Origin of the sequence: Pseudomonas sp. MIL9 (genome assembly GCF_016887925.1) — a bacterium.
GTDB classification, from domain to species: domain Bacteria; phylum Pseudomonadota; class Gammaproteobacteria; order Pseudomonadales; family Pseudomonadaceae; genus Aquipseudomonas; species Aquipseudomonas mohnii.
In genome coordinates, this window is the sequence record NZ_JAFEHE010000002.1 from 57,672 (window position 1) to 173,014 (window position 115,343).

The 115,343-nt window shown below is 61.8% G+C and carries 92 protein-coding genes and 2 pseudogenes (2 of these 94 cut by a window edge); 62 read left to right on the forward strand and 32 right to left on the reverse strand.

The genetic code is table 11. The features are described 5' to 3' along the window. The 3 genes in view from JQF37_RS02330 to JQF37_RS02340 are tightly spaced (each overlapping or abutting the next) and all read left to right on the forward strand, a layout consistent with a single transcriptional unit that may run on beyond the window. Window positions 1-465, forward strand: partial view of a DsbA family oxidoreductase gene (locus JQF37_RS02330; RefSeq protein ID WP_130204258.1) — the 3' portion only. The gene continues 198 nt to the left of window position 1, outside the view; the window shows 465 of its 663 coding nt (coding positions 199-663); its start codon lies off the left edge, out of view; it ends in the stop codon at window positions 463-465. Beyond that, a complete protein-coding gene (locus tag JQF37_RS02335; RefSeq protein ID WP_130204259.1) occupies window positions 462-785 on the forward strand; it encodes a Rieske 2Fe-2S domain-containing protein in 324 nt (107 codons plus the stop codon). Before JQF37_RS02330 ends, JQF37_RS02335 begins: the two co-directional genes overlap by 4 nt. After that, window positions 782-1,792 carry a putative sulfate exporter family transporter gene (locus JQF37_RS02340; RefSeq protein ID WP_130204260.1) on the forward strand — a complete coding sequence of 337 codons (1,011 nt, stop codon included), beginning with the start codon at window positions 782-784 and terminating at the stop codon, window positions 1,790-1,792. The genes JQF37_RS02335 and JQF37_RS02340 overlap by 4 nt, the downstream gene beginning before the upstream one ends. A gap of 165 nt (window positions 1,793-1,957) precedes the next feature. On the opposite strand, the gene JQF37_RS02345 is transcribed toward JQF37_RS02340, so the two are convergent. Next, window positions 1,958-3,013, reverse strand: a complete 1,056-nt coding sequence (locus JQF37_RS02345) for an AraC family transcriptional regulator (RefSeq protein ID WP_130204261.1) — start codon at window positions 3,011-3,013, stop codon at window positions 1,958-1,960. 257 nt (window positions 3,014-3,270) lie between these two features. Between JQF37_RS02345 and JQF37_RS02350 the strand changes: the two genes are divergently transcribed. From JQF37_RS02350 to JQF37_RS02380, 7 genes are all read left to right on the forward strand, one after another. Further along, window positions 3,271-3,837, forward strand: coding sequence for an alpha/beta hydrolase (locus tag JQF37_RS02350; RefSeq protein WP_047528898.1), 567 nt, complete (start codon window positions 3,271-3,273; stop codon window positions 3,835-3,837). Window positions 3,838-3,968: 131 nt separating this feature from the next. Further along, window positions 3,969-5,984, forward strand: a complete 2,016-nt coding sequence (locus JQF37_RS02355; protein ID WP_130204262.1) for a DUF1302 domain-containing protein — start codon at window positions 3,969-3,971, stop codon at window positions 5,982-5,984. A gap of 39 nt (window positions 5,985-6,023) precedes the next feature. Continuing rightward, complete coding sequence (locus tag JQF37_RS02360) at window positions 6,024-7,382, forward strand: DUF1329 domain-containing protein (protein ID WP_130204263.1); 1,359 nt, start codon at window positions 6,024-6,026, stop codon at window positions 7,380-7,382. Window positions 7,383-7,447: 65 nt separating this feature from the next. Next, the gene (locus tag JQF37_RS02365; RefSeq protein ID WP_130204264.1) at window positions 7,448-8,521 is read left to right on the forward strand and encodes a YCF48-related protein; all 1,074 of its coding nucleotides are present in this window, start codon (window positions 7,448-7,450) and stop codon (window positions 8,519-8,521) included. 31 nt (window positions 8,522-8,552) lie between these two features. Continuing rightward, on the forward strand, window positions 8,553-11,042 hold the full coding sequence (locus tag JQF37_RS02370) for an MMPL family transporter (protein WP_130204265.1): 2,490 nt from the start codon (window positions 8,553-8,555) through the stop codon (window positions 11,040-11,042). Window positions 11,043-11,105: 63 nt separating this feature from the next. After that, complete coding sequence (locus JQF37_RS02375; RefSeq protein ID WP_130204266.1) at window positions 11,106-12,884, forward strand: acyl-CoA dehydrogenase C-terminal domain-containing protein; 1,779 nt, start codon at window positions 11,106-11,108, stop codon at window positions 12,882-12,884. A gap of 51 nt (window positions 12,885-12,935) precedes the next feature. Further along, the gene (locus JQF37_RS02380; RefSeq protein ID WP_130204406.1) at window positions 12,936-14,573 is read left to right on the forward strand and encodes a fatty acid--CoA ligase; all 1,638 of its coding nucleotides are present in this window, start codon (window positions 12,936-12,938) and stop codon (window positions 14,571-14,573) included. Window positions 14,574-14,714: 141 nt separating this feature from the next. On the opposite strand, the gene JQF37_RS02385 is transcribed toward JQF37_RS02380, so the two are convergent. The 5 genes from JQF37_RS02385 to arcD (JQF37_RS02405) form a co-directional block, all read right to left on the reverse strand. Continuing rightward, window positions 14,715-15,077, reverse strand: a complete 363-nt coding sequence (locus tag JQF37_RS02385) for a DUF5064 family protein (RefSeq protein WP_130204268.1) — start codon at window positions 15,075-15,077, stop codon at window positions 14,715-14,717. Window positions 15,078-15,139: 62 nt separating this feature from the next. Then, the gene (gene arcC, locus JQF37_RS02390) at window positions 15,140-16,069 is read right to left on the reverse strand and encodes a carbamate kinase (protein ID WP_130204269.1); all 930 of its coding nucleotides are present in this window, start codon (window positions 16,067-16,069) and stop codon (window positions 15,140-15,142) included. A gap of 154 nt (window positions 16,070-16,223) precedes the next feature. Next, window positions 16,224-17,234: an ornithine carbamoyltransferase gene (locus JQF37_RS02395; protein WP_090461679.1), complete on the reverse strand. Its 1,011-nt coding sequence runs from the start codon at window positions 17,232-17,234 to the stop codon at window positions 16,224-16,226. 68 nt (window positions 17,235-17,302) lie between these two features. Further along, entirely contained in the window at window positions 17,303-18,559 is a 1,257-nt protein-coding gene (gene arcA, locus JQF37_RS02400; protein WP_130204270.1) for an arginine deiminase, read from the reverse strand. 34 nt (window positions 18,560-18,593) lie between these two features. Continuing rightward, window positions 18,594-20,021 carry an arginine-ornithine antiporter gene (gene arcD, locus JQF37_RS02405; protein WP_130204271.1) on the reverse strand — a complete coding sequence of 476 codons (1,428 nt, stop codon included), beginning with the start codon at window positions 20,019-20,021 and terminating at the stop codon, window positions 18,594-18,596. Window positions 20,022-20,485: 464 nt separating this feature from the next. Between arcD (JQF37_RS02405) and arcD (JQF37_RS02410) the strand changes: the two genes are divergently transcribed. Next, complete coding sequence (gene arcD / locus JQF37_RS02410; RefSeq protein WP_130204272.1) at window positions 20,486-21,913, forward strand: arginine-ornithine antiporter; 1,428 nt, start codon at window positions 20,486-20,488, stop codon at window positions 21,911-21,913. A gap of 7 nt (window positions 21,914-21,920) precedes the next feature. On the opposite strand, the gene JQF37_RS02415 is transcribed toward arcD (JQF37_RS02410), so the two are convergent. Further along, on the reverse strand, window positions 21,921-23,633 hold the full coding sequence (locus tag JQF37_RS02415) for a monovalent cation:proton antiporter-2 (CPA2) family protein (RefSeq protein WP_130204273.1): 1,713 nt from the start codon (window positions 23,631-23,633) through the stop codon (window positions 21,921-21,923). 319 nt (window positions 23,634-23,952) lie between these two features. Here JQF37_RS02415 and JQF37_RS02420 point away from each other — a divergent pair, with 319 nt between their 5' ends. The 3 genes from JQF37_RS02420 (at window position 23,953) to sulP (ending at window position 27,358) form a co-directional block, all read left to right on the forward strand. Continuing rightward, on the forward strand, window positions 23,953-24,615 hold the full coding sequence (locus tag JQF37_RS02420) for a hypothetical protein (RefSeq protein WP_130204274.1): 663 nt from the start codon (window positions 23,953-23,955) through the stop codon (window positions 24,613-24,615). 88 nt (window positions 24,616-24,703) lie between these two features. Further along, window positions 24,704-25,525, forward strand: a complete 822-nt coding sequence (gene ppk2, locus JQF37_RS02425; RefSeq protein ID WP_130204275.1) for a polyphosphate kinase 2 — start codon at window positions 24,704-24,706, stop codon at window positions 25,523-25,525. 48 nt (window positions 25,526-25,573) lie between these two features. Beyond that, on the forward strand, window positions 25,574-27,358 hold the full coding sequence (sulP, locus tag JQF37_RS02430) for a sulfate permease (protein WP_130204276.1): 1,785 nt from the start codon (window positions 25,574-25,576) through the stop codon (window positions 27,356-27,358). A gap of 39 nt (window positions 27,359-27,397) precedes the next feature. On the opposite strand, the gene JQF37_RS02435 is transcribed toward sulP, so the two are convergent. From JQF37_RS02435 to JQF37_RS02455, 5 genes are all read right to left on the reverse strand, one after another. After that, on the reverse strand, window positions 27,398-28,834 hold the full coding sequence (locus JQF37_RS02435; RefSeq protein WP_130204277.1) for an efflux transporter outer membrane subunit: 1,437 nt from the start codon (window positions 28,832-28,834) through the stop codon (window positions 27,398-27,400). A 1-nt stretch (window position 28,835) separates the two neighbouring features. Next, a complete protein-coding gene (locus JQF37_RS02440) occupies window positions 28,836-32,045 on the reverse strand; it encodes a multidrug efflux RND transporter permease subunit (RefSeq protein ID WP_130204278.1) in 3,210 nt (1,069 codons plus the stop codon). After that, window positions 32,042-33,118 carry an efflux RND transporter periplasmic adaptor subunit gene (locus JQF37_RS02445; RefSeq protein ID WP_130204407.1) on the reverse strand — a complete coding sequence of 359 codons (1,077 nt, stop codon included), beginning with the start codon at window positions 33,116-33,118 and terminating at the stop codon, window positions 32,042-32,044. The genes JQF37_RS02440 and JQF37_RS02445 overlap by 4 nt, the downstream gene beginning before the upstream one ends. Before the next feature lie 335 nt (window positions 33,119-33,453). Beyond that, on the reverse strand, window positions 33,454-33,894 hold the full coding sequence (locus JQF37_RS02450; RefSeq protein ID WP_130204279.1) for a TspO/MBR family protein: 441 nt from the start codon (window positions 33,892-33,894) through the stop codon (window positions 33,454-33,456). Between the two features lie 150 nt (window positions 33,895-34,044). Further along, a complete protein-coding gene (locus JQF37_RS02455) occupies window positions 34,045-34,956 on the reverse strand; it encodes a LysR family transcriptional regulator (RefSeq protein WP_130204280.1) in 912 nt (303 codons plus the stop codon). Between the two features lie 111 nt (window positions 34,957-35,067). Between JQF37_RS02455 and JQF37_RS02460 the strand changes: the two genes are divergently transcribed. From JQF37_RS02460 to JQF37_RS02480, 5 genes and pseudogenes are all read left to right on the forward strand, one after another. Further along, window positions 35,068-35,907, forward strand: a complete 840-nt coding sequence (locus JQF37_RS02460; protein WP_130204281.1) for a hypothetical protein — start codon at window positions 35,068-35,070, stop codon at window positions 35,905-35,907. A 153-nt stretch (window positions 35,908-36,060) separates the two neighbouring features. Further along, window positions 36,061-37,029, forward strand: a complete 969-nt coding sequence (locus JQF37_RS02465; RefSeq protein WP_130204282.1) for a glycine betaine ABC transporter substrate-binding protein — start codon at window positions 36,061-36,063, stop codon at window positions 37,027-37,029. 112 nt (window positions 37,030-37,141) lie between these two features. Then, the gene (locus JQF37_RS02470) at window positions 37,142-38,266 is read left to right on the forward strand and encodes an S-(hydroxymethyl)glutathione dehydrogenase/class III alcohol dehydrogenase (protein WP_130204283.1); all 1,125 of its coding nucleotides are present in this window, start codon (window positions 37,142-37,144) and stop codon (window positions 38,264-38,266) included. A 46-nt stretch (window positions 38,267-38,312) separates the two neighbouring features. After that, window positions 38,313-38,699: a VOC family protein gene (locus tag JQF37_RS02475; protein WP_130204284.1), complete on the forward strand. Its 387-nt coding sequence runs from the start codon at window positions 38,313-38,315 to the stop codon at window positions 38,697-38,699. A gap of 136 nt (window positions 38,700-38,835) precedes the next feature. Next, window positions 38,836-39,179 (forward strand): annotated as a pseudogene (locus JQF37_RS02480) (cupin domain-containing protein). A 55-nt stretch (window positions 39,180-39,234) separates the two neighbouring features. Here the strand turns inward: JQF37_RS02480 and JQF37_RS02485 are convergent. The 4 genes from JQF37_RS02485 to JQF37_RS02500 form a co-directional block, all read right to left on the reverse strand. Then, the gene (locus JQF37_RS02485) at window positions 39,235-40,407 is read right to left on the reverse strand and encodes a DUF2252 domain-containing protein (protein ID WP_321197466.1); all 1,173 of its coding nucleotides are present in this window, start codon (window positions 40,405-40,407) and stop codon (window positions 39,235-39,237) included. Between the two features lie 461 nt (window positions 40,408-40,868). After that, on the reverse strand, window positions 40,869-41,774 hold the full coding sequence (locus JQF37_RS02490; RefSeq protein WP_130204287.1) for an amino acid ABC transporter substrate-binding protein: 906 nt from the start codon (window positions 41,772-41,774) through the stop codon (window positions 40,869-40,871). Window positions 41,775-41,815: 41 nt separating this feature from the next. Continuing rightward, window positions 41,816-43,162 (reverse strand): putrescine-ornithine antiporter, encoded by a 1,347-nt coding sequence (gene potE, locus JQF37_RS02495; protein ID WP_130204288.1) that lies wholly within the window; start codon window positions 43,160-43,162, stop codon window positions 41,816-41,818. Between the two features lie 362 nt (window positions 43,163-43,524). After that, complete coding sequence (locus JQF37_RS02500; protein WP_130204289.1) at window positions 43,525-44,454, reverse strand: universal stress protein; 930 nt, start codon at window positions 44,452-44,454, stop codon at window positions 43,525-43,527. A 440-nt stretch (window positions 44,455-44,894) separates the two neighbouring features. Between JQF37_RS02500 and JQF37_RS02505 the strand changes: the two genes are divergently transcribed. Further along, complete coding sequence (locus tag JQF37_RS02505; RefSeq protein ID WP_130204290.1) at window positions 44,895-45,137, forward strand: hypothetical protein; 243 nt, start codon at window positions 44,895-44,897, stop codon at window positions 45,135-45,137. A gap of 109 nt (window positions 45,138-45,246) precedes the next feature. Here JQF37_RS02505 and JQF37_RS02510 read toward each other — a convergent pair whose 3' ends face one another. Beyond that, the gene (locus tag JQF37_RS02510; protein WP_130204291.1) at window positions 45,247-45,810 is read right to left on the reverse strand and encodes a GNAT family N-acetyltransferase; all 564 of its coding nucleotides are present in this window, start codon (window positions 45,808-45,810) and stop codon (window positions 45,247-45,249) included. 224 nt (window positions 45,811-46,034) lie between these two features. Here JQF37_RS02510 and JQF37_RS02515 point away from each other — a divergent pair, with 224 nt between their 5' ends. After that, window positions 46,035-46,946 (forward strand): universal stress protein, encoded by a 912-nt coding sequence (locus JQF37_RS02515; protein ID WP_130204292.1) that lies wholly within the window; start codon window positions 46,035-46,037, stop codon window positions 46,944-46,946. Here JQF37_RS02515 and JQF37_RS02520 read toward each other — a convergent pair. Both JQF37_RS02520 and fnr read right to left on the reverse strand, forming a co-directional pair. After that, entirely contained in the window at window positions 46,936-47,919 is a 984-nt protein-coding gene (locus tag JQF37_RS02520) for a zinc-dependent alcohol dehydrogenase family protein (RefSeq protein ID WP_130204293.1), read from the reverse strand. The two genes, JQF37_RS02515 and JQF37_RS02520, sit on opposite strands and share 11 nt — an antisense overlap. Before the next feature lie 24 nt (window positions 47,920-47,943). Continuing rightward, window positions 47,944-48,687, reverse strand: a complete 744-nt coding sequence (fnr, locus tag JQF37_RS02525) for a fumarate/nitrate reduction transcriptional regulator Fnr (protein ID WP_130204294.1) — start codon at window positions 48,685-48,687, stop codon at window positions 47,944-47,946. Window positions 48,688-49,110: 423 nt separating this feature from the next. Between fnr and JQF37_RS02530 the strand changes: the two genes are divergently transcribed. Then, on the forward strand, window positions 49,111-51,486 hold the full coding sequence (locus JQF37_RS02530) for a phosphoketolase family protein (protein ID WP_130204295.1): 2,376 nt from the start codon (window positions 49,111-49,113) through the stop codon (window positions 51,484-51,486). Window positions 51,487-51,538: 52 nt separating this feature from the next. Here JQF37_RS02530 and JQF37_RS02535 read toward each other — a convergent pair whose 3' ends face one another. Continuing rightward, window positions 51,539-51,964: a potassium channel family protein gene (locus JQF37_RS02535; protein WP_130204296.1), complete on the reverse strand. Its 426-nt coding sequence runs from the start codon at window positions 51,962-51,964 to the stop codon at window positions 51,539-51,541. Between the two features lie 479 nt (window positions 51,965-52,443). Between JQF37_RS02535 and JQF37_RS02540 the strand changes: the two genes are divergently transcribed. Genes JQF37_RS02540 through JQF37_RS02555 form a run of 4 tightly spaced genes read left to right on the forward strand, consistent with a single transcriptional unit; the run spans window position 52,444 to window position 57,221 of the window. Continuing rightward, on the forward strand, window positions 52,444-53,787 hold the full coding sequence (locus JQF37_RS02540) for an aromatic acid/H+ symport family MFS transporter (RefSeq protein ID WP_047528959.1): 1,344 nt from the start codon (window positions 52,444-52,446) through the stop codon (window positions 53,785-53,787). A gap of 19 nt (window positions 53,788-53,806) precedes the next feature. Continuing rightward, window positions 53,807-55,015 (forward strand): benzoate/H(+) symporter BenE family transporter, encoded by a 1,209-nt coding sequence (locus JQF37_RS02545; protein ID WP_130204297.1) that lies wholly within the window; start codon window positions 53,807-53,809, stop codon window positions 55,013-55,015. Window positions 55,016-55,065: 50 nt separating this feature from the next. Continuing rightward, a complete protein-coding gene (locus tag JQF37_RS02550; RefSeq protein ID WP_130204298.1) occupies window positions 55,066-56,334 on the forward strand; it encodes an OprD family porin in 1,269 nt (422 codons plus the stop codon). Between the two features lie 17 nt (window positions 56,335-56,351). Further along, the gene (locus JQF37_RS02555) at window positions 56,352-57,221 is read left to right on the forward strand and encodes a methyl-accepting chemotaxis protein (protein ID WP_189340245.1); all 870 of its coding nucleotides are present in this window, start codon (window positions 56,352-56,354) and stop codon (window positions 57,219-57,221) included. Window positions 57,222-57,242: 21 nt separating this feature from the next. Here the strand turns inward: JQF37_RS02555 and JQF37_RS02560 are convergent, their stop codons facing one another. After that, on the reverse strand, window positions 57,243-57,470 hold the full coding sequence (locus tag JQF37_RS02560; RefSeq protein WP_130204299.1) for a DUF2790 domain-containing protein: 228 nt from the start codon (window positions 57,468-57,470) through the stop codon (window positions 57,243-57,245). Between the two features lie 119 nt (window positions 57,471-57,589). On the opposite strand from JQF37_RS02560, the gene JQF37_RS02565 reads away from it, so the two are divergent. After that, on the forward strand, window positions 57,590-58,528 hold the full coding sequence (locus JQF37_RS02565; RefSeq protein ID WP_130204300.1) for a LysR family transcriptional regulator: 939 nt from the start codon (window positions 57,590-57,592) through the stop codon (window positions 58,526-58,528). A gap of 134 nt (window positions 58,529-58,662) precedes the next feature. Here the strand turns inward: JQF37_RS02565 and JQF37_RS02570 are convergent, their stop codons facing one another. Then, window positions 58,663-60,543, reverse strand: coding sequence for a sigma-54-dependent Fis family transcriptional regulator (locus JQF37_RS02570; RefSeq protein WP_130204301.1), 1,881 nt, complete (start codon window positions 60,541-60,543; stop codon window positions 58,663-58,665). A gap of 343 nt (window positions 60,544-60,886) precedes the next feature. Here JQF37_RS02570 and JQF37_RS02575 point away from each other — a divergent pair, with 343 nt between their 5' ends. The 6 genes from JQF37_RS02575 to JQF37_RS02600 all read left to right on the forward strand — a co-directional run bounded on the left by JQF37_RS02575 (window position 60,887) and on the right by JQF37_RS02600 (window position 67,188). Next, a complete protein-coding gene (locus JQF37_RS02575) occupies window positions 60,887-61,987 on the forward strand; it encodes an NAD(+)/NADH kinase (RefSeq protein WP_130204302.1) in 1,101 nt (366 codons plus the stop codon). Further along, on the forward strand, window positions 61,965-62,942 hold the full coding sequence (locus JQF37_RS02580; RefSeq protein ID WP_130204303.1) for a thiamine pyrophosphate-dependent dehydrogenase E1 component subunit alpha: 978 nt from the start codon (window positions 61,965-61,967) through the stop codon (window positions 62,940-62,942). The genes JQF37_RS02575 and JQF37_RS02580 overlap by 23 nt, the downstream gene beginning before the upstream one ends. A 33-nt stretch (window positions 62,943-62,975) precedes the next feature. Continuing rightward, window positions 62,976-63,995: an alpha-ketoacid dehydrogenase subunit beta gene (locus tag JQF37_RS02585; RefSeq protein ID WP_047529010.1), complete on the forward strand. Its 1,020-nt coding sequence runs from the start codon at window positions 62,976-62,978 to the stop codon at window positions 63,993-63,995. Further along, complete coding sequence (locus JQF37_RS02590; RefSeq protein WP_130204304.1) at window positions 63,992-65,104, forward strand: acetoin dehydrogenase dihydrolipoyllysine-residue acetyltransferase subunit; 1,113 nt, start codon at window positions 63,992-63,994, stop codon at window positions 65,102-65,104. Before JQF37_RS02585 ends, JQF37_RS02590 begins: the two co-directional genes overlap by 4 nt. Window positions 65,105-65,194: 90 nt before the next feature. Then, window positions 65,195-66,259, forward strand: coding sequence for a 2,3-butanediol dehydrogenase (locus tag JQF37_RS02595; protein WP_223272636.1), 1,065 nt, complete (start codon window positions 65,195-65,197; stop codon window positions 66,257-66,259). A 284-nt stretch (window positions 66,260-66,543) separates the two neighbouring features. Further along, complete coding sequence (locus JQF37_RS02600) at window positions 66,544-67,188, forward strand: dTMP kinase (protein ID WP_130204306.1); 645 nt, start codon at window positions 66,544-66,546, stop codon at window positions 67,186-67,188. Window positions 67,189-67,247: 59 nt separating this feature from the next. Here the strand turns inward: JQF37_RS02600 and JQF37_RS02605 are convergent, their stop codons facing one another. From JQF37_RS02605 to JQF37_RS02615, 3 genes are read right to left on the reverse strand one after another with little or no spacing between them, the layout of a single operon-like run. Next, window positions 67,248-68,795 carry an efflux transporter outer membrane subunit gene (locus JQF37_RS02605; RefSeq protein ID WP_130204307.1) on the reverse strand — a complete coding sequence of 516 codons (1,548 nt, stop codon included), beginning with the start codon at window positions 68,793-68,795 and terminating at the stop codon, window positions 67,248-67,250. A 4-nt stretch (window positions 68,796-68,799) separates the two neighbouring features. Next, on the reverse strand, window positions 68,800-70,368 hold the full coding sequence (locus tag JQF37_RS02610) for an MDR family MFS transporter (protein ID WP_130204308.1): 1,569 nt from the start codon (window positions 70,366-70,368) through the stop codon (window positions 68,800-68,802). Then, window positions 70,361-71,440 carry an HlyD family secretion protein gene (locus JQF37_RS02615; protein ID WP_130204309.1) on the reverse strand — a complete coding sequence of 360 codons (1,080 nt, stop codon included), beginning with the start codon at window positions 71,438-71,440 and terminating at the stop codon, window positions 70,361-70,363. Before JQF37_RS02615 ends, JQF37_RS02610 begins: the two co-directional genes overlap by 8 nt. A gap of 107 nt (window positions 71,441-71,547) precedes the next feature. Between JQF37_RS02615 and JQF37_RS02620 the strand changes: the two genes are divergently transcribed. Continuing rightward, window positions 71,548-72,246 (forward strand): CerR family C-terminal domain-containing protein, encoded by a 699-nt coding sequence (locus tag JQF37_RS02620; protein WP_130204310.1) that lies wholly within the window; start codon window positions 71,548-71,550, stop codon window positions 72,244-72,246. Window positions 72,247-72,253: 7 nt separating this feature from the next. On the opposite strand, the gene JQF37_RS02625 is transcribed toward JQF37_RS02620, so the two are convergent. After that, the gene (locus JQF37_RS02625; RefSeq protein ID WP_239142500.1) at window positions 72,254-72,577 is read right to left on the reverse strand and encodes an ABC transporter permease subunit; all 324 of its coding nucleotides are present in this window, start codon (window positions 72,575-72,577) and stop codon (window positions 72,254-72,256) included. Window positions 72,578-72,611: 34 nt separating this feature from the next. On the opposite strand from JQF37_RS02625, the pseudogene JQF37_RS02630 reads away from it, so the two are divergent. Next, window positions 72,612-72,932, forward strand: a pseudogene (locus tag JQF37_RS02630) (NAD(P)-dependent oxidoreductase); the annotation flags it as partial. 148 nt (window positions 72,933-73,080) lie between these two features. Here the strand turns inward: JQF37_RS02630 and JQF37_RS02635 are convergent. Next, on the reverse strand, window positions 73,081-74,421 hold the full coding sequence (locus JQF37_RS02635; protein WP_130204311.1) for an MFS transporter: 1,341 nt from the start codon (window positions 74,419-74,421) through the stop codon (window positions 73,081-73,083). Then, window positions 74,418-75,401, reverse strand: a complete 984-nt coding sequence (locus JQF37_RS02640) for a flavin reductase family protein (RefSeq protein ID WP_130204312.1) — start codon at window positions 75,399-75,401, stop codon at window positions 74,418-74,420. The genes JQF37_RS02635 and JQF37_RS02640 overlap by 4 nt, the downstream gene beginning before the upstream one ends. Window positions 75,402-75,600: 199 nt before the next feature. Here JQF37_RS02640 and JQF37_RS02645 point away from each other — a divergent pair, with 199 nt between their 5' ends. From JQF37_RS02645 to JQF37_RS02670, 6 genes are all read left to right on the forward strand, one after another. Next, window positions 75,601-77,037, forward strand: coding sequence for a coniferyl aldehyde dehydrogenase (locus JQF37_RS02645; protein WP_130204313.1), 1,437 nt, complete (start codon window positions 75,601-75,603; stop codon window positions 77,035-77,037). Between the two features lie 55 nt (window positions 77,038-77,092). Then, complete coding sequence (locus tag JQF37_RS02650; RefSeq protein WP_130204314.1) at window positions 77,093-78,745, forward strand: methyl-accepting chemotaxis protein; 1,653 nt, start codon at window positions 77,093-77,095, stop codon at window positions 78,743-78,745. A 110-nt stretch (window positions 78,746-78,855) separates the two neighbouring features. Continuing rightward, window positions 78,856-80,427 carry an amidase family protein gene (locus JQF37_RS02655; protein WP_130204315.1) on the forward strand — a complete coding sequence of 524 codons (1,572 nt, stop codon included), beginning with the start codon at window positions 78,856-78,858 and terminating at the stop codon, window positions 80,425-80,427. 294 nt (window positions 80,428-80,721) lie between these two features. Further along, window positions 80,722-82,431, forward strand: coding sequence for an FAD-binding protein (locus tag JQF37_RS02660; protein ID WP_130204316.1), 1,710 nt, complete (start codon window positions 80,722-80,724; stop codon window positions 82,429-82,431). A gap of 8 nt (window positions 82,432-82,439) precedes the next feature. Then, window positions 82,440-84,134 carry an FAD-binding protein gene (locus tag JQF37_RS02665; protein WP_130204317.1) on the forward strand — a complete coding sequence of 565 codons (1,695 nt, stop codon included), beginning with the start codon at window positions 82,440-82,442 and terminating at the stop codon, window positions 84,132-84,134. Continuing rightward, window positions 84,131-84,913 (forward strand): SDR family oxidoreductase, encoded by a 783-nt coding sequence (locus JQF37_RS02670; protein WP_130204318.1) that lies wholly within the window; start codon window positions 84,131-84,133, stop codon window positions 84,911-84,913. Before JQF37_RS02665 ends, JQF37_RS02670 begins: the two co-directional genes overlap by 4 nt. Before the next feature lie 139 nt (window positions 84,914-85,052). Here JQF37_RS02670 and JQF37_RS02675 read toward each other — a convergent pair whose 3' ends face one another. Continuing rightward, a complete protein-coding gene (locus JQF37_RS02675) occupies window positions 85,053-85,838 on the reverse strand; it encodes an enoyl-CoA hydratase (RefSeq protein WP_130204319.1) in 786 nt (261 codons plus the stop codon). Window positions 85,839-85,979: 141 nt separating this feature from the next. Between JQF37_RS02675 and JQF37_RS02680 the strand changes: the two genes are divergently transcribed. The 10 genes from JQF37_RS02680 to JQF37_RS02725 all read left to right on the forward strand — a co-directional run bounded on the left by JQF37_RS02680 (window position 85,980) and on the right by JQF37_RS02725 (window position 97,428). Continuing rightward, window positions 85,980-86,768: an SDR family oxidoreductase gene (locus tag JQF37_RS02680; RefSeq protein WP_130204320.1), complete on the forward strand. Its 789-nt coding sequence runs from the start codon at window positions 85,980-85,982 to the stop codon at window positions 86,766-86,768. A gap of 56 nt (window positions 86,769-86,824) precedes the next feature. Further along, complete coding sequence (locus tag JQF37_RS02685; RefSeq protein WP_130204321.1) at window positions 86,825-87,793, forward strand: OB-fold domain-containing protein; 969 nt, start codon at window positions 86,825-86,827, stop codon at window positions 87,791-87,793. 12 nt (window positions 87,794-87,805) lie between these two features. After that, window positions 87,806-88,939, forward strand: a complete 1,134-nt coding sequence (locus tag JQF37_RS02690) for an acyl-CoA dehydrogenase family protein (RefSeq protein WP_130204322.1) — start codon at window positions 87,806-87,808, stop codon at window positions 88,937-88,939. Then, window positions 88,911-89,330: a MaoC family dehydratase gene (locus tag JQF37_RS02695; RefSeq protein WP_047529032.1), complete on the forward strand. Its 420-nt coding sequence runs from the start codon at window positions 88,911-88,913 to the stop codon at window positions 89,328-89,330. Before JQF37_RS02690 ends, JQF37_RS02695 begins: the two co-directional genes overlap by 29 nt. A 17-nt stretch (window positions 89,331-89,347) precedes the next feature. Further along, complete coding sequence (locus JQF37_RS02700; RefSeq protein WP_130204323.1) at window positions 89,348-90,526, forward strand: lipid-transfer protein; 1,179 nt, start codon at window positions 89,348-89,350, stop codon at window positions 90,524-90,526. A 9-nt stretch (window positions 90,527-90,535) separates the two neighbouring features. Continuing rightward, on the forward strand, window positions 90,536-91,705 hold the full coding sequence (locus JQF37_RS02705) for an acyl-CoA dehydrogenase family protein (protein WP_130204324.1): 1,170 nt from the start codon (window positions 90,536-90,538) through the stop codon (window positions 91,703-91,705). A gap of 66 nt (window positions 91,706-91,771) precedes the next feature. After that, the gene (locus JQF37_RS02710; RefSeq protein WP_130204325.1) at window positions 91,772-92,989 is read left to right on the forward strand and encodes an acyl-CoA dehydrogenase family protein; all 1,218 of its coding nucleotides are present in this window, start codon (window positions 91,772-91,774) and stop codon (window positions 92,987-92,989) included. Further along, window positions 92,986-94,128, forward strand: a complete 1,143-nt coding sequence (locus tag JQF37_RS02715; protein WP_130204326.1) for an acyl-CoA dehydrogenase — start codon at window positions 92,986-92,988, stop codon at window positions 94,126-94,128. The genes JQF37_RS02710 and JQF37_RS02715 overlap by 4 nt, the downstream gene beginning before the upstream one ends. A 147-nt stretch (window positions 94,129-94,275) precedes the next feature. After that, window positions 94,276-95,955, forward strand: coding sequence for a class I adenylate-forming enzyme family protein (locus JQF37_RS02720; RefSeq protein ID WP_204149526.1), 1,680 nt, complete (start codon window positions 94,276-94,278; stop codon window positions 95,953-95,955). 114 nt (window positions 95,956-96,069) lie between these two features. Further along, window positions 96,070-97,428: a DUF1329 domain-containing protein gene (locus JQF37_RS02725; protein ID WP_239142501.1), complete on the forward strand. Its 1,359-nt coding sequence runs from the start codon at window positions 96,070-96,072 to the stop codon at window positions 97,426-97,428. A 161-nt stretch (window positions 97,429-97,589) separates the two neighbouring features. Here the strand turns inward: JQF37_RS02725 and JQF37_RS02730 are convergent, their stop codons facing one another. Together JQF37_RS02730 and JQF37_RS02735 are read right to left on the reverse strand one after the other, a co-directional pair. Next, complete coding sequence (locus tag JQF37_RS02730; RefSeq protein WP_130204329.1) at window positions 97,590-98,021, reverse strand: nuclear transport factor 2 family protein; 432 nt, start codon at window positions 98,019-98,021, stop codon at window positions 97,590-97,592. A gap of 76 nt (window positions 98,022-98,097) precedes the next feature. Then, window positions 98,098-99,426: an MFS transporter gene (locus JQF37_RS02735; RefSeq protein WP_130204330.1), complete on the reverse strand. Its 1,329-nt coding sequence runs from the start codon at window positions 99,424-99,426 to the stop codon at window positions 98,098-98,100. A gap of 301 nt (window positions 99,427-99,727) precedes the next feature. Here JQF37_RS02735 and JQF37_RS02740 point away from each other — a divergent pair, with 301 nt between their 5' ends. From JQF37_RS02740 to JQF37_RS02790, 11 genes are all read left to right on the forward strand, one after another. Then, window positions 99,728-100,813, forward strand: a complete 1,086-nt coding sequence (locus tag JQF37_RS02740) for an alkene reductase (RefSeq protein WP_130204331.1) — start codon at window positions 99,728-99,730, stop codon at window positions 100,811-100,813. After that, complete coding sequence (locus JQF37_RS02745; protein WP_130204332.1) at window positions 100,810-102,663, forward strand: long-chain-acyl-CoA synthetase; 1,854 nt, start codon at window positions 100,810-100,812, stop codon at window positions 102,661-102,663. The genes JQF37_RS02740 and JQF37_RS02745 overlap by 4 nt, the downstream gene beginning before the upstream one ends. Continuing rightward, complete coding sequence (locus JQF37_RS02750) at window positions 102,656-103,741, forward strand: MBL fold metallo-hydrolase (RefSeq protein ID WP_130204333.1); 1,086 nt, start codon at window positions 102,656-102,658, stop codon at window positions 103,739-103,741. Before JQF37_RS02745 ends, JQF37_RS02750 begins: the two co-directional genes overlap by 8 nt. 66 nt (window positions 103,742-103,807) lie before the next feature. Continuing rightward, window positions 103,808-105,478, forward strand: a complete 1,671-nt coding sequence (locus tag JQF37_RS02755) for a DUF1302 family protein (protein WP_130204334.1) — start codon at window positions 103,808-103,810, stop codon at window positions 105,476-105,478. 94 nt (window positions 105,479-105,572) lie between these two features. Beyond that, window positions 105,573-106,784 carry a thiolase family protein gene (locus tag JQF37_RS02760; protein ID WP_130204335.1) on the forward strand — a complete coding sequence of 404 codons (1,212 nt, stop codon included), beginning with the start codon at window positions 105,573-105,575 and terminating at the stop codon, window positions 106,782-106,784. A 4-nt stretch (window positions 106,785-106,788) separates the two neighbouring features. Further along, a complete protein-coding gene (locus JQF37_RS02765; protein ID WP_130204336.1) occupies window positions 106,789-107,739 on the forward strand; it encodes an OB-fold domain-containing protein in 951 nt (316 codons plus the stop codon). 384 nt (window positions 107,740-108,123) lie between these two features. Beyond that, window positions 108,124-109,110, forward strand: coding sequence for a YCF48-related protein (locus JQF37_RS02770; RefSeq protein ID WP_130204338.1), 987 nt, complete (start codon window positions 108,124-108,126; stop codon window positions 109,108-109,110). Window positions 109,111-109,124: 14 nt separating this feature from the next. Further along, on the forward strand, window positions 109,125-111,548 hold the full coding sequence (locus JQF37_RS02775) for an efflux RND transporter permease subunit (RefSeq protein ID WP_130204339.1): 2,424 nt from the start codon (window positions 109,125-109,127) through the stop codon (window positions 111,546-111,548). A gap of 183 nt (window positions 111,549-111,731) precedes the next feature. Continuing rightward, window positions 111,732-112,967 (forward strand): helix-turn-helix transcriptional regulator, encoded by a 1,236-nt coding sequence (locus JQF37_RS02780; RefSeq protein WP_130204340.1) that lies wholly within the window; start codon window positions 111,732-111,734, stop codon window positions 112,965-112,967. 225 nt (window positions 112,968-113,192) lie between these two features. After that, a complete protein-coding gene (locus JQF37_RS02785; protein WP_130204341.1) occupies window positions 113,193-113,960 on the forward strand; it encodes an SDR family oxidoreductase in 768 nt (255 codons plus the stop codon). 11 nt (window positions 113,961-113,971) lie between these two features. Then, a complete protein-coding gene (locus JQF37_RS02790; protein ID WP_130204342.1) occupies window positions 113,972-114,805 on the forward strand; it encodes an SDR family NAD(P)-dependent oxidoreductase in 834 nt (277 codons plus the stop codon). Between the two features lie 85 nt (window positions 114,806-114,890). On the opposite strand, the gene dmpG is transcribed toward JQF37_RS02790, so the two are convergent. Then, window positions 114,891-115,343 carry the final stretch of a 4-hydroxy-2-oxovalerate aldolase gene (dmpG, locus tag JQF37_RS02795; RefSeq protein WP_130204343.1) on the reverse strand. It continues 576 nt past the right edge of the window, so only the last 453 of its 1,029 coding nucleotides appear in the window; its start codon lies beyond the right edge, outside the window; it ends in the stop codon at window positions 114,891-114,893.

Here is a 115,343-nt window from a genome sequence, read left to right on the forward strand (position 1 = left end):
AAGCGTCTGGGCAATGCCGAGGCCATGACCCTGCGTCAGGCCCAGGTACAGCAGGCTGCCTCGGCGGTTGGGCTGGCCATCGACCTCAGCCGCATTGCGACGATGCCCAACACCGCTGATGCCCATCGCTTGTTCGAGCGTGCGAGCGTGCTGGGCAATGCCACCCAGCGTGAAATGTTGCTCGAACGAATGTTCGCCGCTTATTTCCGCAAAGGCGAAAACCTGGGTTGCCGAGAGACCTTGCTCGCCATAGCCCGCTCTTGCGGCGTCGATGCGGACAGTGTGCTCGATTGCCTGAAGGGCGATGCCACACCCTTTGCCGGATCCCCCGGTGCGACCAGTGGCGTGCCGAGCTTTCAGTTTGACCGCCGCATGACCGTGATCGGGGCGCAACCCGCGCAGGCGCTGCTCGGGGCCATGAGCGAAGCGCTCAAGGACAGTGAGCGCGAGCGGCAACCGGCATGACCAGGCGCATCCCCGTACCTGCCGGCAAACACCCGCAGGCCGGTGGTCGCGCGCTGTTCGAGTTCGAGGACAAAAGCCTGGCGCTGTTCAACGTCGACGGGCAGTTGTTCGCCATCGACGACAGCTGCCCGCACCAGGGCGCGTCGCTCTGTGGCGGGCGCCTGGAGGGCCGGGTGATCCAGTGCCTCGCCCACGGCCTGCGCTTCGACCTGCTCAGCGGCTACCTGCTCAATTCCACCCAGGTCAAGGTCACCCACTACCCGGTCGAGATCATCGACGACCAGGCGTTCATCATCATTTCCGAGGAGTCCGCGCCATGAGCGCCATTGCTCTTACCCGTATCCATAGCCGCACCCGCGAATTGGCACCGGGGTTCATTGTCAGTCTGATCGTGGCCGCCGCCGCGTCGTTTTTGTCCGAGCATTACGGTGCCCCGGTGATGCTGTTCGCGTTGCTGCTGGGCATGGCGCTCAACTTTCTGGCGGGTGACGGCGCCTGTAAGGCTGGCATCGAGTTCACCGCTCGCAGCGTGTTGCGCATTGGCGTCGCGCTGTTGGGCATGCGCATCACCCTGGAACAGATGGCCGCGCTGGGCTGGAAACCGGTGGCCCTGGTGGTGATTCTGGTGGTCGTGACCATTGGCGTCTCGGTGATCGCGGCCAAGGCGCTGGGTTTTCAGCGGCTGTTCGGCATGCTCACCGGCGGGGCTACCGCGATTTGCGGGGCATCGGCGGCATTGGCACTGGCAGCGGGATTGCCCAACCATCCGCAGAAAGAGCGGGCTACCTTGTTCACGGTCATCGGGGTTTCGGCGCTGTCGACCCTGGCGATGATCGTCTATCCGATGATCGCCAATTGGCTGGCCTTGTCGCCGCAAGTGGCCGGTGTGTTTCTCGGTGCCACCATCCATGACGTCGCCCAGGTCGTCGGGGCCGGTTACAGCATGTCGACCGAGACCGGCGACACCGCCACCGTGGTCAAGCTGATGCGCGTCGCCATGCTGCTGCCGGTGATCGTCAGCGCCGCGATGATTACCCGCATGCAAGGCGCCGATCCCACCGGCAAACGGCCGCCGCTACTGCCGTGGTTCGCGGTCGGTTTTCTGATACTGGCCTGCATCAACAGCACCGGCTGGGTGGTCCCGGCGGTGCAGGGCGCGGTCAATGAACTGTCGCGCTGGTGCCTGGTGGTGTCCATCAGCGCCCTGGGCATGAAAACCCAGCTCAAGGAACTGGCGGCCGTCGGTATCAAGCCGATCCTGCTGATGGTGGGGGAGACCGTGTTCCTGGTGGTTCTTGTGCTGCTGTTGCTGCACTGGGGGATGTAAACCCGGCTGCTCGCGAGCGCATTCAACAAGCGGCGCCACATTGTGTTCACTCCGACGCAGTGCGGCACTCGACCGGCGTCATAAGCGCCGGTTCCTTTACGGCGACTGTACCAGCAGTCGTCGTTTTTTTATTTGGAGGCTGCCTACAGGCAGATTGGCGCGTGTTCAGGGTTTCTCTGGATCGGAAAGGACGCTGCTGTCTGCCGGCGCCTTGGCACTGCCAGGCTTATGAGTGGTGCGCCAAACGGCTGGCGGCATGTCGAACTGGCTGATGAACCAGCGCGTGAACGAGCTCGCCATGGAGTAGCCGAGCATGTCGGCGATTCGGCTCAGCGAGTAATTGGGGTTGTCCAGATAGCGCAGCACCAGGTCGCGACGCACATCGTTGATCAGGTCGTTGAACGCGCAGCCATCATCTTTGAGGCGACGTTGCAGGGTCCGTACGTTCATGCCCTGGGTCTGGGCAATCTGCTCGATCGTGGCGCGCCCCATCGGCAGCAGCAGGTAAATGGCCTTGCGCACCTCAAACAGCATCGACGGCCCTTCGTGGCTCTGTAGCGAATCCAGGTAGCTTTGGGCGTAACGGGCCATGGCCGGGTCGGCATGGGGATTGGTCATGTCGAGGCTGGCGTCTGGGCAGACAATGCCATTGAACTCACTGCCGAACTCCAGGTTGCAACCAAACAGGCGGCGATGCAGGTGCAGGTTTTCCGGGGCCTGGTGGGTGAAGTTGACGCTGTACGGATGCCAATGCGTTCCCAGCAGGGCCGCGCACAGACGGAACATCACGCCGATGGCCAGTTCATTGGCTTGCCGGCAGGACATCGGTGACTCGGTGACCACCTCTTCACGGATGATCACCATCTTGCCCGCTTCCTCGACGAAGATCGCCAGCGAGTCGTTCATGAGATGGCGGTAATGCACCAGCACCTGCAACGCATCACGCAGCGTCCGCTGATGCGTGAGCAGCAGGCTGACCACGCCAAAGTCCGAGAGTTGACGCGACTCGGCCATGCTCAGGCCGAAGGTCTGACAACCGCTGGCGGCCGCCGAAAGCTCCAGCAGACGCACTGCGGAATCGATCGGAATGCGTTGTTCGGGGGCCAGCAGGCGGGCCTTGCTCAGGCCGACCTGCGCCAGCACATCATGCGGATTGAACCCCAGGTAATGGGCTACATCCAGGTAGTTGGTCAAGACAGCGGCGCGAACGAGCTTGGTCATGAAGAGGTCATCCCTGGAGCGTCTCGATGGAGTTGAGCGGGGCGGACTATATCCAGCACATCATGAAATGAAAAGTTTTTGAAGCCCTGTTTTGCGCCTCCACGCGACCACCAATCAGGCGCTCTTGTCCTGTCATCAAAAGAAAAGTCGGTGTCGTCAAATGAAAAGCGTAGCGGGTGGGCGCTCTTTAATGTCGGTACTACAAAAAGATTCTGGCGAAACAGCCAGGCGAGCTACCGAGAAGGTGAGGTGTTCAAGTGAACAAACTGCAAACCGCCGCTACCGTTCTGATTGTACCGGGTCTGCGCGACCACGTTGCCGAGCATTGGCAAACGCTGCTTGAGGCCCGGTTGAACAACGTACGCAGCGTCCCGCCGCTTGAAACCGACAAGCTCGACTGCGCTGCCCGGGTCCGGGCGATCCAGCATGAACTGGAACAAATCGACGGCCCGGTGATTCTCGTCGCCCATAGCGCCGGCGTGCTGATGGTCGCCCACTGGGCCGCCCGCCACAGCGGCTCGATCAAGGGCGCTCTGCTGGCCGCGCCGCCGGACCTCAATGCCACCTGGCCGGCAAACTACCCGTCCCCTGAAACCCTCAAAGCCAACGGCTGGGCCCCTCTGCCTGCCGGTGCGCTGCCGTTTCGCAGCCTTGTTGCGGGCAGCACCAACGATCACCTGGCCAGTCTCGAGGCCGTCACCCGCATGGCCCGCGACTGGGGCAGCGAACTGGTCAACCTCGGCGAGGTCGGCCATCTCAATCCTGCTTCGGGCTTCGGCCACTGGCCGCAAGCCGAAGCCCTGATTCTGGAACTGGATCGCTAGTCAGGCACCTGGCCGGACGCGATCCGTCCGGCAATTGCTCTAACGCGTGAAAAAAACGCAGGCCTCTCAGCAGGGCCTGTGCAAGGAAAGCTGCGCTTAAAAAACAAGTACAACATGGCGGAGACAACGTAATGCATAACAATAAGAGTCACAGCCACACACTTCCTTCGCGACACAGTCTGTTGGCCCTGGCCATTCTGGCGGCGTCCATGCCGGTCGCTCACGCCGTCGAAGTGGATACCGGCAACCCTGACTGGTCGGTACGTTTCGATAACACCGTGAAGTACAACTACGGCGTGCGCACCGAAGGCGCCGACAAGCGCATGTTGGCGACCCCCAACAATAACGACGGTGATTACAACTTTCGCAAGGCCGGGACCAACATCACCAACCGCGTCGATCTGTTGACCGAAATGGATGTGGTCTACCAGCAAAGCATGGGCTTTCGGGTCAGTGCCGCGAGCTGGTACGACAAGGCGTATGAAAACACCGGTTCCAATTCCAACCCGTTCGTCAACGGCAATGGCGGCACTTCCGGCCTGGTCGCCAATGACCCGCGCCTGGCGGCGGTTACCAACGACAACGTCGGCTTCGGCAGCCCGCACCTGAGCAACTATGCCCAGCGTTATTACAACGGACCTTCCGGGGAAATCCTCGATGCCTTCGTGTTCTACAGCACCGAGGTGGGCGATGAGTCGATGTTCAGCGTCAAGGCCGGGCAACACAACGTGTTCTGGGGTGAAACCATCCTCAACCCGGTGCATTCGATCAGCTACGGCCAGTCCGGCCTGGACCTGGCCAAGCTGGCCGCGTCGCCTGGGACCGAAGCCAAGGAACTGTTCGTTCCGCGCAATCAGCTCTCGATGACCTTCACCCTTAATCCCGAATTGACGGTGGGCGCCCAGTATTTCCTCGATTGGGATGCGGCGCGCCTGCCCGAGGCCGGGACCTACTATGGCGGTTCCGACCTGGTGGGCTTCGGCGCGCAGTCGTTCCTGCTGGGCAATACCAACTCCGTGACGCCGGGCAGCCCGCTCGGTTGTGGCATCGCGCCCTGCAACGGCCTGACCAACGTGCGCCGCGGCGATGACCTGACACCGCGCAATTCAGGCGATTGGGGCGTCATGGCCAAATGGTCGCCCGCCTGGCTGGACGGTACGCTGGGCTTCTACTACCGCCAGACGTCGGACATCTTGCCGCAAGCCTGGCTCGACGCCCGAGGCGTGAGCTCGGTCAACCCGAACGGTACGCGGCCAGCGGGCCAGGTGCCGGCGGTGGTCAATACCCTGAACTCCCTGAGCACCGCCACCTATCAACTGGCCTATTCCGACAAGATCGACATCTTCGGCTTGAGCCTGTCCAAGGACATCGGCGGCATCAGCGTCGGCAGTGACCTGAACATCCGGCACAACATGCCCCTGGCCAGTATTCCGGCGATCGTCAGCACCAGCAGCCCGCTCGGACTGGGTCAGGGTCTTGGCCTGTTGCCGGCGCGTTCGGCGGCCAGCGGCGTGATCTATGACACCCCGCACGATGGCGACAGCATGAGCGCCACCGGTGACACGCTGCACTGGACACTCAACGGTCTGATGAGCCTGCCGAAAACGCCGGTATACGATTCGGCGACCCTGCTCGCCGAGCTGTATTACAGCAACCTGCTCAAGCTCGATAGCAAGAACGAGGTGCTCTACAAAGGCAAGAGCACCTATCGCGGTATCGATGCGCCGACCCGCGACAACTGGGGCATTGCCGTCAACTTCACCCCGACCTGGTATCAGGTGTTTCCGGGCGTCGACATGACTCTGCCGATGTCGGTCAACGTCGGCCTCGCTGGCGTGTCTCCGGTCTCCGGCGGCGGCGCCAAGGACACCGGCAACTACGCGTTCGGCGTCGGTGCCGCGGTTTACAACAAGTACTTCGTCGACCTCAAGTACGTGGACTCCTTCGGCAAGACCGACAAGTGCAATGTCAGCGGCAACAGCACCGGTGCTGCCAATGCCGGAAGCGGCGACGGCTCCACGCCGAACGCCTTCAGCGGTAACGAAAACTATGCGTGCTACGCCGGTGGCTATTCAGCCTTCTCGGGTGGCGGTGCGACCACCGAAGACCGTGGCGCCCTGTACCTGACGCTGAAAACCACCTTTTGATTCACCCAATGCTTAGTCACTAAGCAGGAGTATGACCCCATGAAATTCGTGCAAACCTTGCTGGCCGCTTCCCTGGTCATGGCCATTGGCGCCCAGGCGCAGGCCGCCGTTTCGACGCAGGAGGCTGCCAAACTGGGCAGCAGCCTGACCCTGGTGGGGGCCGAAAAGGCCGCCAGCGCCGATGGTGCCATTCCCGCCTATGCCGGCGGGCTGACCACGGCCCCGGCCAGCTTCAAGGCAGGCGACAGCATGCGCCCGGACCCCTTCGCCAGTGAAAAGCCGGTACTGGTCATCGACGGTAAAAACGTTGATCAGTACAAAGGCATGCTCACTGCCACCACCGTGGAGCTGGCCAAGCGCTTCCCGACCTTCCGTGTCGATGTCTACCCGACCCACCGCACCGTTGCATTGCCCCAGGCGGTGCTGGACAACAGCGTGAAGAACGCCAGCGGCGCCAAGTCCCTTGAAGGCGGCCTGGCCATCGACAACGTCTTGCCGGGCGTGCCGTTCCCGATCCCGCAATCGGGCAGCGAGGCGATGTGGAACTTCCTGCTGCGTTATCAGGGCGTCAACATCAACTCCAAGTACGACTCCTGGAACGTCGACTCGGCCGGTGTACCGAGCCTGGCGACCACCGGGCAGGCGTTCATCACGTACCCGATCTACGAAAACCTGGCGCAGACCATCAGCAGTGCCGACGTGTACTACCAGATGAAGCTGTATTACACCGGACCGGCACGCCGCGCCGGTGAGTCGATCATGCTCAAGGACGCCGCCAACCCGCTGCAGCAGCCGCGCCGCGCATGGCAGTACCTGCCGGGTCAGCGCCGCGTCAAGCTGGCACCGAACCTGGCCTACGACACGCCGAACCCGGGTACCGCCGGTGCCGGTACTTACGACGACGTGTTCGTGTTCAACGGTGCGCTGGATCGCTACGACTGGAAGCTGGTCGGCAAGCAGGAAATGATCGTGCCGTACAACACCTACAAGCTGACCTACGCCCAGGACCCGAAAAGCCTGACCATGCCGAATCACCTTGCCCCCGATTTCGTGCGCTGGGAAAAACACCGCGTGTGGGTGGTCGAGGGCAACCTCAAGGCCGGCGCACGCCATGTCTACCAGAAGCGTCGCTTCTACCTGGATGAAGACAGCTGGGCCGCTCTGGCCTCCGACCAGTACGACGCACGTGGTCAGCTCTACCGTGGCTCCTTTGCCTTCCTCAGCCAGAGCTATGACAAGCAGGTGCCGGACTCCACGCCCTTCATGATCTACGACCTGGTCGGTGGTTCCTACAACATCAACGGTGTGGTCGGGCCTTACGGCGGTATCCGCTACATCGACTCGCTGTCCAAGGCGCAGTGGTCGCCGGAGTCCCTGGCAGGCGCCGGCATTCGCTAAGCGCCGTGTTCGACGCCGGGTGCACATGAGGTGTGCCCGGCGCGGTCTTTCCAAGAGGACGCAGTATGTGTTCGTACAAGAAGTACCTGCAGTTGGCGCTGGGCGCCACACTGGCTGTGCTCCAGGGCTTCACCCAGGCGGCCGGTTACGTCGACGTGCTGGACCTGCCAGCCAGGCCCAGCGCCCTGGCCGCGCACAGCCCGTTGCTCGGCGCGGCCCGTGCGGGTGAACGACTGGTCGCGGTCGGGCAGCGAGGCCACATTCTCTACTCCGATGACAACGGCAACGCCTGGCAGCAGGCCACCGTGCCGGTCAGTGCCGACCTCAACGCCGTGAACTTCCCTTCGCCCACCCAGGGCTGGGCGGTCGGTAACGACGGCGTGATCCTGCACAGCAGCGATGCCGGCGCGACCTGGAGCAAGCAACTGGACGGGCGCCAGATCGGTGCCTTGCTGGTCACGCATTACGGTGCGCTCGCCAGTGCCGAACCGGCCAACGAACAATGGGCGCAGCTGGCCGCGGATGGTCAGCGGCTGGTCGAGGAGGGCGCCGACAAGCCGCTGCTCGACGTCTGGTTCGCCAATGAAAAAGTCGGCTATGTGGTCGGCGTGTTCAACCTGATTTTGCGTACCGAAGATGGCGGCCGGCACTGGACGCCGTTTCAGGACCGCACCGATAACCCGCAGAGTCTGCATCTCAACGCCATCGCCTCCACGGGGGATGGGCTGTTCATCGTTGGCGAACAGGGGCTGCTGCTCAAATGGGATGAACCCAAGCAGCGTTTCGTGGCGCTGGATTCGCCCTACCAGGGCAGCTTTTTCGGTGTGATCGGCAAGCCCGGCGAAGTGCTGGTGTATGGCCTGCGCGGGCACGTGTTCCGCAGCGTCGACGGTGGCGCCAGCTGGACGGCGCTCAGTACCGGCCTGCAAGTCAGCCTCACGGCGGCCACTCTGGATGCCGAAGGGCACTACCGACTGTTAAGCCAGGCAGGACAGCTATTGGTTAGCACCGACGATGGCGCGCACCTCCAGCCGCAGCCCCGAAAAGACATCTCGCCGGCCGCCGGCGCGATCACAGCGCCCAACGGCGGGCTCGTATTGGTCGGCAGCCGTGGCGTGCGCGCACTCGACGTCAAATAAGAACTGGATTCACTAGAGCGAGAACCCTGACATGGGCAACCTCAAGCAAGACACCATGCCGGTGATCCGCCACATGCGTGACTTCGATCGGAACTCCGGCAACCGCCTGGAGCGCTGGGTCTTCAACTACCGTCCGCTGTTCATGCTGGTCATGGCCTTGATCACCCTGGTGCTGGGCTACATGGCGGCCACTCGCCTGGAGCTGCGCCCCAGCTTCGAAAAAATGATTCCGCAGAGCCAGCCCTACATTCAGAACTTCCTCGAGAACCGCAAATCGTTGCGCGGCCTGGGCAGCTCGGTGCGGGTGGTGGTGGAAAACACCCAGGGCGATATCTTCGACCCCGACTATCTGGCCGTGCTCAAGCAGGTCAATGACGATCTGTTCCTCACCGAAGGTGTCGACCGCGCCTGGATGAAGTCCTTGTGGAGCCCGGCGGTACGCTGGAATGAAGTCACCGAGGAAGGCTTCCAGGGCGGCCCGGTGATGCCCGATGCGTACCAGGGTTCGCCCGCAGACATCGAACAGCTGCGCCAGAACATCAACCGCGCCGGCATCGTCGGCAGCCTGGTGGCCAGCGATTTCAAATCGACCATGTTGATCGTGCCGCTGCTGGACAAAGCCTCGGCGACCGGTCACGGCATCAATTACTACCCGTTTGCGCAGCTCCTCGAACAACAGCTGCGTGACAAGATCGAGTTTGCCGGCGACAGCAAGGCACGCAAGGCCGGGGAGGAGGGCAAGGGCAAGTACAAGGTGCGGGTGATCGGTTTTGCCAAGTTGATCGGCGACCTGATCGACGGCCTGATCCAGGTGATGATGTTCTTCGGCCTGGCCGTGGTCACCTCGTTCATCATCATTTACCTCTACACCCGCTGCCTGCGCAGCACGCTGCTGGTGATCTTCTGTTCGCTGACGGCGGTGGTCTGGCAATTGGGCATTGTCGCCTGGCTGGGCTATGCCATCGATCCGTACTCGGTGCTGGTGCCGTTCCTGATCTTCGCCATCGGTGTGTCCCACGCGGCGCAGAAGATGAACGGCATCATGCAGGACATCGCCCGTGGCACCCATAAACTGATCGCGGCGCGCTACACCTTCCGCCGCTTGTTCATTGCCGGGGTCACCGCGTTGCTGGCCGACGCGGTGGGTTTCGCGGTGCTGATGCTGATCGACATTCCGGTGATCCAGGACCTGGCCATCACCGCCAGTATCGGCGTGGCCGTGTTGATCTTCACCTCGCTGCTACTGATGCCGGTGGCGCTGTCCTACATCGGTGTCGGGCGCAAGGCCGCCGAGCGTGCGCTGAAGATTGACACCCGCGCCGATGAGAGCCGCGGCTTCGGCAAGCTGTGGGATTTTCTCGATCGCTTCACCACGCGCAAGTGGGCCACGGGCATCGTGCTCGGCGCCGTGGCGCTGGGCATCGCGGGCTTCATGGTCAGCCAGCACCTGCAGATCGGCGACCTCGACAGCGGCGCCCCGGAGCTGCGCGCCGACTCGCGCTATAACCGCGATAACGCCTACATCACCAGCCACTATGCGCTGTCCAGTGATCTGTTCGCGGTGATGATCAAGACCGCACCCGAAGGTTGCCTGAATTATCAGACGCTGGTTCTGGCCGACCGCCTGGCCTGGGAGCTGCAGCAATACCCGGGCGTGCAGGCGACCTCTTCGCTGGTCAACGCAGTGCGGCAGATCACCGCCGGTTCGTTCGAGGGCAATCCCAAACTCAACAGCATCCAGCGCAACCAGAACGTGCTGAACTACGCGGCGCAGCAGGCCTCGGTCAATGCCCCGGAACTGTTCAACACCGACTGTTCGGTGATGCCGGTGATCGCTTTCCTCAAGGACCACAAGGCCGAGACGCTGGACGCGGTGGTCGCCATCGCCGACAAGTTCGCCCGGGAAAACAGCACGCCGGACCGCCAGTTCCTGCTGGCCGCCGGCACCGCCGGTATCGAAGCGGCGACCAATATCGTCGTGCGCGAGGCCAACCACACGATGCTGCTGTACGTCTATGCAGCGGTGACGCTGTTCTGCCTGATCACCTTCCGCAGCTGGCGTGCCACGCTGGTGGCGCTGCTGCCGCTGGTGCTGACGTCGATCCTCTGCGAGGCGCTGATGGTGATCATGGGGATCGGTGTCAAGGTCGCGACGCTGCCGGTGATCGCGCTGGGTGTGGGGATCGGTGTCGACTACGCGCTGTATTTGCTCAGCGTGCAGTTGCACTACCAGCGCCAGGGCATGCCGTTGGCACAGGCCTACCGTAATGCCGTGTCCTTCACTGGCCGGGTGGTGGGGCTGGTCGGCATCACCCTGGCGGCGGGTGTGGTGTGCTGGGCCTGGTCGCCGATCAAGTTCCAGGCCGACATGGGCATCCTGCTGACCTTCATGTTCATCTGGAACATGCTCGGCGCATTGATCCTGATCCCGGCGCTGTCCTGTTTCCTGCTGCGCAACATCACCCCCGTACCCGCAAGCACCACCGAACGCACTGCGGAGCTTGTGGGCGCAAACCATTAACCCTTCGCACTTCCATTGACCAGGGCATGTTGAATGCCCTGACATTGCCTGAGTATTTCAAATATGGCTGACTACAAAGCGCCCCTGCGCGATATCCGTTTCGTACTCAACGAAGTTTTCAAAGTCTCCCGCCTGTGGGCGGCGATGCCGGCCCTGGCCGAGGTGGTGGACGAAGAAACCGCCAATGCGATCCTTGAAGAAGCCGGCAAGATCAGTGCAGAACTGATCGCACCGCTCAGTCGCAGTGGCGACGAGCAGGGTTGCGCCTGGAACAACGGCGAAGTGTCCACCCCTGACGGTTTTGCGCAAGCCTATCGCGCCTTTGCCGAAGGCGGCTGGGGCGGTGTCGGTGGTGACCCGGCCTACGGCGGCATGGGCATGCCCAAGGTGATCGGTGCGCAGGTCGAGGAAATGGTCAACGGCGCCAATCTGTCTTTCGGCCTGTATCCGATGCTCACCGCTGGCGCCTGTCTGGCGATCAAGGCCCATGCCAGCGAAGAACTGAAGTCCGCCTTCCTGCCGAACATGTACGCCGGCATCTGGGCCGGTTCCATGTGCCTGACCGAACCGCACGCGGGTACCGACCTGGGCATCATCCGCACCAAGGCTGAACCTCAGGCCGACGGCTCCTACAAGGTCAGCGGCACCAAGATCTTCATCACCGGCGGCGAGCAGGACCTGACCGAAAACATCATTCACCTGGTGCTGGCCAAACTGCCGGATGCACCGGCCGGGCCGAAGGGCATTTCGCTGTTCCTGGTGCCGAAGTTCATGGTCAATGCCGATGGCAGCCTGGGGCCGCGAAACGCGCTGTCCTGTGGTTCGATCGAACACAAGATGGGGATCAAGGCGTCCGCCACCTGCGTGATGAATTTTGACGGCGCCACCGGCTGGATCGTCGATGCGCCGAACAGGGGCCTGGCGGCGATGTTCACCATGATGAACTACGAGCGTCTGGGCGTTGGCATTCAAGGCCTGGCCACGGGTGAGCGCTCGTATCAGAACGCCGTTGAATACGCCCGCGACCGTCTGCAAAGCCGTTCGCCGAGCGGCGCGCAGAGCAAGGACACAGTGGCCGACCCGATCATCGTCCACCCGGACGTGCGGCGCATGCTGCTGACCATGAAAGCTGCAAACGAAGGCGGGCGCGCCTTCTCGACGTACGTGGCCATGCAACTGGACACCGCCAGGTTCAGCGAAGACACCGCAACCCGCCAGCGCGCGGAAGGCCTGGTGGCGTTGCTGACCCCGGTGGCCAAGGCGTTCCTCACCGATATGGGGCTGGAGACCACGATTCATGGCCAGCAGATCTTCGGCGGCCACGGTTACATCCGCGAATGGGGCCAGGAGCAACTGGTGCGCGACGTGCGCATCACCCAGATCTACGAAGGCACCAACGGCATTCAGGCGCTGGACCTGGTTGGACGCAAAGTGGTGGGCACCGGCGGTGAGCTGTACAAACTGTTCGCTGACGAGATTCGCCATTTCACCGCCACCGCTTGCGCCGACCTCGCGGAGTTCACCAGACCGTTGAACAGCGCCCTGGACAACCTCGACGAACTCACTGCATGGCTGCTCGACCGTTCGAAAAACAACCCCAACGAAATCGGCGCGGCGTCGGTCGAGTACCTGCACGCCTTCGGCTACACCGCCTACGCCTACATGTGGGCGCTGATGGCCAAGGCTTCGGTGAGCAGGGAAGCGCAGGACGACTTCTACGCCAGCAAACTGGGCACGGCGCGGTTCTACTTCGCCCGCCTGCTGCCGCGCGTGCAGTCGCTGGCTGCGTCGGTCAAGGCCGGTAGCGATTCACTGTACTTGCTCGACGCCGATCAGTTCTGACCCCGTGAACCGGAGATGATCTCCAATCAACCGCATCAGGAAGACTTCACCGTGGTGAAAACAAAAATACTCGCCCCCGCGCCAGGCGCTTATAGCTACCCCTTGTTGATCAAGAGCCTGTTGCTCTCGGGCGCTCGCTATGCGCCCGATCAGGAAATCGTCTACGCGGACAAGTTGCGCTACAGCTACCGGACACTGAATGAGCGCATCCAGCGATTGGCCAGCGCGCTCACGCAAGCGGGCGTCAAGGCCGGTGATACCGTGGCCCTGCTGGATTGGGACAGCCATCGGTATCTGGAGTGTTTTTTCGCCGTGCCGATGCTTGGCGCGGTGCTGCACACGGTGAATATCCGCCTGTCTGCGGAGCAGGTTCTCTACACCATGAACCACGCCGAAGATGATCTGGTGCTGGTGCATGACGATTTTCTGCCACTGATGGAGCAGGTCCACGATCAGCTGACAACCGTCAAAGGCTACATTCAGCTCACCGATCAGGACGCGCCGTCGACTGGGTTACCGGTGCTGGGGGAATACGAAAGTCTGTTGGCGCAGGCTGAACCGCGCTTCGATTTCCCCGATTTCGATGAGCATTCGGTCGCCACGCTGTTCTACACCACCGGCACGACGGGCGACCCCAAGGGCGTTTATTTTTCCCATCGCCAGTTGGTCTTGCACACGCTCAATGCCGTCGGCACCCTCGGCGTGTATCAGGGTTTGCCATTGTTGCGCTCCGACGATGTCTACATGCCGATCACGCCGATGTTTCATGTGCATGCCTGGGGCGTGCCCTATGTCGCGACATTGATGGGGATCAAGCAGGTTTACCCGGGGCGCTATGAACCCAACAGCCTGGTCAGGTTGTACCGCGAGGAGCAGGTCAGCTTTTCCCATTGCGTGCCGACGATCCTGCAAATGATCCTGGCTTGCGACGAAGCCGCCGCGACTGACTTCAGCGGCTGGAAAATGCTCCTGGGCGGCAGCGCGTTGACCCATGGGCTTGCCGCCCAGGCGACCGCACGGGGCATGCGTGTGCATAGCGGCTACGGCATGTCCGAGACCTGTCCGTTGCTGTGCCTGACGCACCTGAGTGAGGCCGAGCTGGAACAACCGGCGGCGGATCAGGTGGCCGCGCGGATCAAGACCGGGGTGGCGGTGCCGATGGTCGACTTGCGCATCATCGATGCCAGCGGCAACGAGGTGGTGCAGGATGGCGAGGCGCTCGGCGAGATCGTGGTGCGTGCACCCTGGTTGACCCAGGGCTACCTGAACGCACCCGAGCAAGGCGCGCAACTGTGGGAAAACGGCTGGATGCATACCGGTGACATCGGCTCCATCGACCCCATGGGCGTCGTGGAGATCAAGGACCGGATCAAAGACGTGATCAAGACGGGCGGGGAGTGGATCAGCTCGCTGGAACTGGAGAGCCTGATCAGCGAGCATCCGGCCGTCAGCTCGGTCGCGGTCGTGGGCGTTCCGGACCCGCAGTGGGGTGAGCGACCGGTGGCCCTGGTGGTGTCAGAAGGCATCACGGCTGAAATGCTGGTGGCTCATCTGCATCAGTATGTCGAGAGTGGCCGCATCAACAAATGGGCGATTCCCCGGCAGATCAGGCTGGTGGCCGACATACCCAAGACCAGTGTCGGGAAGATCAACAAGCGGTTGATCCGTGAACAGGAATTAAGCCAATAGGCGACGATGCGCCCTTGTAGGAGCGAGCCTGCTCCGGGCGGCGTTCCGACGATGAACTCAAAGGACCGTTGGGTATCAGGTTCCCCGCGTTATCGTTGACCACCATCGCGAGCAGGCTCGCTCCTACAGGGGGGCGGTGGGTCATCCCAGGTGTTCGGGGTTGACCGGGTCGCCCGACTGCATGTTCAGTTTCACCCGCACATCCTCGAACATGAGGTCGTAAAACTTGTGTTGCGAGCCGATCTGGCTGTAGATCTTTGGAATACCGTATTTCTCTACAATTTTCGTGAAGTTGCTGGCGAAATTGTAAGCCTGGTCCTTGGGTAGATAGAAAGTCTCTTCGAATTCCTTGTCGAAAATGGTGCCGTGCACCTTGAACTGCATCCCTTTACCGTCCTTGGGGTCCTGAGTGACTTCGTAGTCGATGTAAATGTTGTAGCTGACGTCATCCGTGGTCAGCGCATGACGCTCGATGTGCAAGTGACCGGGCTCGAACGTAGCCATTGTTATCTCTCCTTCCAACAAGCCTTAAATGCGGGCAGGTCAGCAGTCTGCCCGCTTCATGTTTATCGATAGCTGATACCGGGTGTCGCCGTACTGACGCGAGTGCCGGCCTTGCCCTGGACGATCGCTTCGATGTCCGAGAGCGAGCCAATCACCGCGACCTTTCCAGTATGACGGGCAAATTCGCAGGCTGCCTGCACCTTTGGCCCCATTGACCCGGCGGCAAAACCCTGACGTTCCAGTTCATCCGGGTGAGCCTGGGCGATGGCTTTCTGGCCAGGCTTGCCGAAGTCGATGTACGCCGCATTGACGTCGGTGGCGATCACCAGCAGATCGCTTTCGAGCTGTTCGGCCAGCAGCGCCGAGCACAGGTCTTTGTCGATCACCGCTTCGACGCCTTCGAGTTTTCCGGACGCCGTGTACAGGGTCGGAATACCGCCACCGCCGGCACAGATCACGATGCTGCCTTTCTCCAGCAGCCACTTGATCGGGCGGATTTCGAAGATGCGCTTCGGTCTGGGGCTGGCGACCACGCGGCGGAATTTGTCGCCGTCCGGAGCGATGGCCCAGCCTTTTTCGGCGGCGAGTTTTTCCGCCTCGGCCTTGGTGTACACCGGTCCGATGGGTTTGCTGGGCTTCTGGAACGCCGGGTCATTGGCGTCCACTTCGACCTGGGTCAACAGCGTGGCGAAGGGCACTTCGAAGTCCAGCAGGTTACCCAGCTCCTGTTCGATGATGTAGCCGATCATGCCTTCGGTTTCGGCACCCAGCACGTCCAGCGGGTAAGGCGACACCGAGGTGTAGGCCGCCGCTTGCAGCGACAGCAGGCCGACTTGAGGGCCATTGCCGTGGGCGATGACCAGTTCGTTGCCGGGATGGATCTTGGCGATCTGTTCGGTGGCGACCCGGATGTTGGCGCGCTGGTTGTCAGCGGTCATCGGTTCACCCCGGCGAAGCAGGGCGTTACCGCCCAGAGCAACGACGATTCGCATGGTGCATGTCCTTCTAAACAGAGAAGTCACAAACAACCCGAACCCTTGTGGGAGCGAGCCTGCTCGCGAAGAGGGCGTGTCAGTCGACATCTAAATCGCCTGTTGCACCGCATTCGCGAGCAGGCTCGCTCCCACATTGACCGGGCTCCGTTCTTTAGAGGTCCGCCAGAGTCGACACCAGAATCGCCTTGATCGTGTGCATGCGGTTTTCCGCTTGCTCGAAGGCGATGCAGGCCGGTGACTCAAACACGTCGTCCGTCACTTCGATGCCGTTGGCCAGGTGCGGATACTGTTCGGCAATCTGCTTGCCGACCTTGGTATCGCTGTTGTGGAACGCGGGCAGGCAATGCATGAACTTGGTGCGCGGGTTGCCGGTGGCTTTCATCAGTTCGGCGTTAACCTGATACGGCAGCAGTTGCTTGATGCGTTCGGCCCAGGCCTCGACCGGTTCGCCCATGGATACCCAAACGTCGGTGTGGATGAAGTCCACGCCTTTGACCGCAGCTTTCGGGTCCTCGGTCAGGGTGATGCGGGCACCGCTTTCTTCCGCGTATTTTTTGCAGCGACCCACCAGGTCGTCCGCCGGCCACAGGGCTTTGGGCGCGCAAATGCGCACGTCCATACCGAGCTTGGCGCCCACCAGCAACAGCGAGTTGCCCATGTTGTTACGCGCATCGCCGAGGTAGGCGTAGCTGATTTCATGGATCGGCTTGTCGGCGTGTTCACGCATGGTCAGCACGTCGGCGATCATTTGCGTCGGGTGATATTCATCGGTCAGGCCGTTGAACACCGGGACGCCGGCAAACTTGGCCAGCTCTTCGACGATTTCCTGTTTGAAGCCACGGTATTCGATGGCGTCGTACATGCGCCCGAGCACCCGGGCGGTGTCCTTCATGCTTTCCTTGTGGCCGATCTGCGAAGAGTTGGGGTCGATGTAGGTGACATTGGCGCCCTGATCATAGGCAGCGACTTCGAAGGCGCAGCGGGTGCGGGTCGAGGTCTTTTCGAAGATCAGCGCAATGTTGTTGCCCTTGAGGTGTTGCTGTTCCGTGCCGGTGTATTTGGCCCGCTTGAGGTCGCGAGACAGGTCGAGCAGATAACGCAATTCGCGAGGGGTGTGGTGTTCCAGGCTCAGCAGATTGCGGTTATGGATGTTGAACGCCATTTTGGATCTCCAGGGTGTCGGTTATCCCCTGGGTCCGCACTCGGTAAGTACGGACCGAGGTTTATAGGTTAGTAATCGATCGGGTCGCGAATGATCGGGCAGGTCATGCAGTGGCCACCGCCACGGCCGCGGCCGAGTTCGCCGGCGCTGATGGTGATGACCTCGACCCCGGCCTTGCGCAGCAGGGTGTTGGTGTAGGTGTTGCGGTCATAGCCGACGACCACGCCAGGTTCCATGGCGACCACGTTGTTACCGTCGTCCCACTGTTCACGTTCGGCGGCGAAGCTGTTGCCGCCGGTTTCCACGACGCGCAGTGTTTTCAGATTGAGGGCCTTGGCCACGGTGTCGAGGAAGTTGGTTTTTTCGCGACGAATGTCGATGCCGCCTTGCTTGCTTTCGTCCGGGCGCAGGGTGAAGGCAACGATCTGGTTCACCACTTCCGGGAAAATTGTCACCAGGTCGCGGTCGCAGAAGCTGAACACCGTGTCCAGGTGCATCGCTGCGCGGGATTTTGGCAGGCCGGCGACGATCACTTTCTCGACGGCTTTGTTCTTGAACAGGTTGACCGCCAGTTGGCCGATAGCCTGACGGGATGAGCGTTCACCCATGCCGATCAAGACCACGCCGTTGCCGATAGGCATGACGTCGCCGCCTTCAAGGGTGGAGCTGCCGTGTTCCTGGTCAGGGTCGCCGTACCAGATCTGGAAGTCGGCGTTGGTGAACTCGGGGTGGAATTTGTAGATGGCGGTCGTCAACAGTGTTTCCTGACGGCGCGCCGGCCAGTACATCGGGTTGAGCGTCACGCCACCGTAGATCCAGCAGGTAGTGTCACGGGTGAATTGGGTGTTGGGCAGTGGCGGCAGAATGAAGCTGGAATGGCCGAGGAAATCGCGGAACATCTTGATGGTCTCGCCACCGAAGCTGTCCGGCAGGTCATCGGCTGACACACCACCGATCAGGAACTCGGCGATCTTGCGCGGTTCCAGACTGCGCAGCCATGAACCCGTTTCATTGACCAGGCCCAGGCCGACCGAATTGCCGGTGATCTTGCGCTCCAGAATCCAGTCCAGGGCTTCGGGAATGGCAACGATGTCGGTCAACAGGTTGTGCATTTCCAGCACATCAACGCCGCGCTCACGCATTTTGGTGACGAAATCGAAATGGTCGCGCTTGGCTTGAGCCACCCACAACACGTCGTCGAAAAGCAGTTCGTCACAGTTGTTCGGGGTCAGCCGCTGATGGGCCAGGCCGGGGGAGCAAACCATGACTTTGCGCAGCTTGCCGGCTTCGGAATGGACGCCGTACTTAACTTTTTCCGTGGTCATTACCGTGATCCTCCAGATGACAATTATTCAGCTGTTACATGGTCAGGAAGCCGTCATACAGCCCATAGGCCGCCACCAGGGCGCCCACGACGACGGCTGCGAAAATCAGCTTCTCGACGTTGGTGAAAACCGGTTTGTTGATTTCCATCTTGGCCTTGGCGAACAGAATCACGCCGGGCGCATAGAGCAGGGCGGACAGCAGCAGGTATTTGACGCCGCCGGCGTAGATCAGCCAGATCGCGTAAATCAGGGCGACAGCGCCGATAAGCAGGTCTTTGCGGCGCTCGGCCGCCGCGTTTTCATAAGTCTCACCGCGTACCGCCAACAGCAACGCATAGGCCGCCGACCACAGGTACGGCACCAGAATCATCGAGGTCGCCAGGTAGATCAGTGACAGGTAAGTACTGGCCGAGAACAGGGTGATGATCAGGAACAGTTGCACCATGGCGTTGGTCAGCCACAGGGCGTTGACCGGCACATTCTTGCTGTTTTCCTTGCGCAGGAACGCCGGCATGGTGTGGTCCTTGGCCGCGGCAAACATGATCTCCGCGCACAGCAGCACCCATGACAGCAATGCACCGAGCAGCGAAATGACCAGACCGACACTGATCAGCACCGCGCCCCAATGGCCCACCACGTGTTCCAGCACGGCGGCCATCGACGGGTTCTGCAGCTTGGCCAGTTCCGGTTGGGTCATGACGCCCAGCGACAGTACGTTCACCAGCACCAGGAACAGCAGCACGGTGATGAAACCGATCACGGTGGCTTTACCCACATCGGTGCGTTTTTCCGCCCGCGCCGAGAAAATGCTCGCACCTTCGATGCCGATGAACACCCACACGGTGACCAGCATCATGTTGCGCACCTGGTTCATCACACTGCCCAGGTCGGGGTTTTTCAGGCCCCAGATGTCAGCGGTAAAGATGTCCAGTTTGAAGGCGAACAAGGTAATCAACATGAACAGCATCAGCGGCACGACCTTGGCGACAGTGGTCACCAGGTTGATGAACGCCGCTTCCTTGATCCCCTGCAACACGAGGAAATGCACGGCCCACAGCAGCACTGACGCGCCGATGACGGCGGCCACGGTATTACCTTCACCGAAGATCGGGAAGAAATACCCCAGCGTGCTGAACAACAGAACGAAGTAACCGACGTTGCCCAGCCAGGCACTGATCCAGTATCCCCAAGCGGACGAGAAACCCATGTAGTCGCCAAAACCGGCCTTGGCATAAGCGTAAACCCCGGCGTCCAGATCAGGCTTTCGGTTGGCCAGGGTCTGGAACACGAAGGCCAGCGTCAACATGCCTACGGCGGTAATTGCCCAACCAATCAGAATGGCGCCGACGTCAGCACTGACGGCCATATTTTGTGGCAAAGAGAAAATGCCGCCACCAATCATCGAGCCGACGACCAGGGCAACCAGTGCACCAAGTTTCAGTTTTCCGGGGGATTCAGACATTGCATGACTCCAATGCAGGAGAAGAGAGACAACAGATTAGTTCTGTTAGCAATTCAATCATCTGACTTAGATCAGTACATGGGTACATTCCATTGTAATTTGAAGGACTTATGCTCATTTCATTGGCATAGTGATTTCTCCGGAAAAGCCTTATCCAGAGGGCTTGGACAGAACAAACGGCAATACCCGGTATTGCTTTGAGTTTTTACGCTAGTTCGTTTTTGGGTTTCCGCAAATTTTCGACGCCCGATTGCAGTAGCGCTTGTGGATTAACGGTTTCATTCAACCCAAGTGTTCTTAGCAAGGCGCCTATATTCTGATCGGCTATAAATAAACGGGTCCCCGATTTGGCGTTATTTAATAAACGTAATTACGCTCTAGCCATTTAGTTAATGCCAACCAAGTGACGGTTTGATGGCTGTGCCAGAGCCCCGCCGCATCGGGAAATACATGGAGACCCAGGAATGTCGCAACCGACGCAAAAGCTTCGACTGAGTGCATTGATCGCCCTGGTGGTGGGCTCGATGATTGGTGGCGGCATTTTCTCTCTGCCTCAGAACATGGCAGAACGCGCCCATGCCGGTGCGGTGTTGATTGGCTGGGCAATTACCGCCGTGGGCATGTTGACCCTGGCCTTCGTGTTCCAGACCCTGGCCAATCGCAAGCCGGAGCTGAATTCCGGGGTGTATGCCTACGCCAAGGCCGGGTTCGGCGACTACATGGGGTTTTCCTCGGCCTGGGGATACTGGATCAGTGCCTGGCTGGGCAACGTCGGCTATTTCGTGTTGCTGTTCAGCACCCTCGGTTATTTTTTTCCGGTATTTGGCCAGGGCAATACACCGATCGCGATCGGCTGCGCCTCGGTGCTGCTGTGGGCGGTGCACTTTCTGGTGATGCGCGGGATCAAGGAAGCGGCGTTCATCAACCAGTTGACCACCGTGGCCAAGATCGTGCCGCTGATCATGTTCATTGTGATTGCCGCCGTGGCGTTCAAGGCCGAAGTCTTTACTCGCGACATTTGGGGCAAGAGCAATCCGGACTTCGGCGGGGTGATGGAGCAGGTGCGCAACATGATGCTGGTGACGGTGTTCGTGTTCATCGGCATTGAAGGCGCCAGCATCTATTCGGCCAGGGCAGAGAAACGTGCGGATGTCGGGCGGGCGACGGTGATCGGCTTCCTCGGTGTCCTGGCGCTGCTGGTATTGGTGAACGTGTTGTCGCTCGGGATCATGAGCCAACCTGAACTGGCGACGTTGCAGAACCCGTCGCTGGCCGCTGTTCTGGAGCACGTGGTGGGGCATTGGGGGGCGGTACTGATCAGCGTCGGCCTGGCGATCTCATTGCTTGGGGCCTTGTTGTCCTGGGCATTGCTGTGCGCGGAAATCCTCTTTGCCACCGCCAAAGACAAGACCATGCCGGCGTTCCTGACCCGGGAGAACGCCAACCATGTACCGGTCAACGCTTTGTGGCTGACCAATTCGATGATCCAGATTTTCTTGCTGATCACGCTGTTTTCCGCAGGGACCTACACCAGCCTGATCTACCTCGCGTCTTCGATGATTCTGGTGCCTTACCTGTGGTCGGCGGCCTATGCGGTGCTGTTGAGCGGGCGCGGGGAAACCTATGAACATGCCTCGGCGGAGCGGACCAAGGATCTGTTGATCGGCGGCATCGCGTTGAGTTATGCGGTGTGGCTGCTGTATGCCGGGGGCGTGAAATACCTGCTGCTCTCGGCGTTGCTGTATGCACCGGGGGTGATCTTGTTCGCCAAGGCCAAGCACGAGCAGGGTGAACCTTTGTTCACCCATTTCGAGAAGGGCATTTTTACCTGTGTCATCTCCGGCGCCGGCCTGGCGGGATATGGGTTGTACAGCGGTTTTCTGTCGTTATGAGGCGTGTTCAAAGCTCCTCGTCTTCGGCACCGGGATAGAACCCATGCAGCAGGCGATAGCGGTCATGTCGTACCTGAGCGATACGGTCGAGGACCTGGCGCTCAGGGAAGCCCAGCATGATCAGGGCATGGGAGGCGAGCATCAGGCTGGACTCGAGTAACTCGGGCACCACTTCGCTGGCACCGGCCGCTTTCAACTCGGGACTCTGGCTGTCGTCCCGCGTACGCACCAGGATCGGCACGTCCGGATTGATGCGGCGCGCCTCCTTCACCACCTGCAGGGCAACCTCGGCTTTGTCGACGGCTATGACCACCAGGCTGGCACGCTCCAGGCCCACGGCGACGAGTAGCTCGCCACGATGAGAGTCGCCGTAATGCACAGCGCTTTCGGCCACGGCGGCTTCCCGCACCCGGACCGGGTCATTATCGAGGGCGATGTAGGGCTGCCGGGCCTTGTGCAGGATGCGCCCGATGGATTGCCCCACGCGACCGTAACCACAAATCACCACATGGCCCTGCACCTCGGCGTTGAGCGCACTGATTTCCTCCAGCTTCACTTCTTCATTGGGTTTGCGGTGCAGATGTGCGGCAATCCAGGGTGCGGCGCGCAGCAAAGACGGGGTGACCACCATCGAGCAGAAGGTCGCCGCCAGCAGCAAGCTGCCGAGCCCGGCGGGCATCAGGTCGTTTTGCTGCATCTGCGCCATCAATGCAAAGCAGAATTCGCCGCCCTGGGCCAGGGCCAGGCCGCTACGCCACGCGGTCTCCCGGTCGCTGCCCCGGAATTTGACCAACAGCGCGACCACGCTGCCCTTGATCAACAACAACGCCAGGGTCAGCCCGAGGATCACCAGGCCGTGACTGGCGAACAGGCGCAAGTCGATCAGCATGCCGATGCTGATGAAAAACACGCCGAGCAGTATGTCGCGAAACGGCCGCAGATCGGCCTCGATCTGGTGCCGGTAGTGGCTTTCCCCCAGCAACATGCCGGCGAGAAATGCGCCCAGGGCAGGGGAGAGACCGATCAGGTGCGTCAGCCCGGCGGTCAGCAGGACGATCACCAGGGCCAGCAAGACGAACAGTTCCGCCGAGCGTGCCGCCGCGACTTCATGGAACAGGCGCGGCAATACCCAGCGACTGAGCAGGGACAGCCCGACGAACAACACCACGGTTTTTCCCAGGGTCAGGGGCAGCGCCCAGTACCAGGCTTGATCGCTGTTGCCGGCGAACACCGGCACCAGGGTCAGCAACAACACCGCGACCACGTCCTGGAACAGCAAAACGCCGATGGCGTTCTGGCCGTGGCTGCTGAAGATTTCGCCGAGGCTGGTCAGCTCCTTGCTGACAATGGCCGTGGAAGACAGCGCCAGGCCGCCACCGAGTAACAGTGCAGGCGTGGTCGGCACGCCGGCGAGCATCAGCAATGCGCCCAGCACCGCCCCGGACACCAGCACTTGAAGGCTGCCCAGGCCAAAGACAACCTGGCGCAGCGCGATCATTTTCGACAGGGAAAACTCCAGCCCGAGCGAGAACAGCAAAAACACCACGCCCAGTTCGGCGAGCAGCGGCAGCGCTTCACTGTCATCCACCCAGCCGAATGCCTTGGGGCCGACGATCAGGCCCACAAAGAGATAACCCAGCACCGGTGGCAATCGCAGGCGATAGAACAGGGAAATGACGACCAGCGAGGAGGTGAGGATGATGATCAGACTGACGAACATAGAGACTCCGTGATGGTGCAAGGTGCGGCCACGAATGCCGCGCCAGTGAGGCTCAAGGCGAATGGTCGATGTCAGGTTCGGTCCTGATTCTTTGAATCGGCCATGGCGGATAACGCCTGGCCAGCGTGTCTTTACGCAGGGAGTGTAGTCCGCGCAAAAAAGCCGACGGGGTTTGCTCGCACCAGTGCGGCAGCCATATCGATTCAAACTACACTCACAGGGGGCTGGAAACGGACTGTTACAAGGCCGGCGCCCGCACAGGCCCGCGAACCTGAATCGCAGGGCATCCACAGGCGAGAAATCTGCCAAGGCTGGAAGCATGCAAAGCGCCGCAGAACATAAGTCCTCACGTGTGCTCGATCCTGTCGAGCGAGTTACGGAAGTGATCTTCGGTCTGCTCATGGCCATGACCTTCACGGGAACGATCAGCGTGGTCGCGGCAGACCAGGAGGCGGAACGCGTGATGATGATTGCCGCGCTCGGTTGCAACCTCGCCTGGGGACTCGCGGATGCTGTGATGTATCTGCTGCGAACGCTGATTGAACATACCCGCAGTCGCACGCTATTGAAAAAGCTGTGCAGCGACGCGGATGCGGCCACCGGGCAGGCGCTCATTGCCGACGCACTACCGCCACGCCTGGCGACAGCGGCCGGTGCCGACGGCCTGGAATTGTTGCGCCGACGCCTGGCCGAGACTCCCGCCATGCCTGCACCGCCGCGACTTGGCCTGAATGACTTCAAGGGCGCTCTCGGTGTGTTCCTGCTGGTGGTGCTCTCGACGTTTCCACTGGTGATCCCGTTTCTGTTGCTCGAACAGACGAGGCTGGCGGTGCGGGTGTCCAACCTGGTCGGACTGGTGGTGCTCTTTGCGGCGGGCTGGGTTCTGGCGCGTTACGCAGGCGCCAGGCCATGGCAAGGCGCGACTGCACTGACAATCACCGGTGCCTTGCTGATCTGCGCAATCATTGCGCTCGGCGGGTAAGCGGCCAGGCATTTTTCAGGTCCCGGCAGGCGCTCCTGTCGGGGTGAACTTTTGTAAGTCAGTGACTCTTCTTCGTGAGGTCTTGAACATGGCAAAGGATAAAAAAGGCAGCTCCAAGGGCACTTCCGCTGAAAGCCCGAAACTGACAAACAAAGCGTATCTGGCGCAATTGCGCCTGTTGCATATCGAACTGGTCAAGCTTCAGGAGTGGGTCCTGGCAAAGGGCATCAAGGTCTGTATCGTCTTCGAGGGGCGCGACGGGGCCGGCAAGGGCGGAACGATCAAGGCGCTGACCGAGCGCGTCAGCCCCAGGGTCTTTCGGGTGGTGGCCTTGCCGGCACCGACCGACCGTGAAAAAAGCCAGATGTATGTGCAGCGCTACCTGCCGCACCTGCCCGCGGCCGGTGAAGTGGTGATCTTCGATCGCAGTTGGTACAACCGTGCGGGCGTCGAGCGGGTAATGGGATTCTGCAGCGAAGAGCAGGTGAAAAATTTCCTGAAATCGCTGCCCTTGGTGGAGCATGCGATCGTCAACTCGGGTGTCATCCTGCTCAAGTATTGGCTGGAGGTCAGTGAGCAAGAGCAGACCCGTCGGCTCGAGGCGCGTATCCAGGACGGACGCAAAATCTGGAAGCTTTCCCCCATGGATCTCAAGTCCTACAGTCGCTGGTACGACTACTCGCGCGCCCGTGATGAGATGTTCAAGGCAACCGATACCGAATTTGCACCTTGGCTGGTTGCGAATTCGAACGACAAGCGCCGGGCGCGCCTCAACATCATCACCGACCTGCTCAGCCGCATACCCTACAAGAGTGTCCCGCGCGAGAAGGTGAAGTTGCCCAAGCGGCAGAAGCCTGATGGCTATCGCGAACCGGATTATCCCTACAGGAAAATCCCGCAAAAATTCTGACCGGTACGTCCGCGCGAACCTGCGCCATCGCCAGAGGGCTGAAGTCCCATGAATCAATCGGATACGACGCCACCCGAGCCGGGGCGGATTGCGCGCAAGGAAACAGGCGCGGACCAACCTGGCTGGAGCCGCTGGTTGCCGGGCCTGCGAGTGCTGCGCAGCTACAAGGCTGCCTGGCTGCAGCACGATATCGTCGCCGGCCTGGTGCTCACGACCATGCTGGTGCCGGTCGGTATCGCTTATGCGGTGGCATCGGGGGTCCCCGGTATCTATGGTCTCTACGCGACCATCGTGCCGCTACTCGCCTATGCGCTGTTCGGGCCCAGCCGGATTCTGGTACTGGGGCCCGATTCCTCGCTGGCGGCGGTGATCCTCGCCGTGGTCCTGCCATTGTCAGGCGGCGACCCGCAGCGCGCGATCGCCCTGGCGGGCATGATGGCGATCGTCTCGGGGACGGTATGCATCCTGGCCGGTGTGGCGCGGCTGGGTTTCGTCACGGAGCTGTTGTCCAAACCCATTCGCTATGGGTACATGAACGGGATCGCGTTGACGGTATTGATCAGTCAGCTACCGAAGTTTTTCGGTTTTTCGATCGAGTCGGACGGCCCTCTGCGAAACCTCTGGGCCATCGCAACCGCCGTGATGAATGGAAAGACCAACTGGGTCACGTTTGCGATTGGCGCCGCCACCCTGGCGGTGATCCTGCTGCTCAAAGACAAAAAGCGTGTGCCGGGCATCCTGATTGCGGTGGCGGGCGCCACCGTTGCCGTTGGTTTGCTGGACCTGGCGACGCACAACGTCGCGATCCTCGGCTCACTGCCGCAAGGCTTGCCGGCATTCGCCATTCCGTGGATCACCACTGACGATATCGTCCCGGTGATCATCGGCGGTTGCGCCGTCGCCCTCGTGTCGTTCGCCGACACCAGTGTGCTTTCCCGCGTGTATGCGGCGCGCACCCGTTCCTATGTCGACCCGAACCAGGAAATGGTGGGGCTCGGCGTCGCCAATCTGGCGGGTGGGTTGTTTCAAGGCTTCCCGATCAGCAGCAGTTCATCGCGCACCCCCGTGGCCGAAGCGGCGGGGGCCAGAACCCAGCTGGCCGGCGTCGTCGGCGCGCTGGCGGTCGCCGTGTTGCTGATGGTGGCGCCGGACCTGCTGCACAACCTGCCGACCAGTGCGCTGGCGGCGGTGGTGATTGCCTCGGCGATTGGCCTGATCGAGGTCACCGACCTGCGACGAATTTATCGCATTCAGCAATGGGAATTCTGGCTCTCGATAGTCTGTACGGTCGGGGTGGCCGTGTTTGGCGCGATCGAGGGCATCGGCCTGGCGATCGTCATTGCGGTCATCGAGTTCCTGTGGGACGCCTGGCGCCCGTACTCTGCCATTCTGGGACGCGCCGAAGGCGTGCAAGGCTTTCACGACATCAAGCGTTATCCCGGCGCGCGTATGCTGTCCGGGCTGGTGTTGTTTCGCTGGGACGCACCGTTGTTTTTCGCCAATGCCGAGCTGTTCAGTGACCGCGTGCTGGACGCCGTGGCCGCATCCCCGACGCCCGTGCGTTGGCTGGTCGTGGCGGCAGAGCCGGTGACCAGTGTCGATGTGACCTCCGCCGACATGCTCGCCGAGCTGCACCAGACCTTGCACGAAGCCGGCATCGAATTGTGCGTGGCGGAAATGAAGGACCCGGTCAAGGACAAGCTGAAGCGATTCGGACTTCTCGCGAAGTTTGGCGAGGCGGCGTTCTTCCCGACGGTGGGCTCGGCCGTCAGCAACTACCTCCAACGCTATCCCGTAGAGCATCGGGAGGGAAATGACCTGGATCTCGAGTAAGCCATCACGATGGCGATAGGGCGGGCCCTGGCGGTTTAATCATGGTTGCGTTTTCGGCACATCGGTAACGGTCAGTTTGTCTGCCTGATTCACCCAGCCGCCGCCGGTTGCCTTGTACAGATCAATCATGCTGGTGAACACCGAGCCACGGGTGCGGGTGTAGTTCAATTCGGCGTCAAACAGGCTGCGCTCGGCGTCCAGCACTTCGATGTAGCTGGTGTAGCCGTTGTCGTAGCGCAACCGTGCGTAGTGGGCATAGGTGCTCAGTGCCTCGACCTGCCTGGCCTGGTAGGCCATCTGTTCTCTGGACTTGCTCGACGCGACCAAGGCATTTTCCACGTCCCTGAACGCCGATTGAATCGACTGTTGGTAGATCAGCAGCGCTTGTTGTTGGAAGGCTTCGGCTTGTTGCACCTGCCCGGCGATACCGCCGGCGGTGAAGATCGGCATGCTCGCCGCAACACCATAGGACCAGGTGGAAGCGGGCCCGGTGAACAGGTTTGACAGCTGGCTGCTGGCAGAGCCCAACAGCCCGGTCAGGGAAATGGTCGGGAAGTACTGGGCCTTGGCAGCGCCGATCTGGGCATTGGCCGAGATTAGGTTCAGCTCGGCCTGACGCAAATCAGGTCGCCGCTCGAGCAAATCCGACGGTAAGCCGGCCGGCACCGTTGGCAGATTCAGTTGGGCCAGGTCACGCCCGCGGATGATCGGCCCCGGGTTGCGTCCGAGCAGCACGGCCAGGGCGTTTTCCTGTTGTGCGACCAGGGGTTCGAATTGCGCAACCGACGCCTGGGTGCGCTCGTATTCGGACTGGTTCTGCGCCAATTCCATTTCGGAAATGGTGCCGGCACCGTAGCGCAGCTTGAATATTTCGTAGGATTCACCGCGCGCCTTGGCGGTCGTGCGGGCGATTTCCAGCTCGCGGTCGAGATCGCGCAGGGTCACGTAACTCGACGCTACCGAGGCCACCAGGCTCAATATGACGCTTCGACGGCCTTCTTCCGACGCCAGCAGATCGGCACGGGCGGATTCGTCGAGGCGGCGCAAACGGCCCCAGATATCCAGTTCCCAGTTCACGCTGAGAATCGCCTGGTAGTTGTTGAACACCGGATCCACCGACGGATCGAGCGGCACCGGCCCATTGTCTCGCTGTGAGCGGGACCGCTGACCCTGGGCGCCCAGCCCGACTTGTGGAAACAGCAGTGAGCGGGTCTGGCCGTAACGACCCTGGAATTCCTCGACTCGCGCAGCGGCAATCTTGATGTCCTTGTTTTCGAGCAGCGCGGTGCGGATCAGATCATTCAGGACCGGGTCCTGGAACTGCTCCCACCACAGCGTGTTCGATAGATTCTTCGCTTCCTTGTCCGCGTAACGGTAGGCCGCGGGGGTATCGATATTCGGGTGCTGGTAGTCAGGTCCCACCATGCAACCCGCCAGGCCCAGGCACAACAACAGTGGGAAAGGGGGCTTACGCATTTCAATCCCCCTCATGTCTGTTTTGTGCCGCGCCGTCGGGAAGCTGCGGAGCCTGTGTCAGTGCAGCCGGTTTGGCAGGTTTTTGCACGGCGTCCTTCTCCCCGAACATTCGTTCCACCAGGTAATAGAAGAGGGGGATGAAGAAGATCGCGATCACCGTCGCCGCCAGCATGCCGCCGATCACCCCGGTGCCGATGGAGTGGCGACTGTTTTCGGAGGCGCCGACGGCAATGGCCAGCGGAACGCAGCCGAGGATGAACGCCAGGGACGTCATCACGATAGGGCGCAGACGTTCTTTAGCGGCAGTCATGGCGGCGTCGTAGGCCGACATGCCGTTTTCCCGGTTCAGCACCGCAAACTCGAAAATCAGGATGGCGTTCTTGGCGGCCAGCGCCACCAGCATGGTCAGTCCGATCTGGAAGTACACGTCGTTGCTCAAGCCCCGAAGGAGGACGGCGAGCAGAGCACCGAACAAGGCAAAAGGCACCGCCAGCAGTACACCGACAGGCAGCGACCATTTTTCGTACTGCGCGGCGAGGATCAGGAACACCATCACCAGGCCGAAGATGAACACCTGGGAAGAGGCACCGCCGCTCTTTTTCTCCTCGAACGCCTCGCCGCTCAAGGCCAGCGAGTAGTCGTTGGTCATGATTTCGGCGCTGATCTCTTCCAGGGCCTTGAGCGCCTGGCCGGAGCTATAACCGGGTGCGGGGTTCGCCGTGAGTTTGACCGCCGGGAAGTTGTTGAAACGGGTCAGCAGGTCGGGGCCGGTGACGTAGCGGGTGGTCAGCACGGCCTTGAGCGGCACCATGTCCAGGTTCTTGCTGCGCACGAAGATCTCCTGCAGGTCCTCGGCTTTCAAGCGATAGGCCGGTTCGGCCTGCAAAATCACCTGCCACAGGCGACTGAACTTGTTGAACTGGGACACGTACAGCGAGCCGAACATGGTCTGCATGGCGCTGTAGACATCCTCCACCGGCACCCCGAGGGATTCCGCTTTTTCCCGGTCGACATCGACCATCAACTGGCGGGAAAACACGTTGAAGGTGGAGGTGATGGCGCCGAGTTCCGGACGTTCCTTGGCCTTCGCCAGCAGACTGCCCACCATTTCCGCCAGTTGATCGACGTTACCGTCGCCCTTGCTTTGAACCCAGACCTCCATGCCGCCGGTGGTGCCCAGCCCGGGAATGGACGGTGGGTTGACCGGCAGGATGATCCCGCCCTGAACCGTGGAAAACGCCCGCGCGGCCTTCTGGATCACCGCCGGGGCGCTTTGTGCCTTGATGGTTTCGGAGTCCTTGTAACGCTCCTCGAAATCCTTGAAACCGACGAAAAACGCACCCGCGTTATTCTTGTTCTGGCCATCCAGCAGGCTGTAGCCGTTCACAATGGCAACGCCTTCGACCGCCTCGTCGTTCATGAAGAAGTCACTGGCCACTTTGCCCACTTCACCGGTGCGATCCAGGCTGGCGGCGTCGGGCATGATCACCGCGCCAAGCAAGTAGCCCTGGTCCTCCGGTGGCAGGAACGCACTGGGGATGCGCTCTGCCATCAACAGGATCAGCACGATCATCCCGGCAAAGAGCAGCAACGCCAGGACGAAGCGCTTGATCATGAAGGCCACCGAGCGTGAATAGCCCTCGGTCATGCGCTCGAAGTTGCGTTCGAACCAGCGGAAAAAGGCGTTCTTGTCGCCGTGCTGCGGTTTGAGCAAAAGGGAGGCCAGGGCGGGGGACAGGGTCAGGGCGACCAGGCCGGAAATCACCACGGAAATGGCGATGGTGATCGCGAACTGTTTGTAGAGCTGACCGGTGATACCGCCCATGAAGGCCACCGGAATAAACACCGCGCACAGCACCAGCACGATGGCCACCACCGGGCCTGCCACTTCATCCATCGCCCGTTTGGCTGCGTCCTTGGGCGTCATCTTGTGAACATGCATGTTGCGCTCGACGTTTTCGATCACCACGATCGCGTCGTCGACCACGATACCGATGGCCAGCACCATGCCGAACAGCGTCAGCATGTTCACCGAAAACCCGAGGGCGGACATGCCGATGAACGTGCCGACGATCGACACCGGCACCGCCAGCACCGGAATCAGCGTGGCTCGCAGGCTCTGCAGGAAGATGTAGACCACGATGACCACCAGCACCAGGGCTTCGAAGAAGGTGTGGATCACCTCGGAAATCGAAGCACGGGTAAAGGCCGTGGTGTCCATCACGATCTTGTACTCGATGCCCTCGGGAAACGTGGCCTTCATGTCCGACAGGGTCTTGGTCACCGCCGCGGAAACGTCGAGGGCGTTGGCGCCGGGTTGCTGATACACGGCAATCAGCGTCGCCGGCCGACCCTGATAGGTGCTGCGCAGGGAATAGTCTTTTTGCCCGAGCTCGGCGCGGCCGACGTCCTTGAGTCGAACGATGGCTGCGCCGTTATTGCTGGCGCGCAAGATAATGTTTTCGAACTCCGAAGGTTCGGTCAGGCGTCCCTTGGTGGTGACGGCAAACGACTGCTCGACGGCTTGCCCCGTTGGCGACTGGCCAACCCGGCCCACGGCGAACTGCTGGTTCTGATTGGCGACGGCTTTCTGCACATCGGCAGCGGTGATGCCCAGCTGGGCCATGCGGTCAGGCTTGAGCCAGATCCGCATGGCGTAGTCCGGCGTGCCGAAGATGCTGGCCTGGTTCGCCCCCGGAATCCGCTTGATCGCATCGAGGATATAGAGGTTGGCGTAGTTGGCGACGTAGGTGCTGTCATAGCGGTCGCCGGCGGAATACACGGCAAGCACCATCATGAACGCCGAGGATTTTTTCTGTACCTGGATGCCCTGGCTCTGCACGGCAGAGGGCAGTTGCGGCAAGGCCAGGTTGACCCGGTTCTGCACGTCGACCTGGGCCAGGGACGGATCGGTGCCGATTTCGAAGAAAACGTTGAGGGTCATGTTGCCCGTCGCGGAGCTCGACGAGTTCATGTAGATCATGTTGTCGGCGCCGTTGACCTGCTGCTCGATGGGCGCGGCCACGTTATTGGCCACGACCTGTGCATCGGCCCCGGGGTATGTCGCGGCCACCGTAATCTGTGGCGGCGTGATGTCCGGGTACTGCGCGATGGGCAGCTTGAGCATGGCCACTGCACCGGCCAGGGTGATGATGATGGAAATCACCGAGGCGAAGATGGGCCGATCGATGCAATAGTGAGAAATGCTCATTGGCTTTTCCCGCCATTGGCTTTTGCCGGTTGCCCGTCGGCGGCGCCTGTGGAAGCGGCGCCAGGCGCATCGACAATATTCAATGGCCCGCCTGGCGTGACCCTGATCGCGCCATCGACCACGATGCGCTCGCCGGCCCGCAGGCCCTTGTTGATGAACCAGTTGTCACCCTGCCAGTCACCCACTTCAACCACCCGTTGCTCGGGTTTGCCTTCGGCATTGAGGACCCATACGAAGTGACTTCTGGCACCTTCGAGCACGGCCTTTTGCGGTACAAGAATGGCATTGGGCCGGGACGCGCCTTTGGCCAGGGCCCGCACAAACTGACCGGGGCGGAGCAGGCCATCAGGGTTGGCGAGCACTGCGCGAACCAGGAAGGTGCCGGTGCCCTGGCTATAGGAAGGCGCCAGAAAATTCAACTTGCCCTTGTTGGGGAACACGGTGCCGTCCGCCAGGACTACCTCAACGATAAATTCACTGCGCGGCGGGAAAATGAGATGGCCGGCGGCGATTTCGTCGCGGTACTTCAGTGTTTCGTTTTCCGAGAGGCTGAAATTGACGTACATCGGGTCCATCTGTGACACCGACGTCAGCAACCCCGACTCGCCTGGCGTCACATAGCTGCCTTCCTGCTTCTTGGCATAGCTGGAAAGCCCGTTGAGGGGCGAGGCGATGGTGGTGTAACTGAGGTTCAACTGTTCGGTACGCACAGTACCCTCTGCGGCCAGCACGGCAGCACGGGTTTCACGCTCGTTGCCCACGGCATTGTCCAGGTCCATCTTGCTGACTGCATTCTGCGCCGCCAGTGGCTTGACCCGGGCCAGCGTAGCCTTGGCCACCTCCCAGCGGGCCTGTTGCTGGGCCAGTTGACCCTGGGCCGACACCAGCGCGGCCTCAAAGGGTTTACGGTCCATCTGGAACAGTGTCTGCCCGGCTTTCACCAGATCGCCTTCGGTGTACAGCCGCTTATCCAGGAATCCGGCGACGCGAGCACGGATTTCCACCTCTCGGGAACTCTGGGTCTGGGCGACGAATTCGAAGGTCACTGGCGTGTCGCGGGCGGTGACCGTCATGACCGTTACTTCAGGCGGCTTGCGCGCCGGGGAAACCGGTTCCTTTCCGCAGCCGGCAAACAGGACGCAAATCCCCAGCAGACTGGCAACTGGCAGGCCGAAAACGCTGGAAAATTTCACGCCACCCATACCAATGCTCCCTCAGGTCGATGAAGCAAGCGTAGCTAGCATTGCTTTGGATACCAGTGGCGAGGGGCGTTTTTGATTCAAAAAAAAACGGTGATTGTGATGTTCTACTGAGGAGCGCTTTTTGACGAGCCGGTAAGCATGACACCACCGGCTTTACGCGTACTTGAACGAGAGGATCGGGTCATCCGGACGTTCGCAATTCACCGTCAGCGGTTATTGCGCCAGATGGAAAAATTCAACGCAGCCGCTACACACAGCCAGGCAAGGTAAGGAAAGAGGATCAGGCCAGTGATGACGTCAAGCCGCAATGCCATCAACACCATTGCCGCGACGACCAGCCAGAGCAGTGCCAGGATCAGCATGGCGGCGAAGAGGCGATGAGCGCCGAAGAACACCGGTGTCCAGAGTGTATTAAGTGCGATCTGCGCCGCCCATAAAGCCAGCACCGCCTGACTTCCGGGTATCAGGGTCAACCGGTATCCGGCCCAGGCGAGGAGCAGATAGATCGACGACCAGGCGACGGGAAACACCCAATTGGGCGGTGTGAAGCCGGGTTTGACGAGAGACTCGTACCACGGACCCGGTTTGAACAGCAGGCCGGTGGTGGCGGCAGCAGCGCAGGCGAGAAGAAAAATGAAAAAGGTCATCACCAGTCCTTGATTGAGGTCAGTTGTCCGGGGTTACAAAGCCAGGTCGGCGTTCTTAAAGAAAAGACGCTCGGCGAAGCGAAAAGTTTGGGTCGAGGGATGACATTTCCCGGATCGCTGCTTTTCCCGGTGTATGCGCCCTGGCCGGGATTAGCGTAGTTCAGGATTTCCAGCATCTTTAATCCAGGTGCTCAGTTCCGTAACCATTTTGTTGACCTCACTGTCTTCCCGCTCGGAGGGGCGAACGATGGCGTTCCAGGCGATGTCGAGGCCGTCATTCAGGGCCGCCCATGCCAGCTCCCCGCGCTCCAGGCTGGGGGTCACCAAATCCCGTTGCAGTATGCTGATTCCGTACCCTGAACGAACCAGTTCGACGATGGCTTCGATCAACTCCACGGTGATCATGCGCCGCGGCAAGATGCTGGCGGGGGCGAAGAACCGATCATATTCCCAGCCACTGGCGCGATCGGTTGAGTAGGTGACCAGGTTGTAGGTCTTGAAGTCTTCGGCGTAGATATTTTTCCTTCCCGCAAGGGGATGGTCGGTGGCCATGATCGCAATCAAATCGTCGCGGAACAGCGGCAACTTTGCGACGCCGCTGGGCACCATGCCGTCATCGATGATGGACACATCAAGCCGACCTTGCATCAAGCTCGCATAAACGTCGTTGCGCGGCACCGTCACCAGTGTGATTTCGATGTCCGGCCGCAGGTTTGAATAATGCTTGATGAATTTGGGTATCCAGCGAAACGGTCCGTAGGAGGTGACCCCCATACGAACAAAAGCTGTAACGCCTCCAGCCATGGACCGGGCCTCGGACTCGGCTTCGTTCAGGATCGCGATGATGTCCTTGGCGGCCCGTTCCAGGCGCACGCCGGCAGGGCTGAGTCTTAGTTTTCCTCCGGATCGTTCTGTCAGGCTCACACCCAGTCGCCGTTCCGCCTCGCGTATGCGGTGACTGACGGCGGAGGGCGTCAGCCATAGGCGCTCGGCAACGGCCGTCACTGAATCGACTTCCGACAGGGTTTGCAGCATTACGAGGTGATCCAGAGTGAGTCTCATAGGGGAGGCGACCTGAAAATAATTCACAAATTTACGTAAAATAATGAGCGTGACTTGTTTTTTGCTCCGGTGCAATCTGGTTTCAGCAACAGCCCATCGGAGAACAACAACATGACAAAGCTTGCCTTAACCCCTGCAGCCACTCTGGGCGATATCGTCGACCTCGAGCGTTATCCCATTACCGATCGAACCAACCCGGCGTATCAGGCGCTGGTGACCCGAAGCCAATCCCTGCTCGGCGAAGAAGGCGTTGCGATCTTTCCGGGGTTCGTCCGCGATGAAGTGGTCGCCACGATGGCGGATCAAACCCTTGCGCTGCACCCGCGCATGTTCCCTTTCCGGGAAAGCCACACGGTGTATTTCAAGCCTCAGGACGACAGCGTTGAACCGACGCACCCGCTGCGACGATTGATGAGCACCGAGAAAGATACGGTCGCCTACGCCGATATCCCGACAGACCATCTGATCCGGCAGATTTACCAGTCGGACGAATTGCTTTCGTTCATTCGCGATGTACTGAATCTGGACGTGCTCTATCGCCATGCAGATCCATTGGCGGCGCTTAATCTGCAAGGTTTCTCGGCGGGGCAACAGTTGGGTTGGCACTTTGATCGTTCAGACTTCAGCGTGACGCTGTCGCTTCAGGCGGCGACTGCCGGTGGCGATTTTGAGTATGTGCGCATGCTGCGTAACGAGAACGACGATTGCTATGACGCGGTCGGGCAATTCCTCGACAACCCCGCGACCCAGAAGATAGAAGTTCTGCCGCAGGTGCCCGGAACGCTGACGTTGTTCCGTGGCCGTTATTCACTGCACCGTGTGACGCCGGTGGTGGGGGACAGGCTCAGGCTCAACGCGGTATTTGCCTACGTGGATCAGCCCAATGTCGAGTTCAGCGACTATGCGCGTAAATTGTTCTACGGACGCACGTCGGTAGAACCGCTGGTTTAAGTTCAGCAGCACTCACAATAAAAACAGTCGATTCACTTCTTCGCTTCACGTGTATGCACAGGCACTTGTCCACCTTCGAACAGTGGGTCTCGTTTTGCAGGTGCAGCACGCAACAGCTCGCTGCCCCCAATAATAATTTCGGAGCGTCTGATCATGAAATACAGGAAGAACTTGCTGGCCTCGTTACTGACCCTTGGCGTACTGGTTGCCAGTGCTTCAAGCCCGGCATCAGGGTGGTGCGACTCGGGCAAGTCGGTGAAGTTTGCCGGTCTGAACTGGGAGAGCGGGATGCTGCTCACCGACATCATGAAGATTGTGCTCAAGGAAGGGTACGGCTGTGCAACCGACGAGTTGGTCGGCAATACCATCATTCTCGAGACCGCTCTGGCCAGCAACGACATCCAGGTATTCGGCGAAGAGTGGATGGAGCGTAGTGAAGTCTGGAAAAAGGCGGCGGCTGCCGGCAAGGTCGTGGCGATCGGCTCGCCGATCATCGGCGCCGTTCAGGGCTGGTACGTGCCGCGTTATGTGGTCGAAGGGGACGCAAAGCGCAATATGCCGGCACGGGCGCCAGACCTGAAGACGGTCGCTGACCTGAGCAAATACCCCGAGGTTTTTCGCGACGCGGAAGAACCATCCAAAGGCCGCTTCTACAACTGTCCGGCAGGTTGGATCTGCGAACAGGAAAACACGGAGATGTTGAAGGAATACGGTCTTGAAAACACCTTCGTCAACTTCCGTCCGGGAACCGGTGCTGCCCTGGATGCCGCAGTACTGTCCAGCTATAAGCGCGGGGAACCGGTGCTGTTCTACTACTGGTCGCCGACGCCGCTGATGGGACAGATCGATGCAATACGGCTGGAAGAGAAGCCGGGTGTCGACAAAAACGTGGTGACCAAAGTCGGCATCTCCAAAGCCTTCCATGAGCAGGCACCCGAGCTGGTGGCGGTGCTGGAGAAGGTCAATATCCCCATCGAACTGTTGAATCAGAACCTGGCGAGGATGACCAGGGAACGCATCGAGTCACCCAAACTGGCCCGAATCTTCCTCAAGGAACACCCCGAAGTGTGGCATGCCTGGGTGGATGACGCGGTCGCCAGCAAAATCCAGGCGGCGCTTTAATCGGTAATGAGGGCAAGGACGCCCGCCAGCCATAACGCCTTTCGCAACACCGAATTCACGACTGACTTTCTTGCTTCTATCCAGAGGCAGCCTTTTTTGCGTGCGGAATTTTATGAACAAGATCAAATCACGAGCGGCTGTGGCGTTCGCGGCCAACCAGCCCCTGCAAATTGTCGAAGTCGACGTGGCACCCCCGCAAGCCGGGGAAGTACGGGTCCGGATCGTGGCAAGCGGTGTCTGCCATACCGATGCCTTCACCCTGTCCGGTGCCGATCCGGAAGGTATCTTTCCGGTGATTCTCGGCCACGAAGGCGGCGGTATCGTCGAAGCCGTGGGTGAGGGGGTGACCTCCCTGGCGGTGGGCGATCATGTGATCCCGCTGTACACCCCGGAATGCGGCGAGTGCAAATTCTGCCGGTCCGGCAAGACCAACCTCTGCCAGAAGATCCGTGCCACCCAAGGCCAGGGCCTGATGCCGGATGGCACCAGTCGTTTTTCCTGCCAGGGCCAACCCATCTTCCATTACATGGGCACCTCGACCTTTTCCGAATACACCGTGCTGCCGGAAATCTCCCTGGCCAAGATCCCCAAGGATGCACCGCTGGACAAGGTCTGCCTGCTCGGTTGCGGCGTGACCACCGGCATCGGTGCGGTGCTCAACACCGCCAAGGTGGAAGAGGGCGCCAGCGTGGCCATCTTCGGCCTGGGTGGCATCGGCCTGGCGGCTATCATCGGCGCCACCATGGCCAAGGCCGGCCGCATCATCGCCATCGATATCAACCCGGCCAAATTCGAGATCGCCAGGCAACTGGGCGCCACCGACTTCATCAACCCCAGGGAATACGCCAGGCCGATCCAGGAAGTGATCGTCGAAATGACCGAGGGCGGTGTCGATTACTCCTTCGAGTGCATCGGCAACGTCCAGCTGATGCGTGCGGCGCTTGAGTGCTGCCACAAGGGCTGGGGCGAGTCGGTGATTATCGGCGTCGCCGGTGCCGGACAGGAAATCAGTACCCGTCCGTTCCAGTTGGTGACTGGTCGCGTCTGGCGCGGTTCGGCTTTTGGCGGCGTGAAAGGGCGCAGCGAACTGCCCAGCTATGTCGAGAAGTCCCGCACGGGCGAAATCCCGCTGGAGACCTTCATCACCCACACCATGGGCCTGGAAGATATCAACCGGGCCTTCGACCTGATGCATGAAGGCCGCAGCATCCGCACCGTCATTCATTTCGATCGCTGATTCAACCACTACCACCCACCGTGTCTTTACCAGAGAGAACATCACAATGAGCATCTTTACCCATGTCACCGTCGGCACCAACGATCTGCAAAAAGCCCGCGACTTTTACGACAAAGTCCTCGGCGCGCTGGGCCAGAAGCGCCTCGCCGACCTCGATGACAATGGCTCGATCTGGGGACAGGACGCCCCGTCCTTCTTCGTGCTGAAACCGGCCAACGGCGCCCCGGCGAGCGTGGGCAACGGTGTCACGGTCAGCTTTGAAGCACCTGATCGCGCCGCGATCGATGCCTTCCACGCCGCCGCGCTGGCCTATGGCGGCACCGATGAAGGCGCACCGGGCCCTCGTGGCTGGGCGCCTAATGCCTATGCGGCTTATGCCCGCGACCTCGACGGTAACAAGCTGGCGGCGTACTGCTTCAAGCCTGCCTGGTAAGCGTCAGGGCGAGGCTTGATTCAAGCCTCGCCTTTCACGACGCCACGAAATCGACCCTTGGTCGCCTCTCGACTGCTCAGGCCTTTTAAGGTGTCTACTGCTCATTAGGGCCTGCAGATACAGAGAGGAGTGCATGATGAGCAACGAACAAATGGCACCCGAAACGAAAGGTGTCGCGGTGCAGTTACTCGCAACGATCGACCTGGGTCCCGAGATCGAGGGCATGGCCGGGCGCCAACTCAGGATGCGTTTGGTGACATCGAGCCTGGAGGCGTGTTCGGGCCGGTGCACAACCATGTCGACAGGCCGGGCATCGTCTACATATTGCAAGGAACGATCACCGATCACCGAAATGGAACGGCCACCGACTACGGGCCGGGAGTGGGCTGGCCTGAAGACCGGAACACCACCCACTGGCTTGAAAACAGGGGAACGGTCGCGACGTGTGAGATCTCGGTCGACATCGTCAGGCAAGCGTAAGCTCAGCGGGACATCCGCATTGCCAGCGGACCGGCTAGAGTCCGCTGCGCGCTCATTACTCTTCTTCTCTCAACACATTGATCCGTCCCGATTTTTCTGCGGCCAGCAGCATGGCATGGTCTTTTGCATTCTGATCGGCATAGGCGATGGCAAATTTGCCGATGGCCTGGTCGAAGGAATCCGTCTTGCCCAGGTAGCCACTGATGAGTGCAGCATCCCCGGATTTGGCGTGGGCACGGGCCAGGGTCAGGCCGCAGCACTCGGCGTACAGCTTCATTCGCGTGGCGGATATACCCTCGATGGGCGCTGACATCTTCATGTCGCGCAGCTGACGTACAAAAAAGTAGCGACCGTTCTGACTGCGTGTCCAGCCCAGGAAGATATCGCTGGACGACTGCATCAGGCGTTGCCCCGTGACGACACGTTGGCCCTGGTTCTCGTATTCGCTCTTGCCCGCATAGGGCGCCAGCACCGAGGGACAGGCTTCCTTGAATTGCAGCAGCAGCGGGTGATTTTCTGCGGAAAAGAACAGGCCGACGAAACAATAGGTTCCGACGCTACCGATCCCGACGGCCTTGACCGCAATGTCTTCGAGGCGATAGCGATCGAAGAGCACCCGCCGTTCATGGGGCAGCGACAATCGATAGTCTTGCAGCGTCAGGCGCACGTTTTTCATGAAGCCTTTTTCATACACATGAAACAGTATCGGGGGTTGATCGATCAGGCGCCGCCGTCCGCCGACTTCACTGCTGATCTTGGGATAGAGGTAATCGCCGACGCGCACCCTGGCCTTTGCGATCACTTGCTCGCGAAACTTCTTGATCTCTGAATTGGGCGCCATGTCGATGATCGATTGGGCATCCAGTCGGTCATACCAGACATCCAGTGGGCTCATCTTCGAATGCTGGCGCAGGCTTTCGCGGTAGGCTCGAACGCTTTCGACGGCGATGGCCCGTGCGTCTTTATCGCTGAGGCGGTTATCCCGCGCGGCCACGGCAAAACTGATCGCCAGGCGTTTGACATCCCACTCCCAGGGGGCTGGAAGCGTTTCGTCGAAATCGTTGATGTCGAATATCAGGTTGCGCTCAGGTGTGGCGAATAACCCGAAGTTCATCAGGTGACAATCGCCGCAGGCCTGCACCTGAATGCCGGTGGTCGGCGTCTTGGCCAGGTCATGCGCCATCAAGCCCGCAGAGCCACGCAGAAAAGTGAAAGGACTGCGCAGCATGCGGCCGTAGCGCACCGGCACCAGATTGGGCAATCGATAGCGGTTGGAGACTTCGAGGAGTTCGATGGGGTCACGGTGTTTGCGCGGGGGTTTCCATACGGCGTGATCCGCATGGGGCACGCGCTCGCGTACTTGTTCACCTTCGTACAGACGCTCCTTGCGCGAGTGAAAGACCAACTCGTCCCCGTGGTCTTCCGATTGCGCTGTCTTGCTATGGGCGGGGCTATTTTTGCGGGGAGGCATGTCCACTCCTTTGCTCAACGAAGTCAGACTCGCTTGGGCACGGGATCCGGGAATGCGACTGCTCCATCAGCCCACAGAAAGTGCGTGTGCCGGTTTCCTGAAAGCGGCGAAGTACATTGTTTCAAGCGTAGCAGCTCCCGCGACGGATCATGGCGCACCGGTAGAGGTAGAGGTTTTTTTCTTCCTCGACCGATGGCCCCGATCGTTGCGGCTCTCTGCTAGGGAAGCGCGTAGACCTTGAACAGTTTTTTCGCCATGTCGCTGATGCCTCCCAGGTAGGTATTGCAGGCCTGTTCGATTTCGCCCGACCTGTACATTTCGCTGAGAGCGGTATCCACCAGCAAGCGGAAATTTTCGTCGTCTCGATCAAGGGCCATCGCGATCGGTGAATACTCGAACACCCGATCCAGCAGGACCAGTTTTGCTGCGGAGGGGTGCGTGGCGAGGAGATTGCTCAGTATGACGCGTTCGGCAAAAAAGGCATCGGCCTTGCCTTCGGCGACCAGGTTGACACCCGCTTCAGTGTTCTTGACCGTGACCAGGGTGGCCACCACGCCGAGCAAATGCATTTGCTGGCGGATCCATGTCTCGGTGATCCCGCCAGCGGTGGTGACATAGGTTTGATCGGACAGCCCATGATTGACCGTCGCCCGCCAGGTCGGCCCGGTACGGGCGACTTTGCCGTTGAGGACATTGAGCAGCGCCTCGGGGGCTTTCTGGCGCACCACCACCGAAAGGCCGGCGGTGTAGATCGGTACCGAGTAGCTCACCTGCTTGCGACGCGCCAGGGTAGGTGGGCTGGGCGTACAGAGGATGTCGATCTTGCCCGTGCTGATGGCCGTTATCGCGTCGTCGACGGAGACCGGTTGGTAACGTACCTGCAAGTCGGGCAAGCCCAGCTCGACTTTGACGTTGTCAGCGATTTTCTGGCAAAGCTCGATCGCATAACCGCTGGCCTTGTCGCCTGCCTGGACACTGAACGGGGCCAGGTCCGGCAGGTAGCCGAGCGTGAAGGTGTGACTCGCCCGGATGCGTTCAAGGGTATTGGCATCGGCCAGTGCCGGCACCATGGCGAGCAGGCTGACCAGCAGCAAGTGAGTGGCTTTGATCCGTTGTACGTTCATATCCTGGCGCCCCGCATTCGAATGTCTGTGTTGCCTGAAAATTACAGCTGAGGATTGCCGGCACTGGTCTGGGCGGCGGGAGGCGGTTCGACAAAACGTTTGGAGAGGAAGCCATAGAGCAGGTAGCCAAATGCAAGGACGATGAGGCCACCGAATACGGCATCCTTGCCACAGGCATACAGGGCGTACAGCGAGTAGGCCACGGCGATCAGTAATAGCGAGGTGTTGCGGGTGTAGATCCCTTTACTGACCCTGGCTTTGTACATCATGACCAGCAGGCCCGTGGCGGCTGTCACGTAGGGGATCAGATTGGTCACTGCCGCCAGACTGACGAGTTTGCCGAACTGCTCGCTGGCATTGGGTGAAATGGTCGACAGCGCCATCAAGGTCTGCAGCACGCCGCAGGCAAGCATGCCGATAATCGGGGCATCCCGCGTACTGACCTTGCTGAAAAATTTCGGGAACATGCCCTGGTCAGCGGTCATCTTGGCGGTTTGCGCCAGGGTGAATTGCCAGCCCAGCAACGACCCGACACAGGCCATCACGGCCAGCGCCATGACGATGTTGCCGACCGTGGGATTGAACATGTGGGCATAGACGAGGGCGAAGGGTGCGGACGAGTTGGCCAGTTCGGCGTTGGGAATCATCCCCTGGATCACCGTCGTCGACAGTATGTAGACCACCGCCGCGCCCAGCGTGCCGAAGAGGCAGGCCAGCGGCACGTTGCGCTTGGGATCTTCCACCGCATCGGAAGCCTGCGCCGCCGACTCCATGCCCAGAAAAGCCCACAGGGTCAGGGGAATCGCCTTGCTGATGGCTTCGGAGATCGGCAGGTCGTTGGGGTTCCAGGCGGCAATCAGCACATCGGTCTTGAACCAGTACCAACCGATGATGCTCAAGCCGGCCACCGGGATGATGACACCCCACACGGTAATCGTACCGATCTTGCCCGTGATGCTCGGGCCGCCGAAGTTGGCCACGGTGGTGAGCCAGAGCAGGCCGACCGTACCGATGAACAGGGGAATGGCGCCACTGCCGAGCCAGGGCACGAACGCCGTCATGTAACCCACCGCAGAAATGGCGACGGCCACGTTGGCGATGCCCAGGGAGAGAAAATACAGATACGAGCAGAGGAAGAAGCCCGATTTGGCATGAGCCTCTTCGGTGTAGGCGGACAGCCCACCCGAGCGCAGACAGTAGATGCCGCACTGGGAAAAGCAATAGGCGATGGCCATGGAGCCGACGGCGGTGACGAGCCATGAGAGCAATGAAACGGCACCGAGTTGCGCCATGCTCGTCGGCAGCAGGATGATGCCCGAGCCCATCATGTTCACGGTCACCAGCGTGGTAAGCCCCATGAGGCTCATCTTCTTGCTTGAGTCGGCCATCGGGAACTCCTTGATATGCGCAACGCCTTGGCCCGAGCACTGAGGCCTTCGTTAACCAACCACCTTTTGTCTTTGCCGCTAACCACGTCAATCGCTTTTACGCAGGGCCAGTTATCGCAACATCATGTTCTTCGTTTGCGAGGGGTCGCCTGCGGATAACCTTAGAACATGGATTCACGCACGCCAGTGTTGCACCGCAAAATGGGCAGGATTGGCGAGACCCGCGAGTAGAGGCTGGCCAGGCTTCTCTACGTGCGGTCGCGTAAAATCATCCTGTCCATTGCCGGCGACACGGTTCGACCGACAAAGGACGGCGCCCACGTTGCAATGCCCCTCAAAAGGAAGAAGGTCCGGTACTTCCTTTATTCCTCATTCAATTCCTGTGGCGAAACCACCCAGACGCTGCACGGCATCTTGTACAGCAGATGTTCCACCGTGCTGCCGACCAACCGGTCCATGACACGATGCCCGGCCCGGCCCATCACGATCATGTCGATGTCATAGGCGGTTGCGTAGCTGGCAAGCACCTTCGCCGGATTGCCCATGATCATGCGCTGGCGCTCCGGCGGGATGCCGTTGCGCTCCGACAGTTCGCGGAAGGCATCAGCCTGTGCATCGAACAGGGTCTTGGCTTTGCTGGAAGAGAAAAACGTCGAGGCATTCTCGAAGCCGAATTCGTCTGCGCTGATGGAAGAGAGGTCATGGGCATAGACAACGTCCAGTTCGGCATGACAGGTAATCGCCAGTTTTGAAGCCTCTTGCAGAATCCGGTCATTGAAGCCCTGGTATTGCCCCTCACGATGGAAGGGGTCGATGGCGGCGACTATCTTGCGCGGCAAGGCGTGGTGCATGTGGCTGACGAAATGCAAGGGCACCGGGCATTCGCGCAGCAGATGAATGTCCAGCGGCGTAAACAACAGGCGCGACAGACGCGATTCGTGTGCCAAGGCCTTGATCAGTACAGCCATGGGCTGCTCTTTGAGATGGATCAGGATTTCCTGCAAGGGTTTTTCCACCCAGACCACTTCCGTGGTCACGTGCACCCCGATTTTGCGCAACGGCCGAGCCCGATCCTCCAGCCATTGGCGATGGCGTTCCACGTACCCGAGCCGCATCTGTTCCAGCGCTTGCTCGTTGACCATGCCGGCGGTCGCCAGCCCTTCGAGATAGTCGAACGCCACGATGTGCAATGCCGCGTTCGATGCGTGGGCCAGTGCGGCAGCCCGATCGAAGGCAGGGCTGTTTTCCATCAAGGGCGAGACGACCAACATGAAACGTGATTGATCCGACATGACCTGTCTCCTCTAGTCATTTTGCAAGTGTTGGGTCCAATGGCTGCGCTGCCATCGGGACGTGAAACCTTGCATTCATCCTGCGTCTATCCGGGGACGCGGGCTTGATCTTTGTCAAACCCGGGGAGTTACGACGATGCCGCCCGACGTCCGGTCATGCGTGGCGCGTTCAGTCATTGAAATTGTTGACCGTGATCAACTTTTGCTCAGTCACCCTGGCGCAATCTGGAGTTCGTGCTTATCGCTTGCGCACCTGGAACGAAAGCGTCCGGCCGTTGGGTGCGATCCACGCTGTCAATTTCAAGCACGGCAACGTCGCCGAGCCAGTCATGGCCCTGACCGAGGGACCGTGGGGTTGTCCCGCCTTGGCGCCCATTCAAGTGATTGCGTATTGCACCGTTGGGTGCGGGGGCATTTTCGAGGTTTTCGGGAGGTTTTCGATGATTATTGAGATCACGCAGAAGCAGGCAACCGGTGGCTGGATTGTGTACATGGACGACCTGGCGGTGGACTTCAACAGCCTGGAAGGCGCTCAGGCGTTTGTCGACCAGCTCAAGGCGCGAATCGATGCGCCGCATGTCTGGCCTGTCAGCACCGGCCGGACCTCTTTCACACGTCCATTCCCCGGGGGGCGATCTGCTTATACCCGGGACGCCAAGATCAGCGCCGACCTTGTGGAGTGACAGGAATCACGCTGCTACCGAGACAGGCGATTGAACGGGGGGGCTTGCAATCTTGCGTACTCAATCGCCCCGCGATGAACCGTTGGCCGGTACATCGCGAGGCGATGTATTACAGGTGCAGACGATGAATGACCTGGCGGGTGTCATCGGGATCATTGCGTGTCTCGAACCCCAGGGATTTGGCCAGGTCCCGCATCGGTGCATTGCTTGAGGCGTCCACCGAATACATCTGGTGAAAATTGTTTTTGCGTGCGGTCTTGATCAAGTGTTCCATCAGTAATGTGCCCAGGCCCAGATGTGTCCATTCATCGGCGACGGTCACGGCGCATTCACATTCATGCTCGGACGTAGCGGCATAGCGGGCGACGCCAATCTCAATCAGTTGGCCGTTTTCGTGGACCAGCGCGACGTAGGCGGTGCGCTGCTTATTGTCGGTATCCATCAGCTGGTCGAGCATCTCGGTGCCGGGCTCACTGATCTGCGAGAGAAAGCGCATGTGCCGGGACTCGGGCGACAGCCGCTTGATAAAGGCGTATTCCCGCTCGCGGTCTTTCTCCGTCAGCGGCCGGATCAAGACATGGCGGCCATCCTTGAGCGCTTCGATCCAGTGTTGTCCGGTAACTGCGGAGTAGGCCGCTGCGGCCCGATCGTTGTGGTCTTTGACGGTGAGCATGGGGTGATCCTCCATCCGATTTGAAAGGCAGGCGCACGGTGACGAACCGTACGGTTCATTCCTTTCTACGCCGTCGGCGGCGCTTGAATCTGATCTGGATCATAGACTCTTGCCGACGACGCAGATTTGCACGTGTTTGATGTAAATCAACGTGGGGCAGGGGGTAACGAGCGCAGTCTGGAACCTGACGGCGCTGAAGGGCCGGAACAGAGCGGAGGTGTGTGATGGGTCAATATCAACGTTTATTGCTGATTGCCGACCAAACCCTGCAACAATCTCCCGCCCTGCTGCGAGCCGTTGCGCTGGCCAAGGTGAGTGGGGCGGTGCTGGATATAAGAGCCTTTGTCGAACCGGTGCCGGTCGTGCATTTGTGGGAAGAGAAAACGGACGACGCCGGATATCAGCGTTACATGCGCCGCTATCGTCGCTGGGTTTCAGACGAGGTCGAACTGCTCGGCGGACAAGGGCTGGATGTCTCGGTGGAAGTGGTCTTCACGACCCATCCACTGCTGGACATCCTGAAAACGGTCGAAGAACTCAAACCCGACCTGTTGATCAAGGATGTCACCCTGGAGCCTGTACTCAAGCGAGTGTTCATCACGCCGCTCGATTGCCACCTGCTGCGCGATTGCCCGGTTCCCGTGCATCTGGTCAACCAGGCCCGTTACAGCTTGCCGCACCGGGTCGTGGCTGCCGTCGACCCGTTCGATCCTTCCACGCAAATCAGTGGCCTGAACGACACCATCATCCAAACCGCCAATGCCCTGGCCTTGCAATGCGATGCGCCGTTGCACTTGCTGTATGCCTACGATTTGTCGCCGGCCTTCAATGCCGATTCGCCGCTGGTGGGGGGTGGTTGGGGTGTGGACTTCATCGAAGAACTGCGTCAGTCCCTGCACCAGGCTTTTGTGGCCCTCGCGGATCGTCATGGGGTGCCGCCCGAGCGGCGGCATTTCGTCATGGGTTTGCCCGTGCCGGTGATCAGTGAGTTTGTCGAACAATACCTGGCGGATGTGGTGGTGATGGGGACCGTGCACCGAGTGGGAATCGATCGCTTGATCGGCAGTAACACTGAACGTGCGCTGTACTCGGTGCCGGGCAGCATTCTGGCGGTCAGGACGAGCGTCACGGGGTGAGCACGATGGCGCCATTGAACTGCCCCGCCCTCAAGCAGGCGAGTGCCTGATTGGCGTCGTCCAGGGCAAAAAGAGTGACGTCGCAATGCACGGGCGTGTGTTTGAGCTCTTGAAAAAATGCGCTGCCATCTTCGCGGGTCAGGTTTGCCACTGAACGAACGCTGCGTTCGCCCCATAGCAGCCGATAAGGAAACGCGGGAATGTCGCTCATGTGAATGCCGGCGCAGATCACACAGCCGCCCTTGACCGTCGCCGTCAGTGCCAGCGGCACCAAGGCACCGACGGGCGCGAAAATCAGGCTGGCGTCGAGCAAGTGCGGTGGCGGTTGATCCGAAGCCCCCGCCCATTCGGCCCCCAGGGATCGGGCATAGGCCTGACCGTCATGGTCATCCGGTCGGGTAAAGGCGTACACCTTTTGTCCACGGCCCCGCGCCACCTGAATCGCCAGATGCGCCGCCGCGCCGAACCCGTAGAGGCCCAGGTGGCGCGCGCCCCTGGCCATCTGCAACGCGCGAAAGCCGATCAGCCCGGCACACAGCAGCGGAGCTGCTTGAATGTCCGAGAGCACCTGGGGGATCGGGAAGCAGAAGCGCTCGTCGGCAACGGTGTATTCGGCGTAACCGCCGTCCAGATGACAACCGGTGAACTGCGCCTTGTCGCAAAGATTCTCCCGGCCCGACAGACAGAATTCGCACTGACCGCAGGTCCAACCCAGCCACGGAACCCCGACCCGCTGGCCGATCCAGTCCGCTGCGACGTCGGCGCCCACCGCCGTGACCTCACCGACGATCTCGTGGCCTGGCACCCGTGGCAGTTGCGCTTGCGCCAATTCGCCGTCCACCAGGTGCAGGTCGGTGCGACAGACGCCGCAAGCCAGGACCTTGATTAACACTTGGTGTTGGCCGGGTGTGGGGATGGGGCGTTCTTCCAGTTGCAGCGGTTCGCCGTAAGTACGTAGCACCATGGCGCGCATGACGATTCTCCAGAGGTGCAAGGGTTAGCGCACAGAACGATTACATCCGGCGACCAGTTGCTTGAGCCCTTCCATGTTCTGGATTTTGACGTCTCGGCCTGCGACCTCCACCAATCCTTGATCCCGCAGGTGCGCGATCCCCCGGCAGATGGTTTCCAGCCGCAGCCCCAGGTAGGAGCCGATTTCTTCGCGACGCATTTTCAGCACGAAGTCCTTGGCGGAATAGCCACGGATGCTGAAACGTTGCGACAGGTTCAGCAGAAAAGCGGCCAGCCGCTCATCGGAGTTCATGTTGCCCATCAGCATCAGCATGCTGTGATCACGCACGATTTCACGGCTCAGGAGCCTGTTGAGGTTGTGTTGCAGCGATGGCAGGTTTTGCGCGAGTTTCTCCAGTTGCGCAAAAGGGATGGGGCAGACTTCGCTGTCTTCCAGGGCAAACGCATTGCAGGCGTGCTGATCGGCGCTGATGGCGTCCAGGCCGAGCATCTCGCCGGGTATGTGAAAGCCTGTGACCTGTTCACGCCCATCGACTGACAGCACGCTGGTCTTGAAGGAGCCGATACGGACCGCGTAAAGCGAACGCAGGGGATCTCCGGTACGGTACAACGCAACGCCCTTTTTGACCTTGAAGCGTTGCACGATCAGCGTATCCAGCCGCTCGACCTCCAGGCTGCTCATGCCGATCGGCAGGCACAACTCCAGCACGCTGCAGTTGGAACAGGCAGCCTTCATATAATGAACGTGAAGTGGGTGGATTTCAGGCATGGGTCATGGCGCCTTGTTGGGTAACGTCAATCAGTCAAGCGTGACCCTCAACCTGTTGCAGGGAGTTTGTCGGAATGCCGAACCGTCCCGTGTTTCCGGGCTGCTTCGCTGCCCGGCAGCAGCAAACGCCCTTGCCACACGTGACTCTTCGCTCGTTCAATCACTTCACTGATCGGCATTAGCTTTATTGGGGGTGTACTAAGCATAGGTGCTGGTCATTGGGATGCCTCACTCATTCGTGCATTTTGCGGGATAAGTGACGAACGGGGAAAACGGGCGTACCGCTGGGTCGATATCGATGGATTCCAACGGCATTGAGCTTGAACATCGGCTTTGACATTTGATGTAAATCAAGTCTTGAACGTTTCAGGCTCCCAGAATCGACCAACAACTTCAGCAGGTCGGACGCTGGCGGAGAACTTCATGAGCGATTTTCTGAGTGACGAGCAACTGGAAGGGCTGGATGCCTATTGGCGGGCCTCCAATTATCTGGCGGTGGGGCAGATCTACCTCAAGGACAATCCTTTGCTGAACGTGCCCCTGACACAGGCACACATCAAACCGCGTTTGCTGGGCCACTGGGGTACGACGCCGGGACTCAACCTGATCTACACGCACTTCAACCGGCTGATCAATCAGTATGACCTCACGGTGCTCTTCGTCGCCGGCCCCGGCCATGGCGGGCCAGCGGTTGTGGCACAGACCTACCTCGAAGGCACCTACACCGAGCTTTATCCCTCGGTGGAACGCAATGCCAACGGCCTGCTGCGCCTTTTCCGACAGTTTTCCTGGCCATACGGGATCTCCAGCCATGTGTCGGCGCAGATTCCGGGCTCGATCCATGAAGGCGGCGAGCTCGGCTATAGCCTGGCGCATGCCTATGGTGCCGCGTTTGATAACCCTGACCTGATCGTCGCCTGCGTGATCGGTGACGGCGAGGCTGAAACGGGTACGCTGGCGGCCAGCTGGCATTCCAACAAGTTCCTCAACCCGAGGCGTGACGGCGCGGTGTTGCCCATCCTGCACCTCAATGGCTACAAGATCGCCAACCCGACGGTGCTCTCCAGAATCAGTGAGGATGAGTTGTCGGCCCTGATGTATGGCTATGGCTACGATCCCTATTTCGTTGAAGGCGATGATCCGGCGCAGGTGCATCAGGCCCTGGCCCGGACGCTGGATACGATGGTGCTGAAAATCCGCGAGATTCAGTGCGACGCGCGCCAGTCCCGACAGTCCGGCGCGTTGGAGCGGCCGCTTTGGCCCATGTTGGTGTTGCGCACCCCTAAAGGCTGGACCGGCCCGAAATTCGTCGATGGCCATCGTGTCGAAGGGACCTGGCGCGCCCATCAGGTGCCCCTGGCCGATTTTCAGCAGCCCGTTCATCTGCAGCAGCTGGAGGAGTGGCTCAACAGCTACCGTCCCGGCGAGCTGTTTGATGCCAATGGCGCCTTGCTGCCCGAAATCGCCGCGCTGGCACCGACCGGGCATCGGCGCATGAGTGCCAATCCCCACGCCAACGGTGGCGGGTTGTTGCGCGCCCTGGACCTGCCGTCGTTCAGCGACTATGCGGTGAAGCTCGAGGCTCCCGGCAGCCTGCGCGCCGAGGCCACGCGGGTACTGGGTACGTTTTTGCGCGACGTGATGAAAAACAATCTGGCCTCGAACAACTTCCGTCTGTTCGGTCCGGACGAAACGGCGTCGAACCGGTTGGATGCGGTCTACGAGGTCAGCGCCAAGGCATGGATGGAGCCGCTGGAGCCCGACGATGTGAACCTGTCAGTCGATGGCCGGGTGATGGAGATCCTCAGCGAGCAGGTGTGCGAGGGTTGGCTCGAAGGCTATTTGCTGACGGGGCGCCATGGCCTGCTGTCCTGTTACGAGGCGTTCATCCATATCGTCGATTCGATGGTCAATCAGCACGCCAAATGGCTGAAAACCGCCGCCGAGGTGCCGTGGCGCAAGCCGGTTGCTTCGCTCAATTTTTTGCTGACGTCCCATGTCTGGCGTCAGGACCATAATGGCTTCTCCCATCAGGATCCGGGGTTCATCGATCTGGTGGCGAATAAAAAGTCAGACGTGGTGCGGATCTACCTGCCGCCCGATGCCAATTGCCTGTTGTCGGTGACGGACCACTGCCTGAAAAGTCGCAACTACATCAACGTCATCGTCGCCGGCAAGCAACCGGAGTGGCAATGGCTGGATATTGATGCAGCCATCCGACATTGCCAGACGGGCATCGGCCGTTGGGACTGGGCATGCCGGGATGATCAGGACCCGGACGTGGTGATGGCCTGCGCCGGTGATGTGCCGACCCTGGAAACCCTGGCGGCGGTCACCTTGTTGCGCGAGTACGTGCCTGATTTGCGCGTCAGGCTCATCAATGTGGTCGACTTGATGGTGCTGCAGCCGTCCTTCCAGCACCCCCACGGTTTGCCTGACACGGCGTTCGATGAGCTGTTCACTGTCGATAAGCCGGTGATTTTCGCCTTCCACGGCTATCCCGCGCTGATCCACCGCCTGCTGTACAAACGCACCAATCATGACAATTTTCACGTCCGCGGCTTCAAGGAGGAGGGCGCGACCACGACGCCGTTCGACATGGCCGTGATCAATAACCTGGATCGTTATCAACTGGCACTGGACGTCATCGAGCGAGTCCCCCGCTTGCATGATCAACTGCAAAACGCGCGGTCGCGGTACTGGTCGACGATGGAAAAACACAAGCTCTACCTGATCGAACACGGGCAAGACATGCCCGAGGTGCTGAACTGGCAGTGGACGCCCGTGGCCGTTGGCTGAGGTCCAGAGGGGGGCAGGGCTGTGATAGCGAGGGGCAACGTCCGGCCCTTCGCTATTTGCTCTTCCAGTACTTCTGCATTTCGAGAAAGAGAAACGAGGCCGTCCAGGTGATGAGCACCAGGCCGGTCAACGCTTGCAGCCCGGTCAGGTACTTGAGATTGCCCACGGGTGAAATATCGCCGAAACCGATCGTCGTGTAGGTCGTGAAAGAAAAGTAGACGCAGTCCATCAGCGAACCATCGAAATTGCCCGTCAGGCCGCCCCATTCGCCGGAGCGCACCATCAGGTAATAGACCAGTGCAAAGCACCAGACTTCCATCGCGTGAGCCACCAGTGCGCCGAACACCCCGACGACAATCCTGAAACGGCTCCAAAGCTTGAGCCGTGGAAGCCAGTCATTCAGGCGTAACAGGCATTCGTAGTGGATCAACACGACGAGGATGACCACCAGCGTGTTGATCAAGGTGACTGCCAGCATGGAGGTTCTCCGGCGGTGACGGCTGCGTGGAGGTCAGCGCCAAGGGGGTCAACAAGACGGCTTGCTCAGGGCGATGTCGTCCACTGAGCCGGTGCCTTTATCCTTCTGGACCCGGACTGTTTCGGCACTTCTCGCACCCCCTTGACAGGTCGCCAGAACCCGGTTCTTTTTTACACCTGGGCAGGGTGAAGACATTGAGCTAAATCAACGAGGCTCGAGTGAGCCCCTGACTCATCGCCCGCGTGCCATGGCAACACGCCGATATCCCCCCCCTCTGCATAAAACGGATAGCGATATGCGCAAAGCGGATATTGCCACGCTGCCGGTCTCAATACCCTTCATTTGCATCCCGCGTAACAGTGCTGTGCATGGCGCGTAACAATGCGGCCGCCATCGGCGGACCCTTGCCTGCACCGCTCATGGCAGCACCCTGAAACGCCCAAACGAACAATAAAAAATAACAACAAGAGACCCATGCCATGCGAAAAATCGATGTACACGAGGTGATCGACAACGCACGTTTCAACCGCTTTCACTGGATGGTGTTGTTCTGGTGCGCCCTGATCATCATCTTCGACGGCTACGACCTGGTGATCTACGGGGTGGTCTTGCCGACGCTGATGAAAGAGTGGGGACTGAGCCCGTTGGAGGCCGGGGCGCTGGGCAGTTATGCGCTGTTTGGCATGATGTTCGGTGCGCTGTTTTTCGGCCCGCTGTCCGACAAGATCGGGCGCAAGAAAACCATCACCCTTTGCGTGATGCTCTTCAGCGGCTTCACCGTGCTCAATGGCTTTGCCACGAGTCCCACGACCTTTGGCATCTGCCGGTTCATTGCCGGCCTTGGCATCGGCGGCGTCATGCCCAACGTGGTGGCGCTGATGAACGAGTACGCGCCGAAGAAAATTCGCAGCACCCTGGTTGCCATCATGTTCAGCGGTTATTCGGTGGGCGGTATGCTCTCGGCGGGCCTGGGGATCGTGCTTATTCCAAGCTTCGGTTGGCAGGCGGTGTTCTATGTCGCGGGGCTGCCTTTGCTGCTGTTGCCGCTGATCATGTACTTCCTGCCTGAGTCGGTGGGTTTCATGCTGCGCCAAGGCCGCAACGAGCAAGCGCGCGCTGTCTTGCAACGCGTTGACCCGGCCTATGTCGCCCAGGCCAGCGACACCCTGCACATGGCGGAAGTGAAGGGCACCGGCACGCCGGTACTGCAGCTGTTCCGCGAAGGCCGCGCCATGCGCACGCTGATGCTCTGGCTGGCGTTTTTCTGCTGCCTGTTGATGGTCTACGCCCTGAGTTCCTGGCTGCCGAAACTCATGGCCAACGCCGGTTATAGCCTGGGCTCAAGCTTATCCTTCCTGCTGGTGTTGAACTTCGGCGCGATTTTCGGTGCGGTGGGCGGGGGCGTATTGGGCGACAAGCTCAACCTGCCAAGGGTACTGGCGGTGTTCTTCGCCATTGCCGCGGTGTCGATCACCTTGCTCGGATTCAAAAGCCCGACCCCTGTGTTGTACCTGCTGATCGCTATCGCCGGCGCCACCACCATCGGTTCGCAAATCCTGCTGTATGCCTGTGCCGCGCAGTTCTATTCCATGGCCATTCGTTCCACGGGGCTTGGCTGGGCGTCGGGGATCGGCCGTAACGGTGCCATTGTCGGCCCATTGTTAGGCGGTGCGTTGCTGGGAATCAGTTTGCCGCTGCAACTCAACTTCATGGCGTTCGCCCTGCCGGGTGCGGTGGCCGCCCTCGCCATGACCCTGTACGCCATCAGCAGCGAGCGAAACGCCTCCAGGGTTACCGCGCCACTGTCCACGGCCAAGGCCTGAGTCCGCAAGGAGCTGTTTGATGAAAGGCTTGATGCGTGACTTTTCGCTGTCCGCTGCGGTGGCGGGTTTTATTGCCACGGTGATCTCGTATGCGGGCCCACTGGTGATCATTTTCCAGGCGGCGGACGCCGCGCACCTGTCTCGCGAGCTGTTGTCGTCCTGGGTCTGGGCGATCTCCATTGGCAGTGCGCTGCTGGGCATCGGCCTGAGCCTGCGCTACCGCGTGCCGATCATCATTGCCTGGTCGGCTCCCGGCTCGGCCCTGCTGGTGGCGTTGCTGCCGGGCATCTCGATGAACGAGGCCGTCGGTGCCTATCTGCTGAGCAGTCTGATTATCTTTCTGGTCGGCATCTCGGGCGCCTTCGACCGCGTTATCAGCAAGCTGCCCGGCGCCATCGCAGCGGCCATGCTGGCGGGGATTCTGTTGCGTTTCGGCACGGGCCTGTTCGTGTCATTGCAAGGTCAGCCCGGGTTGGTGCTGGCAATGTTCGTCACCTACCTGGTGTGCAAACGGCTGCTGCCGCGTTACGCGGTGATGGCGGTACTGGTGGTGGGCTGTGTCATCGCCATGCTCACCGGCCAATTGCACCGCGAAGCCCTGGTGATCGGCCTGGCGACGCCGGTTTGGGTCACCCCGCAGTTCAGCCTGAGTGCAACCTTGAACGTCGCCTTGCCACTGGTGATGGTGGCGCTGACCGGGCAGTTCGTGCCGGGCATGGCAGTGTTGCGCGCCTCGGGTTACGCCACGCCGGCCAGCCCGATCATCGCCTGCAGCGCGCTGGGCACGGCGCTATTGGCGCCGTTTGGTTGCCATGGCCTCAACCTGGCGGCGATCACTGCCGCCATCTGCACTGGCCGCGAGGCCCACGAAGACCCGGGCAAACGCTATGTCGCCGGTGTGGTCGGCGGTCTCTGCTACCTGGTACTGGGCATCTTTGGGGCGACCCTGGTGTCGTTGTTTGCCGCCTTCCCCAAAGAACTGATCGCCGCCCTGGCGGGCCTGGCCCTGTTCGCTGCCATTGCCGGCGCCCTGGCCAATGCCATGGCCGTACCCCATGACCGCGAAGCGGCGCTGGTGACGTTCCTGACCACCGCCTCGGGCATGTCGCTGTTCGGCTTGTCCGCCGCGTTCTGGGGGCTGATTTTCGGCATGACCGCGCACCTGCTGTCGGGTGCGCGGCGGCCGCCCCTTACAAACTCCAGCAGCGCCCGGGAGGTGGCGCGCTGACCTGTATCCGCCACGCCTCACCTTTTCATAACAACAATAAGAGCACACCGATGAAGTCAACCATTCATGCGACTCCTACCCTATTGTCCACGGCTGTTGCCTTGGGATGTTCCAGCCAGTTGATGGCCGCCGAGGGCGGTTTTATCGAGGATGCCAGCGCCACCTTGCAGGCACGCAATTACTACTTCAGCCGGGACTACTCGGACATTGTCGGCGCTAACCGGCAGTCGAAGGCCGAGGAGTGGGCCCAGGGCTTTATCCTCAACGCCAAGTCCGGTTACACCCAAGGGACGATCGGCGTTGGCGTCGATGTCATCGGCCTGCTCGGGCTCAAGCTCGACAGCAGCCCGGACCGGGTCAACACCGGCCTGTTACCGGTGCAGAGCGATGGTCGCGCGGCCGATGAATACAGCCGCGTGGAAGGCACGCTGAAACTGCGTTACTCGAAAACCGAACTGCGCGTTGGCGAGTTGCAACCGAACTTGCCGGTCCTGGTTTTCAGTGACATCCGCCTGCTGCCGCCGAGCTACCAGGGGGCGAGCATCACGTCCGGCGAGATCAATGGCCTGACGTTGCAAGGCGGTCATCTGACTTCCACTCATCTGCGCAACGAGGCTGGCGACGAGAAGATGCAGGCGATGCTCAGCTACGTGCCTCAGCGCCAGGCCAGCAGTGATGCGTTCAACTACGGTGGCGGCGATTACGCCTTCAACGACAAACACACCAGCGTCAGTGCCTGGTACGGGCAACTGGAAGACATCTACCAGCAAGGCTTCCTGGGCCTGAAACACAGCCAGCCCCTGGGCAGTTGGACCCTGGGCGCCAACCTCGGCTATTTCGATGCCAGGGAGGATGGCAAGAAGCTGTTGGGCAATATCGACAACCAGGCATTTTTCTCCCTGCTGTCGGCCAGGTACGGCGGCCATACCTTCTACGTCGGCTACCAGGGCATGTACGGTGAAAGCGCGTTCCCTCGGGTATTTGCCAACATCTCGCCGCTGGGCAACGAAGTGCCAACCTATGAGTTCGCCTCCACCGACGAGCGCTCCTGGCAGGCGCGCTACGACTACGACTTCGCCGCCCTCGGCGTGCCGGGCCTGACCAGCACCGTGCGCTACATCACCGGCAACAACGTCGAGACCGGCAAGGGCTTTGAAGGCAAGGACCGCGAACGCGACCTGGACCTCGGTTACGTCGTACAGAGCGGCACCTTCGCGGGGCTTGGGATCCGGGTGCGCAATGCCATGGCGCGCTCCAATTACCGCACCGATATCGACGAGAACCGACTGATCCTGAGCTACACCTGGACGTTGCTGTGAGCCAACTGGGGGCGAGTATGAGCAATAAAGCCTGGGCACGACTGGCCCTGATTACAGCCGGCGGCGCAGTGGTGCTGCTGGCTGCCGGCAACGGCATGCACCTGATGTATGCCGGCATCATCGACCTGTTGCTGCTGGCGGCGGCGGTGCTTTATCACCGTCAGCCAATACGCGTGGTCGAGGTGCTCGTGCAGCGGGAGCCGGATCCCGTGGTGTCCAGTGCACCGGTCCCGCTACCGTCGTTGCCGGTGGTCGAGCCCGCCTGGCCGGGCGCCGAGGTAAAGGTGGCACTCGAACACTTGACTCGAGTCGTGCAGCAGACTGAAGAAGACATGCGCTTTGCCAACCAGCTGGCGCGTGGCGCGGGCGAGCGGGTACAGGCAAGCGCCGTGAGCATGCAGTCTTCGGCTGCCGTGCTGGGGGATCTTGATCAGTACCTGCAGCGCCTGGATCAGGTGTTCGATGAGCTGGGCAGCCAGTCGGTACGCATCGGTGCGATTGTCGGCAGCATCCAGGACATCGCCCGGCAGACCAACCTGCTGGCGCTCAACGCCGCGATCGAAGCCGCGCGGGCCGGTGATCATGGTCGGGGCTTTGCCGTGGTGGCGGACGAGGTGCGCAATCTGTCGCGCCAGGCCGCGGACTCCAGTGCGCAGATCCGGCAGATCGCCACAGGCCTGGAAAAGTCGGCACAGGATGCCCGTCAGGGCCTTGAACAGCTTAGCGATTCGACGCGTCTGGGCCTGGACAAGGCCGAGGTCGCGTTGCAGTCGATGGGGGAGTTACGCAGTGGTGCGGTTGCCCGGCTGGAAGTGGTCGAGCGCGTCATGCAGCGGTTGGCCGGTTTGCACGAGTTGGCCCTGCAGGCCAGCCGGATAGCGGCGTGAACGAGGTGCCTTTGCGGCGTCTCAAACGCCCGAGCAACTGCCCATCACCCGGTAGGTCATCGTGTGGGTTTCACCCTGATGGTCGATGTAGACCATGGTCGCCGGTACAACGTCGCAGGCAGTCGAGGTATCGGTGACCGAGATGACCTTTGCGATATCCAGGGATGGAGGTGTTGCGCTCGGGTTGCTTTCGGCGGCCATGACGGCGGTTGTGGTCAGGGCCAACAGGACGCTTAACAAGGTCTTCATGGTTTTCTCTGCGTGGTGTTTCGATGAGCCAATTCTATTCTTCTGCTGATAGGGATAAAGAGGGCCGTACTTGATGCAGCGTTACATCAGATGCAACAGTCGTTGTCGCCGGAGGATTCATGGACTTGCTTAACAGCCTGCGGGTATTTGTGCGTGTAGCCGATGCAGGCAGCTTTACCACCGCCGCACAGGCGCTGGACTTTTCCACGGCGCAAGTGTCTCGGCTGGTGGCTGATCTTGAGCAGCACGTGCAGGCTCGCCTGTTGCAGCGCACCACCCGCCGTTTGAGCCTGACCGAAGCCGGCGAACGCTTCCTGTTGCGGGCGCGGCAAATACTGGACGACATGGCCGAGGCCACCGCAGAAGCGCGTGGCGCTCACCTGGAGCCCAATGGCCGGTTGCGTCTGCACTGTTTGACCGGGCTGGGTGTGCTGATGACGCCGCTGATTGCCCGCTACTGCGAGCTCTACCCGGACGTGGTGGTCGAGATGACCTTGTCGCAACGCAACCCCGACCCCCTTGAAGACGGGCACGACGTGGTCATCTCCATTGCCCAGGACCTGGCGGATTCACAATTCGTTGCCCAAACGGTAGGGCGCATCTTCAGCATGCCTTGCGCATCGCCCGCGTACATCGCGCGTCGGGGCCTGCCGACCCGCCCCGAACACTTGAATGAACATTGCTGCCTGCGCATGATCGACCCGTTGCACGGCGATGAGTGGGTCTTCCGTGACGAGCAGGCTGAGCATTGCGTGGTGCCCGGCAAGACCTTCCAGAGCAACGTTCCCGAGGCGATGGTCAATGCCTCGGAGGCCGGGATGGGCATCAGCCTGTTGCCGTTCTACACCGCAACCCGGTCGCTGCGCGAGGGCACGTTGGTGCGCGTGCTGGGGGACCACCGGCTCAGGGAGCGCAACGTCTATGCACTCTATCCTTCCAAGCGTTTTCTGGATGCCAAGGTGAGGACCTGGGTGGACTTTCTCAAGGCCGAGTTGCCCGGGCTTTTTTCCGGACATGAGGTCATCGCGAATGATGTTCGGCACTGGGGAGTGGGCTAGCGCCGGTTTTTCCAGGAAGCCGCTTTAACATCAGCACCTGCTCTGCGCGGCGACGTGACTGCAAGACCAATGAGCCAAAAAGCCTGGAGACGTTACGAGCGCCCGCAATAGCGGTTTGCCTGGGCAGCCAGGCTTTACACCTGGCTTCTGCCAGGCATGTCGATGCCGTGCTGATGCACCCGCCGATACAGGGTTGCCCGGGAAATGCCCAACGCCTTGGCAGCGGCGGTGGGTTTCCAGCGGTGGCGGATCAGGGCGTCAAGCAGCGCCTGGCGTTCCGGGCTCGCGCAGCAGTCAATGGTTGGGCCATCAAGTCTGTGATCCCGCAGCTGCTCGGGCAGATGGCTGACCTGGATCAGGTTTGAATCGCACACTGCACAGGCATAACGCAGCACGTGCCGTAACTGGCGAACGTTACCTGGCCAGCGGTAGCCAAGCAGGCATTCCAGAGCCGCACCTGCCAGTTGTATCGGTTCCGCGCAAAGCGTCGATTCCTCAGCGAGAATCCGGTTGATCAGCGCCAGCCGGTCACTGCGCTCGCGCAAAGGCGGTAGCTGGAAGCGTGCACCGTTCAAACGAAAGTAGAGGTCTTCGCGAAACTCGCCCGCGGCGACCAGTCCCTCCAGATCGCGGTGGCTCGCGCAGACGACCTGAAGGTCGATCGCTTTGCTCCGTGAAGCTCCCAGAGGCGCCACTTCACCCTCCGCCAGCACCCGCAGCAGCCGGGTTTGCAAGGGCAGGGGCATGTCGCCGATTTCATCGAGGAACAGAGTACCGCCATCGGCTTGTTCCAGCAGGCCTTGCATGCCCTTGCTCAAGGCACCCGTGAAGGCGCCGGCGACATAGCCAAATAATTCGCTTTCGATCAGGTTCTCGGGGATCGCCGCGCAGTTCACCGCAACGAACGGCCGCTCGCGGCGCTGACTGGCCTGGTGCAGCTGACGGGCGAAGACTTCCTTGCCGGAGCCGGTCTCGCCCTGGATCAGCACCGGCAGGTTGCGGTCTTTGACCCGCACGGCAAGGCGCAGGCTTTCTTCCAGTCGCGGGTCGAGTTCGGCGGGTGTCAGTGCCAGTCGCGGAGCGTTGCGCTTCACCCGCCGTGGCATGTTGAGGCGACCGTGCAATTGCATGTGGCCAGCCTGGCTGTGCAACAGGCACAGCGATTCGTCACTGATCCGATGCAGCATCTGCTGATCGAACACCTGGCCAATGTGTTCCGGCAGTTGACCAAAACTGTGCAACAGCCATTGCCGCGCAGCGGGGTTCAATGCCTGCAAGCAGCCGTCGTCGTCCCAGGCGAGCAAATAATCGGGCTGGCTGTCGACGTAGCCGGGGCTACCGTGGGCCCGCAGCACCCAGTAACCCTGGGCGCTGCTCATGAAAAATGCCTGTTCGATTTCACGCGCGCTCTGCACCACCATCTGCCGGATCAGGTGTTGGGAGCGACGGTCGTCGGGTGAGCGCACCGCCGACACATCGAGCACCCCGAGCAGTTCGCCCTTGGGGTCGAAGACCGGCGCGGCAGAGCAGGTGAGTCCGATAAACGCGGCGCGAAAATGATCGCGTTTGTGAACAGTGACCGGCGTTCGCGCAGTCAGTACCGCCGCCACGCCACACGTGCCTTCCTCACCCTCCGACCAGCAGGTGCCGAGGTAAAGACCGGCCTTGCGGCAGTCATTGCGGATGGAGGTTTCGACGCGGTAGTCGATGGTCTGGCCCTGAGCGTCTGTGAGCAGGACGCAGTAGTCGGCATCGCGGACCCGACCGTGGAGGCGGGCGACTTCTTCACTGGCGATGCGCGAGAACAACTCCGAGCGCTCGCGGCATTCCTGCAACACGTTCTGCGAGAGGATCCGTGGTCCTTGTAGCGAGCCGGGATCCAGGTGGTGTTGCTCCATGGAACGGCGCCAGGAGTCAAGAATCAGGTCCGATACGGGCAGTTGCGGCAGGTGCCCGGCATTCTTCAAAACACGGCTGACGCAATCCACATGCGCCTTTGAGTGTGCGGAAAGCATTAAGGCCTCCGGTTCCATCTTCTTTTAGTTGTGCGGCTATTAAGCGCCGTTCATTGGCCACAGACAAGTGTCGGGTCAACCGGGGCCGGCGGTGAGACGCGACGTCTCACGGTCTCGCCGCCACCTCGTGCAGCCTGACATGACGCGTCTCATTCGGGATCGATTCCGGTCACCCATGGGTGGCCGCCGGAACGCTCTACGGCGGGCTTATGCCGGCGTTTTTGCAGACCTGGCACCGGCCTTGCTCTAGCTCTGGCAACCAGCCCGACTGGCCACCCAATAATAAAAAGAGGTGCCCGATGTCTTGCCGAAAGCCTTTCCCTGTTCTGCCGTTGGTGGCGTCATGAGTCGTGCGCCGCTGACCGTAGGCATCATTGCCAACCCGGCCTCCGGCCGCGACGTGCGGCGACTGACCGCCAACGCCGGGATGTTTTCCAGTACCGACAAGGTCTCGGTGATCCAGCGCTTGCTGGCGGCCTTCGGCGCCACGGGTGTCGACCGGGTGCTGATGCCCACGGACATGACGGGCATTGCCGCCGCCGTGCTGAAAAACAGCCACGGTCGCCAGGCGCGCAGCAGTCACTGGCCGGCCCTGGAGTTCCTCGACCTGACCCTGCGCCAAAGCGTCGAGGACACCCGCCTCGCGGCACGCTGGATGGCCGAACGCGGCGTTGCGCTGATTGCGGTGCTGGGCGGTGACGGCACTCACAAGGCGGTGGCCGCTGAAGTGGGCGACATTCCGCTGCTGACGCTGTCCACCGGCACCAATAACGCCTTTCCGGAATTACGTGAAGCCACCAGCGCCGGGTTGGCCGGCGGGCTGTTTGTCAGTGGGCGGATCCCGCTCGGGATCGCCTTGCGCCGCAACAAACGTTTGCTGGTGCGTGAGCCGAGTCGTGGCCTGTGCGAGATGGCCCTGGTGGACGTGGCGGTGTCCTCGCTGCCCTTTGTCGGCGCGCGGGCCATCAGTCGTGGGGCCGATCTGGCCGAGGTGTTCGTGACCTTCGCCGAACCTCAGTCCATTGGCATCTCGGCCCTTTGCGGCCTGTGGTTTCCCGTGTCACGTCAGGCACCTGGCGGGGCCTGGATGCGACTCGATGCGCGATCGCCCGAAGCGCTGCTGGTGCCTCTGGCGCCGGGCCTGCTGCAAGGCTGCGGTGTGCTCGCGGCCGGAAGCCTTGAACCCGGGGTCGCCCATCGTCTGTGCCTGGCCAGCGGAACCCTCGCCCTCGATGGCGAACGCGAGATCGAATTCAACGCCCATGACCGGCCCACGGTCACGCTCGATGCCGGCGGTCCGCTGAGCATCGATGTCAATGCGACCCTGGCCCATGCCGCGCAACAGCGACTACTGGCCATCGGCCGCGAGCACCCGCAACACCCTCTGAACCTTGAACCACAAGACACCCTGGAGAATAAAAATGTCGACACAGCTGACCGCTGATCAATTGCTGCATGCCTATCAGGTGATGCGCACCATCCGCGTCTTTGAAGAACGCCTGCACGTGGAATTTGCCACCGGTGAGATTCCCGGTTTTGTCCATCTGTATGCCGGCGAAGAGGCCTCGGCCGCCGGGGTCATGGCCCACTTGGGTGATGACGATTTCATTGCCTCCAACCACCGTGGTCACGGCCACTGCATCGCCAAAGGCGTCGATGTGTACGGAATGATGGCCGAGATCTACGGCAAGAAAACCGGGGTCTGCCAAGGCAAGGGCGGCTCCATGCACATCGCCGATTTCGAGAAAGGCATGCTCGGTGCCAACGGCATTGTCGGGGCCGGTGCGCCGCTGGTCGTGGGCGCGGCCCTGGCCGCCAAACTCAAGGGCACTGACAGTGTTGCAGTGGTGTTCTTTGGTGACGGTGGTTCCAACGAAGGGGCGGTGTTCGAAGCGATGAACATGGCCTCGGTGTGGAATCTGCCGTGCCTGTTCATTGCCGAGAACAACGGTTACGCCGAAGCCACGGCCTCCAACTGGTCGGTGGCCTGCGATCACATCGCCGACCGCGCAGCCGGCTTCGGCATGCCCGGCGTCACCGTGGACGGCTTCGACTTCTTCGCCGTTCACGAAGCTGCCGGTGCCGCCGTGGAGCGGGCCAGGGCCGGGGAGGGGCCGTCGCTGATCGAGGTCAAGCTGACGCGCTATTACGGTCACTTTGAGGGCGACGCCCAGACTTATCGGGCGCCGGACGAGGTCAAGCATTTCCGCGAGCACAACGACTGTTTGATGCAGTTCCGCGACCGCGTCACCCGCGCCGGGCGGGTGCAGGCCAGCCAGTTGGACCAGATCGACAGCGAGGTGGACCTGCTGATCGAGAACGCCGTGCGCAAGGCCAAGTCCGACCCCAAGCCGAGCGCGGCCGATCTGCTATCCGACGTCTACGTTTCCTATCCCTGAACGCCCCCTATAACAAGAATCGAGACTTTCATCATGGCGAGAAAAATCAGTTATCAGCAGGCAATCAACGAAGCGCTGGCCCAGGAAATGCGCCGCGATCCCAGCGTGTTCATCATGGGGGAGGACGTCGCCGGCGGTGCCGGTGCCCCCGGTGAAAACGATGCCTGGGGCGGGGTGCTGGGCGTGACCAAGGGCCTCTATCACCAGTTCCCCGGGCGTGTGCTGGACACGCCATTGTCGGAGTTGGGCTATGTCGGTGCTGCCGTGGGCGCCGCGACCTGTGGCGTGCGCCCGGTGTGTGAGTTGATGTTCGTCGACTTCGCCGGTTGCTGCCTGGACCAGATCCTCAATCAGGCGGCCAAGTTTCGCTACATGTTCGGGGGCAAGGCGGCCACGCCACTGGTGATCCGCACGATGGTCGGTGCCGGGTTGCGGGCCGCCGCCCAGCACTCGCAAATGCTGACCTCGTTGTGGACCCACATTCCGGGGCTGAAAGTGGTCTGCCCGTCGTCTCCTTATGACGCCAAGGGTTTGCTTATCCAGGCGATCCGCGACAACGACCCGGTGATCTTCTGTGAGCACAAAATGCTCTACAGCATGCAGGGTGAAGTACCGGAAGAGCTCTATACCATCCCCTTCGGCGAAGCCAACTTCCTGCGTGACGGCAAGGATGTGACGCTGGTCTCCTATGGCCGTACGGTCAATACCGCAATGGACGCCGCCCGCAATCTGGCCGCGCGCGGCATCGACTGCGAGGTGATCGACCTGCGCACCACCAGCCCGCTGGACGAAGACAGTATTTTGGAAAGCGTGGAGAAGACCGGACGCCTGGTGGTCATCGACGAAGCCAACCCGCGTTGCTCCATGGCGACTGATATTTCGGCTTTGGTGGCGCAAAAAGCATTCGCGTCGCTCAAGGCACCGATCGAGATGGTGACTGCACCGCATACGCCGGTTCCGTTCTCCGACGCTCTGGAAGACCTCTACATTCCCGACGCGGCGAAGATCGAGAACGCCGTGCTCAAACTGATCGAGTGGAGCAAGCGTTCATGAGCCAGATCCATACGTTGACCATGCCCAAATGGGGCCTGTCCATGACTGAGGGCCGGGTCGATGTCTGGCTCAAGGAGGAAGGCCAGGCCATCGCCAAGGGCGACGAAGTGCTGGACGTCGAAACCGACAAAATCTCCAGCAGTGTCGAAGCGCCTTTTTCCGGGGTGCTTCGTCGGCAGATCGCCCGCCAGGATGAAACCCTCGCGGTGGGGGCGTTGCTCGGCATCGTGGTCGATGGCGAGGCCAGCGAGGTCGAGATCGATGCAGTTATCGAGCAGTTTCAGGCCACGTTCGTGCCCGGGGGCAGTGCCGAGGAAGACCAGGGGCCTAAGCCGCAAAAGGTCGAGCTGGACGGGCGGTTGATCCGTTACTTCGAGCGCGGCGAAGGCGGGGTGCCGTTGGTACTGGTGCACGGCTTTGGCGGTGACCTGAACAACTGGATGTTCAATCACGAAGCATTGGCCGCCGGGCGTCGGGTGATTGCTCTGGACCTGCCGGGCCATGGCGAGTCGACCAAACAGCTGGAGCGCGGAGACCTGGATGAGCTGAGCAGCGCAGTGCTGGCACTGCTTGATCACCTGGACATTCCCGCCGCGCATCTGGTGGGTCACTCCATGGGCGGAGCGGTGTCGCTGAACGTGGCGCGTCTGGCACCGCAACGGGTACGGACCTTGACCTTGATCGGCAGCGCGGGTCTGGGAGAGGGCATCAACGGTGATTACCTGGAAGGTTTTGTCGAGGCGGCCAACCGCAATGCCCTCAAGCCACAGTTGGTGAAACTGTTCTCCAATCCCGATCTGGTCAACCGGCAGATGCTCGAAGACATGCTCAAGTACAAGCGCCTGGAAGGCGTGGGTGCGGCCCTGCGCCTGCTGGTATCAGGCTTGTTCAAAGATGGATGGCAACAGCACGATCTGCGGGGCGTGGTACAGGACGGCCAACAGCCCGTGTTGTTGATCTGGGGCAGTGACGACGCGATTATTCCGGCGAACCATAGCGCCGGGCTGAAGGCCCAGGTCGAGGTCCTGCCTGGTCAGGCACACATGGTGCAGATGGAAGCGGCCGAGCAAGTGAACCCATTGATTCTGAAGTTTGTGCAACAGCACTGACGCCCCTCCTGGCGGCCTCTCGCGGACTGTCAGGAGCAACTATTTCAAGGAGATGTCGCTATGAGCCTTCCAATCAATCCTCAACGCAGTATGCGTGCCGCTGTCTGGCACGGCCGTCACGATATCCGTGTCGAAGACGTTCCGCTGCCAATGGCGCCACCGGCCGGCTGGGTGCAGATCCGTGTGCAATGGTGCGGAATTTGTGGCTCCGATCTGCATGAGTACGTGGCCGGGCCGGTGTTCATACCGGTTGACGCACCGCATCCACTGACCGGGATCAAGGGCCAGTGCATTCTCGGTCACGAGTTTTGTGGCGAAATCGTCGAACTCGGTGCCGGGGTCCAGGGTTTCAGCGTCGGCGAACCGGTGGCGGCCGATGCCTGCCAACATTGCGGTACTTGCTACTACTGCACCCACGGCCTGTACAACATCTGCGAGAACCTGGCCTTCACCGGACTGATGAACAATGGTGCCTTCGCCGAACTGGTCAACGTGCCGGCGAATCTGTTGTACAAGTTGCCGGCGAACTTTCCAGCAGAAGCCGGGGCACTGATCGAGCCTCTGGCGGTGGGCATGCACGCAGTGAAAAAAGCCGGGAGCCTGCTCGGTCAGAACGTTGTCGTCGTGGGGGCGGGCACCATTGGCTTGTGCACCATCATGTGCGCCAAGGCTGCCGGTGCGGCTCAGGTGATCGCTCTGGAAATGTCTGGCGCGCGCAAGGCCAAGGCCCTGGAAGTGGGGGCGACCCATGTGCTCGATCCCAAGGAATGCGATGCCCTGGCTGAAGTGCGGCGCCTGACGGGTGGGCTCGGGGCGGATGTCAGCTTCGAATGCATCGGCAACAAACACACGGCCAAGCTCGCGATCGACCTGATCCGCAAGGCCGGCAAGTGCGTACTGGTGGGGATCTTCGAGGAGCCCAGCGAGTTCAACTTTTTCGAGTTGGTGGCTACCGAAAAACAGGTGCTGGGTGCGCTGGCCTACAACGGTGAATTCGCGGATGTGATCGCCTTTATCGCTGACGGTCGGCTGGATATCACGCCGCTGGTGACTGGGCGCATTCAGTTGGAGCAGATCGTCGGGCAAGGCTTCGAGGAGCTGGTCAACAACAAGGAGCACAACGTCAAAATCATCGTGTCGCCCGCTCGAGTCTGAAGCGGCTGAATCGCACGATGGACCAGGCTGGTCGCAAGCGCACAAGGGCTACGGCGTTGAGTACCTGCGGCGCTATTGCGACCAGCGCAACATCATCGAACGCAGGTTTGGCTGGTTGAAAGAGAACCGGACCCTGGATTTGAGACCCGTCAGCCGGAAACCGGGTTAGAGTGTTCATCAAATGTCTGTTCATAAGGTCCCTCCACTCGATTCGCATCGTCGCGCCACGCGTTTCCAGCGAACGAACCGGGCAAAAAAACCGTATATCAATCGTTACTTGAAGAATGAATCGTCCGCTGTTTGTTTCACTCGATGGGCCCAAGGGAACCGGCAAAACCACGCTGTTGGAGGCCGTTACGAAAGTACTGAGGGCCGACAACAAAATGGTGATCCGGCTTTGTGAGAAAAAAAGCGATCCCTACAGGGGTGAAACAATGGCCCTCGTCAACCAGCTCGTCAGAAATCCCGGCCGGGATTTGGAGTGGGGGGTTTGTGAGCGCTTTGCCGATAGCCGTGCCTGGATTTCCCGCCATGTGCTGGTTAAACAGCCACCGGGCAGCATCATCTTGATTGATCGCTGGTACCCGTCTGAGGCGGCGTTTCGCCGGATAATCCCGTTTGCAGAAATTCTACAGTTAAACATCGAGCGAAACGTGCGAGTGCCAGACCTGCATGTCGGGGTTGTCACCGCCCCTGAAATTTCATGGGCCAGGGCAGCGGCACGACAGCGCGGGCTGAGCAGTACGGTCATCCATAAGCTGGAAGAACAGGTCGCTTGTACCCACGCGTTCGAACGAGCGATTGCGGATCACGGCTGGGTGCTATGCCGTAATGAAGGAACGATCGAGGACGCCACGATGCAGGTTGTTTCTGAGATCTATAGAGTCCTTGGAAGTCCGGTAGATGCGGTTGAGATAGCTGAGGTTTAGATCATTGTGCACTGCCGGCATCCTCACCTTCCAGCCACCAGCGGTCGACGGCCTTGAGCTCATTGGCCTGGCGTGTGCACTGGCGCCATTGCGACAACGGAAACTGGCGGGGTTCGAACTGGCCATGGACGAAGGGGTAGCGCACCCGCCGCCACACGTTCGGGCGGTCGGCCCAGGGCACCACGTTGAATCGGGCTTTCAGGCGGAGGGGATGCCTGCCACCCTAACCCAAGACTCTTGTGCAACGCTACGTAGTCCTTGAGCCATTGCGCCTGGCGCTCGATCAGATCTTGCTGGGCGCTGTAGTGGGTGCGTTCGGCGTCCAGCCAGCCGAGTGCGGTGCTGGTACCGGCGCGGTAGCGTTGTCGGGTCAGGGTCGCAGCGCGGCTGGCAGACGCTTCGACCTGAGCCTGGGCCACGACATTCTGCCGATCGGTGCCAAACCGCGAGAGGGCCACATTGGCGTCGCGCAGGGCGGCCAGCACTATGGCGGCGTAATGGGCCTGCGCTTCGTCTCGGCGCGCCTCGGCCTGATCGACGCGTGCCTCGTTGCGGCCGAAGTCAAGCACGTCCCATTGCAGATAGGGCACGCCCAGCCAGGCGAGATTGTCCTTGTGCAGCAGCGAGCCGCTGTCGGTGGCAACCATGCTCAGGCTGCCGAACAGACTGACCTTGGGAAATGCCCCCGCTCGCTGCTGGCCGATGTTGGCCGTGTAGCCCGCCAATTCACGTTCGGCGGCGCGAATGTCGGGGCGCTGACGCAGCAGCTGCGCCGGGTCACCGATGGCCAGGTTTGCCGGCATCTCAGGCAAGGGTTGCGGTGTGCTCAGCCGGGAGTCCAGGGTCGCCGGTGCCAGGCCGCACAGCAGCGCCAGTTGATCGAGGGATTCGAGCACCGCGCCATCCAGCGCGATGATCGCCGAGCGAGTGGTCTGCACCTGGGTCCGGACACGCTCCAGATCCAGTTGCGAGGCCGTGCCGCCGGCAAGCCGCTGCTCGGTCAGTACCAGGGTCTGTTCTTCCAGCGCCTGGGACTGGCGGGCGAGGGCGGCGCGCTGTTGCTGTTCGCGTAAGCCAAGGTAGTCATGCGCGACTTCGGCGCTTAGTTGTACCTGGGCATCGGCCAGGTCGTGCTGCGCCGCTTGTGCCTGGGCTTGCGCGGATTCGACGGCGCGGCGGTTGGCACCGAACAGGTCGAACTCCCAACTGGCATCGAAGGCACCCAGGGTGAGGTGGGTGTCGGCACCGTTTCCGGCGGAACCTGCCTGCAGGTACGCAGCGCTCGCGCCCGCCTTGGGCAGGCTCTGGCCTCGTTGCAGAGCGGCACCGGCACGGGCCTGGCGAAGCCTGGCGCGGGTGACCTGCAAGGTCGGACTGTCGTGCAGTGCCATGTCGACCAGTGCATCGAGCTGCGCATCGTTCAAGGTTCGCCACCAGGCGTTGGCCTGAGGCTTGAGGTTCGACAGATCGGCAGGGGCGCGGGCGAAGCCTTTTTCGAGCGCCTTCGGGGCGACGCTGTCGGGGCCATGATAATCGGGGCCAAGGGTGCAGCCTGCCACGAGCAGGCATCCAAGGGTGAGACAGGTGGCGGCGTTGATGGATTTCATGATGTCAGTGCCCTGCCGTCGGGGTGCCCGTGGTCGGCATTTTCAGTAGGAGCGCCAAGGGAATGCACAGCAACAGCAACACACTGAGCACATGGAAGGTTTCCGAGTAGGTCATCACCAGCGACTGCCGGGCGATCTGGTTGGTCAATTGCGCCAGGGCCTGCAGACCGGCGTGGGCTGCGTCGCCGTGCTGGGCGAAAAAGCCCTGGGCAGTATCGGCAACCCAGGACTGGCCCAGTTCGGAGTTGGCCGTTACCGCTTCGCGCAGGCGTTCATCGTGCAAGGCGTTGCGCTGCTCGATGAAGGTTCCCATCAAGGCGAGGCCCACCGAGCCGCCGAGGTTGCGAGCCATGTTGTACAGGCCCGCGGCATCGGCCACCAGTACGCGCTCAACCGAGCCCATGGAGGCCCGGTTGAGCGGCATCATCGCCATGATCTGGCCAAGGCCCAGCAGCAATTGCGAGCGGGTGAAGTCATGGCCGACGCTGGCGGCCGTCAGGCTGCTGGCGAATACGCAACTGATCGCCAGGCAGCCCAGGCCAGTGACCACCAGCAAGCGCGCATCGACCCGGCCCACCAGACGCGGCAGGATGGGGATCATCAGAAACGCCGGCAAACCGGACATCAGCATCACTGCTCCGGATTGCTGGGCGTTGTAGCCGGGCACCTGGGCCAGGAACTGCGGCAACAGATAAGCCACGCCGTACAGTCCGCCGCCGATGACAAAAACGATCACGATCACACTGGCAAAGGCCGGATTGAGCATCAGGCGCAGGCAAACAATCGGTTGTTTGGCCAATCGCTGTCCGATCAATAGCATGATCACGCCCACCACGGTCAACAGGCTCAATTCGATGATCAGCACCGACTCGAACCAGCGCTCGCGGTGACCTTCTTCCAGCACCACAGTCAGTGCACTGAGACTCAGGGTCAGACCGACGATGCCCAGCCAGTCAGCCTTGAGAAATGCCGGCCAATGCACGCGGGCCTTGGGCAAGCCAAGGTTGAGCAGCATCAGCAACACCGCGCACGGTCCCAGGTTGACGAAAAAGCACCAGCGCCAGTCCAGGTTTTCGGTCAGCCAGCCCCCCAGCACCGGGCCCAGCAACGGGCCGATCAGCACGATCAGGCCGAACAGCGTCATGCCGACAGGCATTTGTCGGGGCGGCAGACGCGTGGCCACCAGCACTTGCGCTGTGGGGATCATCGCCCCGCCCGTGAACCCTTGGCCCAAACGGCCGATGATCATCTGCGGCTGGCTTTGCGAAAGCCCGCACATAACCGAGAACAGGGTGAACAGCACGGCATTGCCGAGCAAAAAGTTGCGCAGCCCGAACACCCGGGTCAACCAGGCGGCGAGGGGGATCATGACGATCTCGGACATCAGGTAGGCCGTCGAAATCCAGGTGCCCTCGGTGCCTGTGGCGCCGATCTGTCCCTGGATCTGCGGCAACGCTGCGTTGGTAATGGAAATGTCCAGCGTCGCCATCAGGGCGCCGAGGGCACCGGCACCCACGGCAATCCAGTCACCGCTGCTGGCTTTGGCGGCGGGCGCCGCCGATGCGTCAGCCACGAGTATCGACTTCGACAGTCACCGACAACCCCGGCAGCAGCATGTCGCGCCACTGCGGGTCGGCTTGCAACTGGATGCGCACCGGTACGCGCTGGACGATTTTGGTGAAGTTGCCGGTGGCGTTCTGCGCTGGCAACAGGGCGAATTGCGAGCCCGTGCCCGGCGCCAGGCTGTCGACGTTGCCATGCAGTACCACGCCGGGCAGAGCGTCGATCTTCACCGACACTGGCTGCCCCGGGTGCATGGCGCCGATCTGGGTTTCCTTGAAGTTGGCGGTGATGTACAGCTGGTCAAGCGGCACCACGGTCATCAACCGCGTACCGGGTTGTACGTACTGACCCACGCGCACACTGCGGTCGGCGACACGCCCGGCCAGGCTGCTGCGCACGATGGTGTCTTGCAGGTCTAGCCGGGACTGGCGCTGTTTGGCATCGGCACCTTCGAACTGCGCGCGGGCCTGCGTGATTGCCGCTTGCAGCGTCGCCAGGCGCCGCTCGGCGACTTGAACCTGCGCGGCGCGGGCATTGCGGCTGCTCGTCGCCTGCTGCCAGGCATTGCGCAACTGTTCCATGCGCTCCTCGGTCTCGGCACCGGTGCGGGCCAGCGGTTCATAGCGTTTGATTTGCGCGGCGGCATAGGCCTGGTTGGCAATTTCGCCCTGCAATTGCGCCTGGGCTTGAACGATGTCGGCACGCTGCTGCGCCAGTTCGGCTTCGCCACGGGCAATGTCTGCCTTGCGCGCGGCCAAGCTGGCAGCGGACTGATCCTGGGCGGCCTGGAAAGTGCGGCTGTCGAGGCGTACCAGCGGCTGGCCGACGCTGACAGTCTGGTTGTCGGTGACGTAGACCTCTGCGACCGAACCGCCCACTCGCGGTACCGCGGTCATGCTGTCGGCTTGCAGGTAGGCGTCATTGGTGCTCTCGATGAAGCGTCCGGTGGTCCACCAGTACGCGCCCCACAGCACCAGGCCGAGCCCCCCGGCGATAGCGGCGAGCCATACCCACTGGCGTTTGCGGGTGCGCTGGGGCTGGGTGGCCAGCGCTGTTTCGTCAACGGCCAGTATCGCGGTCATGTGAGTCTCAATTTTTATCAGTTGTTAGAATTATTACGATCGGTAAAAATATGTCAACTGATATATTTTCGGGTACGCTGCCGTTCTGTCTTGCCCAGGAGTTGTCCATGTCCACCCCCCCCCGGCGCCGCCCCACCAGTGAAGGTGGTTATTCGTGTGGCGATGAAACCAGCGCCCGAATCATCGAGGCCGCCCTGAGACTGTTTGGTGAAAAGGGTTTCGAAGGCGCGTCAACACGCGACATCGCCGAGCGCGCGGGGGTTAACGCTCCGGCGCTCAATTACTATTTCAAGAACAAGGAAGGGGTGTACCTGGCGTGCACCGAGCACATGGTGGCCTGCATCTGGGCCCACCTGGGCGAAACGCTGGAGGATGCCCAGGCGGTGCTCGATGGCGAGCCTGATGCGCCAGCGTTGATGGAGGCGTTCTGGTCGATCCAGCTGCGCGCTGCCGAGTACATGCTGATGTCCACAGAGGCCCACCCGTGGCGCCTGCTGTATGCCCGCGAGCAGGCGGGGCTGGGACCGACTTCCGGAATGGAGCAGGTCAACGAGCGCATCGGCAAGCCGATCATGGCGGTCAATAGCGCGATCATCGCCCGACTGCTGGGGCGCGCGGTCGTCGACGACGAATGTGCGATCCGCGCCATCACCCTGCATGGTCAGGTGCTGCCGTTCCATCAAACCCGCAGCAGTACGATGGACGCGCTGGGCTGGAAAACCCTCGACCGCGAACGCTTTGACCGGCTGATGAAGATCGTTCGCGAGCAGACCTTCCATCAGCTCGAAGCGTTGCGCCGGGTCTGATCGCGTTTCAGGCCTTGCCTTTCCACGGCACCAGGCGTCGCTCCAGCCAACGCATGCCCAGGTCGAACAGCAGGGCCATGGTGCCGATTACCAGGATGCCCATGATCACAACGTCGGTGGCCATGAATTTGCAAGCGGTCAGCACCATGAAGCCCAGGCCCGCGGTCGCCGCGACCATCTCGGCGGCCACCAGGGTGGTCCAGCCGAAGCCGATGGCGATACGCATGCCGGTCAGTACCTCTGGCAGCGCCGCCGGCATGATCACGTGACGCAGCACCTGACCGCGACTGGCGCCCATGGAGTAGGCGGCGTGAATCTGCTCGATGGCCACCGACTTGACTCCGGCACGGGTGCTCAGGGCTAGCGGGGCGAACATCGCCACCAAGGCCTTCGTACGCCAGTTTTCGTTGAACCTGCGTTGTGACTTGCAAGGCACCGGGGTGCGGGTCACTAACCTGGAACCGGGCTTGTGCGAACGCGAATTTTCGCTGGTGCGGTTTGCCGGCGACACCCGGAAATACGAAGCGGTCTACGCCAACGCCCAGCCGCTTCAACCTTCAGATATCGCCGAGACGATCTTCTGGCTGATGAACCAGCCGGCGCATATCAACATCAACAGCCTGGAGGTGATGCCGGTGACCCAGGCCTGGAATAACTGTGCGATTGAGCGGGGTGGGGTGGCCTGAGTTTCGACACGGTTGCTTGCTCCGACGGGCATCCGCGATCACCGTAGGGGCGAGGTTTTCCCGCGATGGTCGCGAACGAAAACGCGGGCTGCCTGAATGCCCGTGGTGACCGGCCGTTCTTCGCCAGCACTCCAAACACCACTGGCGATTACGAAACAGTCAGCGCATGGCGGTACTCAGTCCTGGCCGCATGGCTTGCCGTGCGTACCAGCAACAGCACCGAGCCCAGCACCGGCAGGCTCACCAGCATCAGCGCGTAACGCAGTGACTCCTGGCCATAGGCCGGCAGCAGCAGGTCGCTGAACAGGCCGACGAGCAGTGGACCGACACCGACCCCGAGCAGGGTACTGATGATGGTTTGCAGGGCCATGGCGCTCCCGCGCCGACCCGGGGGCACGAGTTGGGTCACCAGGTTGTACGACGGCGCGACCCACCACACGGCAAAGAACGCATACAGGGCGCACCAGAGCATTGCCGTGGGGATGGGCACATCGCCGATGCGGATCAGCACCGAGTCGGACCAGAGCAGATAGGGTATCAGCGCACCGAGCGCCGTCAGGTGGCCCAACACCGGAATGGACAACTGCCAGTGCGGGTGACGGCGGCTCAGGCGATCACTCAGCCAACCGCTGAAGAGCCCACCGATCCCGGCTGAGATACCGCAAATGACCCCGGCCAGTAGCCCGGCGTGTTGCAGCGACAAACCGTGGGAGCGCACCAGGAAACTGGTATTCCACATGCCGACGGCGTAGGAGCTGAGTGTGGTCAGGCCGCCGGCGAGGATCAGGCAGCGATAAGCCGGAAAAGCCCAGAGCTCACGAGCTTCGGCCCTCATGCCCAGCAACGGGGAGGGCGCTTGCGCGTGGGGCGTGAGGTCCCAGCGGCCTCGTTGTGGATCGCGGACGACAAAGGCGAGCAGGGCGCTGAACAGCAAGGCGGGCGCGCCAAGGGCAATGAACCCGGTGCGCCAGCCGTAGTGCTCCACCACCCAGGCGCCGATGCTCAAGCCGATGATCGAAGAAAAGGTGGGGGCGCTGGTGAAGCAACTGATCGCCAGGGAGCGCCGTTGCGGGGGATACAAATCGGCGATCACCGACAGCGAGGCCGAGGTGGTCGGCGATTCGCTGACGGCCACCAGCATGCGCGCAATGGCCAGCGCCAGGAAACTCCCCGCCAACCCACAGGCCATGGTTGCCCCTGCCCAGAGCAGGCAGGCCATGGCCAGCAGGCGGGTGCGTGGCATCCGATCGACCAGCCGTCCCGCGGGCAATCCCATGAGGGCATACACCGCCGCGAACGCCAGGCCGGAAATCAGTCCCATGGCCGTATCGCCGACGCCGAATTCCGATTTGATCGGTTCGATCATCACCGCGAGTATCTGTCGCCCGACGAAGTTGTCGGCGAACACCACGGCCAGCAGCAACAGCAAACCGTGGCTGCGCCAACCGGCCCTGGCCGGCGGCAGCGTGCTCCTCGGGTTCGCGCTCATCGCGGTGCCCAAAGATCCGGCAAGCCAGGGTCGCTCACCACAATCAGGCGCTTGAGCAAGACCTTCAAGGCTTGTGCATCGGCGGCGCCGAGCTTGGCCGCAAGGTCTTCCTCGACAGCCTTGGCCAGTGCCAGTTGATGCAGCGAAACTTCCCGGCCCTGCGCGGTCAGGACAAAACGCAAGGCATCGGCTGTCCCCTCGATCGCCACCAGGCGCTGGTGTTCGAGGAAGCGCATGCTGGCCAGGCTGACTTCGCGGCCGGTGTACGTCACGAAGGTATTGATTTCTTCGAGGGACAGGTTGTCGCGGATGCACAGAATGGACAGGATGAAAAAGGCCATTTCGTCCAGCTGCTGATGACTCAGCATCTGCCGCAGGGCATTGAGCACCTGATAATGGCCGCGTCCCAACAGATAGCCGAGCAAGTCCTCGGTGTAGCTGCATTCCGGAGGCGGCGGCGTGGTGGCCAGACGCAGCTCACTGCGGGGCTTGCGGGTCGCCAGGGCATATTGGCCGCTCTGGAACGCCAGTGGCGCGCGGTCGCTGTGATCGAACGCAAGCACTTCGCCGACAAAAATCACATGGTCGCCGCCTTCGTACTGGAACGCGGTACGGCACTGGAAACGCGCCGTGCAGTCCTGCAGCAACGGCGCCTCGCTGACGCCATTGTCCAGCTGGATTTCCGAGAACTTGTCTTCGCCTTGGGTGGCGAAGCGTCCCGACAGGGTTTCCTGTTCAGTGGACAGTACGTGGACGTTCCAGTGCTTGCCGCTGGTGAACACCGGCAGGCTGCGGGCCTGCTTGGACAGGCTCCAGAGCACAAGCGGCGGGTTGAGCGAAACCGAATTGAAGCTGTTGGCCGTGATCCCCACGGGGGAGCCGTCTTCGGACTGGGTAGTGATGATCGTGACCCCGGTGGTAAAGGTGCCGAGTGCGGCACGAAAAGCCTGGGGATCGAAACTGACGTTTGGCGTTGCCATGACTGGCCTCATGGAGTGGGATTTTCGTAGGGCCAGTATTGGTTCCGACACGCTATTAAACATCGTCTCAACGGACTAACAGATTCAGGCGTTCCTCGTCCGATCGGACGAGGCGGCGCGGGGGCAGGCGGGGCTAGGGTGGTGGCAAGCGCATCGGGCGCTTCCCGGCCATGGGGCCAGTACCTGCAAGGGGGCACGAATGAGTTCCGTCACATCATCCGTCGAGGGGCTTGCCAGCCTGTTATCCCGTCAAAAAAACGCATTCGCCGGCGCCGGTGCTGTGAGCGCTGATACCCGCCGCCGCCGACTTCAGCAAGTAATCGACCTGCTGGTGCGCCACCATGGGGCCCTGACCGAGGCGATCGACCTGGATTTCGGCGGCCGGCCTGCCGGTTTCACGCTGATGAATGATGTGGTGGGTGCCCTGGCTTCGCTCAAATATGCGCGGGACCATCTGCAAGACTGGATGCAGGATGAACCGCGTGCGCCGTTCGCGCCTTACGATCAGCTCGGCGCCAAGGCCTGGGTGATGCATCAACCCAAGGGCACGGTCGGCATTCTCGGGACCTGGAATGCGCCGTTGTATACCTTGTTCAGTCCCCTGGCCTCGGTCCTGGCGGCGGGCAACCGGGCCATCCTCAGGCCGTCGGACGTGGTACCGCGCACCGCCGAGCTCGTGGCGCAGCTGTTCGCCGAACACATCGACCCGCTGGAGATCGCTGTGGTCACCGGTGACGTCGAACTGGCCGAAGCCTTCAGCGCCCAGCCGTTCGATCACCTGGTGTACACCGGCAGTACCGCGACCGGGCGGCTGGTCATGCGCAACGCTGCGCTGAACCTGGTGCCGGTGACGCTGGAGCTGGGCGGCAAGTCGCCGGTCATCGTGACCGCCAGCGCCGACCTGAAAAAAGCCGCTTTCAGCATCGCCGTGGGCAAGGCCTGCAATGGCGGGCAGATCTGTGTCAATCCGGATCTGGTGTATGTACCCAGGGCGCAGCTCGAATCGTTCCTCGACGCACTGCGCGCCACCTATCGCGAACTCAACCCTTCGGTGGCCGGCAACCCGGATGTGGTGGCGGTGGTCAACCAGCGGCATCTGGATCGGGTCGAAGGCTATGTGCTGGATGCCCAGGCCCGGGGCGCCCGCATCGAGAGCGTGCCTGAACCCGTGGCGGCGAACGCCGATGATCGGCGCCGTCCGTTGCGCGTGGTGGTCGACCCGGCGCCGGACAGCGTGATCATGCACGAAGAAATTTTCGGCCCGGCCATGGTGGTACTCACCTATGACAAGCTTGACTGCGTCCTCGACGACATTAATGCGCGTCCGCGTCCGCTGGCCCTGTATTACTTCGGCGAAGACCCGAAAGAGCAGCAATACGTACTGGATCGCACCGTGTCCGGCGGGGTCACCGTCAACGACGTGATGATGCATGCGGCGATGCACGACGCGCCGTTCGGCGGCGTCGGCGCTTCGGGCTTGGGCCATTACCATGGCCACGAAGGATTCCTCGAATTCAGCCACCAGCGCACCGTGTTCAAGGCGCCGGCCCATGACCCGCGTCGCGAATGGGGACTCTTGCCGCCGTACAGCGAGCACTTCCTGACGGCCATGCTGGCCAGCGTCACTGCCGACTGACCCCGTGCGGGGCGCTACCGGCGCCCCGCACGCTGCACGAGACAAGCCATTGTTCATGTTCAAGACAATCACTATCGCTCAGCGTCTGTGGCTTTGGGCGTTGTTGGCCACATTGTTGTTCGTGCTGGCGGTCGGTTTCGGCGCCCACGGCCTGCAACAGGCGCGCGACAGCCTGCGAGCGATCAACGAAGACAACCTGGCGACGCTGCTGATGTTTGGCGAGGTCCGGCAGCGCCTCGATGAAAGCCGGCGCCAGGTCCTGCTCGCCATCCAGCAAGACCCCGAGGGCCCGTTGGTGGCGGCGTTCGATCGTCCCGTCGAAGCCACCTTGAGTGCAATCGAGACCAGCAACCGGGCGCTTGATCTACGCTGGGCGCAGTACCGCCAACGCACGCTGAGCAGTGAGGAACAACAGGCGGCCGACGCCTTTGCCGCGCACTACCAGGCCTGGAAGGACGAGTTGCAAATCCTTCTGGAAACGTTTCGAGCCGGCGACTTCCGATTGCCGGGCATTCTTTCATTCCTGCGCATGGCCGAGCCTGAGGGCGATGCCGCCGTGCTTGAGCTGGGCAAGTTGCAAGCGATCCAGCAGGCTGCGGCCGAGCACGCGTATGAAGCGGCGCAGCAACGCTATCGCTCGACCTTGTTGGCGTATCTGGCATTGGCCCTGTTCGGCGTGTTCGCGGGCAGCCTGACCGCGTTTTCCACCCTGACCCGGCTCAAGCGTGCCTTTGCCCAGGCGGGCGCCAGTGTCCGCGCCATTGCCGCTGGCGACTTGTCCCGGACCATCGAGGTCAAGGGGCATGACGAGTTTTCGCGGATGCTGGGTGACATTGCGGCGATGCGTGACAACCTGCACAGGCTGATCTCGCAAATGCGCGTGCTGGTCAAACGTGTCAGTTCTGAAGCCAGGCACATGGCCGAGTCCGCGGAACTGGCCTCGTTGGCCACCCGGCAGCAGGCTGATGCGGTGCGCGGCATCTCCAGCGCGGTCGAACATCTGTCGGGGTCGATCGGTGAAGTGGAGAATCATGTGGGCATGTCGCGCAGCATCACCCAGCACTCGGCGGCGCGTTCGGGCAAAAGCGAAGATTTTATCCGCGACATGGCCCGGGAGATGAACCGTATCAGCGATGTGATCAGCGATACCGCAGTGCATATTCGTGAACTGGAAGGCTATTCCGGTGAAATCAGCCATGTGCTCAATGTGATTCGCAGCATTGCCGAACAAACCAATCTGCTGGCCCTGAACGCCGCTATCGAAGCGGCGCGGGCGGGCGAGCAGGGGCGTGGGTTTGCCGTGGTCGCCGACGAAGTCAGGATGTTGGCGCAGCGTACCGCCCGCTCGATTGGCGAAATCGATCTGACGGTGCAACGCATCCAGGAAGGTACGCTGGCGGTGGTCGACGGTATGGGCCGGGTGGTGGACCGGGTGAATGACGGGGTCAGCCTGGCGCATCAGGCCGGCGACTCGGTGGCGCAGATTCGCAGTGGCACCGATGACGTGATCCGCAGTGTCGACACCATTGCCACGGTGATCACTGAACAGGTGCGGGTGACCCGGGAAATGGTCGCGCGGGTCGACAGTGTCTCGGCAGGCACCGGCGCGCTGTCGGCCGGCGCCGGGCGAAGTGCGATTGCCGCGTCGGACCTGGAACAATTGGCGCAAGAGCTGGATCAGCTGTCGTCACGCTTCAATGTGGCTTGAATGCCTGGCGGGACAGGGTTGTTCGCCGAAAGAAAAAAGCCGTTTAATCACCCTTAAAACAATAATTGACAGGGCGCGAGACCATTATGCAGAACGACGAGTACCGATTCATGACTGCCGAGCCATCCACTGCTTCCGACGCTGCGCAGAGCGGCTGGCCCCGTCGCAGCGTGCTCAAGGCCGGCGCACTGGCCGTGGGTGTCGGCCTCCTCGGGCGATTCGCCGATGCCCGTTCCGAGGGACTGTCCAACAGTGACTACCAGGGGCTGGACGCCTGGGCGATGGGCCAGGCGATCCGTAGCGGCGAACTGCAACCGGCGGACTTGCTGGCGGCCGCGCTGGCGCGCTGCCAGGCGGTCAATGGCCGGGTCAAGGCGGTGAACATGCTGCACGAGGACTACGCCAGGGCGTTGTTGGCCCAGCGTCGCGCCGCCGGTACTGAAAAACAGGGCGCGCTGGCCGGTGTTCCGGTACTGATCAAAGACCTCAATACCTATCTGCAAGGCACCTCGACCAGCAACGGTTGCCGTTTGTTCAAGGACGCGCCGCCCGCTCCCCGGACCAGTACCCTGATCACCCGCTACGAACAGGCCGGTGCCGTGCCCTTCGGCAAGACGACTTGTCCCGAGTTCGGCCTGACCACCACCACCGAATCCAAGCTGTGGGGGCAGACGTGCAACCCATGGAACCTGGCCATGAGCGCCGGCGGATCTTCCGGTGGCGCAGCGGCCGCAGTGGCGGCCGGCATCGTGCCTGTCGCCCATGCCACCGACGGCGGCGGCTCGATCCGCATTCCGGCGTCTTATTGCGGTCTGGTGGGACTCAAGCCCAGCCGCTATCGCACCCCCAGCGGTCCGGGGCATTTCGAAGGCTGGTTCGGTGCCAGTGTCGCCAACGTCGTCTCGCGCTCGGTGCGTGACACCGCGCTGTTTCTCGACGCGGGCCAGGGCCATGAGCCCGGTAGCGCCTATTGGAACCCACCGCTGTTGCGGCCTTATGTCGAAGAATTGCAGCGCGAACCGGGCAAGTTGCGGGTCGCCGTGGTTCGCCAGTCGCTGACCGGTGCAGCCCTGGAACCGGCGATTGCGACCACGCTGGAGCAGACCATCAAGCAGTTGCTGGGGCTGGGGCATGAAGTCGAGGAACTGACGCTGAACATCGACCCTGGCCAGTTGTTCGGCGCTCATGGCGCGGTGATCGGCACAGCCTTGCGTACGGCCATTCACGACCGTGAACTGGTGCTGGGGCGGGCTGCCACCGAGCAGGACCTGGAGCAAATCACCCAGATCAACCTTGGACGAGCCAAGATGACCACCGGCGAAGCCCTGTATCGCGCCCGGCAGTCCTTCGAAAGCATCGGCGCGACCATGGAGCAACCCTTCGAGCGCTTCGATGTGATCCTCTCACCGGTGACCGCCAACCTGACCCCGCAACTGGGCCTGTTGACGCTGGATCAGCCCTGGGACAGCTATGCCCATCACGCCATGGGTAGCGCCGGTTTCACCGTGTTGGCCAACGTCAGTGGACAACCGGCCATTTCCCTGCCCCTGGGACAGAGCGACAGCGGCATGCCCGTGGGCATGATGTTCACCGCCCGCCTGGGGGGTGAAGATGGACTGTTGCGTCTGGCCCACCAGTTGGAACAAGACCGCCCCTGGGCGGCAAGGCGCGCAGTCCTCTGAGACACCGCACACCCATTGTGGCGAGGGAGCTTGCTCCCGTTTGAGTGCGTAGCGCTCTCAAAAAAGGGGCCGCTGCGCAGCCCGACGGGAGCAAGCTCCCTCGCCACAACAAAGCGCTGTACCCCCAGGCAATCCCTATCAGCACCCGCAAGCGTCCTCTCCACACTGACATCTTCCTAGTCCGCTTTGACGATGAGCACGGCCCGTGCAGCCCCGATCATGGGTTGCACTCCGCCCGCGTTCGCGCAGCGTCGACGGCGGTTATTTCTGACCTCAGCTAATGGCACAACAATAATGACGGCTCAAGTTCAGTCTCAGACCCACTACGACGTGATTGTCGTTGGTTCGGGAGCAGGTGCAATGACGTCGGCGGTGTTCCTCGCCGACCAGGGTTTCAGCGTGCTGATCGTGGAGAAAAGCGATAAGTACGGTGGCACCTCGGCGATTTCCGGCGGCGGCATCTGGATCCCCAACAACCACTATTTTGCACGCCTGAACGGCAACGACGATTACGACACGGCGTTGCGCTATCTGAAGGCCGCGGCGGGCGATCAGGTTGAGGAAATCCGCCTGCGCACTTATCTGGACAACGCACCGAAGATGATCGAAGCGCTGGCCCGTACCAGCCGGGTGCGCTACGCGGTGGCCTCCAAGTACCCCGATTATTACCCGCACCTGCCGGGCGCCTTGCCGGGCGGCAGGACTCTGGATCCGGAATTCTTCGATACCAGCCTGTTGGGTGACGAACTGGCCAACCTGCGCAAACCATCGCCCTCGACGTTGCTCATGGGGTGCATCGCCTGGACCGCCCGCGATGCACACAAGGTCATGGCGCGCAGCTTTGGCTGGCGCCTGCTCATCATGGGCCTGATGCTGCGATACAAACTGGACTTCAAATGGCGTCGTAAAAGCAAGATTGATCGCCGTGCCTCGCTGGGCAGTTCGCTGGTGGCGTCGCTGCGACGCTCGCTGATGGACCGCAATGTGCCGCTGTGGCTCAACACCGATTTTTCCGGGTTGCTCACCGAAGGCGGGCGGGTCAACGGCGTCACCGTACGGCGTAACGGGGCCGAGATGCAATTGCACGCGCGCCATGGCGTGATTCTGGCGTCCGGTGGTTTTGAACAGAACCAGGCACTGCGTGAAAAATACCTGCCGCAACCGACCCGCATGGCCTGGAGTGCAACCCCTCCGGGGAATAACACCGGCGCGGCACTGGAGGCCGGGCTGGCGCAGGGTGCGGCCACTGCCTTGATGGATTGGGCCTGGTGGGCCCCGACCATCGCCGTACCGGGCGAGGAAAAACCCCGGGGGATCTTTGCCGAGCGCGCGTTTCCTGGCGCCATCGTGGTCAACAGCCTGGGGCAGCGCTTCGTCAACGAGGCCGCTCCCTACCTCGAATTCGTCGATGCCATGTACCGCGACAACGGACTCACCGCTGGCAAGTCGGTGCCGGCCTGGGTGATTTTCGACGGGCATTTCCGTTTCAACTATGCGATGGGACCGTTGATGCCGGCGCAGATCATGCCCGACAGCCGCTTGCGCAAGGAATGGCTGAACACCCTGTACTGGAAGGACGAGTCCCTCGCCGGGCTGGCCAGGCAGATCGGTGTCGATACCGTCGGTCTCGAAACCACCGTGGTCAAGGTCAACGAGTACGCTCGCACGGGCAAGGACTCTGACTTCGGGCGCGGCGACAATGTCTTCGACCGTTACTATGGCGACAGCACCATCAAGCCTAATCCGTGCCTGGCACCGTTGCGCAAGGGACCGTACTACGCCATGCGCCTGGATGCGGGAGACATCGGCACCAAGGGTGGTTTGCTGACCAACGAACACGCACAGGTGGTCCGCGAGGACGGTGCGCCTATCGACGGTCTGTACGCGATCGGCAACTGTTCGGCATCGGTGATGGGGACCAGCTACCCGGGCGCCGGCGGAACCCTGGGACCGGCGATGACCTTCGCTTATGTGGCCGCCAACCACTTGGCCAGCCGGCGATAGGAGGGGGTATGGCGACGTTCGATGACAGCTTTTGCACCCCCATCCAGACACCCCTGCAAGTCGCCGACAGCGGTGCATTGGTGTGGGACGACCATTGTGATGTGTTGATTGTTGGCTGGGGCGCAGCCGGGGCCTGCGCGGCGCTCGAGGCACGTGCCCAGGGCGCGGATGTGTTGATTGCCGACCGCTTTACCGGTGGCGGTGCCAGCGCCAAGAGCGGCGGGGTAGTCTACGCCGGTGGCGGCACTCGGCATCAGCAGGCCGCGGGCTATAACGACACCCCCGAAGCGATGTTTGATTACCTCAAGCATGAAACCCGGAATGTGGTCAGCGACGACACCCTGCGGCGCTTCTGTGCCGACAGCGTCAGCAACCTCCAATGGCTGGAAAGTCACGGAGCGCCTTATGGTCACCGGATGCCCCCGGGTGGCAAGACCTCATACCCGCCGGATGGTTATTTTCTCTACTACTCCGGCAACGAGCTGGTCCCGCAACACGGCGGGCCATTGCCGCCGGCACCCCGGGGACATCGTACCGTCGGCAAGGGGCAGTGCGGAGCCGTGCTGTATGGCCACCTCAAGGCCGCGTGTTTGCGTGCTGGCGCCCGGCCGCTGCTGCAAGCGGCGGCGAAACGCCTGGTGGTCGATGCTCAAGGATGCGTGCTCGGTGCCGAACTCTGGTGCATGCCGCCCGACAGTGCGCAAGCGCAGTTGCATGCGCGCCTTGCCGCTCGTGCCGAGCGCTTGCAGAATTTCGCCCCGGGTTACTGCAGGAAACTGCGGGAGCGGATCGGCCAGCTCGAACGGAATTTCGCCCGGCCAAGGCTGGTCCGCGCCAGGAGCGGCGTCATCCTCAGTACCGGCGGGTTCATTTTCAATCGCGAGCTGATCAAGCGCCATGCGCCGAAATTCCAGCGAAATTTCAAAGTGGGTGCCACAGGTTGCGATGGCAGCGGCCTGCGGCTGGGGACCAGCGTCGGCGGTCAGGGCTCGGGGCTGGAGCGGGTCTCGGCCTGGCGGTTCATCAACCCGCCGTACAGTTGGCACAAAGGCCTGGTGGTCAATCGCGAAGGCCGGCGTTTCTGCAACGAAGAAGTCTACGGTGCGACCCTGGGCCAACCCTTGATGGAAGAGCAGGGCGGCAAGGCGTGGTTGGTGCTGGATGCGCCCTTGCGCAAGAAGGCCATCCGTGAGGCCTTGTTTGGAGGCTATTGGTGGTTTCAAAGCTTTCCGGCCCTGGCCCTGATGCTGTTCAAGGTACGCAAGGGCAAGCACCTGAGCGAGTTGGCCGCCATTACCGGCATGAACGCGACGGTGCTGCGCGAATCGGTGCTGGCCGCCAACGCTGCAGCCCGTGGCGAGGCGCCCGATCCGTTCGGCAAGTCGCCGGGTGGGCGTCAGGTGCTCAATCATGGGCCGTTTTATGCCGTCGACATCTCCGTGACTAACCCGGTCTTTCCATTGGGTGCTCTCACGCTCGGCGGGTTGCGGGTGGACGAGGACAACGGCGCGGTACTCGACGGCAACGGGCTGGCGATACCGGGTCTGTACGCCGCCGGGCGCACCGCGCTGGGCATTCCTTCGCACCTCTATATCAGCGGTTTATCCCTGGCTGACTGCGTGTTTTCCGGACGCCGTGCCGGAGCGGCCGCCGCCCGGTTCGTGGACCAACAGCAGCAGGCCTTTGCACGAGAGACGACATGATGACGAACAACCACAACAACACGAATGGCCGTGTACACGGCAAGGTTGCACTGGTCACCGGAGGTGCAAAGGGCATCGGGCGGGCCAGCGCTCGCCTGTTGGCGGCGCAAGGTGCCCACGTGCTGATCAGCGACCTGGATGTCGCGGCGGGTGAGGCCTTGGCCGCCGAGATCGGTCTGGCGGCGACCTTTATCCGGCATGACGCCAGCAGTGAGAGCGATTGGCGCGACGTCATGGCTCATCTGCGCGAGCGACATGGCCGGCTGGATATTCTGCTGAACAACGCCGGCATCCTCCTGCACGCCAATATCGAGGACGCGACGCTGCAGGACTGGCACAAGGTCATGCGGGTGAACGCCGACAGCGTATTCATCGGGTGTCGCGAAGGGATCGCGCTGATGAAGCAAACCGGCGGTTCGATCATCAACCTGTCATCGGTCGCGGCCCTTGCCGGGCGCGACGATTACGTAGCGTACAGCGCCTCCAAGGGGGCGGTGGCGGCGTTGTCGCGTTCGGTGGCGGCGTTCTGCCGGCGCCGAAAATACCGGATTCGCTGCAATACGTTACACCCGGACGGCGTCCTCACCGACATGACCCGTGGCAGCTTCCCCCAAGGCCTCGATCCGACGCGCATGACCATCGACAGCGACCCTATGAACCGCATGTGCCTGCCCGAGGACGTGGCCGCCAGCGTGCTGTTCCTCGCTAGCGACGAATCGCGGGCGATCAATGGCGTCGAGCTGCGCATCGACAGCGGGCAGATGATCATGAGTATCTAGCCACCCGTCACGCGGTTTGTCTGCAGGCATGCAGACAGCCCGCGTGACCCTTGACGAGCATCGGGAGCAGGCTCGCGCCTACAGGTGGATGCGCTGGTTTTGGTGCCTGTACCTGCGCTCTGTGGGAGCGAGAAAGGATTCAATCCCCCGTGAATCGGGCCGGGCGTTTTTCGATGAAGGCTTGCATGCCTTCTTTCTGATCGAGCGAGGCGAACAACAATGCATTGGCCTTGCGTTCCAGCGCCAGGCCCGCTTCCAGCGGCGCGTCCATGCCCGCCAGAATCACCTCCTTGATCTGTTCGGCCGCCAGGGCCGGCATTGCTGCGATGACCCGCGCCAGTTCCAGGGCGTGGCTTTGCACCTGGTCATCGTCGACCAGATCGCTGACCAGTCCCGCAACCCAGGCCTCATCGGCGCTGATCGGCTGGCCGGTGAGCGCCATGCGCATCGCCTTGACCTTGCCCACCGCGCGCACCAGCCGCTGGGTGCCACCAATGCCGGGCATGATGCCAATGCGTATCTCCGGTTGGCAGAAGCGCGCGCTGCGTCCGGCAACAATCAGGTCAGCGTGCATCGCCAGTTCGCACCCCCCGCCATAGGCATAACCGCAAACCGCGGCGATCACCGGCTTCGGACAGTGCTGGATGGGGCCCCAGACCCGCTCGGTGTGACGCTTGTAGATATCGATGGCACCGACCCCGGCCATGCTGTTGATGTCTCCTCCTGCGGCGAACACCTTGTCACCGCCCGTCAGTACAATGCATCGCACCTGGGGATCGACCGCCAGTTCACTGAAATAACGCGACAGCAGTGCCTGCAATTCCAGGCTCAAGGCGTTTGTCGCTTGCGGCCGGTTGAGCCGCAACAGTGCCACGCCCGGCAGAGGGCGTTCGAGCAGAACCGGTGCAACGGATGAATCGGACATGGGCATCCTCAAGGACCAGGCAACGTATGAATGACCGCCAGTGTCCTGTTCGCACGGTTAAATTTTCATCGTCCGTTCAGACGTAGTTCGGCCCCGGATTCGTCCCTAGAGTGACCCTTGTCAGTAAACAAGGAGCACATGATGGAGCTGCATTCGAGTCTTGATTACAGCGGCAAGGTGGTGCTGGTCACCGGTGGCACCAAAGGCATCGGCGCCGGTATCGCGCTGGGGTTTCTGGCGGCGAACGCACGGGTGATCGTCTGTGCTCGACGCGAGCCGGAACAGCTGCCGACGCTGGGCGGCAAGAGCGCAACCTTCATTGCCGCCGATGTGCGCGACCATGATTCCCTGCAACGGCTGTTTGCCACCGTCGAGCGTGATTTCGGACGCCTCGATGTGGTGATCAACAACGCCGGCGGCAGCCCTGCAGCCGACGCGGCCACGGCCTCGCCCAGGTTTCATGAAAGCATCATCGGGCTGAATCTGATCGCCCCACTGAACGTCGCCCAGCACGCCAACCGGCTGATGCAGGCGCAAGTCCAGGGCGGTTGCATCGTCTTTATCGGCAGCATCAGTGCCTTGCGCCCCTCGCCAGGCACTGCGGCCTATGGCGCGGCCAAGGCCGGGGTCCTGGCACTGGTGAATTCCCTGGCGGTGGAGTGGGGGCCCAAAGTGCGGGTGGTCACGGTCAGCCCGGGTCTGGTGCTGACTGAACAGGCGCATCTGCACTATGGCTCCGAGGCCGGTATCGCTGCTGTTGCAGCCGGTATACCGGCGGCGCGCATGGCGGTTGCCGAAGACATTGCCAACGCCTGCCTGTACATCGCATCACCCCTGGCCAGTTACGCCAGTGGTTGCAATCTGTTGCTGCATGGCGGAGGTGAACGCCCCGCCTTTCTCGGGGCCGCCGCGCAGGTTCTGCCCACCTGATCGACCCGTGGCGGCGGCCGGGTCCGGCTGCCGCCTTCAATTTGAAGGAGACGACTTTGGCTGATCCACAATTGCTATCCGATGCGCGCGCCCTGGTGGGGCGCCAATACGGCCGCGTGTATGCCTGGGATGAAGTCAACGCACCGATGGTCCGCCAATGGTGCGAGATCATGGGCGTGGACAACCCCGTCTATACCGACCCGGCGTTTGCCCTGGGCACCCGGCATGAAGGGCTGATCGCCCCGCCGGCCATGTTGCAGGTGTGGACCATGGAAGGTTTGCACGCCAACAATTATCCGCCTGGCTCGACCGACGAGAACCCCTACGAGGTGCTCAAGATCATGGAGGCCCACGGCTTCATGTCGACCGTGGCGGTCAACTCCGAACTGACCTTCAGCCGGCCGGTGCGCATGGGCGAGAAGCTGTACTACACCACTCGCCTGGACTCGGTCAGCGATGAAAAAACCACGGCCCTGGGCACCGGTTTTTTCGTCACCCTGGTGATGAGTCATTTCGCTGAAAAAGCGGGCGGCGATGAGCCGGTGGGCGAACTGTTGTTCCGCGTCTTCAAGTTCCGTCCTGCCAATGCCCAGGCGCCCGCCAAACCGGATGCGGCGCCAGCCAGGCCCAAGCGCCCGCTGCCGGGCATGAGCGATGACACGCGCTTTTTCTGGGAAGGCTGCGAGAAGGGCCAGTTGTTGATCCAGCGCTGCACCGCGTGCCAGACGCTGCGTCATCCACCGGCACCGGTGTGCATCGAGTGCCACAGTTTCGACTGGGACACGCTGCAAGCCAGCGGTCGCGCCACTTTGTATTCGTTCGTGGTCATGCACTACCCCGAAGTCCCGCCGTTCGATTACCCCAATCCCATCGGCTTGATCGAGCTGGAGGAGGGCGTGCGCCTGATCGCCGGCCTGGTCGGTATCGAACGCGAAAACCTACAGATCGGCCAGCGCTTGCAGGTCGAATTCCAGACCTTCGACGACCAGCAGACCCTGCCTTTGTTCCGGCCGGTAGACGCCTAGGAGCCAGTCACCATGGATTTCGAATTGAGTGAAGACCAGCGCGCCATCGCGCAGATGGCCGACAGCCTGTTTGTCGACCATTGCCATGACGACTACATGCGCCAGTGGGACACCAGTGGCGAGCCGATGATGGCGCCATTGTGGAAACTGTGCATCGAGACCGGGCTGCAAGCGCTGGCCATTCCCGAAGAGCACGGCGGCAGCGGCCTGGGCATGACCGAACTGATGCTGGTGTTGCAGGCCCAGGGCAAGGCCCTTGCCCAGGTACCGTTGTGGCGCCACCAGCTGGCGGCCGCGACCCTGGCCCGTTTCGCCGCTTTGGGCAGTGCCGGATGGATCGCGAAGGCCGCGTCGGGCGAGGCACTGTTGAGCCTGTCGATTGACGGTTTGAGCAGTGCCTTGGGGATCGAGCTGCAAGCGACTGCGTGTGCCGACGGCTGGTCGATCAACGGCCGGGTCGCGGCGCTGTCCCTGGGCGACCAGGCCGACGCTGCGCTGGTCGTGGTTCAGGCCGAGGGCGAACCGCGCTTGCTCTTGCTGGACCTGTCCGCGCCACAGATTCAAAAGCTTTCAGCGGTGCTGACACACGGCGAAGCCGTGGCAGACCTGCATATCCAGGGCTTGACCGTGGACGCCGGGGCGCTGCTGCCGGCCGAGGCCGTCGACTGGCTGGAGTTGCGCAGCGTGGCGGCGCTGGCCGCCTTGCAATTGGGCGTGAGCGAAGAGCAGGTCCGCCGCACCGTGGCCTACATCAGCGAGCGCCGACAGTTCGAGCGCGTCATCGGCAGCTTCCAGGCGGTACAGATGAGCATGGCCGACACCCACATTGCCGTCGAAGCCTTGCGCTCGGTGTTGTGGCAACTGGCCTACCGCATCGATGCCGGCTTGCCGGCACCTTCCGAAGCCTTGGCCACTGCCTGGATGGCCTGTGAAGCAGGGCACCGGATCGGCCACGTTACGCAGCACGTACATGGCGGGATTGGCGTCGACCTGACGTACCCGATCCACCGTTTTCTCTATTGGAGCCGTGGCCTGTGCCTTGCCCTCGGTGGTTCGGCGGCAAGCCTGGAGCGCCTGGGCGACTGGCTCAACGATAACGACAAGCTGGGATGGAAATATGACCTCGAAGAACACCAAGCGCTTTGAAGACGTGCGCCCCGGCGAAGCACTGCCGGAACTGGCGGTGCCGATTACGGTGACCCTGATCAATGGCGGCGCGATTGCCACCCGCGATTACTTCCCCGGCCACCATGACGCGGACGCCGCCCGAACCCTGGGATCACCCCATGTGTTCATGAACATCCTGACCACCAACGGGTTGGTGCAGCGGTTCATCGAGCAGTGGACTGGCCCGCAGGCAGTCTTCACCTCGCTGAAAATCAAGCTTGGCGCCCCGAACTATCCCGGTGATTGCATGACCTTCAGCGGCAGCGTCACGCGCCTCGACGCCGATACCCGCACGGTGGAAATCACCCTCGGCGGCAAAAATTCCATGGGCAACCACGTGACCGGTACGGTCGCAGTGGTCCTGCCCTGATAGCCGGAGAGACACAGATGACTGATTCATCGATTTCCGGGCGCGCCGCGATCGTTGGCCTTGGCGCAACCGAATTTTCCAAGAACTCCGGGCGCACCGAATTGCGCCTGGCCATGGAAGCCACCTTGAGCGCGCTCAAGGATGCCGGCATCGACCCGAGCGAGGTCGAGGGGTTCAGTTCCTATTCCGTCGACAAGGTCCCGGAGTATGAAATTGCCCGTTTGCTCGGTTGCAAGGACGTGAAGTTTTTCTCTCAGGTGCCCCATGGCGGCGGTGCGGCTTGCGGACCGGTGATGCACGCGGCCATGGCGGTAGCGACCGGGATGGCGAAAGTTGTGGTGGTGTATCGCGCCATGAACGAGCGTTCCTGGTATCGCTTCGGCACCGGCAGCTACGGCTTCGCCGCTACGCCGACCTTCGATAACGTCAATTACGGCTGGTACATGCCCCACGGTTTCCACACGCCGGCGGCCTGGGTTGGCATGTTCGCCCAGCGCTACATGCACACCTATGGCGCGACCTCCGAGGACTTCGGACGGGTCGCGGTGGCGGCGCGGGATTTTGCCGCGACCAACCCCCAGGCGTTTTTCCATGGCAAGCCGATCACCCTGGAAGAACACCAGGCTTCGCGCTGGATCTGCGAGCCCTTGCACTTGCTCGATTGCTGCCAGGAATCCGATGGCGCGGTGGCGATGGTCATCACCTCGGCCGAGCGCGCCCGTGACTTGAGGCAGAAACCGGTGACCATCAAGGCCGGTTCCCAGGGCATCAGTCATGGTCAGCAAAGCATGACCTCGTTCTACCGCGACGACATCACCGGCCTGCCGGAGATGGGCGTGGTCGCCCGCGAACTGTATCGCCAGTCGGGACTCGGTCCGGATGCGTTCCAGACTGCCGTGATCTACGACCACTTCACCCCGTTCGTGTTGCCGCAGCTGGAAGAGTTCGGTTTCGTGAAACGCGGCGAAGCCAAGGAGTTCATTCGCGCCGGGCACCATGCCCGTGGCGGCAAGCTGCCGATCAATACCCACGGCGGGCAACTCGGCGAAGCCTACATTCACGGCATGAACGGCATTGCCGAAGCGGTGCGCCAGGTGCGCGGCACGGCGGTCAACCAGGTGGCGGATGTGCAAAACGTGCTGGTCACTGCCGGTACCGGCGTACCCACCAGTGGCCTGATTCTCGGCTCAGCCTAAGGAGCAGCTATGTTCGTCGACCTCACTCCCGAACAACATGCCCTGCGCCACAAGGTGCGGGACTATTTCCAGGCCCTGATGACCCCGGACATGCGCGATCAGTTGCGCGGCAAGGAAGGCGGCGAGCTGTTTCGCCAGACCATCCGCCAGATGGGGCGCGACGGCTGGCTCGCGGTCGGCTGGCCCAAGGCCCATGGCGGCCAGGGCTACGCGGCCACCGAGCAGTTGATTTTCTTCGAAGAAGCCAACATCGCCGGGGCACCGCTGCCGTTCGTGACCATCAGCACCGTCGGCCCGGCCTTGATGACCCATGGCAGCGAGCTGCAGAAGGAACGCTTCCTGCCGGGCATCGCCGGGGGCGAAATCATGTTCGCCATCGGTTATTCCGAGCCCGACGCCGGCAGCGATCTGGCCGTGCTGAAAACCACGGCGCGCCAGGACGATGAAGGCTTCCTGGTCAACGGCAACAAGCTATGGACCTCGGGTGCCGAATCAGCCGATTTCGTCTGGCTGGCGGCCCGCACCGATCCGACCCAGATGCGGCACAAAGGCATTTCGCTGTTGATCGTCGACACCTTGACCCCGGGCTTCTCCCACACCCTGATTCCGACCACCAGTATTCCGACCACGGCCACCTACTACGACAACGTGCGGGTGCCCAACGAGATGCTGGTGGGCGAGTTGCACGGTGGCTGGAAGCTGATTACCTCGCAGCTAAACCATGAGCGCCTTGGCCTGGGCACCTGGTCAGACAAGGTCGTGGCGCTGTTTCGTCGGGTCTACCTGTGGGCGCGAGCGCGCGACGAGCAGGGCCGTCGTGCCATGGACAAGGCCTGGGTGCGCAGCTCTCTGGCCGAGTGCTATGCGCGCCTTGAGGCGATGCGCCTGATCAACATGCGCATTGCCGCCGACCTGGAGCGCGACCGTATGGACGTGGCCCTGAGCTCGACCACCAAGGTGTTCGGCTCGGAGTCGGCGATCGAGATCCTGCGCAAGCTGGCGTCGATCCTCGGTGCCAATGGCTCGATGCGCAGCGGCTCGGCAGCGACCCTGCTGCAGGGCGAGCTGGAGTACGAATTGCGCAGTTCGGTGACCCTGACGTTCGGCGGTGGCACCAATGAAATCCAGCGCGAACTGATCGCCCAGTTTGGTCTCGCAATGCCACGCACCCAGCGCTGACGCTCGTCCATCAACAACAAAAAAACCGTACTCGCCCCGCCACGGGGCGGGTCGAAGGGGACTCTCATGAGCACTATCGAGCAATTCCGGCACGACACCCGTGCCTGGCTGGAGGCTAACTGTCCGCTGTCGATGCGCACGGGCATGGCTGAAGGCGATGTGGTGTGGGGCAGCCAGAACCCGCAGTTTCCCTGCGAAGACGCGCGCCTGTGGTTCGAACGCATGCGCGACAAGCGCTGGTTCTGCCCCGAGTGGCCGGTGGAATACGGCGGCGCGGGCCTGAACGACGAAGAGCTGGCGGTGCTGGAAAGCGAAATGCGCCGGATCAAATGCCGGCCACCGCAGATCAACTTGGGCATCTGGATGCTCGGGCCGGTGTTGCTGGCGTATGGCAGCGAAGAGCAGAAACGCGACCTGCTGCCGCCGATCGCCCGGGGTGAAGTGCGCTGGTGCCAGGGCTTCTCCGAACCGAACGCCGGTTCCGACCTGGCCAGCCTGAAAATGGCCGCCCGCGATGCCGGCGACCATTTCGTGGTGGACGGCAGCAAGATCTGGACGTCCTACGGCGACAAGTCCGACTGGATGTATGCGCTGGTGCGCACGGACTTCAGCGCGCCGAAACACGAGGGCATCAGCCTGATCGTGCTCGACATGCGCAGCCCTGGTGTCAAGCCACAGCCGATCGATTTGATCAGCGGCAAATCGGCGTTCTGCCAAGTGTTCTTCGATGGCGTGAAGGTGCCCAAGAGCCAGTTGATCGGGCCATTGAACGGCGGCTGGAACCTGGCCAAGTACCTGTTGCAGCACGAACGCAAGGCGATGTCGAAGTTCGGCGAGTTCAGCTTGCCATCGCACTTCGACCTGCTGGCCCTGATGCGCGAATACGTACCGGCACCACGAAGCCAAAGCGAATATGCGCTGCAGGCGCGGGCCACGGCCTGCGCGATGAACGAGCAGGCCTATAACCTGACCGTGCAGCGCATGGGCGAAGAGGCGCGGGCCGGCGATGACATCGGCGGCCTGATGTCGATCATGAAGCTGGTGCACACCGAGCAGGAGCGCGACAAGTTCGAGGTCTTGCTTGATGCCATGGCAGGGCATGCCTTCGGTTGGCAATGCCCGGCGTTCAGCGAGCAGCAACAGGCTATCACCCGAGCCTGGCTCAACAGCTACGCGTTGACCATTTCGGGGGGCGCCTCGGAAATCCAGCTCAATGTCATCGCCAAGCGCGTGCTTGGCTTGCCTGAAGCCAAGAAGCCTGCCGTGAAAGGAGCACAGTTATGAGCCTGCGTTATAGCGATGAACAGCGTTTGCTGGCCGACAGCGCGCGGGACTTTCTCGCCGCCCGCAGCCCGGTCAGTGCCCAGCGTCGACTGCGCGATGAGGCCGTGCAAGCGGGCTTCGACGCGCAGCTATGGCGCGATGCCGTCGAACTGGGCTGGAGTGCGATTCCATTTCCGGAAGACTTCGGCGGCCTGGATTTCGGCTGTAAGGGCCTGGGGCCGATTTTCGAATCCATGGGCCGCAACCTGTCCGCCACGCCTTTGCTTTCGAGCGTGGTGCTTGGCGGCTCGTTGCTGCACCTGGCGGGCAATTCAACGCAGCAGACGCAATGGTTGCAAGCGGTGATCGGTGGCGATCGGCGCCTGGCCCTTGCCGTGGACGAGCGCTCGCGCCATGAGCCGAGTCACATTGCTCTTGAGGCGAAGGTCGAAGGGCAGGGCTATCGCCTGCACGGCGACAAGTACTGGGTGGTCGACGGCCTGGGCGTCGATGCCTATGTGGTGGCGGCGCGTACGTCCGGACAACCGGGCGACACCCGTGGCATCAGCCTGTTCCTGGTGCCCGCCAATACGCCGGGCCTGACGGTGAGTGCCTTGTCGCTGATCGATTCACGCAATTGCGCACGCCTGCAACTGGAGGGTGTGCAACTGGGGAACGATGCGCTGCTGGGTGCGCTGGACGAAGGCTGGACTGCGCTGGAAACCGCGCTGGACCGGGGTCGCGCCTGCCTGGCGGCGGAGCTCCTGGGGATGGCCGAGCAATTGTTCGAAACCACCCTGGAGTACCTCAAGACCCGCGTGCAGTTCGACACGGCGATCGGCACGTTCCAGGTCCTGCAGCATCGCGCCGCGCAGATGTACATCGACTTGGCGCTTAGCCGCAGCGCCCTGATGGCTGCGCTCGCGACCCTGGATGACGCCAGCCTCGATGCCGGCGCGCGCGCACGACTGGTCAGCCTGGCGAAATGGAAAGCGGGCGATACGGCAGTCAAGGTCGCCAACGAAGCGGTGCAAATGCACGGTGGCATTGGCGTCACCGACGAACTGGATGTCGGCCTCTACCTCAAGCGCGTCCGCGTTGCACAGAGCTGCCTGGGCGATCGGGATTTTCATTGCGAACGCTACGCCGCCCTTGCCTAGGAGCCAGGCTTGCCGGCGAACGCGGCGACGCGGTGTACCCGATACACCGCTTTCGCGGGCAAGCCTTCCTCCTGCAAAGGCGTCGTACCCAATTTGGAGATTCACCGCAGACCCACAGGCCTTCCGCCCGTTCTGGAGAAAATAAAAATGAGCATTGAACGCTGGCAAACCGCGTGGCGGCAATTGATCGCCCCCGGTTCGCCCTTTGAAGTGGTGACGCCGGAGGATGGCGGGCCACGCCATTTCCGTCACGCCGCGTGTGACCTGTTGCAAGTGATCGACGCGGGTCGGGTCCACGGCGACCGTGAGTTTCTTGTCTGGCAGTCGCAACGCCTGACCTTCAATCAGTATTACGATCAGGTTGATCGCCTTGCCGGGCAACTCGTCGCTCGATTCGGCCTGCAACCGGGCGAGCGGGTGGCGATTGCCATGCGTAACCAGCCGGCCTGGCTGGTGGCCTTCGCCGCGATCCTGCGCTGTGGCGGTGTATGTGTGCCGCTCAACAGCTGGGGCCTGCGCGATGAACTGCAATACGCGTTGCAGGACAGCGGCGCGCGCGTGCTGATAGGTGACGAAGCGCGCCTGGACACCTTGCGCGAAGACCTGGCGCATGAGCAGCGGGCGACCATTGTCGTCGGTGCGCAGGGTGTGTTGCCCGAATACTGCCTGAGTTACGAAGACCTGATCAGCGAACCGGCTGTCGCGTTGCTAGCCCTGGAAGTCGACCCTGATGCGCCAGCGCTGATTCTCTATACCTCGGGCACGACCAGTCGTGCCAAGGGCGTGGTGTCCAGTCACCGGGCGATCTGCCAGGCGCTGGCCGCGCTGGAATTCCAGGGTGCGTTCTGCGCCATGAGTTCGCCCGAGCGAGTCGGCGTGGTGATCAACAGCGGTTTTGCCCCCACGACCCTGGCGGCGGTCCCGCTTTTCCATGTCAGTGGCTTGCATGCGCAGTTCTTGTCGGCACTGCGCGGTGGTCGACGCTTGATGCTGATGTACAAGTGGGATGTCGAACGCGCCATCGACCTGATTCGCGACGAGCGCTGCACCCAGTTCAATGGTGCACCCATGATGATGCAGCAATTGCTCGCCTCGCCGCGTTTCGGCAGCGAGCAAACCGCCAGCCTGTTTGGCCTGGGCCTGGGCGGCGGTGCGTCATCGGCCAGCGTGCTCGACGACATGCTCAGGATCAAGCCCGATGTCATTGGCGGTGCCGGCTACGGCCTGACCGAAAGCAACGGGATTGGCGCGGCGATTGGTGGCGACCCGTTTGTCTACAAGCCGGCATCGGCGGGGTGGGCGCTGCCGATCGTTGATATCCGCATCGGGGACAGCCCCGACCAGGCGCAGTCGGCGGACACCCGCGGTGTGATCTGGCTGCGTTCGCCAACACTGATGAGCGCCTACTGGAACCTGCCCGAGGCCACTGCGCAAAGCCTGCGCAACGGTTGGCTCGACACCGGCGATATCGGCTATCTCGATGATGAGGGGTTTCTCCACATCACCGGCAGGGTCAAGGAACTGATCAACCGTGGCGGCGAGAAGATTTCCGCCGCCGAGATCGAAACCTGCGTCCTTGATATGCCTGGCGTGCTGGAAGCGGCGGCGTTCGCCATCGCCGACCCGCTACTGGGCGAAACGGTCGGGCTGGCAGTGCATGGCCAGGCATCGACGTTGCCTGGGGAGGCGCAAGTCTGCGCCTTCATCGCCAAGCGCCTGGCCGCGTACAAAGTGCCGGCGCAGGTGTACCGGGTACTCCAGCCCTTGCCCCGCAATGCCACTGGCAAGGTGCTCAAGGCGCAACTGCAAGAAAGTTTGGGCGCCTGACGCCTTCTTAGTCTTTCCGGACGATGTTGGGGCCGGCAGAACACGAACAATGGGTCATCCACAGAGCCTTATCAGCGTAGGAGGCAACACATGAAAATAACAAGAACAGGTCTCATGCTCGCGGTCGCATTCACAGCCAATAGCGGGCTGACGGGTTATGCGTACGCCGAGGTCTCACCTGAGGAAGCCGCCAGGCTGGGCAAGGATCTGACGTGCGTCGGCGCCGTGCAAGCGGGTAACGCCGAAGGCACCATTCCGCCTTATACCGGCAAGTATCTGGGTGAAGTGCCGGGCTGGAATCACGTGAAGTACTCCGGTGACCAACCCGTTGATCCTTACGCAGCCGAGAAGCCGATCCTGGTGATCACTGCGCAGAACATGAGTCAGTACGAGTCACATCTGACCGAAGGGCAGAAGGCGCTGCTCAAGAAGTATCCGACCACCTACAAAATGAACATTTACCCGGGCCACCGGGATTTCCGCTACCCCGATTACGTCTGTCGCCGCGTGATGGACAACGCGCTGCACGCCAAGCTGGTCAATGATGGCGCCGGTTTCACCGGGATTGGCCAGGTACCGTTCCCGATCCCGAAGAACGGCACCGAAGTGTTGTGGAACCACCAGCTACCGGCACGTGCCTACACCGAGGAAAAAACCACGGACCTGGCCTCGGTCCTGCCCAATGGCAGCATCGGCTGGGGACGTGCGTACGCGCGTAACCTGTCGTTGGCCAACTCGCCGACCACCGACCCGCGGACCGAAGAAAAGCTATCGGCCATGAGTAACAACATGACCCTCAAGCCGGCCCGCGACAACGGCACCCTCAGCATTGCCCATGAACCCTACAACTACGGCACCGATGCGCGTCAGGCCTGGTCCTACAGCCCGTCGACCCGACGCGTAAGGCAATTGCCGGGCTATGGTTTCGATCAGCCGATGATCGGCACCAACGGCACCATGACCATCGACGAAGACCGCTTGTTCAACGGTTCGCCGGAACGCTACACCTGGAAACTGATCGGCAAGCGCGAAATCTACAGCCCGGCCAACGCGTTCAAGGCGAACACCGGGACCGTCAAGTACGCCGACATCCTGACACCCAACCATCCCAACCCTGATTTCATGCGTTATGAGTTGCGCCGCGTGTGGGTGCTGGAAGCCAACTTGAAGGAAGGTTTTCGCCACGTCTATGCCAAGCGCGTGCTGTTCATCGACGAAGACACCTGGAACGCAGTGATGGCCGACAACTACGACGCCCGCGGGCAGCTGTGGAAACACGCCATGATCAACTACTTCTACCACCCGGACATGAGCGGCTGGCAGGCCGGTTCGCAGTTCTTCATGGACCTGAACTCCGGCCAGTACACCGGTTATGGCATGACTAACGAGTCGAAGAAGGGGCCAATCCTCAACGAAGGCAAATTCACCCCTGACCAGTACACCGCAGACGCGGCGCGGGCTATCGGGCGGTAATCATTTCGGCAATGTCCGTTGACCAAGCCCTGCCGGTTTCCGGCGGGGCTTTTTTACGCCTTTCTCATCGGTGGTGAGCGCACCGCATCGCAGCATGGCAGATGGCTTTCATGACCGCGCCTTGCGCCGTGAGGAAAACCTGCAGGCGCTGGCCCGGTGACCTACACCACCCAATGCGCCCTCAAGTCCCCCGGCATGTCCAGTTTCGAATAGTCACGAAAACTGAACCGCCATACCCCATCGACACGTTCGAATTCATCCAGATAACGCCCGGCGGCGATGGGCTGCAAAGGCAGGTCTTCAGTTGCCTGCAGCACCGTGTAACAGGCGCGGATTGTCGCCGTTCCGGACGCCTCGTCAATGTCGATGATGGGGTTGCTGATGACGTGTCGGGTGCGCGGCGTGCCGCACGGGTAGAGCTTGATACGCTGCTGCCAGAGGCGCAGCAGGGCCGTGTGATCAATGAAATGCGGGCTGTGGACCTTCACGCGTGCATAACGGAACAGCTCGGCGGCCTCGACCAGTTGTCCGCTGTCCATACACTCGGCGTAGCGGTAGAGCAGGTTGCAGATCTGTATGGCGCTGGTGCTCATGGCAATCCTCAAAAAAAAAAGCCGCTGGAACCCGACAGGGATTCAGCGGCGCGATGTCGCGGGGAGGGGGAAGGGCTCAGGCCGTGGCGGTTTGGATCGGTGCTGGCAGTACGGCGGGGTTCTTGATCTGCTGGCGATAACGCGGCAGTGCCAGCGCCAGAAACACGCTGGCCAATGCCAGCATCGACACTGAAGAGGCGAGGGCATAGCGCAGGGACTCAGCGCCCATTCCTTTCACGTAAAAATCGCTCAGCATGCCCACCAGCAATGGTCCGATACCGACACCCAGCAAGGTCATGGACATCAAGAAAATCGACGTGGCCTGGGCCAGGCGCGTGGCGGGGAACAGGTGAGTGATAGCGCTCAGGCAGGGAGTTGCCCACCAGACGCCAAAGAAGCCGAAGACGCTGTAGAACAGGAAGGCTTGCGGTATCGCGATACCGCCGATGTTGAACGCCGTGCCTTGCGGCCAGAGGAAGTAGGCCAGGGCGAAGGGAATGCTGATCAGTGTGCCCAGCAAGGGCACGCCGATTTGCCAGCCGGCATCGCGTCGGGCCATGCGGTCGGTGAGTATGCCGCATGTCAGGGTGCCGATGGTCGCTCCCGTACCGCCGACAACCCCCACCAGAAATCCGGCCTGTTGCAGATTGAGGCCATGGGAACGGATCAGGAAGCTCGGGCTCCAGGTGCCGATGGCGTAACCGGCAATGGCTGCTGCGCCGCCGGCAAGCACCAGACACAGGAAGGATGGCATGCGAAACAGTTCAGCCAGGGTCTTGACCCAGCTGTCCTGTTGCGCCGGGACAATGCCCAATGGCGTCACGCGCTTGGGTGAACGTACGGTCAGCAATAGCAGCAAACCGAGGAAAATCCCGGGTGCACCGATCAGCAAGAACGCGTAGCGCCACCCGTGGTGCTGGGCAATCCAGCCCCCCAGCCCGAGTCCCACGATCGCCCCCAGGCTGGAACCGAGCATCAGCACCGACAGCGCGGTGGAGCGTCGATTTGGCGGGTACAAATCCGAAACCATGGCCACCGACGGCGCCGTGCCGCCGGCTTCACCGACGGCCACGCCGATCCGCGTCAGCACCAGGCTCAGGAAATTGCCGGCCATGCCGCAGAGCATGGTCATCAGGCTCCAGGCGATGCAGCTGAAGGCAATCACGGGCTTGCGCCCGATGCGATCCGAAAGGCGTCCCAGCGGGAATCCGAACACGGTGTAGAACACCGCGAAGGTCACGCCGGAAAGCAGGCCGATGCCAGTGTCGGAGATGCCGAATTCGAGCTTCACCGGCTCGATCAGGATCGCCATCAACTGTCGGTCGATGTAATTGAACACATAGATGCTGGCGAGCACGAAGAGCGCGTAGTGCGTTCGCCATGTCACGGGGGGGTATTGATTCACTGCGGGTGCTCCCGGTCTTGTTCTGGTTGTCGCGATGCTCGGTCGGTCGCGGCTTTTTTTCATCGTCCGTTCAGACCATCTTTTCGCCCCCGGCCAGGTCGCCGTAAACGGTTAGCGGGTTGCGCATGAACGATGCGGTACCGGCATCGCCTTGTCGATAGCGAACCTAGTCTTGTCGGACGATGTTTCGCCCGCGTTCAACGTCAATCATTCAGCCCATATTCGCTGGTTTGTCAGCGCTTGCGCATGTTGCGGCAAGCCCCTCGACAGCCAGAAAACAATAAGAAGCTGAGGAATTGAGATGAGCGTCTTGTTCGAGCCGGTCGCCCTGGGCGAGCTGCAACTGGCCAACCGCATTGTCATGGCCCCCATGACGCGCAGTCGCGCTCTTGCCGATGCAGTGCCCGGCAGCGCCATGGTCGAGTATTACCGTCAGCGTGCCGGTGCCGGGTTGATCGTGGCCGAAGGCACAGCACCTTCCGCCAGCGGCCTGGGCTACTGCCGCACCCCGGCCATCTACAGCAGCGAGCAGATCGCCGGATGGCGGCAGGTCACCGAGGCGGTGCATGCCGAGGGCGGGCGCATCGTCCTGCAACTGATGCACGTCGGTCGTGCCGCCAGCCACTACAACAAGCCAGCCGGGGCGGCCACGGTTGCACCTTCGGCGCTGCGCGCGCGCACCCAGGTGTTCAGTGATGTAGCGGGCCTGGTGGACACCGACACGCCAGAAGCTCTGACCTTGCAGGGCATCCAAGAGGTCATCGATGACTATCGCCAGGCGGCGTTGAATGCGCGCCTGGCCGGCTTCGACGGTGTCGAGCTGCACTGCACCAGCGGTTATCTGCCCATGCAATTCATGGCGTCGGGCAGTAACCAGCGCAACGATGCCTACGGCGGCGATGTGGCGGGGCGGGTGCGTTTTGCCAGGGAAGTGATCGAGGCCATGGCCGATGCCATCGGGGCCGGACGAGTCGGTTTTCGCCTGTGCCCCGGCAACCCCTACAACGATATCGACGACCGTGATCCGGCGGCCACGGCTGCAGCCCTGTGCGAAGCCCTGGCGGCACTGGACCTGGCTTATCTGCACATCATGCGCTCCCCCCAGGCCGACCTCGACGCCTTTGCCCTGGCGCGTCGGCACAGTCCTCACGCACTGATTCTCAACGATGGTTTCGACGGCCCTTCGGCCAGCGCCGCTCTCGCGTCGGGCGAGGGGGCAGCTGTGTCGTTTGGTCGTCATTTTATTGCCAACCCCGACCTGGTGGAGCGCCTCAGGCGTGGCCTGCCGCTCAGTGGTTTCGACCGCAAGACCCTCTATACGCCGGGCTCGGCTGGCTACTCGGATTACCCCGCCTATCAAGCGATCGCCCAGGAGATGGCGCAATGAACCTGAACGACTTGACCAGCGTCCTGCCGACCAAAGTGGTGCCACGGGAGCAGACCCAGGCGCTGCTGGATCAACGCTCGGCGGCTGCCGGGCTGATCAAGCCGGGCGACCTCTACACCTTGGCAGATCGCCTGGAGTATCAGGCGCGTGAACAGGGCGAACGCCCGTTCCTGATCTACGGCGAACAGGTCCTGAGCTACCTCGAAGTCGATGCGCGGGCCAATCAGATGGCCCACACCTTCTATGCCAATGGCCTGCGTGCCGGCGATGTCTGCGCCCTGGCCATGGAAAACCGTCCGGCTTTCTTCTGTACCTGGTTCGGCCTGGTCAAGCTGGGCGTGGTAGTGGCCTTCATCAATACCCAGGTCAGCGGCCGCCCGCTGCTCCATGCGTTGCAGACCACTGACGCCAAGGCGCTGGTTGTCGGCGAAGAGTGCCTGGCCAACGTACAGGCCACCGAAGGTTTTCCGGAGTTGCCATGCTGGCTGATCCGCGACCCGGAAAATCCCTGGACAGAAGCGCTGCCCAAAGGTATCGACGGGCATTTCGATGCGCGCCTGGAAAAAGCCCCGCGTACACCGTTCCCCCGTGATATCCGCGCGCACATCGATGCGCAGACGCCAACCCTGCTGATCTTCACCTCGGGTACCACCGGTTTGCCCAAGGCGGCGCGCTACAGCCATATGCGCTGGATGTCCTCCGGCGATGTGATGGAAGTCACCCTGCAAGCCACTTGCGACGACGTCTTTTATTGCTGCTTGCCGCTGTACCACGGAGCCGCCGCCACCTCAGTGACCTCCACCGCGTTGCGGGCCGGGGCCGCCATCGTGGTGCGCCGCAAGTTCAGCGTGCGCGAATTCTGGAACGATGTGGCCCGTCACCGGATTAGCATCTTCCAGTACATCGGCGAAATCTGCCGCTATCTGCTCAATCAACCGCAACAAGCCCACGACCGTCAGCACACCCTGCGCTGCATGCTCGGCGCGGGCCTGTCGCCGGACACCTGGCAGCGCTGGCTGGAACGCTTCGGGCCGATCCAGGTGTTCGAGGGCTGGGGGGCCACCGAGGCCAATGCCGCGGTCATCAACGTCGACAACTACTTTGGTTCCTGCGGTCGCGTGCCGGACTGGAACAAGACCAACCTGCGGCTGGTGCGTTACGACGTCGAGAACGACTGCCACCCACGGGACGAAAACGGTTTCTATCAAGTCTGCAAAGTGGGTGAGATCGGCGAGGCGATGGGTTTTATCGTCGATCACCCGCAGATTGGCGGCGGGCGTTTCGAGGGCTATACCTCGGCCGAAGCCACCGAGAGCAAGATCCGCCGCAACGTGCTGCGCGAGGGCGACGCCTATTGGAGCTCCGGTGATTTGCTGCGCGAAGACGCCGACGGCTACTGCTATTTCGTCGACCGCATCGGTGACACCTACCGCTGGAAAAGCGAAAACGTTTCGACCCAGGAAGTCGCCGATGCACTGAGCGATCTGCCAGGGCTTGAATTGATCAACATCTACGGCGTCCAGGTCCCGGGGCATGAAGGACGCGCCGGTATGGCGGCGGTGCTGATGCAACCGGGCCAGACCTTCGATCCCGACGCGCTGTTTGCCCTGACCGAGGCGCGTCTGCCGCGTTATGCGGCCCCGGTATTCGTGCGGGTCGCCCGGACGGCCGACCTGACCGCCAGCTTCAAGTTGCGCAAGGTCGATCTACAGCGCCAGGGCTACTGTCCGACACGCTGCAGCGACCCACTGTTCATCCGCGACGAGCACACCCGATCCTATGTGCCGTATTCGCCGCAGGCCCTGACGCGAGCCGGTCTTGCACCGTTCGCGGTGGCCAGCCATGACTGATCTCGACGAGAACGGTCACGAACTGCGCAGCGGCCTTCGCTATCCGTGGCCGCAGGCGCCCGAAGCCGGACAAGTGCTCGAAGTGGCGCCGGGGGTTTTCTGGCTGCGCATGCCGCTGCCGTTTCGCCTGGACCACATCAATCTCTACCTGCTGCGCCACACCGACGGCTGGATCGCGGTGGACACCGGCATGAACACCGAACAGAGCCGTGAGGTCTGGGACCGGGTGTTGACTGAGGTCTGTGCAGGCCAGCCTTTGCTGGCGGTGGTTTGCACCCACTTTCACTCCGACCACGCCGGTGTGGCGGCCTGGCTGTCGGAGCGCTTTCAGTGCCCGGTGTACATGACCGCCAGCGAGTTCCAGTCGTTGCATGTGCGTTTTCCCGCCGGCCAACCGGTGGGTTGGGACTTTCTCGATTTTTATCGCAAGGCCGGCGTAAGCGACGAACAGAGCACTGAAATGTTCGGGGTGATGAGCAATGCGCATTTCCTGCCCGCGCCCCTGAACCATTACCGCCGTCTGCGCGAGGGCAGCGTCCTGGAAATCGGCGGTCGTACCTGGCAAGTGGTCGTCGGTCGCGGCCATTCGCCAGAACACGCCTGTCTGTACGCCGCCGATGGCGGCTTGCTGATCTCCGGCGATCAGGTACTGCCACGCATCACCTCCACGGTCGGCGTGCATGCCACCGAACCCTTGGCCAACCCGCTGCGCGACTGGCTCGAGTCCATCGAGCATTTGCGCGCCTTGCCCGACAGCGTGCTGGTACTGCCGGCCCACGAGCGACCTTTCTTCAATTTGCATCAGCGCCTGGATCAACTGGAGGCGCATCACCGGGCGCATCTGGCGCTGCTGCTGGCCAACTGTGATGAGCCGCGCACGGCTCTCGAACTGATGGCCATTTTATTCACCAGGTTGTCCGGTCGTTTCGACGAACTGATGGCACTTGGCGAAACGTTGGCGCATGCCAACTACCTGGTGGCCGAAGGGTCGCTGGTGCGGGAAGAGGACCGGGGGCGATATCGCTACCGGCGCGCTGTAAGGGGAGCGTGCGCAACGACACCACTCAAGGTGTTCTGAGCGGGCGGCACGGCGGCAGTGTTGAACATTCCAGGCAGCTTTCGGCTGCCCTAGAGGAGAGAAAGTGTGATCAACAAAAACAACAATAACTCTACGGTCATGGTTTCGGGCGCGTTCCAGCTCGGCAGCCTGGCGGCGGCGATTACGCTGGCGACCACGCCGGTATGGGCCGGAGAGACAATCGAGTTCGACAACGGGTTGACCATGGACTGGTCGGTGACTACCAGCTACGGCATCGGTGTGCGCACTGGCGAGCAAAGCAATCGCTTGCTGAGCAACGTCAACGCTGACGACGCCAATCGCAACTTCGATAGTGGCAGCCTGACGACCAATCGTGTGGGCGCGCTCGGCGAAATGATTCTGCGCAAGGATAACTATGGCGCAGTGGTGCGCGGCAGTACCTTCTACGATGACGTCTACCACCGGGAAAACGATAACGATTCCCCCCGCACGGTCAACAAGACCGGGCGCAACGACGAGTTCACCAGTGACACCCGCTATTACAGCGGTGGCCGGACCCGTTTGCTGGATGCCTATGTGTTCAGTGGCTGGCGCTTCGATAACAACACCATGCTCGACGTCAAGGCCGGGCGGCATATCGAGTCCTGGGGCGAAAGCCTGTATTACCCGGGTGTGAATGGCGTGCAGAACCCTTCCGACGCCGTCAAGGCGTCCCAGCCGGGGGTGGAAGTCAAGGAAGTATTGTTGCCGGTGGGCCAGTTCTCCGGTTCGTTCCGCCTCAATCCCAGCATCACCTTCGGTGCCTATGTGCAATATGAATGGAAGGGCACCGAGTTGCCGCCGGTGGGCAGCTACCTGTCGAGCAGCGATGTGGTCGGGCCGGGTCGCGAGTTCATTTATGCAAACGGCCAGAAGATCGCTTATCGCGGCACCGACGAACCGCGCGATGGCGGCCAGTGGGGTGTGCAAGTCCGTTACCGTCCGGTGCCGGCCCTGGAACTGTCGCTGTTCCACGTCAACTATCACGACAAGAACCCGGCCACCGCACTGGTCGGCTACGACCCGTTACCGGTCGGCGGCGGCCGGTACGCCTTCACGTCCAATGGTTACCGGATCAAGTACTTCGAGGACATCAAGCTGACCGGCATCAGCGCCTCGACCAAGCTTGGCGATACCCAGGTCGGTGCCGAATGGTCGTACCGTGACGGCGCGCCGGTGATGGTCAATACCGGTCTTGGCGCGGTTCCGGCCCGGGGCAAGGGTCAGCAGATGCAATTGTCGGCGATGCGCATCCTGGGCGACCGCCCTTGGGCCAGCCAGACCACTCTGACTGGCGAAATCATTCGCGTGCAGGTCGACAGCGTTGAATCCGTTTCGGCGGCCCCCAACCTGCAAGGCCTGAACCTGCTGCCTTCCGTGGCCAATCTCGTGGCGCCTTCCGATGACTATACCTACAACACCAGCGCAGGCATGCGCACCAAGTCCTCCAGTGCCTACACCGTGGGCGCATCGTTCAGTTATCCGGGAGTTTTCCAAGGCTGGGATCTGGAAGTCCCCTTCAGCTTCTCCAACGTCTTCAGCGGATCGACGCCCATGGCCGGCAGTATCTCCGGTATCCAGGGAGACCGACGCCTGAGCGCCGGGACGACCTTCAAGTACCTGAGCAACCTGGAACTCGGATTGAAGTACATCGCCTACCTGGGTGAAGCCGACCCGATCAAGCGTCCCTTTGCAGACCGCGACTACGCCACGTTCTCGATGAAGTACACCTTCTGATCGACCGCTCAAGGGCCGGGGCGCTCACGCGTGCCCGGACCTTCTATACCAACTGGAAATCGCCGTGGCGAGTACGCTTCGGCAGGGAGGCACTATGGGGCTTAAAGGGCACGCGGCCATTGTTGGCACTGCGCAATACAAACCGGAAAAATACGCGACCGCGCCCAAGATGTTTCACCTTGAGCAAGTCGCCGACCTGGCGGCCCAGGCCCTGCGGGATGCCGGACTCAAGGCATCGGACCTCGACGGGTTGGTGATCAATGGCCCGCATTTTCATGAAGCCTCAGTGTTCGTGCCGGCCATGGCTGCCGAATACCTGGGCTTGCGCCTGAACTTCGCGGAAGTGGTGGATCTGGGGGGCTGCACCTCGGTGGGCATGGTCTGGCGCGCCGCCGCCGCGATCGAGCTGGGACTGTGCCAGGCCGTGCTCTGCGTCATCCCTGCACGCATGGCGCCGTTCGGCCCCGACGAGGACCCGGGCTGGATGGCCCGGTCGATGCGCTACGGCGGGCACAGCACGGCGTTTGGCGCACCTGAAGCCGAGTTCGACCTGCCATACGGGCACATGGGCCAGAACACCGGTTACGCGATGATCGCTCAGCGTTACGCCGCACAATACGATTACGACCAGCGAGCGATGGCCAAAATCGCCGTCGACCAGCGCACCAATGCCCTGGCCAACCCGCAGGCCATGTTTTATGGCCAGCCATTGACCATCGAACAGGTGCTGGCGAGCAAAATGGTCGCCGACCCGCTGCACGTCCTCGAAATCGTCATGCCGGTGGCCGGTGGCGCCGCATTGATTATCACCAGCAAGGAAGTGGCGGCACGGTGCCGCAAACGTCCGGCGTTCATTACCGGGTTTGGCGAACACCTGGCGTTCAAGTCGCCGTCCTATGCCCAGGACATGATCAATACGCCGATTGGCCCTGCATCCCAAAGGGCCTTTGCCATGGCCGGGATCAAACCCGGGGATGTCGACGCGGCGCAGATCTACGACTGCTACACCATCACCACCTTGCTGACCCTGGAAGATGCCGGTTTCTGTGCCAAGGGCGAGGGCATGGCATTCGTGCGTGAGCACGACCTGACCTGGCGCGGCGATTTCCCGATGAACACCCACGGCGGGCAACTCAGTTTCGGCCAGTCGGCTTCGGCTGGAGGCATGAGCCAGGTGATCGAGGCGGTCACGCAGATCGCGGGCACGGCCGGCGAACGCCAACTGGGGCGCTGTGACAACGTCTACGTCTCCGGTACCGGTGGCGTGATGAGCGAGCAGGGCGCATTGATACTTCAGGGAGCATAAGCACATGTCCAACAACAAACCGATGCCGGTCGCGACGCAGATCTCCGCACCGTTCTGGGAGGGCCTGAAGGCTCGCCGACTGTTGATCCAGCAATGCAACGCCTGCGAGCACTGGAACTTTTACCCGCGCCGGCATTGCACGGCCTGCCTGGAACATGACCTGGCCTGGCGCGAAGTCGATGGCACCGCGACGCTGTACAGCTACACCGTGACGCGCATCGCCACGTTGCCCGACTTCATGGACGAGATGCCGCAGAAACTGGCGGTGGTCGAACTGGCCCAGGGTGTGCGCATCAACACCAATCTGGTAGGCCTGGCGGAGGACGAAATCCGCATCGGCATGCCATTGCAGCCGGTGTTCGCCGAAGTCGACGCCAAGGGCAACCGCCTGCTGCGCTTTACCGGCGTGGACAAGGATGCGGCGAGCCTTGAACCGCTGCCTGCGCAGGAAAGTGAACCGGCACCCGTGGCGTCGGAACAACCGGCTGCCCGACAAATCGACCTCAACGACGGGCCGGCCTTGCAGACCCTTGTCAGCGAGCAGTTCAGCGACTGGAGCAACGTCGTGGTGGTCGACCAGGCGTTGATCGATGCGTTTGCCCAGCTGTCGGGAGACGACTACTGGATCCACACCGACCCCGAGCGGGCGCGCCTGCAAAGTCCGTTTGGCGGCACCATCGCCCACGGCGCGCTGGTGCAAGTGTTGCAGTCGCGGATGAAAATGAAGCTGGGTTTCGAAATCACCGGTTTCAGCACCCAGATCAATTACGGTTCCGACCGCTTGCGCTTCCCCGCGCCAGTGCCGGCCGGCTCGCGCATCCATGCGCGGGCACGGGTGAAAAAAGTCGAAATCTCCGCGCGCGGCACCCAGTTGACCCTGGAACTGAACACCCACGTGGTTGGCCAGGATCGGCCGTCGGTGATCAACGACCTGGTGATTCTCTACCTCGCCTGATCGTGGGTTTAGCAGGCGCGCACCTGCTCGCGATGGTCGTCAACGATAACGCGGGCTGTCTGAATGCCCGTGTTGTCCTGGCGTTATTCGCGAGCAGCCTCGCGCCTGCAAGGGGGCGCGCGTACATCCGCGAACGCGGATCGGCCGTCAGGTCCGTTCGTCGGCACTCCGTTCGGCGCAAGCCGTTCCCTCCCAAGTCCGCTACGGCATTTGCGCCATTGCATAAGCCATTTGGACGATGTTTCAAACGAACCTACCCCCGAGTATCCCCTCAGAGGCGTGGCCCACGTGGCTTGCCTCGCATGCCCTGGCGCCTGACAAGAACAAGAGGATTGGCCCTATGACTTGCCCTATGCAAACGTGCCCCGAACAGGAGCGTTGCCCATGCGCTCAGTGATCGGTTACCTGGTCTGCCTGGTGGTCGCCCTGACCATTGGCTACACCTTTTCCCCCAAAACTGCGCCGCAGGCCGAGTTGTTGGCCACGCGTGCGGACCGTGTGCAGATCAACGGTCTGGTCAATCTTGGCTCGCGCGTGGTCGCCGTAGGTGAGCGAGGCAGCATCCTGCTCAGTGACGACCAGGGCGTCAGTTGGCAGCCTGCCAGCGTCGCGACCCAGCGCAACGCCACGTTGACTGCCGTGGTGGCACTGGACGACAAACGTTTGCTGGCCGTCGGCCATGACGGCTGGATCCTGCGTTCCATGGACGCCGGAAGCCACTGGCAGGAAACGCGCTACGACGCCGACCTGGGCGAACCGCTGCTGGGCCTCTGGACCGCTGGCGGCGACAAGGTCATGGCCTTCGGCAGTTTCGGCAAGTTCTATCAATCGGCCGATGCCGGGCAGACCTGGACGCCCCACGCCCTGGATATCGACAGCGCGCACCTTAACAGCATGGCCGGCGGCAGCGATGGTCGCCGCATGCTGGTGGGCGAGCAGGGCCTGGTACTGCGCACGGCCGATGCCGGCCAGCACTGGCAAACCATGCCGGCGTTCTACAGCGGATCGCTGTTCGGCATCGTGCGCTTGAGCGCGGACACCTGGGTGACCTATGGCATGCGCGGGCATGTCTTCGTCAGCCATGACTTTGGCGACAACTGGACCCGGATCAACCTCGGCAACCAACTGCCGCTGTATGGCCATGTGGTACTGCCTGACTACTCAGGGTTAGTCATCGTCGGTGCCGGCAGTTCGGTAGTACACCTGAATGCACAGGGCGCGTTGCTCGGTGTCAGCCGTCTGGCAGGGTTGGGCACGCTGACCTCGGCGACGATGGTCGGCTCACGCCTGCTGGTCGGCGGCGAGCGCGGTGTGCTGCAAGGGTCAGGTGGCAGCGTCGCTGCTTTAGAGGCCACACAGGCCACCCAGTAAATGAGAGGCGGGCAATGAATCAAGGTAAACACTGGGTGACGCGTTGCGTCGAAACGGCCGCTGACCACTTGATGGCCTGGCGCAAGGGACTGCTGGTGTTGTTTGTGCTGGTCACCCTGGGCCTGGGCTACAGCGCCACCCACACACAGCTGGATCCGGGGTTCAACAAACAGATCCCGGTCACCCATGCATACATGGTCAATTTTCTAAAGTTCAGCCGCTACTTCACCGGCGCCAACCGTCTGCTGGTCAGCGTGCACTGGAAAGGCGAGGGCGACATCTATAACGCCGAGTACCTGGAGACCCTGCGCAAAGTCACTGACGATGTGTTTTTCATCTCCGGTGTCAGCCGTCCCAGCGTGACGTCGCTGTTTACCGCCAACGTGCGCTACATCGAAATTACCGAGGAAGGTTTCTTCGGCGATGTGGTGGTGCCGCCGCGCTTCAGCGGCACTGCCGAAGACCTGGCGCAAGTCCGCAGCAACACCGCGGCCTCCGGCCAGGTGGGCCGCCTGGTGGCCAATGACCTGAAGTCGGCGATGGTCCGCGCCGACCTGCAGGACACCGATCCCATGACCGGCAAGCCGGTGTCCTATGTCGAGATCGCCAAGCGCCTGGAAGAGATCCGCGCCAAGTACAACAGCCCGGATATCGAGATCAATATCGTCGGCTTCGCCAAACTGGTGGGCGACGTGGTCGAAGGCTTGAATACGGTGATCGGCTTTTTTGTCGTGGCGTTCGTGATCACGGGTCTGCTGTTGTGGCTGTATTCGCGCTCCCTGCGCCTGACGGTGGTGGCCCTCGTGGTGGCGTTGCTGCCGGTGGTCTGGCTGCTGGGCCTGTTGCCGCTGCTGGGGTTAGGCATCGATCCGATGTCGATCCTGGTGCCGTTCCTGATTTTTTCCATCGGCGTGTCCCATGCGGTGCAGATGACCAACGCCTGGAAGCAGGACGTGCTGGCCGGGAGCAGCTCACTGGTCGCGGCGCGCACGGCATTCTGCAAGATTTTCATCCCCGGTTCCCTGGCCTTGCTGATGAATGCCCTGGGGTTCGCGGTGATCATGCTGATCGACATCCCGATCGTCCACGAACTGGGGGTAACCGCCTGCATCGGCGTGATCCTGATGATCGTCACCAACAAACTCATGCTGCCGATCATCATTTCCTGGTTGCACCTGGAACCCGCGCTGTTGCGCCGGGCGCAATCGAGGCCGGAAGGCAAGCACCGCCTGTGGTGGCGCCTGTCGGCACTCGCAGAACCGGGGCCTGCGCTGGGGGTGTTTGCCATCAGCCTGTTGCTGTTGGCGGCCGGGGCCTGGAAGGCTCGCGACCTGGCGGTGGGCGATGTCGGCGCGGGTGCGCCAGAGCTGCGTGCCGATTCGCGCTACAACCTGGACAACGGCAAGATCATCAACAGCTACGCGATCGGCCTCGATGTGATGTCGGTGTTCGTCCAGGTCAAGGGCGTCGAGGAAGGCTGTCTTTCCCCGGCGGTGATGCGCGCGGTGGAGGCCTTCGATTTCCGCATGCGCACAGTCCCCGGTGTGCAGTCGATCCAGAGCGTGGCGGACATGGGCAAGCGGGTGATCGCCGGCAATAACGAAGGCAATCCGCGCTGGGCGGCGATCCCCGGTTCGTCCCGGGGCCTCAGTCAGGGCGCGAGGGCTTATATACCGGACGACGGCCTGGTGACCGACGGCTGCCAGCAGATGCAGATCCTGGTGTTCCTCACCGACCACGAAGGCAGCACAGTGAGCCATGCGATCAATGAGGCGAAGCGGATCATTGCCGAGGTCAACTCGCCGCAGGTCGAATTCCTCCTGGCCGGTGGCAATGTCGGCGTGATGGCGGCATCCAACGAAGCCGTCAAGCGCGCAGAAGTCATCATGCTGGGGGCGCTGTTCGGTTCGGTGGCGCTGTTTTGCTGGCTGACCTTCCTGTCGATCCGCGCGGTGCTGTGCATTCTGGTACCGCTGGCGATCGTGGCGATCCTGTGCAACGCGCTGATGACCCTGCTCGGGATCGGTCTGAAAGTCGCCACCTTGCCGGTGATGGCCCTGGGCGTCGGGGTAGGGGTCGACTACGGTATCTACCTGTATGAGCGCATTCAGCACGAAATGCTGCGCGGCGCCAGCCTGCGCGAAGCGTTCTACGAAGCCATGTGCCAACGAGGCACGGCGGCGGTATTCACGGCCGTGACCATGTCCATTGGCGTGTGCACCTGGGCATTCGCGCCGCTGAAGTTCCAGGCCGACATGGGCGTATTGCTGTCCTTCATGTTCCTGGTCAACGTGTTGGGGGCGATTTTCCTCCTGCCGGCACTGGCGGCCTGGTTCAACCGCGGGCGACCGCTGGTCTCCGAACGCGTGCGCCAGCCGCCGGCCGCACAGGGTCAGTTCCGACTCAAAGACAGCCCGGCTGCGCGTGATTCCCAATAGAAAAAAATAAACCTGCCGGGCCTCTTGTGGACGGCGCTGACGATAGGGAGACTGACGTGCGGGTCTTGTTGCGGGGCCCGCGAGCCAGTTGCAGTCCAGAGGGGGAACCCTGAGTTCCCCCCAGCCGAAATTATAAAAATAACAAGGGAAGGGCACCGTCCTTACCCGTGCGAGGAGAAGACTATGCAAGATGTTGTCTTGACCCATGAAGCCCTGGCGAGTCTTGGCCTGGACCTCACACGTTTCAACCAGTTGGTGGGCGAAGTCTACGACGGCGCCCTCGATCCGAAACTGATGGCCAACGCCCTCAAGAGCCTGCTCAATCTCTACGATGCCAATTACGTCACCCTCATCTTGCGGGTGCCAGAGCAGCCTGACATGGGCCTGATGATCATCGCCGGCGATATCGAAGGTGCCGGTGACGTCAACTACATGACGTACCCGCAGACCAACACGCCGTTCGTCAACCAGCCGCTGGATCGCGTGTTCACCGTCGATGACATCATGAGTTCCACGGAGTGGGAGCACACGGCCTACTTCAAGACATTCTGCGGTCCCAACGACGTTTATCATGTGATGGGTGCCGACATTTCCACCCCGGACGGCGGCAAGGTGCGCTTTCGCATCACCCGGCCCAAGCGCTCACCCAACTTTTCCGCACAGGAGCGGACACTGTGCGCGATGTTTCTGCCGCACCTGCGCCGGGCCTTGCAGTTGCACAATCTTCTGGACCGCAGCGAGTCACTGAGCGATCTGTACTCCCAGGCCATCAGCCGTTTGTCGGTGGCCACCCTGGTGCTCGACGAGAGCGGCAGTGTGTTGCAGGTCAACCCGGTGGCCCAGGAAATCCTCGCGCGTTCGGACGGCCTGAAAATGGTGGGCGGGCGCCTGGAGGCGACTTATCCCAGCGACAACCGCGAGCTGCAACGCTTGATTCGGGGCGCTTTCGCCCCGGATGCACCGAAAGGTGCCGAAGCCATGTCGGTGACCCGGCCTTCGGGGCTGGTCAATCTGGGGGTGGTGGTGGAGTCGATTCCGTCCCTGGACTGGGCCGAGGAAAAGGGCCAGCCGGCGGCGCTGGTGTACATCCGCGACGCGGCGAGCAAATCCCTGGCCAGCGAGGCGGTCACCAAGCAACTGTTCAACCTGACCAAGGCAGAGACGGCGCTGGCCATGGAACTGACCAACGGCCTGTCCCTGGAAGAGGCCGCCGAGGCCCTGAACATCCGTCGCAATACCGCCCGGGCGCATTTGCGCTCCATCTTCTCCAAGACTGGCGTACGCCGCCAGACCGAGCTGGTGCGCATCCTGCTTAACAGCGTGGTGGCCCTGGGCAAACCCAAGCTGGCGTTGAAGGCTGTCGAGAAAATCAAGGTGCCGCCGCTGAAACTGGCTGAGCCTGTCTATCGCCAGGCTTAAAAGGGCCCACCACTGCAGGCGCTCGCTCGCGAAAATGCGAGGACACGGCGGGCTTTCAGACAGCCCGCGTCAACGGTTCTCACCTTCGCGAGCAGGTTCGCTCCTGCAGGTGGGGCCGGTAACGCGCTGCAACAGGTTCACCTCCGCCCCGTTTTAGTCCGCATAGACGATGCCGTCCCGCGATGGCCCTGTCGATACTGGGTGGACCTATCACGGAGAACCACCATGCCTATTACAGCCATCACCGGTAGTGCCTCGGGAATCGGCGCCGCCGTCAGCGCCGCCATGCGCGCAGCCGGACACCAGGTCATCGGGATCGATCGCAGCGACGCTGAAGTGATCGCCAACCTGTCCACCGCCCAGGGACGCAACGCCGCCATCGCGCAAGTGCTTGAACAGTGTGACGGGGTACTCGACGGGCTCATCTGTTGCGCCGGGGTCGGCGTCACGGCGCCGTCCTGCTCGGTGATCCTGGCGGTCAACTACTTTGGGGTCAGTCAATTGCTGGATGGCTTGCAAGGCGCGCTGGCCAGGAGTCGGCAGCCGGCGGCGCTGGTGATCGGCTCGGTCGCGTCGACTCATACGACTCCTGAAAGCCAACCGATGATCGAAATGATGCTGGCCGGTGATGAGGCCCATTCGTTGCGGTTGGCCGATACCCTTGGCCAGCCTCACCTCGCTTATGCCGCGTCCAAATACGCCATCAGTCACTACGCCCGCCGCCTGGCCGTCAGCTGGGGCAAGCAGGGCATGCGGTTGAACGTGGTAGCGCCCGGTGCGGTGGAGACGCCTTTGCACCAGGCCTCGCTGGATGACAAACGCTTCGGCAAGTCGACCCGCGAGTTCGTCGCCCCCCTGGGACGCGCCGGCCGGCCTGACGAGATCGCCTCGGTGGTGGCCTTCCTGCAATCGCCGCAAGCCTCGTTCGTCCATGGCAGCGTGGTGTTCGTCGACGGCGGCATGGACGCCATGGTCCGCGCCTCGCGCTTCTAAAAGGAACACCCATGAACAAAGTGGCATTCATTACCGGCGCCAGCCGGGGTATTGGTCGCGAGGCGGCACTGGCGTTCGCCCGTGCCGGTTTCGACCTGGCAATCAGCGCCCGTACCCTCAACGAAGGCGAACACCATGAACACGCCCTGCGCGATGCCGACGGGGCGCCGCTGGCCGGCAGCCTCAACGGCACCGCCCAGGCGCTGCGCGAACTCGGTTGCCGCGTTCTCGTGGTGCCGATGGACCTGCTCGACAGCGCTTCGGCGCTCGACGCCTGCGAGGCGGTACTGGCCGAGTACGGGCGCATCGACGTGCTGATCAACAACGCGATCTATCAGGGCAGTGACCTCAATGCCGGGTTCATGGACCTGCAGGCGCAAACCCTGGAGCGGATGTTCAAGGGCTACATCCTGACGCCGTTCCTGCTGACCCGGGCGGTGGCCGAACACATGGTCACGCGCGGCGGCGGAGTGGTGATCAATGTCACCTCGGGCGCCGGCGAAAGCGACCCACCGGTGGCGGCGGGCAAGGGGGGCTGGGGTTATGCCTACGGTGCTGGCAAGGCAGCGGTGTCGCGGTTGTCCGGCGTGCTGGCCACGGAGTTGGGTGATCTTGGCGTCCGCGCCTACACCCTCAATCCGGGGGTAGTGACCACTGAAGCGCTCAAGGCCACCATCGGCGACAAGGGATTGATCGCGCTGCGCGCCGGCAGTGCGCCACCCCATGTCCCGGCGGCGGTCATGCTATGGCTGGCCACGTCCGAACAGGCACCGCAGTTTCAACGCCGCACGATTGCTGCGCAGCCGTTTGCATTGGAGCATGGCATCGTCGCCGATTGGCGTTGATCTGTTGATCTGTTGGTTCGCAGGCAATCCTCGCGCCTGCGGTCGTTGATCGTTCCCACGGTTGTGCGAACGATCAACGTCGGTGTCACGCCTGCTTGCGTTGACGGGCCAGGGTCATGGCAGTGTCTTCGATCATGTCTTCCTGGCCACCGACCATCCCGCGGCGCCCCATCTCGACGAGGATTTCCCGCGCGGAAACGCCATACTTCTTCTCGGCGCGCTTGGCGAACAGCAGGAACGAACCGTAGACCCCGGCGTAACCCATGCTCAGCGCGTCGCGGTCGCTGCGGATCGGGAAGTCCATGATCGGCACCACCAGATCTTCGGCGACGTCCTGAATGCCAAACACACTGACCCCGGTGTCGATGCCCATGCGGTCGCACACCGCTACCAGCACTTCCATCGGCGTGTTGCCGGCCCCGGCACCGAGGCCTGCGCAGGCGGCGTCGATACGGTTGGCCCCGGCAGCAATCGCGGCGATGGAGTTGGACACGCCCATCGACAAGTTGTGGTGGCCATGAAAACCGATCTCGGTTTC

Bases quoted from the DNA above. Each gene is read 5' to 3' on its own strand.
- JQF37_RS02475 (WP_130204284.1), top strand. From the start codon at position 38,313: ATGAGCATCTTTACCCATGTCACCGTCGGCACCAACGATCTGCAAAAA.
- JQF37_RS02565 (WP_130204300.1), top strand. From the start codon at position 57,590: ATGGACTTGCTTAACAGCCTGCGGGTATTTGTGCGTGTAGCCGATGCA.
- JQF37_RS02510 (WP_130204291.1), bottom strand. From the start codon at position 45,810: ATGCTCACCGTCAAAGACCACAACGATCGGGCCGCAGCGGCCTACTCC.
- JQF37_RS02420 (WP_130204274.1), top strand. From the start codon at position 23,953: ATGCAAAGCGCCGCAGAACATAAGTCCTCACGTGTGCTCGATCCTGTC.
- JQF37_RS02375 (WP_130204266.1), top strand. From the start codon at position 11,106: ATGGCTGACTACAAAGCGCCCCTGCGCGATATCCGTTTCGTACTCAAC.
- arcD (WP_130204272.1), top strand. From the start codon at position 20,486: ATGTCGCAACCGACGCAAAAGCTTCGACTGAGTGCATTGATCGCCCTG.
- ppk2 (WP_130204275.1), top strand. From the start codon at position 24,704: ATGGCAAAGGATAAAAAAGGCAGCTCCAAGGGCACTTCCGCTGAAAGC.
- JQF37_RS02555 (WP_189340245.1), top strand. From the start codon at position 56,352: ATGAGCAATAAAGCCTGGGCACGACTGGCCCTGATTACAGCCGGCGGC.
- JQF37_RS02760 (WP_130204335.1), top strand. From the start codon at position 105,573: ATGGGGCTTAAAGGGCACGCGGCCATTGTTGGCACTGCGCAATACAAA.
- JQF37_RS02345 (WP_130204261.1), bottom strand. From the start codon at position 3,013: ATGACCAAGCTCGTTCGCGCCGCTGTCTTGACCAACTACCTGGATGTA.
- JQF37_RS02710 (WP_130204325.1), top strand. From the start codon at position 91,772: ATGAGCACTATCGAGCAATTCCGGCACGACACCCGTGCCTGGCTGGAG.
- JQF37_RS02435 (WP_130204277.1), bottom strand. From the start codon at position 28,834: ATGCGTAAGCCCCCTTTCCCACTGTTGTTGTGCCTGGGCCTGGCGGGT.
- JQF37_RS02515 (WP_130204292.1), top strand. From the start codon at position 46,035: ATGGGTCAATATCAACGTTTATTGCTGATTGCCGACCAAACCCTGCAA.
- JQF37_RS02695 (WP_047529032.1), top strand. From the start codon at position 88,911: ATGACCTCGAAGAACACCAAGCGCTTTGAAGACGTGCGCCCCGGCGAA.
- JQF37_RS02595 (WP_223272636.1), top strand. From the start codon at position 65,195: ATGCGTGCCGCTGTCTGGCACGGCCGTCACGATATCCGTGTCGAAGAC.
- arcC (WP_130204269.1), bottom strand. From the start codon at position 16,069: ATGCGAATCGTCGTTGCTCTGGGCGGTAACGCCCTGCTTCGCCGGGGT.
- JQF37_RS02585 (WP_047529010.1), top strand. From the start codon at position 62,976: ATGGCGAGAAAAATCAGTTATCAGCAGGCAATCAACGAAGCGCTGGCC.
- JQF37_RS02470 (WP_130204283.1), top strand. From the start codon at position 37,142: ATGAACAAGATCAAATCACGAGCGGCTGTGGCGTTCGCGGCCAACCAG.
- sulP (WP_130204276.1), top strand. From the start codon at position 25,574: ATGAATCAATCGGATACGACGCCACCCGAGCCGGGGCGGATTGCGCGC.
- JQF37_RS02765 (WP_130204336.1), top strand. From the start codon at position 106,789: ATGTCCAACAACAAACCGATGCCGGTCGCGACGCAGATCTCCGCACCG.
- JQF37_RS02500 (WP_130204289.1), bottom strand. From the start codon at position 44,454: ATGTCGGATCAATCACGTTTCATGTTGGTCGTCTCGCCCTTGATGGAA.
- JQF37_RS02570 (WP_130204301.1), bottom strand. From the start codon at position 60,543: ATGCTTTCCGCACACTCAAAGGCGCATGTGGATTGCGTCAGCCGTGTT.
- JQF37_RS02620 (WP_130204310.1), top strand. From the start codon at position 71,548: ATGTCCACCCCCCCCCGGCGCCGCCCCACCAGTGAAGGTGGTTATTCG.
- JQF37_RS02535 (WP_130204296.1), bottom strand. From the start codon at position 51,964: ATGCTGGCAGTCACCTTGATCAACACGCTGGTGGTCATCCTCGTCGTG.
- JQF37_RS02385 (WP_130204268.1), bottom strand. From the start codon at position 15,077: ATGGCTACGTTCGAGCCCGGTCACTTGCACATCGAGCGTCATGCGCTG.
- JQF37_RS02465 (WP_130204282.1), top strand. From the start codon at position 36,061: ATGAAATACAGGAAGAACTTGCTGGCCTCGTTACTGACCCTTGGCGTA.
- fnr (WP_130204294.1), bottom strand. From the start codon at position 48,687: ATGCCTGAAATCCACCCACTTCACGTTCATTATATGAAGGCTGCCTGT.
- JQF37_RS02365 (WP_130204264.1), top strand. From the start codon at position 7,448: ATGTGTTCGTACAAGAAGTACCTGCAGTTGGCGCTGGGCGCCACACTG.
- JQF37_RS02670 (WP_130204318.1), top strand. From the start codon at position 84,131: ATGATGACGAACAACCACAACAACACGAATGGCCGTGTACACGGCAAG.
- JQF37_RS02740 (WP_130204331.1), top strand. From the start codon at position 99,728: ATGAGCGTCTTGTTCGAGCCGGTCGCCCTGGGCGAGCTGCAACTGGCC.
- JQF37_RS02790 (WP_130204342.1), top strand. From the start codon at position 113,972: ATGAACAAAGTGGCATTCATTACCGGCGCCAGCCGGGGTATTGGTCGC.
- JQF37_RS02730 (WP_130204329.1), bottom strand. From the start codon at position 98,021: ATGAGCACCAGCGCCATACAGATCTGCAACCTGCTCTACCGCTACGCC.
- JQF37_RS02665 (WP_130204317.1), top strand. From the start codon at position 82,440: ATGGCGACGTTCGATGACAGCTTTTGCACCCCCATCCAGACACCCCTG.
- JQF37_RS02360 (WP_130204263.1), top strand. From the start codon at position 6,024: ATGAAATTCGTGCAAACCTTGCTGGCCGCTTCCCTGGTCATGGCCATT.
- JQF37_RS02605 (WP_130204307.1), bottom strand. From the start codon at position 68,795: ATGAAATCCATCAACGCCGCCACCTGTCTCACCCTTGGATGCCTGCTC.
- JQF37_RS02460 (WP_130204281.1), top strand. From the start codon at position 35,068: ATGACAAAGCTTGCCTTAACCCCTGCAGCCACTCTGGGCGATATCGTC.
- JQF37_RS02355 (WP_130204262.1), top strand. From the start codon at position 3,969: ATGCATAACAATAAGAGTCACAGCCACACACTTCCTTCGCGACACAGT.
- potE (WP_130204288.1), bottom strand. From the start codon at position 43,162: ATGGCCGACTCAAGCAAGAAGATGAGCCTCATGGGGCTTACCACGCTG.
- JQF37_RS02440 (WP_130204278.1), bottom strand. From the start codon at position 32,045: ATGAGCATTTCTCACTATTGCATCGATCGGCCCATCTTCGCCTCGGTG.
- JQF37_RS02545 (WP_130204297.1), top strand. From the start codon at position 53,807: ATGAAAGGCTTGATGCGTGACTTTTCGCTGTCCGCTGCGGTGGCGGGT.
- JQF37_RS02745 (WP_130204332.1), top strand. From the start codon at position 100,810: ATGAACCTGAACGACTTGACCAGCGTCCTGCCGACCAAAGTGGTGCCA.
- JQF37_RS02720 (WP_204149526.1), top strand. From the start codon at position 94,276: ATGAGCATTGAACGCTGGCAAACCGCGTGGCGGCAATTGATCGCCCCC.
- JQF37_RS02780 (WP_130204340.1), top strand. From the start codon at position 111,732: ATGCAAGATGTTGTCTTGACCCATGAAGCCCTGGCGAGTCTTGGCCTG.
- JQF37_RS02785 (WP_130204341.1), top strand. From the start codon at position 113,193: ATGCCTATTACAGCCATCACCGGTAGTGCCTCGGGAATCGGCGCCGCC.
- JQF37_RS02540 (WP_047528959.1), top strand. From the start codon at position 52,444: ATGCGAAAAATCGATGTACACGAGGTGATCGACAACGCACGTTTCAAC.
- JQF37_RS02395 (WP_090461679.1), bottom strand. From the start codon at position 17,234: ATGGCGTTCAACATCCATAACCGCAATCTGCTGAGCCTGGAACACCAC.
- JQF37_RS02700 (WP_130204323.1), top strand. From the start codon at position 89,348: ATGACTGATTCATCGATTTCCGGGCGCGCCGCGATCGTTGGCCTTGGC.
- JQF37_RS02445 (WP_130204407.1), bottom strand. From the start codon at position 33,118: ATGACGGTCACCGCCCGCGACACGCCAGTGACCTTCGAATTCGTCGCC.
- JQF37_RS02615 (WP_130204309.1), bottom strand. From the start codon at position 71,440: ATGACCGCGATACTGGCCGTTGACGAAACAGCGCTGGCCACCCAGCCC.
- JQF37_RS02580 (WP_130204303.1), top strand. From the start codon at position 61,965: ATGTCGACACAGCTGACCGCTGATCAATTGCTGCATGCCTATCAGGTG.
- JQF37_RS02640 (WP_130204312.1), bottom strand. From the start codon at position 75,401: ATGGCAACGCCAAACGTCAGTTTCGATCCCCAGGCTTTTCGTGCCGCA.
- JQF37_RS02590 (WP_130204304.1), top strand. From the start codon at position 63,992: ATGAGCCAGATCCATACGTTGACCATGCCCAAATGGGGCCTGTCCATG.
- JQF37_RS02485 (WP_321197466.1), bottom strand. From the start codon at position 40,407: ATGCTGCGCAGTCCTTTCACTTTTCTGCGTGGCTCTGCGGGCTTGATG.
- JQF37_RS02775 (WP_130204339.1), top strand. From the start codon at position 109,125: ATGAATCAAGGTAAACACTGGGTGACGCGTTGCGTCGAAACGGCCGCT.
- JQF37_RS02750 (WP_130204333.1), top strand. From the start codon at position 102,656: ATGACTGATCTCGACGAGAACGGTCACGAACTGCGCAGCGGCCTTCGC.
- JQF37_RS02575 (WP_130204302.1), top strand. From the start codon at position 60,887: ATGAGTCGTGCGCCGCTGACCGTAGGCATCATTGCCAACCCGGCCTCC.
- JQF37_RS02650 (WP_130204314.1), top strand. From the start codon at position 77,093: ATGTTCAAGACAATCACTATCGCTCAGCGTCTGTGGCTTTGGGCGTTG.
- JQF37_RS02635 (WP_130204311.1), bottom strand. From the start codon at position 74,421: ATGAGCGCGAACCCGAGGAGCACGCTGCCGCCGGCCAGGGCCGGTTGG.
- JQF37_RS02675 (WP_130204319.1), bottom strand. From the start codon at position 85,838: ATGTCCGATTCATCCGTTGCACCGGTTCTGCTCGAACGCCCTCTGCCG.
- JQF37_RS02335 (WP_130204259.1), top strand. From the start codon at position 462: ATGACCAGGCGCATCCCCGTACCTGCCGGCAAACACCCGCAGGCCGGT.
- JQF37_RS02340 (WP_130204260.1), top strand. From the start codon at position 782: ATGAGCGCCATTGCTCTTACCCGTATCCATAGCCGCACCCGCGAATTG.
- JQF37_RS02560 (WP_130204299.1), bottom strand. From the start codon at position 57,470: ATGAAGACCTTGTTAAGCGTCCTGTTGGCCCTGACCACAACCGCCGTC.
- JQF37_RS02550 (WP_130204298.1), top strand. From the start codon at position 55,066: ATGAAGTCAACCATTCATGCGACTCCTACCCTATTGTCCACGGCTGTT.
- JQF37_RS02655 (WP_130204315.1), top strand. From the start codon at position 78,856: ATGACTGCCGAGCCATCCACTGCTTCCGACGCTGCGCAGAGCGGCTGG.
- JQF37_RS02370 (WP_130204265.1), top strand. From the start codon at position 8,553: ATGGGCAACCTCAAGCAAGACACCATGCCGGTGATCCGCCACATGCGT.
- JQF37_RS02645 (WP_130204313.1), top strand. From the start codon at position 75,601: ATGAGTTCCGTCACATCATCCGTCGAGGGGCTTGCCAGCCTGTTATCC.
- arcA (WP_130204270.1), bottom strand. From the start codon at position 18,559: ATGACCACGGAAAAAGTTAAGTACGGCGTCCATTCCGAAGCCGGCAAG.
- arcD (WP_130204271.1), bottom strand. From the start codon at position 20,021: ATGTCTGAATCCCCCGGAAAACTGAAACTTGGTGCACTGGTTGCCCTG.
- JQF37_RS02715 (WP_130204326.1), top strand. From the start codon at position 92,986: ATGAGCCTGCGTTATAGCGATGAACAGCGTTTGCTGGCCGACAGCGCG.
- JQF37_RS02415 (WP_130204273.1), bottom strand. From the start codon at position 23,633: ATGTTCGTCAGTCTGATCATCATCCTCACCTCCTCGCTGGTCGTCATT.
- JQF37_RS02490 (WP_130204287.1), bottom strand. From the start codon at position 41,774: ATGAACGTACAACGGATCAAAGCCACTCACTTGCTGCTGGTCAGCCTG.
- JQF37_RS02520 (WP_130204293.1), bottom strand. From the start codon at position 47,919: ATGCGCGCCATGGTGCTACGTACTTACGGCGAACCGCTGCAACTGGAA.
- JQF37_RS02705 (WP_130204324.1), top strand. From the start codon at position 90,536: ATGTTCGTCGACCTCACTCCCGAACAACATGCCCTGCGCCACAAGGTG.
- JQF37_RS02690 (WP_130204322.1), top strand. From the start codon at position 87,806: ATGGATTTCGAATTGAGTGAAGACCAGCGCGCCATCGCGCAGATGGCC.
- JQF37_RS02505 (WP_130204290.1), top strand. From the start codon at position 44,895: ATGATTATTGAGATCACGCAGAAGCAGGCAACCGGTGGCTGGATTGTG.
- JQF37_RS02600 (WP_130204306.1), top strand. From the start codon at position 66,544: ATGAATCGTCCGCTGTTTGTTTCACTCGATGGGCCCAAGGGAACCGGC.
- JQF37_RS02725 (WP_239142501.1), top strand. From the start codon at position 96,070: ATGCTCGCGGTCGCATTCACAGCCAATAGCGGGCTGACGGGTTATGCG.
- JQF37_RS02455 (WP_130204280.1), bottom strand. From the start codon at position 34,956: ATGAGACTCACTCTGGATCACCTCGTAATGCTGCAAACCCTGTCGGAA.
- JQF37_RS02530 (WP_130204295.1), top strand. From the start codon at position 49,111: ATGAGCGATTTTCTGAGTGACGAGCAACTGGAAGGGCTGGATGCCTAT.
- JQF37_RS02450 (WP_130204279.1), bottom strand. From the start codon at position 33,894: ATGACCTTTTTCATTTTTCTTCTCGCCTGCGCTGCTGCCGCCACCACC.
- JQF37_RS02660 (WP_130204316.1), top strand. From the start codon at position 80,722: ATGACGGCTCAAGTTCAGTCTCAGACCCACTACGACGTGATTGTCGTT.
- JQF37_RS02680 (WP_130204320.1), top strand. From the start codon at position 85,980: ATGGAGCTGCATTCGAGTCTTGATTACAGCGGCAAGGTGGTGCTGGTC.
- JQF37_RS02770 (WP_130204338.1), top strand. From the start codon at position 108,124: ATGCGCTCAGTGATCGGTTACCTGGTCTGCCTGGTGGTCGCCCTGACC.